Below are 112,544 nucleotides of genomic sequence, written 5' to 3'. Positions count from 1 at the left end.
CGCGGGACATGTACCGCGACAGACCCGTCGCGCACACCCCCGGGTGCACCGCGAACGCCTGGATACCACTGTCTGCGTAGCGATGCTGGAGTTCGACGGTCATGAGGACGTTGGCGGCCTTGGACTGTGCGTACGCGACGAACTTGTCGTAGGGACGCTCCACGAAGTTCGGGTCCCCCAGATCGACGGCGTGGGCCCGGTGCGCGTCGGACGACACCGTCACCACCCGGGCGGGTGTCCCCGAGCGTCGAGCCCCGTCCTGCAAGTGTGGCAACAACAGGGTGGTCAGCAGGAAGTGGCCCAGGTGATTGGTGCCGAACTGCAGCTCGAACCCGTCGGCGGTGCGCCCGAACGGCGTGTACATCACCCCGGCGTTGTTGAGCAGCAGATCCAGGGGCTTCCCGATCTCGTCGATGCGCCGGGCCGCCGCTCGGACAGTGCGCACGTCGGCCAGATCGACGGCGACGGCATGCAGTTCGGCGTCCGGGATCTCGCCTCGGATCCGATCGGCGACGGCTGCCGCCGCGGTACCGTCGCGGGCCGCCAGGATCACTGCTGCACCGGAGGCCGCCAGCGCACGGGCGGTCTCCGTGCCGAGCCCGCTGGTCGCACCGGTCACCACCGCGGTTCGCCCGCGCAGGTCGATCCCGGCGAGGACCTCGTCGGTCGTGGTATCGGGCCCGAAACCGTTCATTCCCAAGGCAGTTCCTTCCAGTCGGTCGACACGCGCGCGGACCAGTCCGGGTCGCGCCGGTCGAGAAATGCGCGCACACCCTCGGACGCGTCGGCGCTGCCCATCACGCGGTGGTGGAGCTCGGTCTCGAACTCGGCCACCCGTTCCGGGGAGAATCCGTACCGCGCGGTGTCCCACAGCAGTCGCTTCGACAGCGCCGCCGACATCGGTGCGACGTTGGTGGCGATGTCCCGCGCCATCGCCAGCGCCGCGGGGAGCACCTCGTCGGCGGGCAGGGATCGGCTCGCGATTCCCAGCCGCACCGCCTCCGGGCCGTCGAAGGTGCGCCCGGTCAGCAGGATCTCGGCGGCCGCGGCCATCCCGGCCGCACGCGGAACGGTCCAGTGCGACATCGCATCCGGGACCACCCCCCGCCGCACCTGCGGGATCGCGTACTTGGCGTCGTCGGCCACGATGCGGATGTCGGCCTGCATCGCGAGGGTGAGGCCGATACCGATGGCGTGGCCGTTCACCGCGGCGATCACCGGTTTGCGGAGGTCGAAGGCCGGCGGGTTCACCGGCGACGCGGAGAACCCGTCGTGGGTGGGTGCGGCGAAGGTGTCCGTGCCGGCGGTGAGGTCGGCCCCGGCACAGAACGCCGGCGGGGTTCCGGTGAGCACCAGGACTCGGACGTCGTCGTCGGCGTCCAGGGCGCGGTAGAGATCGCCGAGCGTGCGTCCCATGGCCCCGGTGAACGCGTTGCGCTGCTGCGGCCGGTCGAGCGTGAGAACCGCGACGCCGTCGACGATCTCGACCAGGACGTCGCTCACGACGTCAGCGCCTTGACCGCCGCGACGAGGTCGGCGATGTGCCGGTCGTCGACGTCGTACCCGGGGAAGTAGCAGCACACCCGGTCGCTGTGGTCACCGAAGCGCGCGACGATCTCGGCCGCGCATTCCTCCGGGGTACCGTGCACCGCGAGGGTCGCGAGCATCTTGTCGTCGATCAGGTCGCGCATCGCGGCGAACTCTCCCCGCTTGGACAGCACGTTCAGCTCGGGCTGCAGGTCCGCCCAGCCCTCCACCTCGAGCACCGGCCGGTACGCAGGCGTGGAACCGTAGAACGCCAGGAGTCCGCGCACCCCGAGCGAGGCCGCGGCGAGTTCGTCCGGGGTGCGCCCGACGCCCACGATGATCTGCGGATAGATCGCGAGGTCCGCGCGGGTGCGGCCGCCGCGGGCGAGCCCCTCCTCGACAGCGGGTAGGGTCCGTTCCCGAAAGTGCCGGACGCTGTTGAACGGCATCACGAGCAGGCCGTCGGCCACCTCTGCGGCGGTGCGGGTCATGATCGGGCCCAGGGCACCGAGACAGACCGGCGGTGGGCCGTACGGGTTGGGCCCGGGATCGAAGGTGGGCGGCATCAACGTGTGCGTCGTGAACTCGCCCTCGAAGCGCAGGCGCGAATTCCCTTCCCACGCATCGAAGATCGCCTTGATCGCGAGTACCGTCTCGCGCATCCGAGCGGCGGGGCGAGACCACTGCGAGCCGTACCGCTTCTCGATGTGGGGGCGAATCTGGGAGCCGAGACCGAGCCGGAACCGTCCTCGGCTCAGCAGCTGCAGATCGTAGGCGGTGTTCGCCAGGTGCATCGGACTGCGCGGCAACGCGATCGCGACGTTCGTCATCAGGTCGGCCTCCACCACCGACGCGGCGGCGACCAGCGGCACGAAGACGTCGTGCGCGCCCTCGAACGTGAACAGACCGTCGACCCCGAGGTCGACCAGTTCCCGCGCTCGCTGGGCGGCATGTTCGGGCCGCCCGTCCAGTTGCACGTCGATCTTCACGAGTGACTCGCTTTCGTCTCGGACGCGGCCGCGACCCCGCGGCACGCGAGTGTGTACAGGGCGTCGGTGAGGGACTCCACGAACGCCTCGGCGTCCACGTAGCCCTGGGTGAGGCCGCGGATCGACGTCGCGCCGGTGAGGATCTCGAAGAGGATCGACGCATCGACCGGTCCGGGGACTTCGCCGGTCTGGGCGGCCCGGTCGAGTCGCGCGACGAACGCATCGCGGACCGGTGCCTGCCGGGCGAGCAGACGGCTGCGGTCCGCGTCCGCCTGCATGTCGGACAGCAACCCCGGGACTCCGGCCCGCGCGGCAGGACTGGCCGCACGCACCAGGAACGCCCGCGCCCAGGTCGCCAGGTCCGCACGCAGATCCCCGGTGTCCGCGGGCAGGTCGTACCGGCCGGGGCCGTGCACGGCCTCCTCGATCAGCGCCTCCCGGGTGGGCCAGCGCCGATAGATCGCGGGCGCACTGACCTGCGCCCGGCGCACGATCGCGGCAATGGTCGTCTGCTGGTAGCCGACGTCCGCGAGCAGACGACGGGCAGCGACCAGCACCGCGTGATCCTTGCCGGGGTCCCGCGGTCGACCCACCCGCTGCGTACGCTCACTCATTACGTTTCATGCTAGGACGTTATGTAGCTGTTTCGCGGCGAAATCGCGGAACTGGTGCGGACAGCGTGCCCGAGTCGGTACCGGCCCGCGATGGCACCCCGCCACCGGGGATAATTCCCACGTGACTGCAACACTGCGCATCTCCGGCCTGTCCGCATCTCGGGGCGAGCGCACCCTCTTCACCGACCTCGATCTCACCGTCGCGCCCGGCGACGTGATCGGACTCGTCGGCGCAAACGGAGCCGGCAAGTCGACGCTGTTGACCACACTCGCCGGGGTCGGGAGCGCCGACGTCGAGGGAACCGTCACGCTCAGCCCGCCGGACGCCACGGTCGGATACCTCGCACAGGAACCGGACCGGATCGCCGGTGAGACGGTGCTCGAATTCCTGGGGCGCCGGACGGGCGTCACCGCCGCCGAGTCCACGATGAACGCCGCCGCCGAGTCGCTCGCGGACGGCGGTGAGGACCTCTACTCCCCCGCCCTCGACCGCTGGCTCGCCCTCGGCGGTGCCGACCTCGCCGAGCGCGCCGAGAAGGTGCTCTCCGACCTCGGCCTGGACGTCACCGGCGACGCCCACATGACGGACCTGTCGGGCGGCCAGGCCGCCCGCGCCGGGCTGGCGTCGCTGCTGCTGTCCCGCTACGACGTGCTGCTGCTCGACGAGCCCACCAACGACCTGGACCTGCCCGGCCTCGAGCAGCTGGAACAGTTCGTCGCCGAAACCCGGACCGCGCTGGTGGTGGTGAGCCACGATCGAGAGTTCCTGGCGCGCACCGTGACCGGCATCGTCGAACTGGATCTCGCGCAGCAGCAGATCGCGGTGTACGACGGCGGCTACGAGGCCTATCTGGTGGAACGGGAGGTGGCTCGCCGTCACGCCCGCGAGGCGTTCGACGAGTACGCAGGCAACCTCTCCGCGCTCGAGGATCGCGCGCAGATGCAGCGCAACTGGCTCGAGCACGGTGTCCGCAACGCCCGCCGCAAGGCCAAGGGCGGCGACTCCGACAAGATGGGACGCAAGGCCCGCGCGGAATCCACCGAGAAGCAGGCCGCCAAGGCCCGTCAGACCCAGCGCCGGATCGAACGACTCGACGTGGTGGAGGAGCCCCGCAAGGAGTGGGAACTACGGATGGAGATCGCCGCCGCGCCGCGTAGCGGTGCGGTGGTGGCAACGATGAGTGGCGCCGTGGTCCGACGCGACGGCTTCACGTTCGGCCCGGTCACTGCACAGGTCGACTGGGGTGACCGCATCCTCATCACCGGCCCCAACGGATCCGGCAAGTCGACGCTGCTGAGCGTCCTCCTCGGCAAGCTCGCCCCGGACGAGGGCACGGCAACCCTGGGATCGGGTGTCGCGGTCGGCGAGATCGACCAGGCACGTGGACTTTTCGAGGGCGACGAGGTGCTGTCTGACGCGTTCGGTGCGCAGGTCCCGGACTGGCCCGAGGCCGAGGTCCGCACCCTGCTCGCCAAGTTCGGCCTCAAGGGGCACCACGTGCTGCGGCCCGCGTCGTCGCTGTCGCCGGGCGAACGTACCCGTGCGGCCCTCGCGCTGCTACAGGCTCGGGGCGTGAACCTCCTGGTCCTCGACGAACCCACCAATCACCTCGACCTGCCGGCGATCGAACAGCTCGAGCAGGCGATGGAATCCTTCACCGGCACACTGCTGTTGGTCACCCACGACCGGCGGATGCTGGAGTCGACGCGCAGCACCCGACGGTGGCGGATGGACGGCGGCCGACTCAGCGAGAGCTGAGCCGGCCACCGACTGGGCGTCAGCCCAGCAGAACCTGCCCCAGGTACTCGCCCTCACGGCATCCCGGCAGGATCGCGAACACCGCGGACCCGATCGGCGTCGACCACTGGTTGAACATGTCCAACTCGGCGAGGCGCTGTTGCACCGGCAGGTACTGGGCGTCGACGTCGGCCTGGTAGGCCACGAAGATCAGCCCCGAGTCGGAGACTCCGACACCATCCGGCGCCTCGTCGTAGTTGTACGCCCGGCGGTGGAAGCGCTCCCGCGGGTCGACGGGACGGGCCCGAGCGATGTGCGAGAACTCGGAGATGATCGTGAGCCCGCCAGGTCCGGTGGCCTCGAAATCGGGTGTGTCGTGCTCGGATTCACCGGTGAGCGGCGAGCCGTCGGACATCCGTCGGCCCATCACCACGTCACGGCCGGGACCGTCGAGTTCGTCCCACCCGTCGAGGTCGAGGTGGATGCGCCGGATCACCACCGACGTCCCGCCGGCCAGCCACGGCTGCTCCGCACCGTCGTTCCACACCACCTGCGCGAAGTCGTCGCTGCCTGCCTGCGGGTTGACGGTGCCGTCCACCTGCCCCATCAGATTCCGCATCGTGGTGCCGTCCGGTTCGCTGCCGCGGGCGCGGCGGAACCCGCGCTGCACCCAGCGCACCGTCGCGGTGTTGCGGGCAGCCTTGAGCAGCACCCGCAGCGTGTGGGCGACGGTGACCGGATCGTCCGAGCCCACCTGCAGCAGGATGTCTCCGTCGTTCCACCGCTCCTCGAGTCGGTCGATCTCGTACGGCGGCAACGGCTTGCACCACGACGGCCGCCGATCCTCGAGTCCCGCGGCCCGGAACGCGCCCGGGCCGAATCCGACGGTGACGGTGAGCCGCGCCGGTGCCGTCGCGAGGCCGGGCTCGGTGTCGGCGAGTGCGCCGCGCCCCGCGGTGAGCCGGGCCGCGTCGTCGGTCCACACCCGCATCATCCGGACCAGCGCGGCCCGGTCGGTGCCGGGACGCAGGTCGAGTCCGACGAACGTGGTGTGCGCCTGCGGCGTCGTCTCGATGCCCGCCTGGTGTTCCCCGTGGAACGGGACCACCGGCGAGACGGCTTCGGCCCTGGCGGGGCGGGCGACAACGGCGCCCGCCCCGAGGCCGAGGCCGACGCCGCCGACAGCGACGGCACCGGCCCCGAGCAGCCGACGGCGGCTGATATCAGCCACCGTGGTTCATCCCCTGGGTTTCCGCGGGCGCCGCACCGTGGTCGCCACCGCTGTACTCCTCGCGGGCGCCGGTGAAGTCACGGACCTGCGCCGTGAACTGGGCGGTGGCACCGTCGGCGAACTCGAACGTGAACGGGACGTCGGTGCCGGCCTGGACCGGTGCGGGCAGGTCGAACAGCATGATGTGGTCGGCTCCCGGCTTGAGCTCGTACGTGCTGTGTGCCGCCACCGTCACGCCGCCGTCCTTCTCGCGCATCTTCATCGCGCCGGTGCCGTCGGGCGCCATCTCGTGCAGTTCGACGCGCGGCGATGCCGTCGTGGTGACCTTGGTGAGGTTGACCGGGTTGTCGGAGTTGTTGACGATGGTGCCGAACAGTGCGGTCATGCCCGTGTCGGCCGCCTTGACCCACGAGTCCTGCAGCGCGATCGCCGCGGTGTCGGTACCGCTCGACTTCGAGTCGTCCGAGTCGCTGCTGCAGCCGGTGAGAACGAGGCCGGCAGCGACCGCCACGCCGATCGCGAGGGTGCGGGCGCGGGTGAATGCCTTCATGAATCTGTGCCTTTCGTGTGCGGGCGCGCGGCAGTCGTCAGGCGCGCGGGCGCGGCCCGCAGGGTGTGGGAGGACACGCGTCGATGGCGCGAGACGGCCGTGACGCGGTGAAGTGAGGTGAAGCGATCAGCAGAAGACGGGTGGTCCGCGGCGCGCGATGGGACCGACGCGCACCACCGACAGGGGCGGGCGGATGTCGGTGACGACATGCGGAGACGCCGGCTCGAGCCGGACCGGCAGGGCGGCGAGTATCCGCGGCACGATGCGGCGCAGCGCGGCGTAGGCGCGGGGGCCGATGCGTTCGGCACCCGCGATGAGGGCCGCACACAGCACGACAGCGACGGAGTGCGCGAGCAGCATCGGCACCGTCAGGTGTGAACCCGAGTGAGCCCCGGCGTGCGCGTCGCCCAGCGACAACGCCGTATGGGAGAGCACCTGACCGGTGGCCAGGACGGGCACGAGCCACATCCGCCGGACGGCGAGGGCGGGCACCGCAACCACACACGCGGCCAGCACCGTGGCGACACCGGCGAGCAGCAACAGGGTCACGCCGTGCGGGGCGCCGCCACCGGCGATTCCGTGCGCACCGATCGCCAGAGCGATTGCGGACCCGGCGACGGCGACGCCACGCACTTGACGTGCGAGCTCCTCACCTGGGCCGATACGCATGCCCCGAGGTTACTACAGGTCGTCGTATCGGCCGGCCCCGGTGCACCACGGACTGTTCGCTCGATTTGACAGGTTGTTGGGTTTTCCCAACAATCTGTTGCATGAGTCCGGTGCGACGTGGGGCCAACCTCCCCATCCACAACCGCATCGCCGTGCTGCGCGCCGAGCGCAAGATCAGTCGGGCTCGACTCGCCGAACTGATCGAGGTGAACCCTCAGACCGTCGGCGCGCTCGAGCGGGGCGACCACTACCCCAGCCTCGACCTGGCGTTGCGAATCTGCGCGGTGTTCGAGCTTCCGGTGGAGGCCGTGTTCTCGCGAACGGAGTTCGGACCACTCAGCGCCGAGCTGTACCGAAACGATCGAGCCCGAGAAGGAGAGAGCCATGCCTGACGCCGGCATGCTCGAGCGCTATCAGGCCTTCCGCACCCGCCGCTTCCTGCGCAACGAGGAACAGTTCAAGAACTGGCTGCCGAGCTGGCGGACACAGCGTCGGCGGCGCGCACTCGTCGCGCTGCTGGCCGTGATCTTCGTGTGCATGCTCGCGGTGGGCGTCGTCTGCCTGACGAACATGCGGATCGGTCCGCTGCTGTGGCTGCCGGCCGGAGCGTTGTTCATCACGGTGTGGACGACCCTGCAGATCGTCTCCGGCCGCCAGGGCGACGCCCCGCGTGACGCTCTCGACGAGTGGGAGATCGCGCAACGCGACAGCGCCCGCTCGATCGGACTCACGGTGACGCAGGTCCTGACCTTCGTGCCGGCGATGTTCCTGATCATCGGCGGAGCACTCGACCTCGGCATCGATCGCCCCAACTTCATCTACGCCAGCGGACTCTTCGTCCTCACGACGCTCATCATCGGCGCCTGTGTACCCGCGATGATCCTGGCGTGGACCCGCCCCGACCCCGATCCCGACGACCATCTGGAGCCCGAATGACCGGACAGACCCTCACCTTCGACGGGATCTCGAAACGCTACGGCGATCTCGTGGCCCTCGAGGGCCTGAGCTTCGAGGTCCGCCCGGGCGAGATCTTCGGGTTCGTCGGCAGCAACGGTGCCGGCAAGACCACCACGATGCGGATTGCGCTCGGAGTCCTCGCGGCCGACAGCGGCGAGGTCCGCCTCGGCGGCAAGCCCGTCGATCTCGAGGTGCGGCGCTCGATCGGCTACATGCCCGAGGAACGTGGCCTCTACCCGAAGATGAAGGTGGGCCGCCAGCTCGCGTACTTCGCGGAGCTGCACGGGCTGTCCCGCGCCGACGCCGCCGATTCGGTGCGCCGGTGGACCGAGCGCCTCGGCATCGCCGAGCGCGTGAACGACACCGTCGACTCGCTGAGCCTGGGCAACCAGCAGCGCGTGCAGCTCGCGGCCGCGCTCGTCCACGATCCCGCGGTGCTGATCCTCGACGAGCCGTTCTCCGGGCTGGACCCGGTCGCCGTCGACGTCATGAGCAACGTCCTGATCGAGAAGGCGAAAACCGGTGTCCCGGTGATCTTCTCGAGCCACCAGCTGGACCTCGTGCAGCGCCTGTGCGACCGGGTCGGGATCGTCGCCAAGGGTCGGATGAGCACGATCGGAACCGTCGACGAACTGCGCGGCCGGGGCGATGTCCGACTCGAGGTCCACGCCCCCGCGGCGCCGCCCGGATGGGCCGACCATCTCTTCGGCGTCACCACCGTGAGCCATACCGAGGGGCGGACCCTGCTCTCCCTCGGCGCGGGCGCCGACGACCAGGCCGTCCTCGACGCCGCTCTGAAGACCGGACCGGTGCACGAGTTCACCGTCCGCAAGCCGTCCCTGACCGACCTGTTCCGAGAGGTGGTGTCCGCATGAGCGGCACTCGAGAGCGGGGAGGAATCAGCCCGGCCCGCGCGATCGCGCTGGTCGCCCGCCGTGAATTCCTGACGCAGGTGTCGAAGAAGAGCTTCGTCATCAGCAACGCGATCATCCTCATCGCCATCGTCGGCGGCATCCTCGCCGTGTCGCTCTTCTCGGGAGGCGACGACGACGACCGCGCGAAGGTCGGACTCGTGGGCGACCAGTCGCTGAGCGCGGCCCTGGTCGCGACCGGGGACGCAGCCGGTAACCCGGTCGAGGTGACCGAGATCGCCGACGAGCAGACCGCCCGCAGCCAGGTGGAGAGCGGCGACCTCGACGTCGCACTGATTCCCGGCGCCGACAACGGCGTCACCGCGATCACCGAGTCCGAGATCGACTCGTCGCTGCGGGTCGTGCTCGACGCCGCCGTCGCGACGCAGGCCCAGTCGGCAGCGCTGGCCGCCCAGGGCGTGGACGCCACACAGCTCGCCGCGGCCACCGAGGGCGCCGTCGTCACCGTGGAAGCGATCGATCCGCCGGACCCCGAGCGCGGACAGCGCATCGCGCTCTCGACCGCCGTCGTCTTCCTGCTCTACATGCAGATCCTGGTGTTCGGCATGTACGTCGCAATGGGCGTGGTCGAGGAGAAGTCGTCCCGCGTCGTCGAGTTGCTGCTGTCCACGCTGCGTCCGCTGCAGCTGTTGTGGGGCAAGGTGATCGGCATCGGTGCAGTCGGGCTCGCGCAGCTGACGGCGTACGGCGTGGCGGGTGTCGGCACGGGCGTCGCGACCGGAGCACTGACGCTGGGCGGCACCGCGTGGGGCACACTGGCCGGCACGCTCGGCTGGTTCGTGCTCGGGTTCGCGTTCTTCGCGGTGCTCTACGCCGCGACCGGATCGATGGTCTCGCGTCAGGAGGACGTCAATTCCACGGCGATGCCGCTGACCATCCTCGTGATGGCGATGTTCTTCTCCGCGTTCACCGCCGTGCAGGATCCGGACGGCACGCTGTCGAACGTGCTCAGCTGGATTCCGCCGTTCTCCGCGATCCTGATGCCGCTGCGCATCGCCGCGGGCGTCGCGTCTCCCGCGCAGATCGCCGGCACGATCGCGCTGATGCTCGTCGTCACCGTGGCGATGTCGGCCCTCGCCGCCCGCATCTATCAGCGGTCGATCCTGCGGATGGGCAAGACGGTCTCGTGGCGTGAGGCCCTCGCCCGGTAACTAGTCTGGAGCCGTGACGGCCGCCGCCGCTCCTCGAGCGGCGGCGGCCGCTTCGTAACGAAGTGGAGGAAGATCCGTGGCCCCCAAGAAGATCTCGGCTGGTGAACTGATCGGCCAGGTGTTCGACGCCGACAGCTTCGTCTCGTGGGACACCGTCCCGATCGACGTCTCGCCCGATCCGAAGTATCGGGCCGAACTCGACGCCGCCGCAGTGAAGTCGGGCACCGACGAGTCCGTGATCACCGGCACCGCCACGCTCGGTGGTCGTCGGGTCGCGGTGATCGCGTGCGAGTTCGCGTTCCTCGCGGGCTCCATCGGGGTGGCGGCGTCCGAGCGGATCGTCACCGCGATCGAGCGGGCCACCGCGGAGGGGCTGCCGCTGCTCGCGTCGCCGACCTCCGGCGGTACCCGGATGCAGGAGGGCACGCTGGCCTTCGTGCAGATGGTGAAGATCGCGGCGGCCATCGCGGCACACAAGGCCGCGCACCTGCCCTACCTCGTGTATCTGCGGAACCCGACGACCGGTGGCGTGTTCGCGTCGTGGGGGTCGCTCGGGCACGTCACCATCGCCGAACCCGGCGCCCTGGTCGGGTTCCTCGGTCCCCGCGTCTACGAGGCCCTCTACGGCGAGAAGTTCCCGGAGGGGGTGCAGACGTCGGAGAACCTGTACCGCAACGGCGTGATCGACGGTGTCGCGTCGACGACGCAGTTGCGGGACCTCGTCGAGCGCGCGCTACATGTGCTGGTGGATCCGGCCGACCCGCTCGATACGAGTACCGATCCTGTTGCAGAACAGGATGTTCCGGACGTCCCGGCGTGGCAGTCCGTCATGATCTCGCGCCGCGCCGACCGCCCCGGCATTCGCGAGCTGGTCCGTCACGCCACTTCCACCCGGGTACCGCTGAGCGGCACCGGACAGGGCGAGGTCGATTCGACGGTCCTACTGTCACTCGCCCGTTTCCAGGGTCAGCCGTGTGTGCTGTTCGGGCAGGACCGCGCCGGCCAGTCGGCCCTGAACACGATGGGCCCGGCCGCGCTGCGCGAGGCCCGCCGCGGCATGCGGATGGCGGCCGAACTGCGGTTGCCGCTGGTGCTGGTGATCGACACGCTCGGCGCGGCGCTGTCGAAGGAGGCCGAGGAGCGCGGCCTGGCACCGGAGATCGCGCGGTGCATCTCCGATCTCGTCACCCTGCGCACCCCCACCGTCTCGGTGCTGCTCGGGCAGGGCACCGGCGGCGGCGCACTCGCGCTGCTCCCGGCCGACCGCGTCCTCGCCGCCCAGAACGGCTGGCTCGCACCGCTTCCCCCGGAGGGTGCGAGCGCGATCGTCCATCGCGACACCAGCCACGCGCCGCAGATGGCGGCGGCTCAGGGCATTCGGGCGCGGGACCTGCTGCGCGACGGTGTCGTCGACGGCGTCATCCCCGAGCGCCCGGACGCCGCGCTCGAACCGGTCGAGTTCTCGAGGCGTGTCGGGGCGGCGATCGCGCGTGAACTCGTCGCGCTGGGCGGAATGTCGGGAGACGACCGGATTGCGGCCCGGGTCGCCCGCTACCGCACGCTGGGGTTGCCCGCGAGCTGACTCCCTCGGGGTCGACCCGGAGGACACTGGAGGCGAACACCCGCTCGGGACCGTGAAACGGGGAACGAGGAAGGGGACACCATGAATCAACCTCGAGGCCTCGGCGCGACGGCGGTGTTCGTCGCCGCGGCGAGAGCGCTGGAGAGCCAGCGCGAGGACCGGCTGTTCGACGACTTCGTGATCGAGTCCGTCGCCGGCGGCTGCGGTCCGCTGGTGTTTCTCGGCGCCGGGCTCGACACACAGGCCTTCCGGCTGCGCTGGCCGGCGCCCGTGACCGTCTACGAACTCGACACCGCGGACATGCTCGAGTTCAAGGCCTCGGTCGTGAGCGACGCCGCGCCGAACGAGAATGCGACCCGGGTGCCGATCCCGATCGACCTGCGCGACGGCTGGCCCGCCGCCCTCCACGACGCCGGATTCCGCGACGACGTCCCGACCGCGTAGGTCCTCGAGGGCCTGCTGATGTATCTCACGGACGAGGACGTCGACGCACTGATGACCCGTGTCGGTGATCTCTCCGCCGGGGGCAGCGCGCTCGGGGCCACCGTCACCACCGTCGACTTCGCGTCGGTGATGGACGATGCGCCGATCTTCCAGGACAGCCCCTCAGCCGCGAGGAGTGGCTGAAGCTGCTCCGTTCGAACGGTCCCGCCGACGGTGGATGGTCTCGGCCACCAGGAAGTGACGACGGGACGGTTCCACTAGCTCCGTGCCGCGGACCACTCCGCCAACTGGTCCAGTGCGGTCCGTGCGAGGGCCGCGGCCTCGTCCCGATTGACGCGGGAGAGCAGGAGCGCACTGATCGACAGCGACGTCAGGAGTCGGGTGCGATGCACGATCCGGTCGGCCGGGGTGCCGGGGTCGAGGGCGCGCAGCGCGTGGGCCAGCGCCGCGGCCAACTCCGATCGGTAGGCGTCGACCACCGCCCGCTGGGCGTCGTCGTGCGCGGCGAAGCCGGCGGCGCTGTTGAGGAGCAGGCAGCCGCGGCCCGGGTAGTCGTCGGGCAGGGATTCGAGCGCCTCGACGACACCGCAGTAGTACCGCGTCGCGGCGTCCGGGGCGGTGGGCTCGTCGGTGAGGATCCGCAGTCGCGGGCGCACGACGCGGTCCAGGTAGTCCTGCACGGCGGCGTCGAACAGACCGCGCTTGCTACCGAAGGCGTTGTACAGGCTCGACCGATTCAAGCCCGTGGCCCGCTCGAGGTCCGGAACGGACGTCTCCCCGAACCCCCTGTCCCAGAAGAGGTCCCGTGCCCGACCGACCACCGTGTCGGTGTCGAACTCCTGCGTCCGCGGCATGACGACCCCCACTTCTCGTTATGGAACGACCATTGCAGTATATATTGAAACGATCAGTTCAAAATAAGGAGGAGTGACCATGGTCGTCGCGGGACTGATTCTCGCCGCACTCGCCGGCGCGCTGCACGTCTACATCTTCTTCCTCGAATCCATGCGCTGGACCGCCCCGCGCACCCGCGCGACGTTCGGCACCAGCGCCGAGGAGGCCGTCGCGACCAAGGAACTCGCCTTCAATCAGGGCTTCTACAACCTGTTCCTGGCGATCGTCACGGCCGCCGGCATCGTCGGCGTGCTGATCGGCGCGACCGCGGTCGGATCGGCACTCGTGTTCGCCGGAACCGGATCCATGTTCCTCGCGGCGCTCGTGCTGCTGCTGTCGTCGCCGGACAAGGCCCGGGCGGCGATCACACAGGGCACCCTCCCCCTCCTCGCCGTCGTTCTCCTCACGCTCGGACTGATCCTCTGAACCCCGCACACCCCCGAAGGGACAGACCCATGTCGACCAGCACCCAGATCCAGCTCACCGCCCGCCCGACGGGATGGCCCACGCCCGACAACTTCCGGACTGTGACCGTCGAACTGCCCGACCTCGCTCCCAACCAGGTGCGGGTGGCCAACGAGTTCCTCTCCGTCGATCCGTACATGCGCGGCCGGATGAACGATGTGAAGTCGTACGTGCCGCCGTTCGCCCTGGGCGAGACGATGACCGGTGGCGCGGTGGGCCGGATCGTCGAGTCGACGTCGCCCGCCCACCCCGTCGGATCCGTCGTCGTGCACGATTTCGGCTGGCGCGACGTCGCCCAGGGTGATGCCGCGAGCTTCCGTGTCGTGGAGGAGATTCCGGGGGTTCCGGTCTCCGCGTACCTCGGCATCCTCGGGCTGACCGGATTGACCGCATACGTCGGGCTGATGCACATCGCCCACCTGAAGCCGGGCGAGTCCGTGTTCATCTCCGGCGCCGCGGGCGCCGTGGGCACGGCCGCCGGGCAGATCGCCCGACTCGAGGGCGCCGCCCGGGTGATCGGTTCCGCGGGGACCGCCGAGAAGGTGGAGCTGCTCACCGACCGCTACGGATACAGCGCGGCGTTCGACTACAAGCAGGCGCCCGTGCGGGACCAGCTGCGAGAGATCGCCGGGGACGGCATCGACGTCTACTTCGACAACGTCGGCGGCGACCACCTCGAGGCCGCCCTCGACGTGATGCGGGGCGGCGGCCGGGCCGCGCTGTGCGGCGCCATTGCGGCCTACAACGCGACCGAGCGCACCCCCGGTCCCGACAACATGGCCAACATCATCACCCGCGGACTGACCCTGCAGGGCTTCACGCTCGGCAACTACACCCACTTCTTCCCCGAGTTCGCCGCCAAGATGGGCCCCTGGCTGGCATCCGGCGACGTGGTGTTCGAGGAGACCGTCGTCGACGGCATCGACAACTCCGTCGACGCCTTCCTCCAGCTCATGCGCGGCGCAAACATCGGGAAGATGTTGGTGAAGATCTAGGCATCCGGCCCCGATCGCACGCGCAGGAGCGGTCGAACGGAGGATGGTCACTCACGGACCCGGACGTAATCGGTTGTGCTGGAGTCCACTCCAGCTTCTAGTGTCCGGGTATGCACCCAATCCTCCCGCCCACCGCGCTCCTGGAGATCGACTTCCAGCACTGGATCATCGAATCCGTGGCGGGCGGCTCGGCGGTCCACCGGGCCGCCTCGGTCCGCGCCGAACTCCGACGTGCGGGCGCTCGGGTCTTCTGCACCCGGTACCTGAGCCTCGACGCGGCAGACACCTTGCGCGCAGACCCTGCCGGGTACGGGGCATCGTTCCATCCCGAACTGACTCCGGCCGCCGGCGACATCGTTCTCAGCAAGTATCACCGCGATGTGTTCGACAACCCGGATGTCGACACGAACCTCGAACTTCTCGGCATCACCCAAGTCGTGGTCACGGGGATCGCGACAGATCACGGTGTCGAACTCGCCGCGCGCGCCGCCCATCGGCGCGGGTACCGCACGAGTGTCGTCGCGGACGCATGCGCAGGAACCTCGACCGAAGCACACGAGCGTGCCCTCGACAGCCTCGCCGAGGCCGGGATAACGGTGATACGAGATCGGCAAACTTTGCGTTGGAGTGCACTCCAGCGCCTAGCGTCGCAATCATGACCGCTTCACTGGGAATCGCATCTGTAGCAGAGGTCACAGGTCTCACGCAGGACACGCTTCGCTGGTACGAGCGCGAGGGTCTCATTCCACGCGTTGCGCGTGGCACCGACGGACGACGCCGATACGACGATGCATCCATTCGGATCATCCAGCTCATCGTCCGGCTCAAACGCACGGGCATGCCGGTGGCGGAGGTCCGCCGGTTCCTCGCGATGTACGGAGAGGGGGCCGCGAGTCACGGCCGGCGCATGGCGTTGCTGGAGGAACACCGCGCGCGAGTGGCGAGTCAGCTCGCCGAGCTGCGCGAGGACCTCGCTGCCGTCGACGACAAGATCCGCCATTACCGCGGACTCATAGCGGACGGCCTCGACTGCGACGACACCCCGATTACCGATACCTCCATCCGCGAGAGACAAGGTCAACCGGCATGACAGAACACTCCCCCACCAATCCTGATGTCGTATCAACCGTGGAACTCGGTGATGGTCTCTCCGTTAGCCGAATGGGCCTCGGAGCCATGGCATTCAGCCATGTCTACGGCCGGTCGGATCCGGCAGAAGCCCTGCAAACCATCAACCACGCCATCGACATCGGGATCTCCTTCATCGACACGGCCGATGTGTACGGTGAACCCCGCCCGGGGGCCGAGGGGCCCGCCGGAACCAACGAGGAACTCATCGCAGAAGTGCTGCGGCACCGGCGCGACGAGGTGCGGCTGGCGACGAAGTTCGGAATCACCGGCACGGTCGGGGGCAGCGCGGGCGGCAACTCGATCCGTGGCGATCGCGACTACGTGAAGTCGGCTTGCGAAGCGTCGCTGCGGCGGCTGGGAACCGATGTCATCGACCTGTACTACATGCACCGCTGCGAACTCGACCGACCGATCGAGGAAACGGTCGGCGCTATGGCCGAACTCGTCCGCGACGGCAAGATTCGACACATCGGTCTGTCGGAAGTGACCGGCGACGAGTTACGCGCAGCGGCGGCTGTACATCCGGTGGCCGCAGTTCAGAGCGAGTGGAGCGTCTGGTCGCGTGATGTGGAACGGCACGTGGTACCTGCGGCGATCGAGGTCGGGGCGGGATTCGTTCCGTACTCTCCGCTGGGTCGGGGATTTCTCACCGGCACGCTGACGAGGGAGTCCGTCGCGAACTCCATGCGCGCCGGACAGCCGCGATTCGATCAGAACTTCGAGGCGAACCAAGCGGTCGTCACCATCGTCCGGTCGATCGCCGACGAGATTGACGCAACGCCGGCGCAGACTGCCCTGGCCTGGCTCTACTCCCGCGGCACGCGGATGGGGATACCCGTCGTACCGATCCCAGGAACTCGGCGAGCGACACGGATCGACGAGAATGCCGCGTCGCTGTCGATATCGCTGTCCGACGAACAGCTGACGCGCCTCGCCGGTGCGGCCGACATGGCCGCAGGCGGCAGAAATCTCACCTTCAATGGACCGCAGTGGATTTCGGCTGGACGAGAGTGATCTGAACGTCCCCGTCGCGAACATCAACGGGGTGGCGCTGTCGTTGTTCAGTAGCTGAACCCCGTTGACCGAATGTCACACGCGTTCAGCCCAACTGAACGCGTGTGACATTCGGCCGACAGGGGTCAGGAACTGCCGATCATGGCCGCCGGCACGATGACGGCCACCATGACGGCGGTGTTGATCGCGTCGACGGCCTTGCGCACCGCGGCTCCCGCCCATTCGCCGTCCGCAATATCCTTGGCACGCTTGCGGATCGCCTTGCGATCGGCGTCGGGGAACGACTTGGCCGCGGCGTCGACGGCGGACAGCAACGAGACCAGCGCGGCGGTGCGGGGACCGGGGTCCAGGCCCTCGATCAGAACGCCGGACAGCTGGTCCCGGACCGCACGCTCGTGGCTCTCGTCGACCGGCGGCCATGTCTTCGTGGGGAAGATCCCGAGAACCTTGCGGCGGCTCTCGCGAACCCAGCCGCGGCCGATCACCCGCTCGAACACCGCGATCCGCAGTTCGGCGTCGAGCTTCTCGATCACGGTCTCGGGCTTCATCGGCCGGCCGGCATCGCGGATCACGTCGAGGGTGCGAGCGAGGATCGGATCGTCGGGGGTCCCGTCGAGTCGCACGGCCAGGCGACCCTTCTTGACGTCCTCCCCCGCCTCGGCGGGCGTGACGTAGCCGTCGAGGGCGAGCTCGAGCAGCACGGCGCCGGCGAGCACGCGGGGCAGTTTCGTGCCGTCCACGAGCGGGGTGCCGGACTCGTCGTCGAGCAGCAACAGCAGCAGATCTTCGGCGATGAGCGTCATGGCTCCACCGTACGGATCCCGGATGTGGCAGGGTCCGACCATGCCCGATGTCTCCCAGGTGGCCGACGCGCTGGCCGAGAACGCCGACGCGGGCGACGCGCAGCACCTCCAGCGGTTCTTCAAGACCGGCCCCGGTGAGTACGGCGAGGGCGACGTCTTCATCGGGGTGCGGGTGCCCGCGATCCGCAAGCTCGCGAAGCAGTTCGCCGCACTCCCGCTCACCGAGGTCGACGTCCTGCTCGACTCCCCCGTCCACGAGCACCGCCTCGCGGGCCTGCTGATCCTGGTCGAACAGTTCGGCCGGGCGAGCGCGGTTCGCACGCGGGACGACGCCGCGCGGGGACGGATCGCGGACAGCTATCTCGCGGCGGTCCGACGGGGACGGGTGAACAACTGGGACCTGGTGGACCAGTCCGCCCCGTACATCCTCGGCGACTGGCTGTACGACCGTCCTCGCGATCTCGTCTTCGAGCTGGGAACCGACGAGGACCTGTGGCGCCGCCGGGTTGCGCTGCTGACGACGTTCGGATTCATCCGCAACGGTGACGCGTCGACCACCCTCGCGCTGGCGGCCCGCGTCCTCGGGGATCGGCGCGACCTGACGCAGAAGGCGACCGGGTGGATGTTGCGGGAGGTGGGCAAGCGGGTGGACCGCGTCCTGCTCACCGGATTCCTCGACGAGCACGCCGCCGCCATGGGCGCGACCGCGCTGAGCTACGCGACCGAGCATCTCGACACCGACCTGCGCGCGCACTACCGGAGCCTGCGCCGACGGCGACTCGGACAACCGTCCATGCCGTTCACCGACCGTTCCCCACCGTCCGGCGCACGCCGAACCCACGGAGGGCGGACCGACACGTCGAACGACCACCGGTCGAATAATGTGTTGTGTGCATCACAGATGCGTGGTCAGTTACCGAGAGGACACGAATCGATGAGCCCAGCCGAGCACGCAACAGGCGCGTACGCCGAGGCCTTCCGCCAGAGCGTGGAGCAGCCGGAGAAGTTCTGGCTCGCCGCCGCCGACACCGTCGAGTGGGACGCCGCGCCGACCCGTGCCCTCGACGACTCGAACGCGCCCGCGTACCGCTGGTTCCCGGACGCCGCCCTCAACACGTGCTTCAACGCGCTCGACCGGCACGTGCGCGACGGCCGCGGCGACCAGGCCGCTCTGATCTACGACTCGGCCATGGTTCCGGCCCAGCGCACGTACACCTATGCCGAACTGCTGGCGGAGGTCGCGCGCTTCGCGGGTGTGCTCGCCGAGCAGGGTGTCGTCGCCGGCGACCGCGTCATCATCTACATGCCGATGATCCCCGAGGCCGCGATCGCGATGCTGGCGTGCGCGCGCATCGGCGCCGTCCACTCGGTCGTGTTCGGCGGCTTCGCCGCGAAGGAGCTCGCCACCCGCATCGACGACGCCCAGCCCGTCGTGCTGGTCACCGCCTCGGGCGGCCTCGAACCCGGCCGCACCATCGAGTACCTGCCGATGGTCGATCAGGCGCTGGGGATGTCGGCGCACCCGCCGCACACCGTCATCGTCAAGAACCGCGAGACGATCCCCGGCTCGGCCGCCGACTACCGCGACCGCGGCGCGGCGTGGTTCGACTGGGACGAACTTGCCGCCGACGCAACCGATGCCGCGCCGGTCTCCGTTGCGGCCACGGACCCGCTGTACATCCTCTACACCTCCGGCACCACCGGAAAGCCCAAGGGCGTCGTCCGGGACAACGGTGGTCACGCCGTCGCGCTGACGTGGTCGATGCGCAACATCTACGACATCGGTCCCGGCCAGGTCATGTGGACCGCGTCCGACGTCGGCTGGGTCGTGGGCCACTCCTACATCGTCTACGCGCCGCTGCTCGCGGGTGCGACCACGGTGATGTACGAGGGCAAGCCCGTCGGCACGCCCGACGCCGGCGCGTTCTGGCGAGTCGTCCAGGAGCACAACGTCTCCGCGCTGTTCACTGCCCCCACCGCGATCCGCGCCATCCGCAAGGCCGACCCGGATGCGAACGAGCTTGCCAAGTACGACATCTCGTCGATGACGACGCTGTTCGCGGCCGGCGAGCGCCTCGACCCCGACACGTACGTGTGGGCCACCGAGAAGCTCGGTGTCCCGGTGATCGACCACTGGTGGCAGACCGAGACCGGCTGGGCGATCTGCGCGAACATGCGTGGGCTGGAACCGATGCCGATCAAGGCCGGCTCCCCCACCGTGCCCGTCCCCGGCTACCGGGTGGGCATCGTCGACGGCGAGGGCGCCCCCGTCTCGGCCGGCACCGAGGGCAACATCGTGATCGCCCTGCCGCTGCCCCCGGGCACCCTGGCCGGGCTGTGGCGCGACGAGGACCGGTACGTGAAGTCGTACCTGTCGACGTTCGACGGGTACTACCTCACGGGCGACTCCGGCTACATCGACGAGGACGGCTATGTCTTCGTCCTCGGCCGCAGCGACGACGTCATCAACGTTGCCGGGCACCGGCTTTCGACGGGCAGCATGGAGGCCGTGGTCGCCGGGCACCCGGCGGTTGCCGAGTGCGCCGTCATCGGCATCCACGACGAGCTCAAGGGCCAGCGCCCCAGCGGCTACGTCGTACTCAAGGCGGGTGTGGAGATCGACGACGAGGTGCTGCGCAAGGAACTGGTCGCGATGGTGCGCGAGCAGATCGGCGCCGTCGCCACGTTCCGCGACGTCACCGTCGTGCAGGCGCTGCCGAAGACCCGCTCCGGCAAGATCCTGCGCAAGACGATGCGCCAGATCGCCGACAACGCCGAGTACACCGTGCCGTCCACGATCGAGGATCCCTCGGTCCTCGAGGAGCTCGAGAAGCTGCTGCGCGGCTAGCAACCACCGTCGACGGAAAGGCTCCGCACCGCAAGGTGCGGAGCTTTTCCTATTTCGGATAAATGGGACCAGTCGAATCAATTCGACCAAACGACATATAAGTTCAATCACCCAAACCCGCAGGTCAGGACGTGCGGCATCCTTGACCATCACGGTACGATCACGGTAGGTTTACGAACAGGGTTTCACCCGATCCTCGATTCGACGCCACCGATTCGCATTTGCCCGAGGGGGAGAATTGTCCGCAGTCGCCACGCCGTCCGTCCACGCCCTCCTGCGTGATCTCGTCGCGAACAGCCCGCGGCGCCATTTCCTGCACGACACCGAGGGCGTGGAGCTGTCGAACCAGGGTGCCCTGCTGCGCGAATTCGTCGCGACGGTCCAGGCGTGCCTGGAGCGGGACCTCAACGCCCTCCGCGAGTCGGAACGCAAGGAGCGGTCCACCGATCCCGACTGGGCCGACGGACCGGGCATACGTTTGATCGCGTCGATCGCCCAGTACGACGAGATCCTGAACACGCTGCTCGACGCCGTCGCACCGTTCGAGGCCGGACGCATGACGACCGTGTGGACACTGCTCGGGTCGGCCGCCGAACGACTCCGCATCCTGGCTGCGCTGGAATCATCCGCGGGCGAGCGGGTGGCGGCGCAGCTCGCGGCCGCATCGGCGCGCGCCCGTGGCCGGCTCACCGCGGCGGCGTCCGAGAACGTCGACCTGGACCTCCCGGCCGCCTTGGTGTCCGCGGAGCTTGTTGCGACGGAAACCGATCCGCTGCCACTGCCCGGTCCGCACGCACCGGTCGCCGCGCTGGTCGAACTCGTCGAACTGGGCGCCGCCACCGCGCGTGACGGCGGCCCGCTGGATGTGCAGTCGCTGCACGCGTCGCCGCACGCCACCGACTACGTCCACCTGGCCACCGTCGGCGGCTACCAGTTCCATCTTGTGCTCGAGATCGTGCGCGAGGCCACCGACGCGTTGTGTTCCGTGGCCGACCTGCTGACACACGAGTCCGTCTGGAGCGAGTGGGCCACCGACGTCCGGGCGGCCGTCGAGTACGCGTGGGCGTGCATCTGACGGCTCGCCCGGCACGCTAGCGGCGGACGGGCACCGGATCGACCAGGACGCAGCGAGCACCCGAGAAGATCGTCGGCATGCACTTGTTGCAGTGGATGCACAGCGACCGGGTGCGCGACTCGGCCTCGATGCGGTTGATCAGGTCCGGCTCCCGCAGCAGCGCGCGGGCCATCGCGACGAACTCGAAGCCCTCGGCCATCGCGGTGTCCATGCCGGCCTTGTCGGTCACGCCGCCCAGCAGCACCAGCGGCATCTTCACCGCAGCCCGGATCTGCCGGGCCTCCTCGAGCATGAACAGCGGCTCGTACGGGTAGGTCTTGATGAACGCCTTGCCGACCATCTGCACGCCGAGCTTGATCGGCTGCGGCATCGCGTTGGCGAAGTCGCGGACCGGGGCGTCGCCCTTGAACAGGTACATCGGGTTCAGCAGCGAACTGCCCATGGTGAGTTCGAGGGCGTCGAGGCTGCCGTCGGCCTCGAGCCACTGGGCCACCTGGATCGCCTCGTCCACCCAGAAGCCGCCGGGCACGCCGTCGTCCATGTTGAGCTTGGCGAGGATCGCGATCCGGTCACCGACGGCCTCGCGTACGGCACGCGCAGTCTCCAGCACGATCCGCGCCCGGTTCTCGAGCGATCCGCCGTAGTTGTCCTTGCGCTTGTTCAGCTTGGGGCTCAGGAACGAACTCGCGAAGTAGTTGTGGCCGAAATGGATCTCGACGGCGTCGAAGCCGCCCTCGATCGCGAACTCGGCGGCGTCGGCGTGCGCCTGGGTGATCCGTGCGATGTCGGCGGCGGTCGCGGCGTGGATCTTCTTCATGCTCATGGGGTTGAACGACGTCGACGGTGCCAGCGCCGGCAGCCGGTTGGACTTCTCGTTCGCGACCGGACCGGCGTGCCCGATCTGCGCGGACGCCGCGGCGCCCTCGGCGTGGATGGCGTCGGTCAGCCTGCGTAGTCCCGGCACCACCTCGGGACGCATCCACAGCTGCCCGCGTTCGGTGCGCCCCTCGGGCTGCACGGCGCAGTACGCGACGGTGGTCATGCCGACACCGCCCGCGGCCGGCTGGCGATGGAACTCGATCAGCTCGTCCGTGACCAGTGCTTGCGGCGTCCGTCCCTCGAACGTCGCCGACTTGATGATGCGGTTGCGCAGCGTGATCGGGCCCAGCTTGGCCGGCGCGAACACGTCAGGAGGAGCGATCTGGGACACCATGAAACCTTCCGTCGAGGGGCGGGCCGAGGCTATACCGCAGCCAGCGGTCTCGAAAGTGGGGGTGTCCACCCAGTGGGACACCCGGGCGATCAGCCCAGTTCGCCGTAGCGCGCCAGCGCCTCGCGCCGCTCCTCGGCGTGGTCGACGACCTGGCCGGGATAGTCGTCGGGGCGCCCGGCCTTCAACGCGTGCACCGCCTTGCCCTCGACGCCGCGCAGTTCGGGCACCCACCGCCGCACGTACTCGCCCGTCGGATCGAACTTCTCGCCCTGGCTGATCGGGTTGAACACCCGGAAGTACGGGGCCGCGTCGGTGCCGGACCCGGCGGTCCACTGCCAGCCGTGCTGATTCGACGCCAGATCGCCGTCCACCAACTGCTGCATGAAGTACCGCGCGCCGCGCCACCAGGGCAGGTGCAGGTCCTTGACGAGGAACGACGCCACGATCATCCGCACCCGGTTGTGCATCCACCCCTCGACGGCCAACTGCCGCATGCCGGCGTCGACGATCGGGTACCCGGTGCGGCCCGCGCACCACGCATCGAACAAGGCGTCGGCGTCGAGTCCGGCGTCCTGCCGGATCACATCGAACCTGCGGTCGTAGTTGCGGCGTGCGCTGTCGGGACGCTGGAACAGGATGTCCGCGTAGAAGTCTCGCCACGCGAGCTGGCGCCGGTACTGCTCGGCGCCGCGACTGCGCCGGCGCGCCAGATCCGCGAGCATGGTGCGCGGGTGGATGTTGCCGAACTTGAGGTACACCGACATCCGGCTGGTGGTGTCGAGGTCCGGGCGGTCGCGTTCGTGGTCGTAGCGGATCAGGTCGTCGTCGCAGAACTCCCGCCACCGCGTCAGTGCCGCGCTCTCGCCCGCCTCGAGGCCCGGCTCCGACGGTGCCGGAATCGCCACTCGATCACGCAGCCCGCCAACGTCATCCGGGTCGATCCACGCGACGGTGTCCACGCCGGTCTGCGCGGGCCCGCGCCAGCCGTGGTCGAGCCACCGCTTGAACCACGGCGTGAACACCTTGTACGGGGTGCCGTCGTCCTTGGTCACCCGGCCCGGCGCGATCGCGTACGGCGAGCCCGTGGCCACCAACTCGACCTGCTCGGCCACCGCCGCGTCGCGCTCCCGTCCGTACGGCCCGTAGTCGGCGCTGACGTGCACCTCCCGCGCACCAACGGCTTTCGCGACCCGAGGGACCACCTCGGCAGGATCGCCGCGCATCACCAGCAGACGCCCGTCCATCCGCTCGTCGAGCGCGACGAGGCTGCGGCACAGGAAGTCTCGACGGGGACCGCCGGACGGACCGAGCAGCCGGTCGTCGAGGACGAACAACCCCAACGCCCGCTCCCCCGCCGAACTCAACGTCGGCAGGTCCGCCAGTCGCAGATCGCGCCGAAACCACACAAGAGACTCGGCCACGTCGTCCTCTCCGTCGATGGTGCATGCGGTGCGCCACCCACGGTAGTTCAGCCGCCCTGGCCCGGATCCGGCTCCGACGCCGCGGACTCGGATCGGCGCCGACGCACCACCCGCACCGCCACCACCGTGAACAGCACCAGCACGAGCGCCAGCAGGATCCCCGTGTCGGAGACGTTCCGGGCCCATTCACTCAACGTGACCTGGAGCGAGAACTGGTCGTCCACGCCCATCACACTGCCGAGGTTCGCCGTCCCGTCCGTGACGAGAAAGAGGGCCCCGAGCGCCACGAACAGCAGGCCCGACACCAGCGACGTCGTGTGTAGACGCACCGGGCCGAGCGCGATCTGCTTGCCCCGCAACCACTGACGCCGTCCCAGATCGAATCGATCCCAGAGCAACGCCAGCACGAAGAGCGGCACGGTCATCCCGAGCGCGTAGACGGCCATCAGCAGTCCGCCGTAGCCGGCACCGCCCCCGGCCACCGCGATCGTGAGAACGCTGCCGAGCAGGGGCCCGGAACAGAACCCGGCGAACCCGTAGACCGCTCCGAGCGCGAACACCGACACGGTCCCGGAGATGCGGACGGATCCCGCCGCGCGTTGCGCGGGAGCGAACGCGAATCCCCGGCCGAACACCGTCATCACACCGAGCGCGATCAGCACCAGACCGCTGACCGTCGTCACCGTCTCGCGGTGCTGGGTCAGCAACGATCCCATCGCCCCGAGACCGGCGCCGAGCGGCACCAGCACCACCGCGAGGCCGACGTAGAACACCGCGGTCCGGGCTGCGAGCCGTCCCACACCGTCGAAGGCGTAGGCGAAGAAGGACGGCAGTAGCAACGCCGAACAGGGACTTACCAGTGAGAGCAGACCGCCCAACAGCGCACCGAGCAGTCCGATGTCGGTCACGGCAGTTGCCCACCGGTCTTCGCGATCAACTGCTCGAAGACCGACAGCGGCTGGGCGCCGAGCACGGGATAGCCGTCGACCACGAACGACGGTGTGCTCGACACTCCGATCATGTTGGCCTCCATGACGTCCGACGCGATCTCGGTGTCCACCGAGGTGTCCGCGGCGTCACGCGCGAAGCGATCCAGGTCCGGCACACCGGCCTGTTCCGCGAACCCCCGAAGTGCGGCCTGGTCGAAGGTCGGATGTCCGCGATCCGGCGCGGCGGCGTAGAGAGCCGAGTTGAACTCCCAGAACTTGCCCTGCGCGGCCGCGGCCCTGCCGGCCCGCGCGGCGACCATCGACTCCTCTCCGAAGATCGGCAGGTCGCGCCATTCGATCCGCAGCTTTCCCGCCTCGACGTACTTGTCGACGAGCTGGGGTTCGGTGTCGTGACTGAACTTCGCGCAGAACGGGCAGCGATAGTCCGAGTACACGACCAGCACCACCGGAGCGTCGACCGGTCCGCGCGCCAACGGGTCGCCGTCCACCCGGCGGGCCATGTCGCCGACCGGCCCGATTCCGGCCTCGAGGCCTTCGGTGGCTGCCACCGCCGTCGAGGTCGGCTCGTCCGTGGTGCGCATCCGTTCCAGCACGAGAACCCCGGCCAGTACGAGCGCGACGACGCCGAGCGCTCCGAGCAGCCATACGTCCCGCCTGATCCCGAAGAGCTTGCTCCGCGACGCCATCCGTCCTCCGTTCGTTCCATGCACACTCGCCCACGACCACTATCGGCGATAGTACATGGAACTACTATCAGACTTAGTAGGTCTGAGACCTCCGTCGACGAAGGGGTTCCGCGCATCGTGACCGAAAATTCCAGCAGCGGAATGTATTTGATACACGGCCTCGCTGCGGGTCTCGTCACCGTCATCGTGGTGGGTGTCCCGACGGACATCATCGACACCCCGTTCTTCGGACGCGAGGTGCCCGTGCGCTGGTGGGAGCACCCGGTCCTCGCGGCCACCGCGGCCCTGACCGCCCTGTGGTTCGGCATCCGCCCCAGCCCCCAGGAACGCCGACCGACCGGCGCGGCGGCCGGAGTGATGCTCGCGGTGTTCGCCGTGGGCTGCCCGGTCTGCAACAAGATCGTCCTGCTCGCGCTCGGGACGAGCGGCGCCCTCGGGTTCTGGGCACCCTTGCAACCGGTGCTCGCGGTTCTCTCACTCGTCCTGCTGACGACGGCAGTCGTGCTGCGCCGGCGTCGGAGCCTGTGCGGACCCGCCTGCACCGCGCCGGCCGAGCGGTCCGGTACGGGTCAGCCGCCGAAGATCGCGCAGGAGGCCGCGAGCGCCGCGACCACGGCGGAGAACGTCGCCAGCACCGGCAGCGCCGACAGGGCGAGCGCGAGCGGATAGTGCAGGACCTGCGCTCCACGACGCGGCGCGCGCAGTCCCGAGAGCCACACCACCCGATCCTCGACGAAGCCCGCGGCCGACATCGCCGCCGGCCGAGGGTCCCGCGCCTCGCCGTGCCAACTCTCGAGCGCGGCGCACACCGCTCCCGAACCACACGACGCGGCGGCGTGACGGTCCGCGGACAACTCCACCAGCACACGAATCCACGTTGCCCCCACCCGCGCCACAGGGACGAACGGGACGGCAGCATTCAGTGCGCCTGCCCACGCCACCAGCAGGTGGTGACGCCCGGTCAGATGGGCGCGTTCGTGGGCCAGGACCGCCGCCCGGGCCGACGGATCGAGTTCGCGTACACCAGTTCCCAACACGATCGCCGGGGAGCGGCCGCCGATGCTGTACGCCGCGACGCCCTGCCCGACGAGGTGGAAGACGTCATCGCCGTCGGTCACGGTGGGCCGGCCCACCAGACGCAACACCGACGCGTGCTCCTCGGTGATTCGGCGATGGCGGAGCAGAGCCCGCGAGACGACGACCACGATCCGTCCGAGCACCAGCAGACCGGCGCCCCAGAGCGTTGCCTCGACCGCGGAAAACCAAGGAACAGTGCCGTTCCGGCGCAGGGAGTTGACACACGACAGCGTCGACGACGGCAGGAGGTGCCAGCGGTCCCCCGGCCGCACCCAGAGGACGAGGGGCACGGCCGCCACCACACCGACGAACAACGCCTGCGACGACAGCCAGGCCGCGAGGGCCACCCGTGGGTGCCGGTGGGGTGCCGCGAGCAGGCCGAGCCAGTGCGGCGCCGCGAACCCGAGCACCACCGCGGCGACCGTGAGGCCGATCGCGGCGATCACCCGACGCCACCCGGTCGGCGCGTCTGTGTATGCCGCGCGGCCCGACGCAGGATCCTCGACTCGTCCTCCGAGGCGGAGTTCGCGAAGTGCAGCATGACCTGCTCGGCGTCACCGCTCGACCGGAGCACCTGACGAACCAGATCGGCCGCGGTCTCCTCCCGGCTGCGGGTGGCGCGATACCGATAGGCCCGTCCGACGCGTTGCCGCGACGCCATGCCCTTGGTGTGCAGGTTGTCGAGGACGGTCATCACGGTGGTGTACGCGAGCGGCCGCGGCGACTGCAGTCGATCCATCACGTCCCGCACCCGCACCGATTCGTCCACGCTCCACAGCACGTCCATCACCGCGGTCTCGAGGTCGCCGAGCCCGATCACGCGTCCACCCCGGCGATCAGCAGCGCAGTCGTCGACTCGATGTGCCGTCGCAGTTCGTCCACCGCGCGGTCCACGTCCCGTTCGACGGCGGCCGCGGCGATCCGTCCGTGCTCGGCGTCGACGTCGCGTTTCTCGGACTCTGCACTGCGAACACTCCAGCAGCGGTACACCTCCGAGACGTCGCGCAGCGATTCGGCGATACGGACCAGGCGCCCGTTGGGACACGCGCGCAGGAGTGCGCCGTGGAAGTTGCCGTGCGCCGACAGCCACGCCTCGGCGACCCTGCCGTCCGCGTCCACGGCCGCCGTCCGCGCGAGGGTGTGCCGCGCCGCGAGCACCGCCGACTCCCATTCGACGTCGCCGTGCGCGATCGACTGCCGCAGCGCCTCGGATTCGACGAACACGCGGGTCTCGGTGAGCTCCAACAGGTCCGGTACGGACACCGGCACCACGCGGAAGCCGAGCTGCGCCTCGGAGACCGCGAGCCCCCGCTCGACGAGGCGGGGCAGGACTTCCCGCAGGACGCCGGTGCTCGCGTCGTAGCGGGCCTGCAACTGGCCGAACGCGAGCTTCTCCCCCGGCGCGAGCACACCTCCGAGGATGTCCGCTCGCAGCCGCGCGTGGATCTCGTCAGCGCGGGTTCCGCTCGCTCGTGCCATTCCGCAAGTACAGGACGATGCGAATCGAGAGTCAAGTTTCGAAATTATATTGCTTTTCCGATATTTCTCGGATCTACTGTCCACACCCGACCACAGACAGGACGTGACGACCGTGCGCATCGCCAACCTCTCCGGACGAGCAGTTCTCGTCGACGGACACCTGGCCGTCGACATCCACACCGCCAGCGCGGGACGCTTCGGCCCCGACCTGCCCGCCATCTACGCCGAGTGGGAGGCCTTCACGACGTGGGCGGCCGCCGACACCACCACGGTCACCACCTCCGGCGCCCCGTTCGAGGTCCGCGACCTCGGCGCCCCATCTCCGGCGCCGAGTCAGGTGTTCGCGATCGGCCTCAACTACCGGGACCACGCGGCGGAGACGGGCCTCGACGCGCCGGACGCGCCGCCCACCTTCACCAAGTTCGCGAGCTGCCTCACCGGCCCCGAGACGGACCTGCGGCTGCCCACCGACACCGTCGACTGGGAGGTGGAACTGGTGGCCGTCATCGGCCGCGAGGCGACCGACGTGGCGGCGGCCGATGCGTGGGCACACGTCGCCGGGCTCACTGTCGGACAGGACTTCTCGGAGCGGACCTCCCAGATGACCGGCCCCGCACCGCAGTTCTCGCTGGCCAAGTCGCACCCCGGCTTCGGGCCGACCGGCCCGTGGCTGGTCACCCCGGACAAGTTCGCCGACCCGACCGACCTCGCGATCACGTGCGAGATCGACGGCGAGACGGTCCAGTCGGGCCGCACCTCGCAGATGATGTTCCCGGTCGCGGAGTTGATCGCGCACCTGTCGGCGGTGTGCACCCTGCGCCCCGGCGACATCGTGTTCACCGGCACCCCGGCCGGCGTGGGCGTGGGACGCAGCCCGCAGCGCTTCCTCGTCCCCGGCAACGTCGTCACCACTCGGATCGAGGGCATCGGCGCCCTGGTGCAGCGCTGCGTGCAGTGACCCGGCCGTCGGGCACGGTTCGTGAACAGTGTTCACAATGAATTAGCATCATCGCCGTGCCCGACACCCCCGACACTCGCGATGCGCTGGCTCGCGCCTACCTTCTGGCCGAGCACCTGTCGTCGTCGACGGCTGCAGGTATGCGCACCTTCGGGCTGACGACGGCACGCACCCGCGCCCTGCTGTACGTCCTCGAGAATCCGCCGATGACGCAGCGCGACCTCGCGAGCGTCCTGCGCTGCAGCACCCGCCAGGTCACCGCCCTGGTCGACGCGCTCGAGAAGTCCGGTCACCTGCGGCGTGACCCCCATCCGACCGACCGCCGCGCCCACATCGTCGCCCTCACCGAGCGGGGACACACCGACGCCGCGCGGATCCGGGAACTGCGGCAGCAGGCCGCGCACGACCTTTTCGACGGTGTCCCCGCCGCGGATCTGGAGGCGTTCGTGCGCGTGGCGGACGTGCTCATCACGCACCGACACCTGCAGCCACCGGAATCGGACCGGTGACGATCATGCACGAATCGGACCCTCGTTCCAGGCACAATGCTCACGTGACCACACCCGCGACGGTCCTGGTCGTGGACGACGACCAGGATGTTCTCGCCTCACTCGAGCGTGGGCTGCGGCTGTCCGGATTCACCGTTCTCACCGCGGCCGACGGCGCGATCGCGCTGCGGGTGATCGCCGACGTCGAGCCCGACGCTCTCGTGCTCGACATGAACATGCCCGTGCTCGACGGCACCGGTGTCGTCACGGCACTGCGCGGCATGGGCAACGACATCCCGATCTGTGTACTCAGTGCCCGCAGCTCGGTCGACGACCGCATCGCGGGCCTCGAATCCGGTGCCGACGACTACCTCGTCAAACCGTTCGTCCTGGCCGAACTCGTCGCCCGGATCCGCGCGATGCTGCGGCGCCGCTCGGCCGCCGCCGGCCCCGGCACCGAGCCGCCGCTGACCGTCGGCCCCCTGTCCATCGACCTCTCGGGCCGCCGCGTGTGGCTCGACGACACCGAGATTCCGCTGACCAAGCGGGAATTCGAGCTGCTCGAGGTGCTGGCCCGCAACGCCGGCGTCGTGCTCAGCCGGGAACGGCTACTGGATCTGGTGTGGGGCTACGACTTCGTCGCCGACACCAACGTCGTCGACGTCTTCGTCGGCTACCTGCGGCGCAAGTTCGAAACCGACGGCACACCGAGGCTGCTGCACACGGTGCGCGGCGTGGGATTCGTTCTCCGGGAACCGGCGTGAGTCGCCCGCATTCGCTGCGCGCGCGGGTCGCGATGGCGACGGCACTGGGAGCGACGATCATCGTCGCCGCCGTCGGCGTCTACCTCGCGCTCGCGATCGCGCGGAACAACCTGCAGCAACTGGACCGACGCCTCGAGACCGCGTCGCGGGTGCTGGTCGTCAACGCGCCCGCCGCCGCACCGTTCCTCAACGTCCTCGGCGACGGCGGAGCGTTCGCGGTCACGATCCGGGCGGGCGACAAGGTCGTCTCCAGCACGTCGAGCCGGCTTCCCGCGCTCGACCTCGGGTCGCACACCGTCGACGTCGGCGGCACCCCGTTCCGAACCTTCACCGCCCCGCTCGGGCCCGAATCCACGGCGCTGCTGTCGGTGGCCGTTCCGCTCGCGGAGGCGCAGGATCCGACGACCGAACAACAGCAGCAGGTCGCGCTCGTGGGTGTGCTCGCGATCGTCGCCGCGGGCGGCCTCGGCTGGATCTTCGGCGGGCGGGCGGTGCGGCCCCTGGTCGAACTGACCCATCGGGTGAGCCGCCGCGACCGCGACCTCGCCACCGCCGCGTCCGGAGTCCGCGAGGCCGACGAACTGGCCGCGGCCGCCGGCGCGATGCTGCAGGATGTCTCCGATGCGCAGTCCCGCACCGCCGCCGCCCTCGACACCGCGCGCGACTTCGCAGCCGCCTCCGCACACGAACTGCGAACCCCGCTCACCGCGATGCGGACCGACCTCGAGGTGCTCGACACGCTCGATCTGTCCGACGACCAGCGCGCCGAGATCCTCGGCGACCTCATCCGCACCCAAGGTCGCGTCGAGGCGACCCTCACCGCGCTCGAGCGCCTCGCGTCGGGCGAACTGTCCAGCGAGAAGGACCATGTCGACACCGATCTGACGGAGCTGTGCGACCTCGCCGCCGAGGACGCACAGCGTCAGCACCCCGGCCTCACCGTGACGGTCGACGCCCCACCCGGTCTCGTGCTGCGAGGACTGCCGGCGGGACTGCGGCTGGCGCTCGACAACGCCATCGCCAACGCCGTCCGTCACGGCGGCGCGCGACACGTGTCGATCGGCGCAGGCCGGGACGCGCCGGGCACCGTCACCGTCACCGTCGACGACGACGGCACCGGCATTCCCGAGGAGGAACGAACCGAGGTGTTCGAACGCTTCCGACGCGGCAGCGGCGCCGCGAAGGGCGGGTCCGGACTGGGCCTCGCGTTGATAGCTCAGCAGGCCCACCTCCACGGGGGCCGGGCGCGATTCGAGGACAGCCCGCTCGGCGGCGTGCGACTGGTGGTGTCCCTTGCGAGTTGACGGGCGCGACATCCCGGTCACCGGCAGCCTCCTGCAGCCGTTGGTCCGGCGCACGAGCGACATCCTGCGGGTGGTCATCGCGCTGACCCTGCTCGGCGCGGTCATCGCCGGTTCGGTGATCACCCGCAGCGAATGGGACGCGCTCGAGACGTCGGTGTCCGACATCGTCGGCATCCTGTCGCCGGGGGTCTCGGACACCGTCTATCTCCTGTACGGGGTCGCGATCCTCGCGCTGCCGTTCGCGATCCTGATCCAGCTGATCGTCGGACGCCGCTGGAAGCTGCTGGCCGGCTACGCCGCGGCCGGGCTGATCGCGGGGCTCGCACTGTCGTTCACCGGGACCGGGCTGGCCGCGCCGCAGTGGCACCTCGACGTCTCGGACCGCCTCAACACGTTCCTGTCCCAGTTCCTCGACGACCCCCGCTGGATCGCGATGCTCGCGGCCGTCCTGACGGTGTCGGGGCCGTGGCTGCCGAAGCGGTGGCGGCGACTGTGGTGGGCGCTGCTGCTGGCGTTCGCGCCGATCCACCTGATCGTCAGCTCCATCGTGCCCGCGCGCTCGATGCTGGGGCTGGCGGTCGGCTACCTGGTCGGCGCCGTCATCGTCCTGGTGGTCGGCACGCCGGCGTTGGAGGTGCCGCTCGAGTCCGCGGTGGAATCGCTGGAGCGGCTCGGTCACCGCATCACCGCGTTCCGGGTGATCGCCCCGGCCGGCAGCGGTCCGCTGATCCTCGGCGCCTCGCGCGACGACGGAGAGCCCGAACTGATCGTCGAACTGTACGGACAGAATCAGCGCAGCCGCGGCGCGATCCGACAGGTCTCGCAGTGGCTGGCGCTGCGCAGCAGCGAGAGTGCACCGGTGCACGCGTCGCTCGCGCGGGCCGTCGAGCACCGCGCCCTGATGGGCATCGCGGTCGCCGATGCGGGCCTGGCGGCGTCCAAGCCGATCGCGGTGTCCGCCCTGGACCGGGGATGGCAGCTGTACGTGCACCCCGTCTCCCACGGCGCCCCCGTCGCGACGCTGGCCACCGATCACCCGGAACCCCGCGACACCCTGCTCGAGGTGATGTGGCGATCGCTCGGCGAACTCCACACCAACCAGATCACCCATGGAGACCTGCGGGCGAGCGAGATCCGGATCGAGGACGGCCGCGCCCTGTTCGACGGGTTCTCGTACGCCGAGCTCGGGCCGACCGAGGCACAGGTCCTCTCCGACATCGCGCAGATGCTGCTGACCACGGCAGCGTTGTTCGGCGTGGAACCGGCCGTGCGGGCCGCACTGGACGCTCAGGGCCGCGACCGGATCCTCGCCGCGTCGGGTCGGCTCACCAAGTCGGCGATGCCGTCGCGGCTGCGCAAACACGTCCCCGATTCGTCGGCGATGCTCTCGGCGATCCGCGACGAGGTGGGCCGGCAGACCGACATCGAGAAGATCGCGCCCGAACAGGTCACCCGCTTCACCCGGAACCAGATCATCCAGCTGGTGCTGCTGATCGGCCTGGTCTACGTCGCGTACCCGTTCATCAGCCAGGTCCCCACGTTCCTCACCGAACTGAAGACGGCGAACTGGTGGTGGGCACTGGCCGGGCTGGTGGTGTCGGCACTCACCTACGTCGGGGCGGCGGCGGCACTGTGGGCGTGCGCATCCGAGCTCGTGCGCTACCGGGACCTGCTGATCATGCAGGTGGCGAACACGTTCGCCGCCACCACCACCCCGGCCGGCGTCGGCGGGCTCGCACTGAGCGTGCGTTTCCTGCAGAAGGGCGGTCTCGGCACGGTCCGCGCCACGGCGGCCGTGGCGCTGCAGCAGACCGTGCAGGTGGTCACCCACATCGCGCTGCTGATCTTCTTCAGCGTGGCGGCCGGGCGCGACGCCGACCTGTCGCACTTCGTCCCCAAGGGCACGACGCTGTACCTCATCGCGGGCATCGCCCTCGGTGCGATCGGCACGTTCATGTTCATCCCGAAGGCGCGACGCTGGCTCAACGACGAGGTCCGCCCACAGCTCACCGAGGTGCTGGGGTCGCTGACCCAACTGGCCCGCAGCCCGGGCCGATTCCTGCTGATCGTGCTCGGCAGCGCGGGCACCACCCTCGGCGCCGCGCTCGCCCTGTGGGCCAGCGTCGAGGCGTTCGGCGGCGGCACCACGTTCGTCACCGTCACGATCGTCACGATGATCGGCGGCACCCTCGCCTCGGCTGCGCCGACGCCGGGCGGTGTCGGCGCCGTGGAAGCCGCACTCATCGGTGGCCTCACCGCTTTCGGGCTGCCCGTGGGGATCGCGGTACCGTCCGTACTGCTGTACCGCGTCCTGACGTGTTGGCTGCCGGTCTTCTGTGGCTGGCCGACCTTGCGTTGGTTGCAGAAAAACGACATGGTCTGATGGTTTGTGTCCGATAATTCTGGAACGTGTCGAGAACTTTCGGGCAACCCGTAGCAAATCGTGACGTAGACCCGATAGCGAAAGTGATATACACACGTCCAGAACCGTGGGAGCACAGCCGCGCTCCCCGGCCGACCACCGAAGGCGAGTAAGTATGCGTGTAACCAAGAAGTCCCGCCGGCTCAAAGCGTTGATCGGCGCCACGACGGCGACGGTCGCCGCACTTCCCGTGTTCTTGGGGGCCGGGGTGGCCACGGCCGCAGCGCCGGGAACCGACGCAGCCAAGGTCGAGGCGGCTGCCCAGTCGAACGGCGGCACCAAGCTGGTCTCCGCCAAGCAGGGCACGGGCAACAAGATGTCCCTGGTCGTCCGCTCCGAGTCGATGGGCCGGGACATCCCGCTCGAGGTGATCCGTCCGGCGGACACCTCCAAGCCGGCCCCCACGCTCTACCTGCTCAACGGCGCCGGTGGTGGCGAGGATTCGGCTTCGTGGCAGAAGCAGGCCGACATCGGCACGTTCTTCGCGGGCAAGCAGGTCAACGTCGTCACCCCGATGCAGGGTGCGTTCACCTACTACACCGACTGGCAGAAGGCGGATCCGTCTCTCCACGGCGCCAACAAGTGGGAGACCTTCCTCACCGAGGAACTCCCGCCGGTCATCGACTCGGCGCTCGGCACCACCGGTGTCAACACGCTCGCGGGCATCTCGACGTCGGGCACCTCGGTGTTCAACCTCGCGCTCAAGGACCCCCAGCTGTACAAGGCCGTCGGCGCGTACAGCGGCTGCGCGGACACCGCGACTCCGGTCGGCCAGACCTACATCCAGATCGTGATCGCGGCCCGCGGCGACGCCGACGCCGAGAACATGTGGGGCCCGGTCGGCAGCCCGGACTGGATTGCACACGACCCGATCATCAACATCGGCAAGCTCAAGGGCGGCCCCAAGCTGTACGTCTCCAACGCGTCCGGCCTGCCCGGCCCGCACGACACCCTCGACAGCCAGGGCATCAACGGCAACGTCGGGACGCTGGCCAACCAGGTCGTCGTCGGCGGCATCATCGAGGCTGCGACCAACGAGTGCACCCACCGACTGTTCAACGCGGTCAACGCCAACGGCATGGGCGAGCAGGCGTTCTTCGACTTCAAGCCGGCCGGCACCCACTCGTGGGGCTACTGGCGTGACGACCTGAACAACTCGTGGCCGATGCTGGCCGACGCCATGGGCACCCCGCGGTAGTCATCCGGCGGTAGCTTCACCACGCTGCGACAAGGGCGCTCCGGCTTCGGCCGGGGCGCCCTCTCTCGTCCCGCAGAGTCTCTCGTCCCGCAGAGTCCCGCGCGCGGCTCATACTGGTCGTGTCCCGTACCGACCCGGAACGAGGAGACGCAGCCATGACCTTCAGCCACCCACGTGGAACCCGGGGAGCACGCCCACCGCACGGACGCATGGTGCGCTGGGTCGACAAGTTCGCGATGGGCCGGGTCCGGCGCGGCGGCAGGTTCATGAACCTGGCCGCCCACCTCCACGACACCGAGCGCGACGACGCCTGGGCGACGATCACGGCGGCGGCGCCGCAGTTCACCGAATACGAACAGAAGACCGATCGTGAACTGCCGGTCATCGGGCTGACCCGCCGGTCCTGAGACGACCGAGCCCGGACACGACTCGGGCCCCGCACCGAGGAACGGTGCGGGGCCCGAGTTCTGTTGCTCTACAGGACTACTGGGTGCCCAGCAGGTCGATGACGAACACCAGCGTCTTGCCCGACAGCTGGTGACCGGCACCGGCCGGACCGTACGCGAGCTCCGGCGGAACCGTGAGCTTGCGGCGACCGCCGACCTTCATGCCGGGGATGCCTTCCTGCCAGCCCGGGATGAGCCGGTTCAGCGGGAACGCGACGGACTCCCCGCGCAGGAACGACGAGTCGAACACCTCGTTCGTGTCGTACTCGACGCCGTGGTAGTGGACATCGACGACGCCGCCGGGCTGAGCCTCCGCGCCGTCACCGACCTCGATGTCCTCGATGACCAGCTCGGCCGGGGCCGGGCCGGTGGCCGGCTCGATCTCGGGAGCGGGCGGCGGGACGACGACGTCGAGCAGGTCGATGACGAACACCAACGTCTTGCCCGACAGCTGGTGGCCGCCGCCGGCCGGACCGTACGCGAGCTCCGGCGGGATCGTCAGCTGACGCCGACCACCCACGCGCATGCCCGGGATGCCCTCCTGCCATCCGGCGATGAGGCCGGCGAGCGGGAAGGTGATGGATTCGCCACGGCTCCACGAGGAGTCGAACTCCTCGCCGGAGTCGAACTCGACGCCGAGGTAGTGGACCTCCACCTTGGCGCCGGGGGTGGCCTCGGGGCCGTCACCGACGACAATGTCCTTGATGACGAGTTCGGTGGGCGCGGGGCCCTCCTGGAAATCGATCTCGGGCTTGGTGCTCATGGTGTGTTGTCCGATCAGTCGTAGTCGGGCAGGACGGGTCAGCGGCCCGACAGGTCCACGTAACCGCGCTGGGTGTAGCCGGTGTAGATCTGACGCGGGCGGCCGATCTTGGTGGCCGGATCCTCGTGCATCTCACGCCAGTGTGCGATCCAGCCGGGCAGGCGGCCGAGCGCGAAGAGCACCGTGAACATGCGCGTCGGGAAGCCCATCGCGCGGTAGATCAGGCCCGTGTAGAAGTCGACGTTCGGGTACAGCTTGCGCTCGACGAAGTAGTCGTCGGTGAGCGCCGTCTCCTCGAGGGTCATCGCGATCTCGAGCAGCTTGTCGTCACCGCCGAGCTTGCTGAGGATCGAGTGCGCGGTCTCCTTGACGATCGCGGCGCGCGGGTCGTAGTTGCGGTAGACGCGGTGACCGAAGCCCATGAGCTTCACGCCGTCTTCCTTGTTCTTGACCTTGCGCACGAAGTCCTTGGCGTCGCCGCCGTTGGCCTTGATCTCGTCGAGCATCTCGAGCACGGCCTGGTTGGCACCGCCGTGCAGCGGGCCCCACAGCGCGTTGATACCGGCGGAGACGGACGTGAACAGGTTGGCGTCCGACGAGCCGACCATGCGCACCGTCGACGTCGAGCAGTTCTGCTCGTGGTCGGCGTGCAGGATCAGCAGCATGTCGAGTGCCTTGGCGATCTCGGGATCGACCTCGTACGGCTCGGCCGGGAAGCCGAACGTCATGCGGAGGAAGTTCTCGACCAGGCTCAGCGAGTTGTCCGGGTACAGGAACGGCTGGCCGACGGACTTCTTGTACGCGTACGCCGCGATGGTGGGCAGCTTCGCGAGAAGTCGGATGGTGGACAGCTCGACCTGCTCCGGATCCTCCGGATCCAGCGAGTCCTGGTAGTACGCGGACAGCGCGTTGACGGCGCTCGAAAGCACCGGCATCGGATGCGCGTTGCGCGGGAAGCCGTCGAAGAACCGCTTGAGGTCCTCGTGCAGCAGCGTGTGTCGACGGATCTTGTCCGTGAACGACTCCAGCTGGGCTTCGGTGGGCAGCTCCCCGTAGATCAGCAGGTAGCTGACCTCGATGAACGTCGAGCGCTGCGCGAGCTCCTCGATGGGGTATCCGCGGTAGCGCAGAATGCCCTGTTCACCGTCGATGTAGGTAATAGCGGAACTGGTGGACGCGGTGTTCACGAAGCCCGGGTCGAGCGTCGTGTAACCCGTGTTGGCAAGGAGCTTGCCCAGCTCGATGCCGTCATTGCCTTCAGTCGCCTTGGCGATGGACATTGTGTGCTCGCCACCGGGGTAGCTGAGTGTGGGTTTGTTGTCATTCTCAGCGGGCACGGAAGGATCCCTCTCAAACTCAGACCAGTGAGTAACTTCGTAACATTCAAGTAGAAACTAGCCGCCCGTGAGCTCCGATGCCCACGGAGGGTCCGCCGCAGGCCTGGAAACGGTGACCGCGGCCGCTCGCGCCGCGAATTCCAGGGCGTCCTGCCATTGTCCCCCGCCGAGGCCCTCGACCGAATCCGAATCCAGCGCGCGATGCTCGTCGAGCCAATGCAGCAGCGCACCGTGAACGGTGTCACCTGCACCGATGGTGTCCGCGACGGGAACCCGGCAACCGGGAACCTCTACGCGGAACCGACGCGTCCACACGCTCAGACCGTCGGCGCCGTGGGTGGTGACGACCGCGGCGACCCCGCGGTCGAGCCACTGCGCCGGCGTCGTGCCGTCCACACCCCGTCCCAACCATTGGACGTCGTCGTCGGAGACTTTGACGATGTCGATCGACGGCAGCAACTCGGTGAAGCGGCGGCGGTAGTCGGCGGGGAACACGTCCGGCCGAATGTTGGGGTCGACGATCGTGAGCCGCCCCTCGCCGTGGCTGCGGCGCAACAGATCCGTGTACACGCTCGCGCCGGGTTCGAACACGAGCGAGAGCGTGCCGAACGACACCGCGGCCGCCGATGCCGGCAACGGTCCGGGATCGGCGACGAGACGATCGGCGGTGCCGTCGGCATGAAACGTGTAGCCGGCACCGCCGTCGGGGTCGACGGCAGCGACGGCGAGCGTCGTGGGTTCGGGCCCCCGCTGCGTGATCGAGACGTCGACACCCGCCGCGACCAGCGCAGCGAGCAGCCGTTCCCCGAACGGGTCGGTGGAGAGCCTCGAGCAGAAGGCGACGCGGCTGCCGAGGCGGCCGAGTGCGATCGCGACGTTGAACGGGCCGCCGCCGAGGTGCGCCGCGAACGTGGTCTCCCCCGTCGGCACCAGGTCGACGAGGGCCTCACCGCACACGACGATTCGCGACTCAGACATGTTCGGGGCTACCCGATCGGCTGACGCGGTACCGGACGAACGCCGGGAACGCCAGCATCGACACGACCACCCCGATCACCACCAGGACGCCTCCGCCCGCGGACGCGACGGCGGTGCCGAACAGGAAGGCCGCGCCGCCGTGCAGCACGTCGCCGATCCGCGGCCCGCCCGCGACGACGACGGTGAACACGCCCTGCAGTCGGCCGCGCATGTCGTCGGTGGCGACCTGCTGCAGCATCGTGGAACGCAGTGCCGCCGAGACCATGTCGACGGCACCGCCGAACGCGAGGAAGCCGAGCGCGAGCCACAGCAGCACCGCGGAGCTGCCCGGGGTCGAGATCCCGACGACCACGCCGAAACCGACCATCGCCAGCCCCCACAGCACGATGCAGACGATCACCGCACGGCCCTGGTAGCGGATCCGCGGCAGCCACCCGGAGAAGACGCCGCCGAGGACCGCGCCCGCCGACATCGCGGCGAACAGCAGCCCGAGTGCGAGCCCGCCGCCGCTCGGGTCGCCGAAGGTGTCCTCGGCGATCTGCGGGAACAGCGCGCGCGGCATGCCGAACACCATCGCGATGATGTCGACGACGAACGACGCCAGCAGCACCTTCTGCGTCGCGAGGTACGTGAAGCCCTCCCCCAGCACCCGCAGGCCGACGCGGCGCGTCTCCCCGGTCGGCGGCAGCGCGGGCAGCTTGATCACCGCCCACAGCGTCGCGAGTAGCGCGAGCGAGTCCAGCAGGTAGATCGTCGCGAAGCCCAGGTGCGGGATGAGCACGCCCGCGAGCAGCGGACCGGCGATCGCACCGAACTGCATCACCGTCATGTTGAGCGAGTTCGCGGCGGGCAGGTCCTTCAGCGGCAACAGCCGGGGGATGATCGCGCTGCGGGTGGGCGAGTTCACCGCGAAGAACACCTGTTGCAGCGAGAACAGGCACAGCAGCAGCCACACGTTGTTCACCCCGGACGCGGCCTGCAGCCACAGCAGCACCGACGTGCCGATGAGCCCGAGCGTGGTGATGATGATCAGCTTTCGGCGGTCCATGACGTCGGCCAGTGCGCCGCCCCACAGCCCGAAGATGACCAGCGGGACCAGCCCGAACAAGCCGGCGAGGCCGACGTACGCCGAGTTCTGCGTCATCGCGTAGATCTGCACCGGCACCGCGACCACGGTCAGCTGACCGCCGATGACCGTGACGATGCCGCTCGTCCACAGCCGGCGGTAGTCGCGATTGCGCAGCGGTGTGGTGTCGGCGAGCAGTCCCCGCATCACGGCTGGAGGCGTTCGACGATCCATGCACCGTCGACCAGACGGGTGCGGATCCGGTTGTGCATGCGATTGGGTCGGCCCTGCCAGAACTCCACCGACTCCGGTCGGATCCGAAATCCGCCCCAGTGTCCCGGGACCGGGATGTCCCCGTCGACGGCGAACCGCTCGCCCGCCTCGACCAGTGCCGCCTCGAGCTCGGCCCGGGAGCCGATCGGCCGCGACTGCTGCGACGCCCACGCCCCCAACTGCGAGCCGCGGGGCCGGCTGGCCCAGTAGTCGGAGGTCGTGTTCTCGCTGGTTCTTTCCACCGGGCCGCGGACGGTGATCTGCCGGGCCAGCGGAATCCAGGTGAACGTCACCGACGCGTAGGGGGTGGCCGCGAGCTGACGGCCCTTGTCGGAGTCGTAGTTCGTGAAGAACAGCACCCCGTCGGCGTCGAGTCCCTTGCACAGCACCGTTCGCGTGCAGGGGTGTCCGGCGGCGTCGACGGTGCCGAGCACCATCGCGTTGGGTTCGGGCAGTGCGGCCTGGACGGCGTCCTCCACCCAGTGCCGCGCCAGCGCGGGCCAGCCGTCGTCGAGCCACGACGGTTCCAGATCGGGGTCGACGACGGGCCGTTCGGGTCCGATCTCGCCGTAGCTCACCCGCATCGCGGAGAGGTCGGACTTCCGGGAACCCCGGCGTTGGGAATCTGGTGACACAGCCTCAGACGCTACCCCTGGGTATGCGCCGACCAGGTGACCGGTGACACCGGCTAAAGTTTGGGTACCAGGCCCGGCGGCGCATCCCGCACCTGACAGTTACCGCAGTAGTCGAAGGCTGATTCGGTCCAAGGCAGTGCACCCCTCACCGGGACGCACTCGGATGAGGAGAGTCCAGGAGCAATGGCACCAAGCGCTGTAGTACCCGAGGATTTCGTCAGCGGCCTCGAAGGCGTCATCGCCTTCACCACTGACATCGCCGAGCCCGACAAGGACGGCGGCGCGCTGCGCTACCGCGGTGTCGACATCGAGGACCTGGTCGGTCGTCGTGTCACGTTCGGCAACGTGTGGGCCCTGCTGGTCGACGGTCGATTCGGCCCCGGACTGCCCCCGGCCGAGCCGTTCCCCCTGCCCATCCACACCGGCGACGTCCGCGTCGACGTGCAGGCCGGCCTGGCGATGCTCGCCCCGATCTGGGGCTACCAGCCGCTGCTGGACATCGACGACGAGACCGCCCGCGAGCAGGCTGCCCGCGCGTCCGTCATGGCACTGTCCTACGTCGCGCAGTCGGCCCGCGGGATCTACCAGCCCGCCGTCCCGCAGAAGCTGATCGACGAATGCCCCACCGTCACAGCACGTTTCATGACGCGCTGGAAGGGCGACCCGGACCCCGCGCACATCGAGGCCATCGACGCCTACTGGGTGTCGGCCGCCGAGCACGGCATGAACGCCTCCACCTTCACCGCGCGCGTCATCGCGTCCACCGGCGCCGACGTCGCGGCCTCGCTGTCCGGCGCGATCGGCGCGATGTCCGGCCCGCTGCACGGCGGCGCCCCGGCCCGCGTGCTGCCGATGATCGAGGAGACCGAGCGCACCGGCGACGCCCGCGCACTGGTCAAGGGCATCCTGGATCGCAAGGAGAAGCTCATGGGCTTCGGTCACCGGGTGTACCGGGCCGAGGATCCCCGCGCCCGCGTGCTCCGCGCCACAGCCAAGCGCCTCAACGCCCCCCGCTTCGAGGCGGCTGCCGCCCTCGAGCAGGCCGCACTGGCCGAACTGCGCGAGCGTCGCCCCGACCGCGCAATCGAGACCAACGTCGAGTTCTGGGCGGCGGTCATCCTCGACTTCGCCGAGGTCCCGGCGCACATGATGCCCGCGATGTTCACGTGTGGCCGCACCGCCGGCTGGTGCGCGCACATCATGGAGCAGAAGCGTCTGGGCAAGCTCGTCCGCCCGGCCGCGATCTACACCGGCCCCGAGCCCCGCACCCCCGACTCGGTCGAGGGCTGGGACCAGATCTCGCACAGCTAGACCAGTTGGACCGTCACCACAACCGAGAAGGACATCTCACGCCGATGAGCACTCCGATCATCCCCGCCGACCTCAAGCCCGTAGACGGCCGCTTCGGTTGCGGACCGTCGAAGGTCCGCCCCGAACAGCTGCAGTCCCTGGTCGACGTCGGCGCCTCGGTGTTCGGCACCAGCCACCGGCAGAAGCCCGTCAAGGACGTCGTCGCCCGCGTGCGTTCGGGCCTGCGCGACCTGTTCTCGCTGCCCGAGGGCTACGAGGTCGTGCTCGGCAACGGCGGCTCCACCGCGTTCTGGGACGCCGCGGCGTTCGGTCTGATCCGTGAGCGTTCGCAGCACTTCACCTACGGCGAGTTCTCGTCGAAGTTCGCGTCGGTCGCGAAGAACAACCCGTTCATCGGTGACCCGATCGTCGTCTCGAGCGATCCGGGCACCGCGCCGGCGATCGTCGCCGACGGCTCCGTCGACCTCATCGGCTGGGCGCACAACGAGACCTCGACGGGTGTCGCCGTGCCGGTGTCCCGCCCGGCGGGCTCGGAGAACGCGCTCATCGCGATCGACGCCACCTCGGGTGCCGGCGGTCTGCCGGTCAACGCCGCCGACGCCGACGTCTACTACTTCGCGCCGCAGAAGTGCTTCGCCGCCGACGGTGGCCTGTGGATCGCGCTGATGAGCCCGGCCGCGCTCGAGCGTGTCGCCGAGATCAAGGACTCGGGTCGCTGGACGCCGGACTTCCTGTCGCTGCCGATCGCGGTCGACAACTCCACCAAGGACCAGACCTACAACACCCCGGCGCTCGCGACGCTGCTCATGTTCGAGAACCAGATCGCGTGGATGAACTCGGGCGGCGGCCTGGACTGGACCACCGCGCGCACCAAGGATTCGTCGGAGCGCCTGTACTCGTGGGCCGAGGCCTCCGAGTACGCGACGCCGTTCGTCGCCGATCCGGCATACCGCTCGCAGGTTGTCGGCACCATCGACTTCGCCGACTCGGTCGACGCGGCCGCGGTCGCGAAGATCCTGCGCGCCAACGGCATCGTCGACACCGAGCCGTACCGCAAGCTGGGCCGCAACCAGCTGCGCATCGGCATGTTCCCGGCGATCGATCCCGAGGACATCTCGCAGCTCACCAAGAGCATCGACTGGGTCGTCTCGCAGCTCGGCTGATCCCGCACTACCTCTGAAGGGAGGGGCGGTCACGCATTGCGTGACCGCCCCTCCCTTTCGTCGTCCGCGCGCCCCGCCGCCCCGCGATTTGCGCACGTATCGGTCCCGGGGACGCCCGCGAAACACCGATATGTGCGCAAATCGCGAGGAAACGTATTCACACGCGTGTCTTTCCTGCACACGGGTCACAGATGAATTACAGTCGATTCCGGCGTGATCGCGAGTCGGCGCGATGAGGAGGACAGTGTGCGAGAGCTGCGAGTGATCGGTCTCGAACCTGGCGGCGCGCACGTAGTGTGTTCGGATCCAGATACCGGCGAAAAGTTCCGGCTCCCCGCCGATGACAAGCTCCGCGCGGCCTCTCGCGGAGACATCGCTCGACTCGGCCAGATTGAGATCGAAATGGACAGTCAGCTTCGCCCGCGAGAGATCCAGGCCCGTATCCGCGCCGGCGCATCCATCGAACAGGTCGCCGAGCAGGCGGGCATTCCGTACTCCAAGGTGGAGCGCTACGCACATCCCGTGCTTCTCGAACGCAGTCGCGCGGCCGAGATGGCACAGGCCGGTCACCCGGTCCGCCCGGACGGCCCCGCCGTGGACACCCTGTCCGAGATCGTCGCGCAGGCGTTCCGAGCCCGCGGCCACGACATGGACGCCGCCACGTGGGACGCGTGGAAGGACGAGGACGGCCACTGGGTGGCCCAGCTGCAGTGGCAGGCCGGACGGAGCACCAACGCCGCGCACTGGCGCTACCAGCCGGACGCGCACGGCGGCACCATCAACTCCCTCGACGACGCCGCGGTCCAGCTGATCGACCCCGACTTCGGGCGTCCGCTCCGCGGGCTGGCTCCCGTCCCCAGCGACGGCATCTACGGCCCGGCCGACATGGAGCAGGACCACGATCACGAGGCCGCGGAAGACTCGTCGATCATCTTGGCGGACAACGACATCGAAGAGGAATCGGCGGAGCAGGTCGACACGCCGGAGCCCGTCGACGAGGCCGAGCACGACGAGCCGAAGACCGCACCCCAGCACACCCACGGCAAGGACAAGCGCGGTAAGCCCGCACTGCCGTCCTGGGACGACGTTCTGCTGGGCGTTCGGAGCAACGGGCGCGGCTGACGTCAGTGCTGGGGGTCAACGCATCCACCATCTGGTACGTCGACGCCACCGAGCCCGCCTCGGTTCTGCGTGACGCGGAACCGGACCGGGACGCCGCCCGCGACCTCGTCGGGCAGTTGCATCCAGGGCTCGAGGTGTCGTATCTCGGCGACGAACCGTTGACGGACGCCGCGAAACCCGAAGCGGGCGAGGTGATCGCCGGCTGGTACCCCGGGGTGGTCGTCGTCCGCACGGGCGAATCCCTGCCGCCGGTCCCTTCTTCACTGGTGGAGCACTGGATCCACCCGACGGGCTTCCGCCACACGTATCTCTGCTCGTCGAGTCCGGTGACGAAGGCCGGTTCGTGGGGCGCGTTCGCGCACTGGGACCACGGGGAACTGAAGCGATCGTTCAGCGCCACACCGGTTCACATCATCGAGGACCTCGGCCTCCCGCAGGTGTGGGAGCGTCCGTTCTGGGCCGGGGAGCATCCGGTGCGCCCCTCGCTGGACGTGTTACCGGACCCGCAGACGCTGCCGTTCAATCCCGGCGAGTTCGCGGAGGCGGCACCCCGGGGCTGGCTGGGCGACGACCTGGATCCGGCGTCGATCACGGTCTCGCGGTTCGCGGTGCACCCGTCCGGACAGGTTCCCGAGTCGGTCCTCCGATTCGAGGAGGCGCGCCGCGCGGAACCGGCCCGGGAGCAGGAGCAGCCTGGCGCACCGGACGAGCACAACGAACCGGACGAGCACAGCGAGCCGGAGGACGGCAGCGACCAGGAGTCGGTGCCGTCACCGAAGAGGCCGTCGCTGCTCTCCCGCCTGTTCCGTCGCGACCACTGACCGACGTCAGAGGGCCCCGAAAAACAGCGCGGCCCAACCGAACACCACGCCGGCCCCGACGCCGTACACCACCCAGCGCCATACCGGCCGGTGCCGCCAGCGCCACACGGTGGGGGCGGCGCCGCCGACGACCACCAGGTTGAAGCCGACCGCGAGCAGCACGTGAATGTGCGCCAGCGCGGACCCGAAGGCCACCACGCCGACCAACGTCACGAGCGCCGCGAAGCCACTGACCAGCAGTCCCGTGCACCACGGGGTGGGTGGCGACGCCGGACCTGCCGTCACGAGCCGGTCCGGATGCGCTCGTAGAACGCCATCGCCGCGGCGGTCGCGACGTTGAGCGAGTCGGTGCCCGGCGCCATCGGGATGCGGGCGCGCACGTCGGTGACGCGCATCGCGTGTTCGGTGAGGCCGGGGCCCTCCGCTCCGAGCAGCACCGCCACCTTCTCCCCCGTCATCGCCTCGGCCAGTGGCACCGCCGCAGGATCGGGGGTGAGCGAGATCAACTGGAAGCCCTTGTCGCGCAAAATGTTCAGCCCACGCGGCCACTCGGGGACCTGCGCGAACGGGACGCGCAGCACGTGCCCCATCGACACCCGTACCGCGCGGCGGTAGAGCGGGTCGGCGACGGCGGCACCGAACAGGATCGCGTCCACGCCCAGGCCGGCGGCGTTGCGGAACATCGAGCCGATGTTCTCGTGGTCGTTGACGCCCTCGAGCACCGCGACCGTCCGCGCGTCGCGCAGTGCGTCCTCGACGTCGAGCGGAGGCGGCCGGTGCGCCGCAGCGAGCACACCCCGGTTGAGATGGAAGCCCACCACCTCGGCCATCACGTCGGCCGTGGTTCGGTAGAACGGCACGTCCACGCCGTCGAGGTCCGCGGACAGCTCGCCGAGCCTGCGGTCCACACCCAGCAGGCCGATCGGCGCGTACCGGGACGCAAGCATCCGCTGGACCACCAGCACACCCTCGGCGATCACCAGCCCCTTGCCCCCGGGCAGGTCCGGCCGACGATCCGACGAGTTGAGGTCTCGGAAGTCGTCCAGCCGGGGATCGGCGGGGTCTGCGATGTCGATGACGTGAACCACGGATCCATCGTGCCGTATGGGTGGTCGACGGCTAGCGGGCGCTCCCGCCCGCCGCGAACAGCGCGGCGAAGTGTGCGTCGATGACGGCGTGGATCTGCTCGGGACCGATCCGGTGGGGGTGATTGAGGCCGTGTGCCGCGAGGCCGTCCACCAGGGCGTGCATCCGCATCGCCTCGACCTCGACCGCGGACGCCGCGAGCACCCCGGCCTCCGCGAGCAACCGAGTGGCTCCCAGGAAGCCCTCGTACACCGCGAGGTCGGAGCGGTCGCGCACCTCGGCGAGCGCGGGATCGGCCTGGGCGGCGACGGTGAACGCCTGCCACACCTCCATCTCGCCGCGACGGTCGTCGTCGAGGGGGACGAACTGCTCGGCCAGAACGCGCACGTCGGCCCGCAGATCCCCACTGAACTCGATCCCGGCGATGCGGTCGTAGACCCGTTTGGTGACGAGTTCCATCGCGAAGAGCAGCAGTTCGGACTGGGTGCCGAAGAAGTGCCGGAGCGACCCGGTCGACATGCCCGCCTCGTCGGCGACGGTTCGCACGCTGGCCGCGCCGATGCCGTCGCGGCGGATCACGCGCAGCACGGCGTCCGCGATCTCCTCGCGTCTGCATTCGGGGCTCGGCCTCTTCACCACATCGCAAAACTAACACGACTGTGCTAGCTTTCGAATAACTAACACAGTCGTACTAGAAACGGGGTCGAGCATGATCGTCCAACTGATCGTCGTATGCGAGATCCTCTTCTGGGTGTTCCTCGGCGCCGGCCTCGTCGCCCGCTACCTGCTGCGCCGCCCCGCCCTGGGTGCCGCGCTACTCATCGGCGCACCACTGGTCGACGTAGTGCTCCTCGTCGCCACCACGATCGACCTGCGCAGCGGCAGTGCGGCGTCATGGAGTCACGGCCTGGCGGCCGCCTACATCGGCTTCTCGGTGGCGTTCGGGCACAGCATCATCCGCTGGGCCGACGCCCGATTCGCGTACCGGTTCGCCGGCGGGCCGGCCCCGGTGAAGCCGCCGCGGCACGGCGCGGGCCGGGCGATCCGCGAGTGGCGCGAGTTCGGAAAGGCCATGATCGCGTGGGGCATCGCGTGCGGATTGCTGTCCGCGGCGATCGCGATGGTCGACGACCCGACCCGCACCGCAGCCCTGTCCGACTGGATCGACACCCTCACCGTCGTACTCGGGATCTGGGGCGTCATCGCGCTGAGCTACACGGTGTTCCCGGCACGGGCGAAGGCGGTCGAGCGGCGGACGTAGAAGGGGGCGGTCGGCGGGCAGCTCACGTCCTCGACTGCAGCCTGTCGCGCAGATCTCGGCGCAGTATCTTGCCGACGGGGTTCCGAGGGATGCTCGCGACGATCTCGAGTCGCTCCGGCAGCTTGAACGAGGCGACCTGGTGGGAACGCAGGTGTTCGACAAGATCGGCGAGAGACACGTCGGACGCGCCGGCCGGCACCACTACGGCGCAGCACTTCTCTCCCAGGACCTCGTCGGGATACCCGACGACCGCGACGTCGCCGACAGCCGGATGTTCGAAGAGCAGTCCCTCGATCTCGGCGGGGGCGATGTTCATGCCGCCACGGATGATGATCTCCTTGATCCGGTCGACGAACTCGAGGTATTCCCCGTCGGTGCCGCCCAACTCGAACACGTCTCCGCTACAGAGGTAACCCTGGTCGTCGAACGGGCTCGAGGTAGCGGTGCCTTCGAGGTATCCACCGAACACGGTCGGCCCCAGGAGGCGTAGTTCACCGCGCTCGCCGACCGCGTGCACATCGGCACCCGAGACCGGATCCACCAGTCGGACCGCCGTCATCTTCGCGACCCGCGTTGCCCATTCCTTACCCGGTGCACCGTAGTTCGGCAGGTGACGGGCGCGCACCGTCGGATCCGGAATGTCGGAGGGTGCGCCGAGCAGGCACACACCCTCGTTCGAACCGAAGAAGTTGAGGACCTCGATGCCGAACTCTTCCTGCCACCGACGCACCACGGCGGGTGGCAGCGGCGCACCACCCGAACCTACGCGCTGCAGGGATGTCAGATCGACCGAGTCGCGGAGTTCGTCGCGCTGCAGCAGCATCGTCAGGATCGCCGGAGGCATCGCAGTATGGGTGACGCGGTGCCGCTCGATCTGGGACAGGAAGACGGGCAGGTCGAGCGGCTGATGCTGAACGAGGTGACCGCCGCCGAGCAGCCAGGGCAGGAACGCGCCGGCGAAGCCCGCCATGTTGACCATCGGAAACGGGTTCAGGATCACCGACGACGTGTCGGTCTCGAGCCCGTCCTGGGCGGCTTGCCCGCTCGCGAACCAGTCTGCGTGACACCGGGGCACACCCTTCGGCGCGGCCTCGGTCCCACTGGTCCAGCAGATCGTGATCCGGTCGCCGATCGTGACGTGCAGATCGTCGATGTAGCTGCGGGCCTGCGCCTTCGTGGCGTCGTTCACTTCTGGGTCCATCGGCACTGCGCGCACGTCGGCATCCGGCCCGAACGCGAACACCGTCTCCAGGCCGACGCCCGAGTCGACGAGCTCGAGCGCCTCGGCCGCGAGGTCGCGGTCCGTGAGCCGGCCCACCGTCACGATGGCCACCGCCCCCGTCGCACGGCAGATGTTCGACAGCTCGTGCTGCCGGTACGCGACCGGGGCCGGGCTCGCAACCGCCCCGAGCCGCCACAGGGCAAGGTAGGTCGCCACGAGCGACACCGTGTTGGGCAGCAGCACCACCACGACGTCGCCCTGCCGGATCCCGTTCTCGTGCAGTCGTGCCGCGATATCGTCCACGCGTTCCCCCATCCGGGTCCACGTCACGGTCTCCGGCACGGCGCCGGTGAGGGCGGGCAGGTTCACCGGATCGGACACCGCGTCCTCGTGCGGTCGAGTGGCGACCCAGTCGTCGAACGCGTCGAGCAGCGTGGTGGTCCGCCACCACCCCTTCTCGACGTAGTCGCGGATCTTGCTCTCCGGATGGCACAGCACGGCGCCGCGACTAATCGATCCGGAAAGTGTTGTGGCGGTTAACTCTCGGGGCATGGCTACCTTCCTCGACTGAGCGGGGGAACGGGTCTGGAATGTGGGATGGTCGTCATCGGAGGCGACGCACGACCATGGCGGAGCCGAGGCCCAGCGCCGCCGGGATCGTGATCAGAGCATGTTCGCCGTCGACGCGGCGCAACGCGTCCAACGCCGACACCAGCAGGTTGCCGCCCGTCGCACCGAGCGGGTGCCCGACGGCGAGCGCCCCGCCGACGGGATTGACCCGCGCGGGATCGAGGTCCAACTCCCGTGTCAGCAGCAACGGGCTCACCGCGAACGATTCGTTGGCCTCGACGACGTCCAGATCGCGCGCACCGATTCCGGATCGGCGCAACGCATCTCGCGCGGCGTCGACCGGAGCATCGAGCAGCGGCGAGCGGACGGCGCGGTGCGAGACGGCGACGATCTCGGCGACCGGCCGACGACCGCGCATCGGCCCCGCACCGGGGCTCCCGATCACGACCGCCGACGCGCCGTCCGCGAGTTGCGGCGCCGTCGCGATGGAGTGCAAACCCTCGGTGGGCGGCTGCATCTCGGGCAGTCGGCGCTGCACCAGCCCCCAGGCCGGGTCGTCCCCGAACAATGCCGGCAGAGCCGCGAACTGTGCCGCACTCGCGTCGTGGCGGGCACCCTCGTCGACCGACAGGATCACCTCGTCACCACGACGCACCGGCACCACGGACTCCGACGACGGCGCCGACGACGCGCGCCGGTGCGACTCCACGGCGTAGACGTCGAGCTGATCGCGAGTGAATCCGTGCACCGTCGCGGTCGCATCGGCGGAGACACCGATCGTGACGAAGCCGGTCCGCTCACCGAGTTCACCGTCCGTCGCGATCGCGGGGGCGTCGGAGAGCATCGGCACCCTTGACATCGACTCGACGCCGCCGGCAACGATCACGTCGGCGTGCCCTGCGACGACCTTCGCCGCGGCGGTGCCGAGTGCCTCGAGCCCCGAGCAGCACAGGCGCGTCACGACCGAACCACCGACCGCGTCGGGCCAGCCCGTGTACAGCGCAGCGCCGCGCGCGAGGTTGCCTGCCTGCTCGCCGGTGACGGTGCCGATCCCGACCACGACGTCGTCGACCCGCTGGGGGTCGAGGCCGCGCAGTTCCAGCGCGCGCAGCAGGTGCGCGAACAGAACGTGCGGCGGTATCTCCGCCAGCGTGCCGCCGCCGCGCCGTACCCGCCCGCGCGGCAGGCGGACGGCGTCGAACACCAGCGCCCGGCTCACGCGAGGATCTCGGCGGCAGGGGCGCACGCACGCGCCACGACGTCGAGCGTCCGGGCTCCGCCCGGGTCGTCGGCCGAGGTCGCGGGCACCACCACGATCTCGTCGGCACCCGAGTCTCGGTACGCGGCGAGACGTCGAGCCACGGCGCCGGCGTCTCCGAAGGCGCCGATCACGGCTGCGAGGTCGTCGGTGACGGCACCGTAGATCTGTTTAGGAGTTGCTCCACTACGCGCGATCTCGACCGCGGTGGCGAAGCCGGCGTCGGCGAACATATCGGCGTACCCGGGGGCCGCGAGATAGCCGACGACAGCGCGGCGGAACGACTCGAGGTCCGCGGCACTGGGGTCCACCGCGGCCGTGACCCACACCGAGACTCGCGGACAGGGCCGGCCGGCCGACTCCGCCGCCGCACGTACGACGGATACGCACCGCGACACCTGCTGCGGTGTAACGAGATTGAGCACCACACCATCCGCCTCGCGGGCGGCGACACCGAGCGCCTGCGGGCCGAAGGCCGCGATGACGAGCGCCGGGTCGGTGGCCGGCAACCTGAGCCGGAACCCGCGGGCACGCTCGACACGACCGTCGAAGTCCGCCTTCCGCCCCGCGGCAACCTGCCGGACGATGCGGGCCGTCTCCTCCAGATGGATTGCGGGACTGAGCCTCGTACGACCGTGCCATCCCTCGACGACCACCGTGCTGGACGTGCCGATCGCCAGATCGACACGCGCGCCCGTCAGCGCGGCGACGCTGGCCGCGCCGAGTGCGATCGCCACCGGCGTACGGACGTCCACCGCCAGCGGTCCGACGCAGAGCGGCAGGTCAGGAACCCTGGCGCCGATCGCCGTGGCGAGCGCGAAGGCATCGAAGGTCGCCATCTCACCGACCCAGAGACGGTCGAATCCCAGGCGGGCGGTTTCGTCGGCGACGGCCAGCGCATCGAGCGGCGGGCGGTCCTGCCAGTACGGGAGACTCACGCTCAGTCGCGGCTCCGAGGTCTTCATCGCGTCGTCATCCCCACTTCGAAAGAATGAGTGGCCTTCATCACTCTGTTAGTTGTAGTCTGACGCGCATGCAACCGCAAGACCCGAGGAGACAACAGCCGACATGGACACAGACGCGATCAGAGTGATCGGTGGCTACCAGACAGATTTCGCCCGCAACCTGACGAAGGAGGGTCTCGATGTCGCAGACCTGACCCGAGAGGTGGTGGAGGGCACGCTCGCGGATGCGGGAGTCACCCCCTCCGACATCGACGTCGTGCACGTCGGCAACGCATTCGGGCAGCTCTTCACCGGCCAGGGCCACCTCGGCGCGATGCCGGCCTCGGTCGTGCCCGAATTGTGGGGCGCACCCGCAACCCGCCACGAGGGCGCCTGCGCGTCGGGGTCACTTGCACTCCTCGCCGCAATGGCAGATCTCGAGTCCGGCAGGTACGACTGCGCGCTGGTCGTCGGCGTCGAACTCGAGAAGACCGTTCCCGGCGACCTGGGTGCGCAGCACATGGGCGCCGCGGCATGGGTAGGCCACGAGGGATCCGACGCAAAATTCATGTGGCCCTACATGTTCGGAAAGATCGCCGACGAGTACGAGCGGCGCTTCGGCCTGAACGAACGCCACCTGTGGTCGATCGCGGAACTCAATGCCCGCAACGCGGCCCGCAATCCGCTGGCCCAGACCCGCGGCTGGGACCGGACCGAGGCGTCGTTCACCGACGACCTCGTGGCCAACCCGCCGGTGGAGGGCCGGCTGCGGAAGGCCGACTGCGGACCCCTCACCGACGGCGCCGCCGGAGTGGTCCTGGTCCGCGCGGACCACCCCGTGCTCCGCTCCGGCGGGGCGACGTCGAACCAGTCCCGCATCCTGGGCTGGGGGCACCGGACCGTGGGGCTGTCACTCGAGGACAAGCTCTCATGCAGCGCCGACGACCCCTACGTGGCTCCCCACGTGCGGGCTACGATCCGGGATGCGTTCGGCCGCGCGGGGATCGACGGTGTCGACGCCCTCGATCTGATCGAGACCCACGACTGCTTCACCGTCAGCGAGTACCTGGCCATCGATCATTTCGGGATCACGCCGCCCGGCGAGAGCTGGCGCGCCGTCGAGAACGGCGACCTCGAGATCGGCGGCCGAATCCCCGTGAACCCGAGCGGCGGCCTGCTCGGCGTCGGCCATCCGGTGGGCGCCACCGGAATTCGTATGCTGCTCGACTGCCACCGCCAGGTGACCGGCCGGGCGGGCGCGAACCAGGTGCCCGACGCGCGCCGCGCCGCAATGTTGAACTTCGGCGGAAGCACCGCAACGACAGCCAGTTTCGTGATCGGACAGTAGGAGGAACCACATGGAGATCGAGGTACTCGGGCGCGCCCTGACGACGCTGCCGGCCGACGACGACCATCCGTACCGCACGGGGGCGTGGCGCCCCCAACATGTCGAGCGCAGCGCCGACGATCTCGAGGTGGTGGGCGAGTTGCCGAGCGACCTCGACGGCGTCTACCTCCGCAACACCGAGAACCCGGCGCATCCGGCCTTGGAGGGCCGGTACCACCCCTTCGACGGTGACGGCATGATTCACGTCGTCGGCTTCCGCGACGGAAAGGCTTTCTACCGCAACCGTTTCGTCAAGACCGACGGATTCCTCGCCGAGCAGGAGGCCGGTGGCCCGCTGTGGGCGGGCATTGCCGAGCGGCCGGAGAAGTCGATCCGGCAGGACGGCTGGGGCGCCCGGGGTCGGATGAAGGATGCGTCGAGCACCGATGTCGTGGTCCACGGCGGCGTCGCCCAGACCAGTTTCTGGCAGTGCGGCGACCTCTACCGGCTCGATCCGACGACGCTCGAGACCCTGGGGAAGGCCACGTGGCACGGCGACTTCCCATCGGCCCTGGGCATCTCGGCGCATCCCAAGGTCGACGAACGCACCGGCGAGTTGTTGTTCTTCAACTACGGCACCGATGCTCCGTACATGCATTACGGCGTGGTCGACGCCGACGACCGCCTCGTGCACTACGTCGACATCGAGTTGCCGGGTCCGCGCCTGCCGCACGACATGGCGTTCACCGACAACTACGCGATCCTCAACGACTGCCCCCTGTTCTGGGTTCCGGAGGCCCTCGCGGTGGGCAAGTACGTCTCCCGGTTCCATCCGGACGTCCCGCTACGACTGGGCGTGATCCCACGCCGCGGAAACTCGGATCAGATCCGGTGGTTCGAGGCGGACCCGACGTACGTCCTGCACTGGACCAACGCGTACGAGAGCGGCGACGAGATCATCCTCGAAGGCTTCCACCAGGAGCATCCGGAGCCCGAAGACACCGGAGACGGCGGACCTTACCAGCGGATGTTCCGCTTCCTCGCGCTCGACCGCATGGGCACGCACCTGCACCGATGGCGGCTGAACATGCGCACGGGAGAGGTTCGGGAGGAACGTCTTTCGGAGACGGTGACGGAGTTCGGCATGATCAACCCCGCGCATGCGGGGCGCAGTCACCGCTACACCTACGCGGCGACCGGGCTTCCGGGCTGGTTCCTGTTCAACGGCCTGGTCAAGCACGACACCGTCACGGGGAACGAGGAACACTTCGCGTTCGGGGAGGGCGTGTTCGGCAGCGAGACCGTCATGGCCCCGCGGATCGGGTCGACGTCCGAGGACGACGGCTACCTGGTGACCATTACCTCGGACGTCAACCGGGACATCTCCGAGTGCCTCGTGTTCGACGCCGCGCGCGTCGCCGACGGACCGATCGCGCGGATCCGCCTGCCCGAACGGATCTCGAGCGGCACGCATTCGACGTGGGCGCCGGGGTCGGCGCTCCCCCGTTGGCGTACGGCGGACAGCCCGACGGACGCGGTGGGACTGGACCGTCCCGGACTATAGTTCGTGGGATGTCCGACGAACATGCCTCCGGCGCGGCGCAGACCGCTCCGACCGCCGGGCGCATGCTCGCACCGGGTGGTGACAACGCGATCGCGGTGACGCTCGGTCTGCTCGGCGACGAATGGAACCTGTGGATTCTCCGCCATTCGTTCCAAGGCGCACTGCGGTACCGCGACTGGATGTCGGTGGGCGGGATCTCGCACGCGGTCCTGTCGGCCCGACTGGCCGCGCTCACGGAGGCCGGACTGTTCGATCGGGTCTGCTACCAGGAGAGACCCGCGCGTTACGAGTACCGGCGCACCCAGTGCGGGCACGCCGTGTGGCCGATTCTGCTCTCGGTGTGGTCGTGGGAACTCCAGTGGGCACCGGACGAGGGCATTCTGCCGAGCATGCGGCACTCCCCTTGTGGACACCAGTTCACACCGGTAACGCACTGCGCCGCGTGCGGTCGTCCGGCCAGCGCCCGCGACGTTGTCGCCGAGATGGGCCCCAGTGGCGGCTGGACCCGCAGCGTGCCCGCGGCGTCGAGTCGGCGGCGGTCCAGCGGCGCGGCCCGGCCGCCGCGAGTACTACCGCACACCATGGAGTTGCTCGGCAATCGGTGGTCCGCGGCGATGCTCGGAGCGGCGTTCTTCGGGGCGAAGCGCTACAGCGAGTTCGCAGAGCGGATGCAGGCGTCACCCACGATTGTGGCGGATCGACTACGGACGTTCCTCGAACTCGGTGTCCTTCGCGAATCGCCCAGCACCGCCCGTACGGACTGGGTGACCTACCACCTGACCGAGAAGGGTCGAGCCTTTTTCCCCGTGGTGTTGTGCATGATCACGTGGGGACAGCACTGGTTTCCTGCACCCGAGGGCGAGGCGATCGTCTTCACACACACTGGGTGCGGGAGGCCGTTCGTGCCGCGGCTCGTGTGCGATCACTGCGAGACGGCACTGGAAGCGCGGACCGTCTCGGTGGAGCCCCGCGCCGATCAACACCTCGACAAGATACCGAGCGCCGCATCACCTTCGCGATGACGCGGACCCGATCAGGCTGTGCGTGAACGACTTCGGGGCCGCAATCGGTCGAGTCAGCCGTTCTCGGAGACCAGACCGGAGATGATGGTGACGGCGTTGCGCAGGGTTTCGATCTGCTCGTCGTCGAGGCCCGACAGCTTCTCGGTCATCCACGCCTCGCGCGCCTGGGTCTCGCCCTCGATGAGGGCGTGACCGGCATCGGAGAGCGAGACGATGATCTGCCGACCGTCGGTGGGATGCGGTGTGCGATCGACCAGTCCGAGGTCGGCGAGCGACGCGATGACCCGGGTCATCGACGGCGGCTGGACCTTCTCACGCGCGGCCAGAGCGCCCGGCGTCATCGACCCCTCGGCGGCGAGGGTGGCGAGCGCCGACAGCTGCGTCAGCGAGACCTGGGCCTCCGCACGCCGTCCCCGCAGGTGGCGCGTGAGACGCACAACCGCTAAGGACAGGTCGCTGGCCAGGGCGCGAGTATCCGATGTCACAGAATCAAACAATACGGGAACTCGCGCCCCGCCAATCACGTAACGGCGTCAGTGATCGGGCCGACTGCGAAGTACGCGACGAACAGTGCCGCAACGAGCCACAGCAGCGGGTGCACCTTCTTGGCGTTGCCGCCCGCGGCCGCGAGGACCACGTAGGAGATGAAGCCGACACCGATGCCGTTGGCGATGGAGTACGTGAACGGCATCGTGACGATCGTCAGGAACGCCGGCAGCGCGATCGAGAACTTGCCGAAGTCGATGTCGCGCACCTGGCCGATCATCAACGCGCCCACCACGACCAGTGCCGGGGCCGCGGCCTCGATCGGGACCACCGAGTACAGCGGCGTGAGGAACATCGCGGCCAGGAACAGCACACCGGTGACGACGTTGGCGAGGCCGGTGCGGGCGCCCTCGGCGATGCCGGACGCGGACTCGACGAACACCGTGTTGGACGACGCGGATGCGCCGCCGCCGACGATCGCGCCGGCGCCCTCGACGACGAGGGCCTTGCCGACGCCGGGCAGGTTGTCGTCCTTGTCGGTGAGCCCGGCTTCCTTGCCGAGGCCGGTCATGGTGCCCATCGCGTCGAAGAAGTTGGCGAGCACCAGGGTGAAGACCAGCAGGCTGGCCGCGAGGACACCGATGCGGGTGAACGCACCGAACAGGCTGACGTCGCCGACCAGGCTCAGGTCGGGCAGCTGCGCGACGACGTCGGGCAGCACGGGAACGCTGAGGTTCCAGCCCTTGGGGTCGACGCCCTTGGAGGCGCCGACATCGAAGACGGCCTCGATGATCGCGGCGAGCACGGTGGTGACGACGATGCCGATCAGCAGGCCGCCGCGGACCTTCCGGACCACGAGGACGCCCATGAGCAGGACACCGAAGACGAAGACTGCGGTCGGCCACGCGCCGATCGAACCGTTGATGCCGAGGCCGACGGGGACGGACGTGCCGGCGGCGTCGGGGATGCGGCGGACGAATCCGGCGTCGACCAGACCGATGAACGCGATGAACATGCCGATACCGGCGGCGATCGCGGCCTTGAGTTCACGCGGGATGGCGTTGAAGACCGCCGTGCGGAAACCGGTCGCGGCCAGCACCACGATGATGATGCCGTCGATGACGACCAGACCCATCGCCTCGGGCCAGGTGACCTGCGGCGCGATCGTGACGGCGAGGAGGCTGTTGATGCCCAGACCCGCGGCGATACCGAACGGATAGTTCGCGATGATGCCGAAGGCGATGCTCATCAGACCGGCGACCAGCGCGGTCACCGCCGCGACCTGGCTGATCGGCAGGATGTTGCCGAGGACGTCGGTCTTGGCGGCGGCGTCGTCGGCCGAGAAGCTACCGAGGATCAGCGGGTTGAGGACGACGATGTACGCCATGGCCACGAACGTGACCAGGCCGCCGCGGACCTCGGTGCTGATGGTCGAGCCACGCTCTGTGATCTTGAAGTAGGTGTCGAGCAACCGCGAGGGCGCCGACCGCCGCGTGGGCTCGGTCGTTTTGTCGGTAACCGCCATGTCGAGTTTCGGTCCAATCGCCGGGAAGTGGGGTTTCGCACCTGGCAGATTAGGGCACCGACGCAGGGGTAACTTAATCGTGTGACCGAAATCCATAGCACGTCGACGCTCGTGGCCCGCCTGTCCGATCCCCGCCCGGTGCTCGCGGTGGGCACGGCAGCGTGGGTTCTGGCGACCGTCGTGGTGCTACTGGTGGGCGACCGGTGGAGCGACGCGCTTCCGGTCTGTTATGCCGGAACCGCCCTGGGCCTCCTGGGATTCGCGTTGTTCCTCGTTCAGCGCCGGGCCGCGCGGCGCGGCAGCCGGGGCGCGCAGCGCGGCCTCGCCTGAGCCTCGGACGTCGTCACCGCCGCCCGATCTGCGGGGTGAGGGAATTCACACGGAGTTCGCGCGCGTCAAACGGGTATTTCGACGGGTGATCGCCCAGATCCACAGTGCGGCCCACGCCACACCGAACGCCCAGCCGGCGAGCACGTCGGTGAGCCAGTGCGCGCCCAGGTACACCCGTGAGAGCCCGACGGCCAGGGTGTAGCACGCCAGCAGCACCAGCAGCAGGTTCCGCCGGAGGCCGGCGGCGAGGATCCGCACCGCCACCGCACCCAGGACGCACGCGAGGATCGCGGACATCATCGCGTGTCCGGACGGGAACGAGTAGCTCTCGAGCATCACGAGACGCTCCGGCAGGGGCGGCCGTTCACGCCCGAACAAAAGTTTGAGCAAACTCATCGCCGCCCAGCCGGAGAGCATCGCGCCGGCGACCATCACGGCGTCCGCGGTGTACCGCCGCGCGAGCAGCGCGGTCGTCACGACCGCGGAGATGACGAACACCGCGAGCGTCCCGCCGCTGTTCGTGACGACCGTGACGGCGTCCGTGAGCCCGGGCGTGCGGATGTCGAGCATCCAGTCCAGTACCGACTGGTCGAACGTCATGTCTCTCCCCTCACGGACGGCGACGGCAGTGGGTCCGGCCATCGGTGTCCACCCACCATGCGACGGCGACGTCACCGTCGAGCGCACCGCCGAGCCGCACGACGAGCTCGTCGTGCACGACGACGGATCCGCTCGGCAGCGGCAGCCCCAGCACCGTGCACGCCAGCACGGCCCCCGGTTCGCGATCCCACGTGCTGGTCTCGCCGTCCCCGAGGACCTGTGCGTGGACCGCGGCCGACGCGAGCGGCAGATCCAGCAGATCCGCGAGGGCGGCGGCGGTGTCCAGCGCACCGAGCACCAGGCGCCCCGGTGGGACGACGGCGCCGAGGTGCGCGCGGTCGAGCACCAGCGCGACGTCGGGATCGGCGACGGCGCCCGCGAGGCTGCGCACGCCGGACGGCAGGCCCAGCTCGTCGAGATCCAGCACGCCGCGGTCCGCGGCCGCGGCCAGCAGCCGGTGGGTGCGGGTCACGACGTCCGGGGTGGGGGTGCGCTCGGGGTCGGCGAGCCGGTCGAGCAGCACCCGGGCCAGCCCGGTGTCGTCGACCGCAGTGGGTGCCAGCGCACCGGCCAGCGCGGGTGCGGCCGGGTGGTCGAAGACGTCGAGCAGTCCGGCGAACGTGTCGTCGTCGGGTGCGCGCAGCAGGCCGAGGCGCCGTCCGTCGATCTCGGCGTGCGTGCGCAGCCACCACGCGGTGTAGCCGTCGCGGTCGGCGAGCGCGGCCGCGGTGAGCGGGTCGCCGGCGAGCAGCGTCAGCGCCTGCGACCACCGCGCGGGATCGACCAGGTCCAGGTCCCGCACCGCGACCAGCGTCTCGGGGTCGTCGGAAAGGGTGTCCCACCAGCGGGGCTCGTCGTCGAGGTCGTGTTCGGGGCCGGTGGGCAACTCGGCACGCATCACGGAGAAGCCCCAGCCGACGCCGAGCGCGCGCAGCGACTCCTCCCCCACCCGCTCGACCAGTGCCGCGTCGACGGTGCCGAACGGCGAGTCGTCGTCGAGCACCTCGGCGAGCGGGGCGCCCGGCAGCAGCAGTTCGTCGGCGGGCACCAGTTCGCCGTCGGCGTCGGGCAGCGGCAGCTCACCCAGCCAACCCGGCCGCGCGTCGGGCGGCGCGAGTCCGACCAGCGAGAGCACTACGGTTGCCAATTCGGTTGCGGCGGTGGGGTCGTCGTAGTCGACGTCCTCGATGCGGGCGCGCAGCGCGGGATCGGACAGCAGGTCCCCCGCGGTCGCCCGCTCGGCACCCAACCGGTTGAGCAGCGGATGGGCGGCGTCCGGGTGCACCAGCCGCACCCAGTCCAGGGCCGCGACGGCCGCATCCACCGCATGCCCCAGGTCGGTGCCGGTGACGGTGGTGCGCGGGCCGGTGACGGTGCGACCGTCCGCGAGCGGAACCGGAACGGCGGCAAGCTCTTCGACGGCCAGCGCATCCACCACCAGCGGCTCGAGCGCGTCGTAGAGGGCGTGCCACCACGATGGTTCCCGGTGATGGCCGCCCAGCAGTTCGGCGATACGGGCCAGTCCCACCCGGTGCACGTCCACCGCCGCCAGCGCCGGGGCGTGCCGCGGCCCCGACAGCTCCGGGTCCACCAGGTCGGGCACGACATCGGCGAGCGCATCGGCCAGTTCGTCGGTCAGTGCGGGGATCACGGTGGCGCGGGTCGGGACCAGGTCGGCGGCATCCGGGTAGGCAGCGGTGCGGGCGGCGGGCACCCACGGCTGCGTACGCAACTCGCGCAGCAACTCCTCGCGCAGGGCCGCGTCAACCTCGCTGCGCGCGAATCCGGGCTGCGGCACCAGATCCGGGCGCTGGTCGCGCGGGAGCGCCGCGACGAACCGTGCGTAACCACGGGCGACGGCGGCCAACGGCGCGCCGGGCAGCACGCGCCGGCGGTCGGGCTGCATCGGGACGTCGGCGATCAGCAGCGCCGGGATCGACAGTTCCTCGTCGGAGCGGGTGGGGGCACGCAGGACGTCGGCGGTCACGGTGCGCACCCGCCCGTCGACCACCGGCACCAGCCACCGCGCGGCATCGGCCCGGAACTGCCACCACGTGCGGTCGCCGACGGTGATCTCGGTGAGCCCGGCGCGGTCACCGTCGAGTTCGCGCTCGGTGCGGCGCAGCACCGTGTCGCCGACCTCGATCGTCGCGATTCCCGGGAGCTCGAGCAGCAGGTCGACGGCCTCGGCGGCGAATCCGGCCACCAGGGCCGCGGCATCGACATCGGGGCGCAGCCGCAGCACCACCTCGGTGTCGAATCCGGACGGCGGCCGTTCGTCGGTGGCCCACACCAGGCGCAGCGCCGGGACACCCGCGTCGGGCACCTCCAGGCCCTCCTCCGCGACGGCGGCACGGGTGCGGGCGGCGGAGAACAGCAGCGAGCCGCTGGTGGACCGCAGTTCCACCTCGTCGCTGACGGCCCGGACCGCGGTGAATCCGACGCCGAATCGTCCTACCCCCGCGAACTCTCCGGAGCTTCCGGTCTTCCCGGAGGCACGGAGCGCGGCGAGCGCGTGCACGCCTTCGACATCGAGGGGTGCACCGGTGTTCGCGATCCGGAGCACGTCGTCGTGCAGTTGGACCCGCAGGGCGCCGGGGATCCCGGTGCGGGCGGCGGCGTCGGCCGCGTTCTGCGCCAGTTCGGTCAGCAGCCGGTCGCGGTAGCCGGCGCGGACGAGGTCGGCCTCGGCCGCCGCGTCCTCACGCAGACGCGTCGGCGAGTTCCGCCACGCGAGGAGCGTCCCCTCCCGCAGCGCCGCGGTGCCGAACGGATCCGTCAGCTGGTCGATGCCGGGTCCAGCGGGGGCTCGGGATCGGTGGGCTCGTCGGCCTGCATCTCGGCGGTCGCCTCGGCCTGTGCCTCGGGCGCGACCGGGCGCTCGATCTCGACGACCTCGACGGCGGCGTCGTCGTACGCGTCGTAGCGCGGGGTGCCGGCACCGGTCGGCAGGGTGGTGTCGGAATGCGCGCCGCAGCCGTGCGCGGCGTGCACGACGTGACCGTCGGCGGCCATCTCGTTTCCGCACACGCCGAACGCCGCGTGCAGCGAACCGGACAGCGGCAGATAGAAACCGCACAGGTCACACGTGGACGGCGCGGCCTTCGCCATGTCCGAGTCCGGTCCGAAGTCGCCGTCGTGCCAACGCTCGGCGCACTCCAGTCGACCCTCGCGGCTCATGACCTGCTTGCGGCCCAGCCCGATCTCGAGCGCGACGTCGTCCACCTCGGGATCGCCGGTCGCGACGTACCCCGGCACCAGACGGGGGTCGCCGGCGGGCGGCGCCAGCAGGTCGCCGGGCGACAGGTCGCCGGGACGGACTCGCTGATCCCACGGCAGCCATTCGGGGGCGACGAGCGCGTCGGGTCCCGGCAGCAGCGCCAACTCGCTGATCGTCACCCGATCGGAGTCGGGGGCTGCAGCCACCACGACGGCCCACTGCCAGCCGCGATAGCCCGGAAGCTCGGCCTCGAACCGGTGGGTGGCCGCGCAGAAGTCCTCCCCGGTCACGCCCAGGTGCTTCCCCACACCACCCTCACCGAGCGCGGTCAGTGCCGCTCGGGCAGGCTCGACGGCTTCGGCGAGGACGGGGCGCACGACGGCGCTCTCTGGAGACGACGTAACACTCACAATGTCCATCTTGCCGCACTGGGTCCGGACCGTGCTCGTGCGGGCTGTCATGCTGGTCCGGTGAATCGGCGTCGCACCCCGTATCCCGTCGCTGTCGGAGTGTCCGTGCTGGCCGTTGCGCTGCTCGCCGGCTGCACCGCAAGCACCGACGACGGCACCCCGCCGGAGGGCGCGACCATCGCCCAATCGCTGCGCCCGGAGATCGTCCGCGAGCTTCCGCACGACCCGGACGCGTTCACGCAGGGCCTCGAGATCTCCGACGGCACGCTGTACGAGAGCACCGGCCGGGTGGGCCGGTCGTGGGTGCGGGCCACCGAGTTCGACACCGGCGCCGAGCGGGCGCGTGCCGATCTGATGCGCCCGATGTTCGGTGAGGGGATCACCATCGTCGGCGACACGGTGTGGCAGCTCACCTGGAAGGACGGTGTCGCGGTCGCGCGCGACCGCGACACGCTCACCCAGAAGCAGCAGGTCCGGTACGACGGCGAGGGGTGGGGGCTGTGCGCGCAACCGGACCGCCTGGTGATGAGCAACGGCTCGGACTCCCTGACGTTCCGTGATCCCGCGACGTTCGAGCCGACGGGGTCGGTGGATGTCACGCTCGACGGCCGGGCGATCGATCAGCTCAACGAACTCGAATGCAGCAGTGACGGTTTCGTATACGCGAATGTGTGGCAGACCGACACCATCCTGCGGATCGATCCCGCGACCGGAGTGGCGGTCGGCCGGATCGATGCCGCCGCGCTGCGCGAGGCCCTGCCGTCCGGTGAGAGCCGCGACATCGACGTCCTCAACGGCATCGCCCAGATTCCGGGCACCGACCGCTTCCTCGTGACCGGGAAGCTGTGGCCGCGCATGTTCGAGGTCCGGTTCGTCGCCTGAGGGCGGACGTGACGAGCGCGTGACGCATCCGACACGTCCGAACTAGCTGGAACAGACCGCCCGTGTCGTGCAATGTCCGGGGACTAGGACAGAATTGGGGGGTGACCGGACCTCGCGAACCCCACGACGCCGACCGGCGTGGGCAGGACCCGCGTATCCCCGCGCCCCCGCGACACCCCGGCTACGACAACTATCCGCCCGCGCGACGTGCCCCTGCCCGGCGCACTCCGCTGCCCCCGCTGCATCCCGTCGACCGGTCCGCGCCCACCGATCGGATCCCGCCGGGACCGAACGGACACAGCCAGGGCGAGCCGGGCCGCACCGGGCAGGACCGGAACGGGCAGGCCGCGCCGGGCCCCGACGAGACCGCGCGCGTGGAGCAGCCGCCCGAACACCCCGAGCAGTCGACCCGACGGTTCTCCAAGCAGGACGCGGAGGCGCTCGAGGCCGACACCGACGACGGGGCACCCAAGCCGCGGCCGATGCCGCGGAAGCTGACGGTCACCCGGGTCGCCGCGATGCGCAGCCGCGAGCTGACCAACAAGAGCATCGCGACGTTCCGGCGGGCCGCGACCGCGGACGGCGCCGACAAGTCCGGGCTCACCGCCCTCACGTACGCGGTGATGGCGAACTTCGCGACCGACGCCGCGATCGCCGTGGCGCTGGCCAACACGCTGTTCTTCTCGGCGGCCACCGGCGAGGACAAGACCAAGGTCGCGCTGTACCTGTTGATCACGATCGCGCCGTTCGCGGTGATCGCCCCGCTGATCGGCCCGGCGCTCGACCGCCTGCAGCGGGGTCGCCGGATCGCGCTGGCGTCGTCGTTCGCGCTGCGGACGGTGCTCGCGCTCGTCCTCGTCTTCAACTTCGACAGCTGGGCGCTCTACCCGTGTGCGCTGGGCATGATGGTGCTCAGCAAATCGTTCTCGGTCCTCAAGAGCGCCGTGACCCCCCGTGTGCTGCCACCGGAAATCGATCTGGTGCGGGTCAATTCGCGGCTGACGGTGTTCGGCCTGCTCGGCGGCACCATCGGCGCGGGCGCGCTGGCCGGCGCCCTGGCGCTGGTCACCGGGTCCACCGGGGCGCTCTGGTTGGCCGCGCTCATCACCGCGTTCGGCGCCTACCTGAGCATGCGGATCCCGGCGTGGGTGGAGGTCACCGAGGGTGAGGTGCCGGCCACGCTGACCTTCCACGGCGACGACTCCCCCACCGAACTGATCGACGTGTCCGCCGTGGCGAGCGTCAAACCGGACAAGCGACGCCAACCCCTGGGCCGCGTGGTGGTCACCGGACTGTGGGGCAACGGCACCATCCGCGTGCTCACCGGATTCCTGACGCTGTACATCGCGTTCGTCGCGAAGGCCAGCACCGAACACGCGGCGCTGATGCAGGCCGCGATGCTCGGCCTGGTGGGCGCGGCCGCCGGCATCGGCAACTTCGCCGGCAATGCCGCCGGCGCCCGGCTGGAGCTGGGGCGGCCCGCGGTGATGGTGCTGCGCTGCACGATCGCGGTGACGGTCGTCGCGATCATCGCGGCGGTCACCGGTAACCTGCTCACCGCGGCGCTCGCAGCGCTCGTGGCATCGGCCGCCAGCGCCCTGGCGAAGGTGTCGCTGGACGCGTCGCTGCAGCAAGACCTGCCCGAAGAGTCCATCGCATCCGGTTTCGGCCGGTCCGAGACCGTCCTGCAGCTCAGCTGGGTCATCGGCGGCGCGATGGGCGTCCTGCTGCCCACCGAACTGTGGATCGGTTTCACGGTCGTGTCGGTGGTGCTTACGATCGGGCTGGTACAGACCGTCCTCACGTACCGCGGCGCCTCGCTGCTGCCGGGACTGGGCGGCAAGCGACCGGAGCACGTGAACCAGGAGACCACCGTCGGCCACAGCCCTCGTGCCGACTGATCCACCGAACGAGAAACGGATTCCATGATGCAGGACCGGACGAAAAAGATTGTCGCGCTGATCGCGGCCCTAGTGGTGGTCGCGGCGGCCGGTCTTGCAGGGGTCGTCGCCTACCTCGTCGGTCAGTCGGAGGAGAAGCTGCCGACCATCACCGCGTACTCGAAGCAGGAGACCGTCTCGGCCACGCCGGGGTTCTGCGACCAGACGCTGCAGTGCGAGGGGCTCGAGATCGTCGAACTCCACGTGCCCGAGGGCTACCCGCTGCAGCTGTCGCTGCCCAAGGAGGTCGCGGACTCCGACTGGCGTCTCAACGTCCAGATCGGTAACCCGAAGACCGGCGAGATCTTCGAGGGCTACCGCGACTACACCCCCGGCGAGGCGTGGGCGGTGACGGTGCCCGGCAATCCGGGCGAGCAGCTGATCAGCGCCATCATCCAGCTTCCCGCGCAGGGCGGGCTGGCACCGGTGTGGGCCCTGCAGACCATCCCGATGCCCGGCGGCGGACAGGTCGCCCCGGCCTCCTGACCCCAGGAACGACGAAACGGGAGCCTTCCGATGATCATCGGAAGGCTCCCGTTTCGTCTGTCAGCGACCGCTTACCGCAGTGAGTTCACTCAGCTGTCGAGCTCGCGCGCCACGGCGCGCACCACCTCGGAGATCCGCTGCGCGGTCTTGCGGTCCGGGTACTTGCCCTTGCGCAGGTCCGGCTGGATCTTGGCCTCGAGCAGCGTGATCATGTCCTCGACCATGCCGTGCAGTTCGTCGGGCGAGTGCTTGCGGGCCACGGCCTCCTTGCGCGCGCCGCCGCTCTGACGCAGCGTCGGCGCCGGATCGAGCACCTTGACGCTCAGCGCCTGCGGGCCGCGGCGTCCGGCGGCCATGCCGAATTCGACGCGCTGGCCGGCCTTGAGGCCCTCGACGCCTTCGGGCAGCGCCGCCGCGCGGACGTAGACGTCCTCCCCCTCTTCCTGGGACAGGAAGCCGAAACCCTTCTCGACGTCGTACCACTTCACCTTGCCGGTAGGCACCGTGTTCACCCGCTCATCTGCCTGCCGCACTCGTCGTTGAGCGCGCGCGTGGATACATGCAAAACAACGCGCCCCACTCGGAGTGCGGGACGCGTGAATGGCCGAGTGTACCCGCCTGGCCAGCTGCCCGGCATCCTCCTTTCCCGGCACGCGGCGGCCTCTCGACCGGGTGACCGGGCGGTCGGTTCGTCGGCGTCGTGCTCGATACTGTGCAGATGGTCGGGGTGCTCGGCGGGCCCGACCCCTCCGACGACCCCTCCGACGACCCCTCCGACGACCCCTCCGACGACCGATGGGACGAGATAGTGACGACGCTGACCGACCTGCTCACCAAGATCGGCTCCAAGAGCATCGAGGTGCTCGACCTGACCGCGCCGCTCAGCTCGGACACACCGGTCCTGCATCTGCCGGAGCCGTTCGCCAACACCATCCCGGCGGGACTCGAGACGGTCAGCAACTTCGACGACGACGGCCCGATGTGGGCGTGGAACAACCTGCACACCGGCGAACACACCGGCACCCATCTGGATGCGCCGACGCACTGGATCACCGGGCGGGACGGCGCCAGCGTCGACCAGATTCCGCCGGAGCGGCTGATCGGTCCGGTCGCGGTCATCGACGTCACCGCCGAGGTGGAGGCGAACCCGGACTTCGTGCTCGAGGTGGAACACATCGAGGCGTGGGAGGCCGAGCACGGCCCGCTGCCCGACGGCGCGTGGCTGATCCTGCGCACCGGCTGGGGCGAGCGGGGCAGCGACCCGGTGCGTTTCGCGAACGCGGACGCCGACGGCCCGCACACCCCCGGCCTGTCGGTGGCGGCGGCCAAGTGGCTGGCCGAGTCGAGCCCCATCACCGGGTTCGGTGTGGAGACGGTCGGCATCGACGCCGGCATCGCGGGCGGCTTCGACCCGATGTTCCCGGCGCACTACTTCCTGCTGGGCCACGACAAGTACGGCTGACGCAGCTGCGCAACGTCGACAAGCTGCCGACGCTGGGCGCGGTGCTGGTGGCGTCGCCGCTGCCGATCGTCGGCGGAACCGGCAGCCCGGCACGCGTGTTCGCGCTGGTCGAGCGCGCATGAGTTCCACCGTCGCGCAGCTGGTCGGTCGCACCCTCGCCGACCTCGGGATCGGTCACGCGTTCGGGGTGGTGGGCAGCGGCAACTTCGCGGTCACCAACGCCCTGATCGCGGCGGGGGTGCCGTTTGTCGCGGCCCGGCACGAGGGCGGGGCCGCGACCATGGCCGACGCGTACTCGCGCATGTCGGAGCTGCCCGCAGTCGTCACCACCCACCAAGGGTGCGGGCTGACCAATGCGCTGACGGGGATCGGTGAGGCGGCCAAGAGCCGCACGCCGCTGATCGTGCTCACCGCCGACACCGCGGGCGCGGCGGTGCGGTCGAACTTCCGGATCGACCAGGACGCGTTGGCGCGCAGCGTCGGTGCCGTCGCCGAGCGGGTGCATTCGGCGGCGTCGGCGGTGGCCGACACCGTCCGCGCGCACCGCACGGCGGTGCGGGAGCGCCGGACGGTGGTGTTGAGCCTGCCGCTGGACGTGCAGGAGGCGCCGGCGCCGGATTCGTGGACGGTTCCGCTGCTGCCGCCGGTGCAGCGCATCCGACCCGACGTGGACGCGCTCCACGCGCTGGTGTCGGTGCTGGAGAAGGCGCAGCGGCCGGTGTTCGTCGCCGGGCGCGGCGCCCGCGATGCCGGCCCGCAGATCGCGGCGCTCGCGGATGAGGTCGGCGCGCTGGTCGCGACGTCGGCGGTGGCCAATGGTTTGTTCGAGGGAGATCCGTTCTCGCTCGGCATCTCCGGCGGCTTCTCGAGCCCGCTCACCGCGGCACTGATCGCCGGCGCCGACGTGATCGTGGGCTGGGGCTGCGCGTTGAACATGTGGACCATGCGGCACGGGTCGCTCATCGGCCCGGAGGCCACCGTCGTGCAGGTGGACATCGAGGACTCGGCGCTGGGCGCGAACCGGCCGATCGACCTGGGTGTGCTGGGCGACTGCCGGGAGACCGCGGCCGTCGCACTCGAGCAGGTGCGTGAGGGCGGTCGCGGCTACCGCAGCGACGAGGTGCACTCGCGCATTGCGGCGCAGGGCCGTTGGAACGACGTGCCGTTCGACGACCTGTCCACCGCGACGACGATCGACCCGCGCGTGCTCTCACGGGAGCTGGACGTGATCCTGCCGCGGGAGCGGACGGTGTCGGTGGACTCCGGCAACTTCATGGGTTACCCCAGCGCGTACCTGTCGGTGCCGGACGAGTTCGGCTTCTGCTTCACGCAGGCGTTCCAGTCGATCGGGCTGGGCCTGGCCACGGCGGTCGGCACCGCACTGGCACAACCGGATCGGCTGCCGGTCGCGGCGCTCGGTGACGGCGGATTCCTCATGGGGATCTCCGAGTTGGAGACCGTGGTGCGCCTGGGACTGCCGATGGTGCTGGTGGTCTACAACGACAGCGCGTACGGCGCGGAGGTGCACCACTTCGACTCTCCCGGCACCGACCATTCGGCGGTCACCTTCCCCGACACCGACATTGCGGCCATCGCCCGTGGGTACGGCGCCGAGGCGGTCACGGTGCGGTCGGTCGGCGACCTCGACGCGGTGCGCGCATGGGTCGCGAGTCCGCGAACCCGTCCGCTGCTGATCGACGCGAAGGTCGCCTCCGACGGCGGCGCGTGGTGGCTCGCCGAGGCGTTCAAGGGGCACTGACGGGGGTTTCGGTGCTGGCTGTCGGTGCTGGTCGGCGTTGCCGCACCAGCTGAACCGATCAGGACAAACCTTTCTACTGGACATTTGACCAGTTTTACCTTCAACCAGGCGCAGAAGGTGCTACAAATTACTCCGGCGCAGCGCGGGGGTTGTGCCGATCTGTTCCACCAGTTCATCTGCTCCACCAGCTCTGCCAGCGCCGGACAAGCGCCGACCAGGTGTATGCGTGAAACAAAGTTTTGACTGGTCCAAGTGTCTGAGTGCCGACGCACCACCCCTTGTAACGACCCCTGTCCTGGGGCCAGAAGAAACGAGAACACCCGCATGAACAAGCAGACCAAGGGCGCAATCGCCGCCGGCGCAGCGGCGCTGCTCCTCGCCGGTGGTGCCGGCTCGTTCGCGCTGTGGAGCGACACCGAGACGCTCAACGGCGGCACGATCTCCTCCGGCAAGCTCTCCCTCGAGACCGTGGGAACTCCCGGTTGGACCAAGGGCGGAAGCCCGGTCACCATCTCCAGCTACAAGGCCGTTCCCGGCGATGTCCTCGTCTACAACGCAAAGGCCAAGATCGGCGCGGTTGGCGACAACCTGCACGCGACGCTCAAGGCAGATGCCAGCAGCATCACCGGCGACCCAGAGCTTCTTGCCGCCCTCGCTCCTCAGACCACCGCAACCCTTAACGGCGACGCCCTGGCCACCGGTGCCACGGGAGTGGCGATCAACCAGGACAACGACGGCCAGACGGTCGACGTCCAGGTCACCTTCACATTCAACGCGACCGGCACGACGGCGCAGACCCAGAGCGTGAACCTCGCAAACTTCAACCTCACCCTCACGCAGGATTCCTGACAGTTGTCCAAAAACCACCGTTGGTGGGCACTCGCAGCGGTGCCGGTCCTGGGTCTGATCTTCTTCTCCACCCAGCAGACCGGCGCCCTGTGGAGTGACTCCAAGAGCCTCGCCGGGGGAACCATCACCTCCGGAACCCTCGACATCGGTGTCGGCGCCGGCGGCACGACGCAGAGCAACTTCGCGTTCTCGGCGCTGGGCAAGACCAACCTGATACCCGGAGGCTTCGCGCAGGCTCCGCTGACGGTGCGCAACTCCGGCAACGTGCCAATGAAGTACCGACTGCAGAACGTCGTGCAATCCGATGCTGCTGTGCCCCTGACGCTCACGGTATCGACCGTCGGCTCAGAGGCGGCATGCCCCGCAGACGCCAACCCGACTGGGGCAACGCAGCTTTACAGCGGGGCGATGGTCGGTGCGCAGACTCCCACGTCGCCGCAATGGCGCACTCTCGGCTCAGGTGCGTCCGAGGTGCTGTGTCTTCGCGGCACAGTCGGCGCTGCAGCAATTCAAGGCGCCAGCACCACGGCAACATTCACCTTCGCTTCGGAGTCCTGATGAGTAACGCGGTCGGGAGGGACGAGCCCACCACCATTTGGTGGTGGGTGAAGTCCGTCGTCTCTTGGCTGCTGCTCATCGCGATGGTCGGCATCCTGGCGCTGACGATCGTGATTCCACGAATCGTCGGCGCCACCCCATATACGGTGCTGACCGGTTCGATGAAGCCCACGTATCCTCCGGGAACGCTCATCGTTGTGCGACCGCAGGACCCGCAGACACTCGCGGTCGGCGACCCCATCACCTTTCAGTGGGAGTCCGGCAAGCCGGATGTTGTGACCCACCGGATCACCCAGGTGCGGCGCACGTCTCAGGGCGAACTGACGTTTGTGACGCACGGCGACAACAACCCGTCACCCGACGAGAGACCGGTTGTACCCGAGCAGGTTCGGGGCAAGGTCTGGTACTCCGTGTCCTATGTGGGGTATGTCAACAACTACATCACCGGCAAGCAGCGCTCGGTCCTCCTCGTGGTGGTCGTCGGCGGTCTGCTGATCTACGCGGTGTCGATGTTCGTCAGCTCAGGCCTGGACAAGGCCCGCAAGCGCCGACCCGAGTCGGCCTCCGACGACGACTCCACCGTCACTGCCGTAATCCCCGTTGTCGACGCCGACGCGCCGGCCACGACGAAGTAAGAAGGACCGCGATGCCTCGCCCCGAGCACTCCTCATCGACTCCCACCTCCGGTACCCGCGTGCGCAAGGCGTTAGGTGGCGGCCGAGTGCGCGCCGCACTCTCCCTCGGAATCGTGCTCGGTCTGGGTGCGGTCGGCACTATGGCCGCGTGGAGTGACACCGCAACCGCGACGTCGGGTGTTTTCAGCGTTGCCTCGATCGACCTGCAGCTCAACAACAATCAGGGCAATCCCGCGTACGCGTTCACAACGCTGAACAAGACCAACATGATGCCGGGCGACAGTGTCCAGGCCGCCCTGCCGATCCAGAACAAGGGCACTGCCCCGTTCAGCTATACGATGTCGGCCTCTGCAACCGGCGACGCCACCCTGGCCGGATTCCTCAAGGTCACTGTCCTCGACGCCGCGTGCGCAAACCAGATCATCGCCCCCACGGCCCTGTCCACCAGCGCAGCCAAGCCGATCATCACCGTCGGCCGCAACCTCGCCCCGTCGACCGGTTCGGAGACACTGTGTTTCCGCGTCGCACTCGACCCCACCGTGACAGTCGCCTCGCAGAACAAGACGGTCAACGTCTCATTCGCCTTTGCGGCGACCACGGCGTGAGGTAGCAATGTCTGACAATGAGAAGGCTTCGCGCCGGCCAAGATCAATCAGCTGGCTCTGCCGAGAAACCGCGCTCACCATCGGTGCCGTCGCTGGCGTGATCTGCATAGTGGCGACCGTCGCCGCAATGGTGTTCGGCGTCAAGCCGCTGATCTTCCGGTCCGGTTCGATGTCGCCCGAGATCACAACCGGTTCACTCGCGTTGTCTCGCAACGTCCCAGCCACCGATCTGAAGGTTGGTGACGTTGTCAGCGTCGAGAATACGCAGGGCACCCGCATCACGCACCGCGTGCACGCGCTCGATCCACAGGCCGGTGGCACCGTGCTCGTCACACTCAAGGGCGATGCCAACCAGGACCCCGACATCGAACCCTACGCAATCACCGAAGCCGATCGCGTCTTCACGAGCGTCGGCGGACTCGGCTACGTGGTGGCGTGGCTGTCGAGCCCCGCTGCACTCCTCCTCGGCGGCGCTTTCGTCGGCGCTCTACTGATGATCGTGGTACGCCCAGCCAAGAAGAATGACGACGACAGCGACGACGACCAGGCGACCGGCCCGGGTTCGTCTATCGAGGACGCTGCCACCACCGAATTCGTGCCAGTCATCGAGTCGAAGGTCGAACCCATGTCTCCCACAAAGCGATTCTCGGTCCCCTCCGCTCGATCGATACTTGCGATCAGCGCCGCCGCCCTGTCTGTCCTCGGCATCACCCAGGCCACGATGACCGCTGCGGCGCTCACCGACAATGCCACGGCGGCAGCGTCGTTCTCGACGCCCGCCGATATGTTGGCGGCACCGAAGTGGTTGGGGTGCAGCGGTAGCGGTGGCTCCGTCACGATGAAGTGGGCGCATCTCGGACCCGGGTACACCTATGATGTCAAGCTGGTGAGCGGATGGGGCGGATCCTGGAATCCCACGATCCCGCAGAACAAGGGAGACGTAGTCTCCATCAGCGTGAGCGCATACGACAACGTCTACGAGACGGCCTCGTCCTCCCGAATCGAGGTGCGCGCGAAGCGAGACGGGCAGATTGGCTCCGGCTGGGTAGGCGAGAACATGTGGGCGTTCACCCTCTGGAACATCAAGTGCGACGGCGCTACCTCCGACGGCAACCAGGTGCAGGGACTAACCGCCGGAACCGAAGCGCTGAACGCCCGGATGGCGGGACCCGTCGAGACCACCACGACGCCGTCCTCGACAACCGCCGCACCGTCGAGCACGACGTCGCCTCAGACCACCACTAGCACCACAACGACCGCTCCGACGACGTCCGACACGACGGCAAGCACCACCACCACGACAACCACGCCTCCGACAACGGCGTCGGAGACATCGGAAACCACGACGACCACTACGACTACAACCACGCCTCCGGCTACGACGACCACTGCCGCCGACACCCCCCTGGGCACGTCGGAAAAGTCGCAGTCCCGCGACTACTCGGCGCTGTTGGTGAACTCGGCCGAAACCTCGCAGACCGCGATCGTGATCGAGGACGCGAACGGTGAAGAACTGGAGCGGATTCCAGCGTCGGCATCGGCCCACTACGAGTGGGATTCATCCACAGACGCCCTGTGGATTGTGGATAACGGGAAGCTCTACAAGGCAACGGGTTCCACATGGAACAAGACCGCCGTCGACCCGTCGTCCACCGACGTGCCGGCCGACATCGCGGCCCTGATCGAATGATGCTCCTGCTGCCCGGCCTCACCGCCGGGAAGTCCAATCGGGTCGGGGCCGGCGAATCTTGCACGAGGGGAATGAAAGTAGTCCGATGAAGACACAGACCAAGGGCTTCAGGGTCGCCGTCGCGGCCGCCGCACTCGGCTCCACACTGATGCTGTCCGCGTGCGACTTCGGCAGCCTCGGCAGCGGTAGCGCCGGTGGCGCAACGACCACGACGCCGTCGGCGCCCACCACCACCGCACCCCCCACGACGATCGGTGGTGGGGGCAACGGTTCGGGCTCCCTCGCTCTCACCCAGGTGACGACGCCGGGCTGGAGCGACCGGAACGGTCCCATCGACATCGCGACGTTCCGGGTGGTACCCGGCGACGTTCTGACGTACCGAGGCAGCTACAGGCTCACCGTCAACGGCACCGGCCTGCAGGCGCGGCTGACGGCCGACGACATCACATTCACCGGCGGCGGCCAGCTCAAGGGCAAGCTGCAGCCTCAGGTCACCGCGACCATCGGGGGTACCGTCGTCCCGTCCGGCCCTGCCGGCATCGTGGTCGACACCTCACAGAACAACGCGGTTGTCGACGTGGCAGCCAAGTTCACCTTCGACCCACAGACGTCGGGCATTGTCGGGCAGTCGGATTCGGCAACCTTCGGCGACTTCAGGATTCGTCTCGAGCAGGTCCTCTCCTAACCCCCCCACAATCTCAGGGCCACCGTCGGTCCCCCCTCCCATCGGGCGGCCCTGATCCCCCACTTCCCGCAACTCCCCGATCCTGCACCGGAGGTCGGGTGGACGACGTGCGCGGGGAAACGGGCGCGTGCGTTCCGGATCGACGCACGCCGCACAGCGCCGGTTGTTCTCCCGCAGACGGAGAACAGCCGGCGCTTCTCGGTCAGCGGTGCCGGCAACTCGCATCGGAACGCGAACGGGCGGTTGTCCGACCATCGGCCGAGTGCCGAGTCAGACAACCGCCCGTTCGTTCGTCAGGGCTACCGGCACCCGGTCAGGAACCGAAGCTGCCGCTGCCGAGGGAGCCGAGGGAGCCGAGGGGACCGGTGGAGGCGGGGCCGGGCCCGGGCACGAAGCCGACCGCCCACATCGGGTTCACGTGGCCGTTCTGCGCCTGGTTACCTACGTTGGAGGGCATTCCGACGACCAGAGAGATCGCGGCGGTCTCGTTCGGACCGAGGTGGACCGAGCCGATCCGCGTTCCGGGAGCCACCACGCGGGGCTCGGTCAGTGTCACCGCGTCGCCGGCCTTGCCGTCGATATCGACGCGCGCGGTCGCGGTCATGCCCTGGGACAGGGTGTACGGGCCCACCGAGAAGCCGACGAAGCCCTCCACGCCCGCGATGTTGCGGACCTGGAAGGTGGTCGCGAGCTCCCGCCCGGGGACCAGCTCACCGAGATTCCAGTCGATCTCCCCGATGCCGCCCCAGGTGACACCGTTGTCGGACGAGTACTCGACGGTGGGGGCCGGCTCGTCGGCGCGAGCCAGCGAGGGCACCGCGATCACGGCGACGGCCGCGAGGAAGAGCACGAGCAGCACCCCACCCAGAATCTTGCCCTGCCACGCCAGCGATCCGGGCACACGAGTGGAAGCAGTCATGGCGCGGAGCCTAGGGCAGCGAATGTAATCAAACGTCCAATTCGGAGATATTTCTCCGGCCGCCACTTCGGGAAGCGCGTGCACCTCACGCCCACGGGTGGCCTACCGTTGTGTTGTGACGAACGATTCGAACCGCAGCGACACTGACACCCCCGGCCGGGCCGGCAAAGGACTGTTCTACGCAGCAGTCGCCAGCTTCCTGATCGGGATCGCGGCGATCGTCGCCATCTTCTTCGTCCATTCACTCTCCGAGGGCGACCCCGGCCTGGTTCTGTACTTCCTCACGCTCGCGTGCCCGCTCGGCTTCGTGCTCGCGATCGCCTACGCCCTCCGCTCCGGACGCCGGAGTCGCTGAGCCGGAGGCTCCCCAACCATTGGAAGGAATCACCATGAGGATCCTGCTGAACATCATCTGGCTGATCTTCGGTGGCCTGTGGCTGGCGCTCGGCTACTTCCTGGCCGGCGTGATCATGTGCATCCTCATCATCACGATCCCGTTCGGCATCGCGTCCTTCCGGATCGGGGTGTACGCGCTGTGGCCGTTCGGCAAGACGGTGGTCGACAAACCCACCGCAGGCGTCGGGTCGCTCATCGGCAATGTCATCTGGCTCATCCTCGCGGGCGTCTGGATCGCGATCGGCCACATCGTCACCGCCGTCGCCATGGCGATCACGATCATCGGTATCCCGCTCGCGATCGCCAATCTCAAGATGATCCCTGTCTGTCTGATGCCGCTCGGTAAGGAGATCGTGGACGTCGACCGCCGCGATCAGGCCCAGTGGTCGACGGCCTGACCGTTCCGAAAAGTGGGACAGACCGCCCGTTCAGAGTGTGATCTCACTCACATTACGCCCCGATAACGGAGCGGTGTCGAACCGTGATCAACCCTGCCCCAACGCGACTAGCTGGGGCTAAGCCGTCTCAGTCGAATCCCGCAGTCGAGCAACACAAGACGCGCCGCGTTATCAACCGGTGACGTTTGGCGCTCGATCGTCGTACCGTCGTGTCCGGCCGGAACTTCGGCCACATCCGGGCCCGCCGCGCCAAACCCCGTCCAGTGGGTCCGGAACACCCACGAACCATCCATGGACGGGGACGGGGGACCCAAAGGTCCTCCGGGGTAGAAGGTCCCGAAAGGGACAACCCCGCAGGGCATCGGGAGAGCAATCTCCCTGGGGGTGAAGCCAGACCCGCTCCATCCATGAGCGGCGAGGCCGGGCGACCTCTCAGTCCGAACCCGACAGCTGACCTCGCAGGCGCGTGCGGAGAGGAACCAACCGACATGAGCGGACGCCATCGCAAGCCGTCTACCACCGGCCGCACCGTAGCCAAGGTCGCCGTCACCGGCGCCATCATGGGCGTGGGCGGTGTCGCCTTCGCCGGCACGGCCAGCGCGGCCCCCGACTCCGACTGGGACAAGCTCGCGCAGTGCGAGGCCGGCGGCAACTGGGGCATCAACACCGGCAACGGCTACCACGGTGGCCTGCAGTTCTCGCCGAGCACCTGGACCAGCCATGGTGGCGGACAGTTCGCTGCCACCGCGAACCAGGCCACCCGTGAGCAGCAGATCGTCGTCGCCGAGCGCGTGCTCGCCAACCAGGGTTGGGGCGCCTGGCCGTCCTGCTCGTCCAAGCTCGGCCTGAGCAGCGCGCCGTCGCAGCGCAGCGCCCCAGCCACCGAGGCGCCGCGGGTCGTCACTCCCGCCCCGGTCGCCCAGGCACCGGTGCACCCCGCGCAGGGCGTCTTCGACCAGATCGACTCGCTCATCGACGCCGCCGCCGATCAGGGCATCGTCATCGGCCAGCCGATCCTCGACGCCTACGACGTCGCGAAGACGATCGACCTCAGCAAGCTGAACCTGCAGGATGTCGCCGGCGTGGCGAACCTCTCGCAGAGCTGAGCCGCTCCCCCCGAAACACGAAGTGGGCCCCTCGCCGATGGCGAGGGGCCCACTTTTCTGTGTTTGCGCGTCAGCGGTTGATCACGGTGTGCGGGTGCACGTAGGGCAGCGAGTCCACCGGAAGCGGGAACTCCGTGTCCTCGCCGAACGGCGAGAGATTGCCTGCACGGCTGGAAGACAACTCGGTCACCGCGTGATCTCCATCCGCAGTTTCCGGCCACCCTGGATCGACATAGCGCTTCTTCGAATTGTTAGCCACGCGCCCATTTTGACAGGAGCGTTCGCCGCCGTACAGCCCAGGTCACTAATCTCATAGTCGATGACCTCCACGCATGGCACCGAGGGCGCCCCGGAAACCGCAAACCCCGTGGCAGCACCCACACTGACCGGCTGGTTGAGCGCCCGCAAGGACGCCGAACTGACCGACCTGTTGCGGCTGCGCCCGGATCTCGCCGTGCCTCCACCCGCCACGGCCGCGGTGCTGGCCGGGCGCGCCGAGCAGCGCGCGTCGGTGATGCGGGCCGCCGACACCCTGGGGTCCCTCGAATTCACCGTCCTCGAGGTCCTGGCGCTGGAACAGGCCGATCAGATGCCGGTGGCGCGCCGGCACGTCGACGACGCCCTCGGCGGCCGGGTGCCGGCCAAGACCGTCGACAAGGCGCTGGACCGGCTGCGCGCCCTGGCGCTGGCGTGGGGCGACGACGATCGGCTGCGGATCGTGCGCGCCGCGGCCGACGCCATCCCGTGGCGCATCGGCCGTATCACCGCCGAGTCCGAGGCGATGACCGAGGACGAGATCCGGGCCGCGCTCGACGGGATCGAACCGGGTGAGCGCGACCTGCTGACCACGCTGGCCCGGTCGTCGCCCATCGGCCGCACCCGCGACGCCGCGCCCGGCACCTCCCCGGACCGCCCCGTCCAACGTCTGCTCGCCCGCGGGCTGCTGCACTGGATCGACGCCGAGACGGTGGAGCTGCCCGTCCAGGTGGGTCAGGTGCTGCGCGGCGAGGCCGTCTTCGATCCCGCGTCACCTACCCCGCCCCCGCTCACCGGACGCAAGCAGAAGCTCTCCGACGTCAACGCGGCCGCCGCGGGCGAGGCCCTGGAACTGGTGCGGCACTGTGAGGACCTGGTGGCCGCGCTCGGTGACGGGCCGGCGCCCGCGCTCAAGGCCGGCGGCCTGGGTGTGCGGGAGGTGCGGCGGCTGTCCAAGTCGACCGGCATCGACGAGGCCCGCATCGGCCTGCTGCTCGAACTGCTGGCCGGTGCCGGACTGATCGCGAGCGGCAGCCCCGACCCCGCACCGCTCACCGACATCGACGACTACTGGGCCCCCACCGTCGCCGTGGACGGCTGGCTCAACTCGGGCACCGCCCGGCGCTGGGCCACCCTCGCCGGGGCATGGCTGACGCTGCCGCGCCGCCCGTGGATCATCGGTAGCCGCGACGCCACCGACAAGCCCATCTCGGCGCTGTCCGAGGAGGTGCGCGCGCCGGGCGCCGCCCTGGAACGCCGGCTGCTGCTGGAACTGCTCGCCGAGGCGGGCGGCGGGAAGTCGGTGTCCGCGTCCGAGGCCAGCCGGCTGCTCGCGTGGCGTCGTCCGCGCTGGGCGGGTCGGCTGGGGCCGCACGTCGTGGAGCGGACCCTCGGGGAGGCGCGCACGCTCGGGCTGGTGGCGCACGGCGTCCTCAGTTCGCCGGGCAAGGCGCTGCTGCACGGCGGCGACCCCGAGTCCGAGATGGACGCCGCGCTGCCCGCGCCCATCGACTACGTCCTGGTGCAGGCCGACCTCACCGTCGTCGCGCCCGGGCCGCTCATCCCGGAGCTGCTCGATCAGATCACGCTCGTCGCCGACATCGAGTCCGCGGGCGCGGCGTCGATGTACCGGGTCAGCGAGAACAGCATCCGGCGCGCGCTCGATGCCGGGCTCTCAGCGTCCGAGCTGCAGACGCTGTTCTCGACCCGCTCCAAGACGCCGGTGCCGCAGTCGCTGAGCTACCTCATCGACGACGTCGCCCGCCGCCACGGCCGGCTGCGGGCCGGGGTCGCGTCGTCGTTCATCCGCTGCGAGGACCCGGCGCTGCTCGCGGAGGTCCTGGCCTCCCCCGTGGCCGAGCAGCTGGCGCTGCGGGCCCTGGCTCCCACCGTCGTCATCTCGCAGGCCCCGCTCAAGGAGGTCCTCACCGAGCTGCGTGCGGTCGGGTTCGCCCCGGCCGGCGAGGACTCGTCCGGCGCGATCGTCGACCTGCGCCCTCGCGGGGCCCGCGTGCCGGCGGCCCGGGTGCCGCGGCTGCGCACTCCGGCCGTCCCCACCGACGAGCAGCTCGCGACGCTGGTCCGCTCGCTCCGCGCCGGTGACCGCGCCGCCGCGTCCACCGGTGCCGGACTGCGCAGCGACGGCACGCGCGCGTCCAGCGCAGCGACGATGACGCTGCTGCAGACCGCCGCGCAGGTCCGGCGCAGCGTGTCGATCGGTTACGTCGACGCGCAGGGCATCGCGTCGCAGCGCATCGTGGAACCGGTCAGCGTCGGCGGCGGTCAGCTCGACGCGCTCGACCCGGCGACCGGTGAGATGCGTCGCTTCACACTGCACCGCATCACCTCCGTCGCGCTCGTCGACTGACTTTCTCCCGCCCCGGAAAACGCCCCGAACTGCACGACTGGCATTTTCCTGGAAATGACGTATGGTCTCGATCGAGTGATTGCCACTTCGAATTAGGAGCGACAATGGCCGACAAGAAACCTGGCAAAAATCTGAAGAAACCAAGTCAGTCGATCAAGGAAAAGCGGGCGGAAAAGCGCGAGCGCGCTGTTGATGCCGGTGAGTTGATCAAAAAGCGTAAGCGCCACTGACGGACCTCGCCATGACCCGCGAGGCACCGGCGCGTGACGCACCGGGTGTGCTGGACCACCTGCACCGGAAACTGGACCATCTGCTCGGCGACAGCACCCTGCCGCAACCCCGCGCCGACGGCTTCCGGTCCGGCATCGCGTCGGCGAAACTTTTCGTTCTCGACGAGCGCGCCCAGCATTCCGGATTTCCTTTCCCGCCGACGCACGAAAAAAAGTGAAGGACCCCTATCGTGAAGCGGACCCTGCTCGCCCTGGACAAAATTCAGGCGCGACTGGAAAACGAGCTCGACACCACCGCCGTGCACAGCGAACGGGACGTCGGATATCGCGCCGGAATTTCCGAGGCACTCGTCCAGGTGATGGAGACCAAGAAATCCCTCACCGCCGGACGCTGATCCGATCGTGAAGGATTTCCGGCGGCCGCCGACGGAAATCCTTCACGATCCGCGGCCGCCGAGGCACCGCCGTATGGCGGGACAGCGCCGCCGTCTGGACAATGGTCTGGTTACCGTTGCTAGGAGGCGCACGTGACCGACGGCCCGCTGATCGTCCAGTCCGACAAGACACTGCTGCTCGAGGTCGATCACGAGCGCGCGAACGACGCCCGGCAGGCGATCGCCCCGTTTGCCGAACTCGAGCGCGCCCCCGAGCACGTCCACACCTACCGGATCACCCCGCTCGCGCTGTGGAATGCCCGCGCCGCCGGGCACGACGCCGAGCAGGTGGTGGACGCCCTCGTCAGCTATTCCCGCTTCGCGGTGCCGCAGCCGCTGCTGGTCGACATCGTCGACACCATGGCCCGGTACGGCCGCCTGCAACTGGTGAAGAGTCCCGTGCACGGGCTGACGCTGATCAGCCTGGACCGGGCGGTGCTCACCGAGGTGATGAGGCACAAGAAGATCGCCCCGATGCTCGGCGCCATGGTCGACGACGACACCGTGATCGTGCATCCCAGCGAGCGCGGGCACCTCAAGCAGATGCTGCTCAAGATCGGCTGGCCCGCCGAGGACCTCGCCGGGTACGTCGACGGCGAGGCCCACCCCATCGACCTCGCGTTCGAGGAGGGGCACTGGCACCTGCGCGACTACCAGGAGATGGCGGCCGACTCGTTCTGGGCCGGCGGCTCCGGCGTCGTCGTGCTCCCCTGCGGCGCCGGCAAGACCATGGTGGGCGCGGCGGCGATGGCCAAGGCCAAGGCGACGACGCTGATCCTGGTCACCAACACTGTCGCGGGCCGGCAGTGGAAGCGCGAGCTGATCGCGCGCACGTCGCTCACCGAGGAGGAGATCGGCGAGTACTCGGGCGAGAAAAAGGAGATCCGCCCGGTCACCATCGCGACCTACCAGGTGATCACCCGCAAGTCGAAGGGCGAGTACAAGCACCTCGAGCTGTTCGACTCCCGCGACTGGGGCCTGGTGATCTACGACGAGGTGCACCTGCTGCCCGCCCCGGTGTTCCGGATGACCGCCGACCTACAGTCGCGTCGACGCCTCGGCCTCACCGCGACACTGGTCCGCGAGGACGGCCGCGAGGGCGACGTGTTCTCCCTCATCGGCCCCAAGCGGTACGACGCGCCGTGGAAGGACATCGAGGCGCAGGGGTGGATCGCGCCCGCCGACTGCATCGAGGTGCGGGTCACGCTCACCGACGCCGAACGCATGGCGTACGCGACGGCCGAGCCGGAGGAGCGCTACAAGCTGTGCTCGACGGCCCGGACCAAGCACGCCGTCGTGAAGTCGATCCTGGACCGGCACCCGGGTGCGCCGACCCTGGTGATCGGCGCCTACCTGGACCAGCTCGAGGAGCTGGGCGAGGAACTCGACGCCCCGGTCATCCAGGGTTCCACGCGAAACAAGGAACGCGAGCTCCTCTTCGACAAGTTCCGTGCTGGCGAGATCCAGACCCTCGTGGTCAGCAAGGTCGCGAACTTCTCCATCGACCTGCCGGAGGCGTCGGTGGCGGTGCAGGTGTCGGGCACGTTCGGCTCCCGGCAGGAGGAGGCGCAGCGGCTGGGCCGACTCCTGCGGCCGAAGCACGACGGCGGTCAGGCACACTTCTACTCGGTGGTCGCTCGGGACACACTCGACGCCGAGTACGCCGCCCACCGCCAACGCTTCCTCGCCGAACAGGGCTACGCGTACCGCATCACGGACGCCGACGACCTGCTCGGCCCGACCATCGGATAGGACTTCACCCCCGTGCGACGCTTCGAGTTCCCCGTCGACAAGCTTCACGCCAAGTCCGTCAACGAGACCCTCGCAGATCTCCGGCGGCTGCAGTGGTCGGCCGCGGTGATGGCGGTCGCCCTCGGCGCCGGCGCCGCCGGACTGTTCGTCCTGGGCCAGCCGTGGTCGTACATCCTCGGCGCCGTCCTCGCGGTGTGCGCGGTGACGTCGCTGTGGATGGTGGTGTGGACGCCGCGCAAGGTCGGCAGCATCGACGAGCTGTACGCCAAGGGCAACCTGGTGCCGGCCGTGGTGTCGGAGATCCACCCCCGCGGGTACACGCTGCTCTCGTTGCTCGACATCGCCAAGCCCGACGCCACCGAACCGCACTACGCGCTCGCGACCCGCACCGTCCGCGCCCTGCCCGGCCGGGGCTGGACCGTGGGCAAGAAGATCCCGTCGGTGTCGGTGCTGGGCGACCGCAGCTCGCGGGGCAACGGCGACACGTGGCAGATGGTGAGTTTCATGCCGATCGCCTGGGGCACCCGCGACAGCAAGGTGCTCACGCAGGCCACCGCCCGCATCGACGATGTGGAGTGGAATCTGCTGCGCAAGAACATCTCGATGTCGGAGAAGGTGCGCGGGTCGAGCAACCAGTTCGTCCTGGTCGATCCGGCAGAGCTGCCGAACGAACTGCGCGGATAGCCCGGTCCGACCCGCCCCCGAGAGGCACGGGGCGGACCGGGCGTCAGTAACCGGGTCCGGGACCGGCGATCACGGCTGCGGGCAGTTGCTCGGTGCGGCCTTCCCGGCGAACCGGTCTGCGGCCCATGCGGGGAACTGCTTCGCCGCCTCGGGAACGACGGACTCGTGGTCGAGTCCGGGGAACTCGCGGTAGTCGGACTCGGTTCCGGTGCGGCACAGTCCCTCCTGCTCGCGTGACGTCAGTGCAACGGGGGTGGTCGTGTCGTCCGATCCCTGATAGATGACGAACGGCATGGACCCTGCGGGCCGGAAGTCGTCGACGGCGGTGAAGGCCTTCCACCAACTACCGTCCGGCGACATCGCGCCCGGCTGGTACGCGTCACGCAAAGATGCAGCGCTGCTCCAGATGTCGAAGCAGCCGTCGCTGAGCACCGGAAGCTGCTCCATCGCCGGGGCCGTGAGGAAATCGCCGTAACGCAGATCCGGGTAGGCCGCCTTGATGCCCGGCAGGGTGGAGATGACGTAGCCCGCCAACTCCGGACTCTGCATCGAGTTGAGGGTCAGTTCACGGATGCGGACCGCCGGCGCGATCAATCCAGCTCCCACACCGTCGAATTCGGGGGCGTACGAATCCAGGATCGATTCGACGTGCATCGTCGTCTGTCCGCCCTGCGACCAGCCGTATTCGACGAACCGGTTCGAGGCGTCGATCTCGGGGAGGTTGTGCACAGCGCGCAGGACGTCGAGAGAAGCCCGGGCGTTGACCTCACCGGCCATGTAGTAGGACGGCCCCGGAAGAGCTTGTCCCGGATAGTCACTCATGGCGACCACATATCCCTGGTCGAGAAGTTCGCCGATCGCCGGAACGCGGGACTGATCCCCCTCCCCCAGGCTCCGTCTGGACGGGGCACAGTTGTCGGCCAGCCCGGTGGTCTCGTGGTTCCACAGCACCATGTCGCGGGGACCGTCGCCCTTGGACAGCGGAACGTAGATCTCCCCGGATACGTACTTCCGGACTCCGGGCTGGATTTCGGAGACGTAGACGATGTTCCAGCCCTGGCTTCCCTCCGGAGCGTCGGACCGGGGCTGGACCGAGTGAACATCGCCCGGCTTCGCGTCGGCGGGCGGCTGCTCCCCGACGTCCCAGAAGGTCGTCCCGGCCGGTCCCGCGGGCGCGGACAGCGAGATCGACTCGGGCTCGGATGCGTTCGCGCCGCCACAGGCGGTGAGCGTGAAGGCCGCGACCGAGAAGGCGACGGCCGCCTTGGCGACGACCGATGGTGCATGCTGCGCCGTACCTGACATTGGTTGCTCCATTCTGTGTGCTATCGAGCTCGTCCGTGGAAGAGGTGGCGGGCGATGACGATCCGCTGGATCTGATTGGTTCCCTCGTAGATCTGGGTGATCTTCGCGTCGCGCATCATTCGCTCCACCGGAAAGTCCTTGACATACCCTGCGCCACCGAGGATTTGAACAGCGTCGGTGGTCACCGCCATGGCGGTGTCGGAGGCGAAGCACTTGGCCATCGCGCCCGCCGACCCGATCTCCCGGTGTCCACGGTCGCAGGCGATCGCGGCGGCCCACGTGAGCAGCCGGGACGCCCGCACCTTCGTCTCCATGTCGGCCGCCATGAACTGGATGCCCTGGAACTCGGAGATCGGGGAACCGAACTGTTCACGTTCGGCCGCATAGGACACCGCGGCGTCCAGGGCGCCCTGTGCGATACCGACTGCCTGCGCCGCCACGGCCGTCCGGGTCCGGTCCAGCGTCCCGAGGGCGATGCGCATGCCACGGCCGGGCTCGCCGACCATGCGGTCGCCGGGAACGAACACGTCCTCGAATGTGACCTCCCGGGTCGGAGATCCCTTCAGGCCCATCTTCCGCTCCGGCGCCCCGAACACGATCCCCTCATCCGCGGCCTCCACCACGAACGCAGAGATCCCCTTGGCGCCGGCGGCCGGGTCGGTCGAGGCGAACACGACGTAGACGTCGGCACGACCCGCGTTGGTGATCCACCGCTTCGTTCCCTTCAGCAGCCAGCCGCCGTCCGTCTGCCTGGCCCGGACCTTCATGCTCGCGATGTCGCTGCCGGCCTCGGGCTCGCTGAGCGCGAAGGCCCCGAGATGCTCACCGGACGCGATCCTCGGCAGGTACCGGGCCTTGAGCTCCTCCGAGCCCGCGAGCAGGAGCGGGATGGCGAAGAGTTCGTTGCCGCCGGCGACCTGCTGCGTAGTTGCGCACGCGCGGGCGATCTCCTCGGCGACGATCGCGGAGGCGAGGTGGTCTCCGCCCTGCCCGCCGTACGCCTCGGGGATGCCGATCGCGTGCAACCCGCTCGCGGTCACCGCCGCCAGTGACCGCTCCGGGAACTCTCCCGACTCGTCTACCGCGGCGGCGTGCGGCGCCACCTGACGATTCGCTACCTCGGCGGCCATCTCCCGGAGGTCCCGGTGCTCGTCGTCGAGGAGCCATTCGGCCTCGGCGCTCGTCCTCACCGCTGCCTCACCGCCCCGTGGGTCGGTCGAGTCCGAGCACCCGGATAGCGTTCTCCTTCATCACCAGGGGCATGACGTCGTCCTTGATGCCCAGTTCCGCGAAGTCAGCCATCCACCGATCCGGCGTCAGCACCGGATAGTCGGATCCGAAGAGCGCCTTGTGCTTGAGCAGCGAGTTGATGTTGCGAACGAGCTGCGGCGGGAAGTACTTCGGCGACCAACCCGACAGGTCGACGTACACGTTCGCCTTGTGGGTGGCCATGGAGATCGAGGAGTCGACCCACGGGACCGAGGGGTGGGCGAGGATCATCGTCAGCGTCGGGAAGTCGGCTGCGACGTCGTCGAGCAGCATCGGGTCCGAGTACCGCAGTTTGATGCCGCGGCCACCCGGCAGACCGGCACCGATCCCGGTCTGCCCGGTATGGAAGAGCGTCACGAGCCCGTGCTCGGCGCACGCCTCGTAGATCGGGTAGTAGATCGGGTCGTTGGGCAGAAATCCCTGCAGGCTGGGGTGGAACTTCATGCCCCGAACGCCGTAGTCCCTCGCCAGGGTCGTGATCCGGGCGACGGCAGTGCCGACGTCGTGCGGGTCCACGGATCCGAAGGGGATCAGGACGTCGGGGTGCTCGGCGGCCTTCGCCGCGATCTCCTCACTGGAGACCGGCGGGTGCCCGCCGAGTGCGGTGCGCGCGTCGACGGTGAACACCACGGCGGCCATGTTGCGCTCGCGGTAGTACTCGGCGAGGTCGTCGACGGTGGGCGTGCGGTTGACCCCGGGCTTGAAGTACTTGGCCGAGGCGTCGAGCAGTTCCTGGTCGAGCGAGCAGTGGTGCGCACCGTCCGCTTCGACGTGGGTGTGCACGTCGATGGCGGTGATGGCGTCGAGATCGATTGCGGGAGAGTACATCGTTATTCCTCTGTGGATCGGGTGGGAACTGTCAGGGGAGGTTTCGGCCGGCGCGTTTGAGTCGCATGATGTCGACCAGCAATCGGTCGCGGTCCGCGACCAGGCCGGCCTGGTCTACCCCCGCCATCTCGTCGTCCATGCCGGCGACGAGTTTGTCGGCGAGTTCCGGGGTGAGCTGCGGCGTCCCGAGGTCGTCCATCCACTTCTGGGTTGGTGGGCCCAGATGTTCCAGCAGATGCCGCAGGCCGCCCTTCCCACCGGAAAGGTGCTGTGCGGTAAGTGGTCCGAGGATGGCCCAGCGCAGTCCCGGCCCGTTCGAGATGGCGGTGTCGATGTCGGCGACGGATACCACACCGCGGTCCACCAGCGAGTAGGCCTCGCGCCAGAGGGCGGCTTGCAACCGGTTGGTGACATGCCCGGGGATCTCGGCGCGGACGAGGATCGGCTTCTTGCCGACCAGGCGGTAGAAGTCGAGCGCCGCCTGCGCCGTCTCGGGCAGCGTGGCCCCGCCCGGTACCACCTCGACGAGCGGAATGATGTGCGCGGGGTTGAACGGGTGGCCCACCAGCACACGGCCGGGATCGACCGAACACGCGGCCTGCAGCGCGCTGGGCTCGAGACCCGACGTCGACGACGCGATGATCACGCCCGGGCGCGCCGCGGCGTCGATCTCCGCGAGCAGCGCACCCTTCGCGTCCAGTCTCTCGGGGCCGTTCTCCTGGACGAAATCGGCGTCGCGCGCAGCCTCGGCGGCGGTCGCGACGAACCGGAGATCACCACGCTCGGACACCGCGGATCCGGTGAGTTCGGTGACGAGATCGCTGGTTTCGTCGAGATAGGACCGGAGCCGCGCCTCGGCTCCGTCGGCCGGATCGGTGGCGACGACGTCGAGACCGGCGGCGAGGAAGCCTGCCACCCACGCCGCGCCGATGACGCCGGTCCCGATCACCGCGACGGTCCGGATCTGCGCCGCGGCCGGGGCGCTCATCCGATCGCTCCCGTGACGCTCCACGCGACGAACGCGTCGAGGGCTTCCGGTTGTGCCAGCGAACCGGGTGCCGCGACGCTGTCCGGCGAGGCCCCGAGAAGGATCCGTTTGACCGGGATCTCGAGCTTCTTCCCGGTCCGGTTGTACGGCACCACCGCGACGGGATGGATCTCGTCCGGGATGTGCCGCGGCGACAGCGCCGTTCGCAGAGTCGTCGAGACGGTCCTCCTCAGCGCGTCGTCGACCTCCACGCCGGGGTCGGTCACGACGAACAGGACCAGGCGGCCCATCCCGCCGTCGGCGTCCTCGAGGTGGACGACGAGGGAGTCGGCGATGCCGGGCAGCTCCTCGACCACGCGGTAGAACTCGGCGGTGCCGAGCCGGACACCACCACGGTTGAGAGTCGCATCGGACCGGCCGGTGATGACTGCACCGCCCTCCGGGTCGAAGCGGATCCAGTCGCCGTGCCGCCACGCCCCCGGATAGGTGTCGAAGTATGTGCTTCGGTATCGGGAGCCGTCGTCGTCGCCCCAGAACTTCACCGGCATCGACGGCACCGGCAGCGTGATGACGAGTTCGCCGAGCTCACCGACCACCTCGTTGCCGTCCCCGTCGTACGCGGCCGCCGCGAAACCGAGGCTCGGCCCGGACATCTCGCCCGCGTAGACCGGGGTCATCGGCGAGGCCTGGATGATGCCGGTGCACACGTCCGTGCCGCCGCTGCCGACGTTGAGGAGCACGCCGGGGCCGAAGCGGTCGGAGATCCACTCGTAGCCCTCCCGCGGCAGCGGGCTGCCGGCGGCGCCGAACTGCCGGACAGCCGAGAGATCGAATTCGATTGTGGGATCGAGACCTTCGCGTCGGCACGCCATGACCACGCCCGGGCTCATGCCCATCACCGTCGCCCCGGTCTCAGCGGCTACCCGCCACTGGTGACCCGAGTCCGGGTACATGGGGTTGCCGTCGATCATGACGATCGACGACCGCACCAGCAGTCCGCCGACCAGGGAGTTCCACATCATCCACGCCGTGGTGCTGAACCAGGAGAACGTGTCCCCAGGCCCGAGATCGAAGTGGAGGGCGTGGTTCTTGAGGGTCTCGAGCAGAATGCCGCCGTGGCCGTGCACGATGGCCTTGGGCTTGCCGGTGGTGCCGGACGAGAACAGCACCACGAGCGGGTGGTCGAACGGGACCGGCTCGACATCGGGCATCGCCCCCGGTGCACCGGCCTCACCGCGCCCCAGGTCGTTCCAGGCCACGACGTCGTCGGTGACGACGTGCTCGCCGTAGGCGACCGAGACCACCGTGGAGACCCCCGGGAGATTCTCGCGGATGTGGGCGACCTCGTCACGACGATCGACGGTCTTGGATCCGTACGTGTAGCCGCCGACGACGAACAGCACCTTGGGGCCGATCTGACCGAACCGGTCCACGACGCTGTGGGCGCCGAACTCGGGTGCGCATGCCGCCCAGATCGCGCCGAGGCTCACCGTGGCGAGGAACGCGACGAGCGCCTCGGGGGCGTTGGGCAGGTAGCCGGCGACCCGGTCGCCGCGGCCCACCCCGAGGTCGACGAGGCCGGCCCGCACGCGGCGGACCTCGTCGCGCAGTTGACCGAAGGTCATCGTGATGTCGGCGCGGGTCTGCGACGTGGCCACGACGGCGACCGCGTCCAGGTCCACTTCGGTTCCGAGAGAGTGCTCGGTGTAGTTGAGGAGTGCGCCGGTAAACCACCGCGCGCCGGGCATCACCCGGGCCTCGAGCACCTGGCGGTACGGGCGGTGGGTGACGACGCCGAAATGGTCCCAGATCGCCGCCCAGAATCCCTCGACGTCCTCGACCGACCACCGGTAGAGGTCGTCCCAGTTCTCCACCCGCACACCGCGCTCGGCTCCGAGCCAGTCCATGAAGGCCCCGACCCGCGTGGTGTCCCGGGCGTCTGCGGGCACGGACCGCAGGATCGCCGCCATCAGTTCGCCCCTCCGTCCGCGGTGCGGACCTTTGGCCCACGGCCGGTGAGGAACTCGTTCATCCGATGCTTGGCTTCCTGGCTGGACTGCGCGACGGCGGCCATGAGCGACTCCATCATCAGCCCCTCGTCCGGGCCGACCTCGGCGATCCGTGGAAGGGCGTGCATCACCGAGTAGTTGGTGACGGGAGAGTTCGAGGCGATCTTCCCGGCGAGCTCGCGGGCCAGGTTGTCGCCACCACCGTTGTCGACGAGATAGGTTGCGAGGCCGACACGTTCGCCCTCTTCTGCGGTGAGGACCCTACCCGTGAGCATCATGTCCTGCATCCGGGCGACGCCGATCAACCGCGGAACCCGCACCGAGGCACCGCCGCCCACGAACAGCCCGCGCTGTCCTTCCGGCAGCGCGAAGAACGCGCTTCGCTCCGCCACTCGGATGTGCGCGGCGCTGGCGAGTTCGAGTCCGCCACCGACGACCGCACCGCGCAGGACCGCGACCACGGGGATCGTGCCGCCCGCCATCTCGCCGAGCGACTTGTGCCACATACGGGAGTGATGGAGTCCGGCGACGGCGTCCCGGTCCGAGAGCTCCGAGAGGTCGAGGCCGGCGCAGAAGTGATCGCCGGACGAGGTCAGGACGATGGCACGCACGCCCTCGGGGGGCGTCCGGAAGAAGTCACCGAGGGAGAGAACGGTCTTGTCGTCGAGGGCATTTCGCTTGTGCGGTCGGTCCAGGGTGAGGATGCCGATGTCGCCGCGCTGGTCGAAGACGAGGGATTCGGAGATGGCGGTGGTCATATCAATTCAACGCCTTGCTGATCGTGCAGATCTGTTGTACGGAATCGGAGTGAGCGCCGAGTGCGGTGCCGGCGCGGAGGTCTTGCTTGCGCACCTTTCCGGAGCCGGTGCGAGGTAGGGCAGGAACGAACGACACCAGTTTCGGAACCTTGTACCGGGCCAGTCGCTCGGTCGCGAAGGCCAGGAGGGCGTCCCGGTCGAGACCCGAGCCCTCCCGCCGGACGACGTGGGCATGACCCACCTCGCCCCAACGGTCGTCCGGGGCGCCGACGACCGCGGCCTCGAGAACGTCGGGGTGCTGGAACAGCACGCTTTCGACCTCGGCCGGGTAGACGTTCTCACCGCCCGAGATGTACATGTCCTTCATGCGGTCGACGACGAAGACGAACCCGTCGTCGTCCATGTACGCGATGTCGCCGGAGTGGAACCAGCAGTCGTCGGTGAAGGCCGCCGCGGTCGCCTCGGGATTGTTCCAGTAACCGGGGGTGACGTTCGGCCCCCGGATGATCACCTCCCCTGCCGTGCCTCGGGGGCATTCCTCGCCGATGTCGTCGACGATCTTGACCTCGTCGAACATCACCTGCTGCCCCGCCGAACCTGCCTTGCGGACCGCGTCCCCGGGAGCGAGGAAGGTTGCGCCGGGCGCGGTCTCGGTGAGGCCGTAACCCTGGCAGAAGGTGACACCCTTCGCGCGGTAGGTGTCGATGAGGTGCACCGGAATCGGGGCCCCGCCCGACATGACGCTGCGGATGGAACTCAGGTCCGCGTCCTCCCAGCGCGGCGAGTGTGCGAGGTCCGCGAACATCGTTGTGACCCCGAACATCCATGTGATCCGGTGACGTTCGATGAGGTCGAGGGCGACGTCGACGTCCCACTTCGGGGTGATAACGCTCGTGCCGCCCTTGAGGAACACCGTCAGGACGAGCTGGTCGAGGGCGGCGACGTGGAACAACGGGGCGGACACGAGCGCCACCTCGTCGGACGTGACGTCGAGGTCGAGGAGCAGGTTGACGCTGTTCCACAACAGGTTCTCGTGAGTGAGGATCGCGCCCTTCGGACGACCCGTCGTGCCGGAGGTGTACAGAACGAAGGCGGGATCGTGCCCGCCGACCTCGGCGGCGCCGATCGGATCACCGGGCGTATCCACCGATTCGGTCGACCACACCACGTCCTCGACGACGACGCCGTCGACTCCTAGCGAATCCGCGGTCGCCCGCGACTCGGGGGCGACGAGGAGCACAGAGACCCCGGCATCGGTCAGCTGGTAGTCCAGCTCGGGAGCCGAGAGGCGGTGGTTGAGCGGAAGGAAGACGGCCCCGAGCCGGACCACCGCGAGCATCGTTTCGACGAATGCCGGGTGGTTGGGACCCAGATAGGCGACCCGGTCCCCCTGTCCCACCCCGCACCGCGCGAGCTGTGCGGCCCTGACGAGGACGCGGTTGTGGACCTCGCGGTAGCTGAGCTCGGTGTCCCGGTAGACCAGCGCCACCGAGTCACCGCTCATCCGAGCCCGCCGCTCGGACAGTGTGGCCAGGCCCGGACGGTAGCCGCCCCGCATCACGCCACCCCCGCCGCGGGTGCGCCGGCGGGACGCGAGTCGGGGGCGACGACCTCGTCGGCCCCGACCTTCGACAGCCGCCGATTCTTGGTCTCGCCGAGCTTCGCGATACAGACGATGCTCAGCCCGGAGGTCACGGCGATGACGACGGACAGCGCGACGGTGCTGGTGCCGCCGTTCGAGCGCATGATCTCGGCGAACAGGACCGGGGAGATGCCCGCACCGAGACCCGCGAGCTGGTACCCGAGCGAGGCGCCGGTGTAGCGGTACTCGGTGCTGAAGAGCTCGGTGTAGAGGCCGGCGAGCGGGCCGTAGACCATCGGGTGGACGATCGCCTGGCCGACCACCATCGCGAGCACGATGAGCGGGAAGCTCTTCGATCCGATCAGGGGGAACAACGCGAATCCCCACGCGATGATGCCGACGGAGCCGGCGACGACCATCGGCAGCCTGCCGATCTTGTCGGAGAGGGCCGACCACCCGATGATGCCGAAGATCGACAGGAACGACGAGATGGTGAGCGCGTTGAGGATCTCCTGGCGCGGGACCCCGGACTGCACGCCGAACGCGATCGAGTAGGTGGTCAACGCGCCCTGGAACACGAAGGCCCCGAGACCGACGCCGACCGAGAGCAGCAGCGTCTTGGGCTGATCCTTGAACACCCGCAGCAGCGGGACACCGGCGGTCGGCGTGCGCTCACGGGCGGCAACGAATTCGGGCGACTCGTCGACCTTGGCGCGGACGACCAGACCGATGACCAGCAGCAGGAGGCTGAACAGGAACGGTAGGCGCCAACCCCACTCGACGAAGGCGTCGTTGCCCACGATGGCGATCGTGGAGGTGATGACGATCGTGGAGGTGAGGGTGCCGGTCGGCGCGCCGGCGTTGGTGAAGCTGGCCCAGAATCCGCGGCGCGAGTCCGCGTGCTCGGCCGACATGAGGACTGCGCCGCCCCACTCGCCGCCGAGCGCGATGCCCTGGACCACACGCAGGAGCACCAGGAGGATCGGGGCGATGACACCGGCGGTGGCGTACGTCGGGAGCACACCGATCAGTGCACTCGCGATGCCCATGATCGACATCGTCATCACGAGCATCTTCTTGCGGCCGAGCCTGTCGCCGAAGTGCCCGAAGACGATGCCGCCGAGCGGTCGAGCCAGATAGCCGGCGGCGAAGGTGGCCAGGCTCGCCAGCGTGCCGACGAGCGGGGCCATGTTGGAGAAGAACACGTCCTTGAAGACCACCGCAGCGCAGGTGGCATAGACGAAGAAGTCGAAGTACTCGATGACACTTCCGAGGAAGCTCGACGCGGCGGCGCGCTTGAGCATCGTCGGGTCCTTTGCCGCCTCGGGATGACTCTGATCCATGGGGAAACCTCACTGGGGAGTGGTCTGGACGGACGGCGAATCCGGACTCAACCGTGATCCACCTCACTCACTGACGCGCCGAATACTATGCACTTTCATTACGTAGCGTCAATGACATGAGTTGTAATTGACTTGGCGGGACACCCTCCGGGCGCGACAACTACACTCCACGCATGCGGTATAACCCCACTGCAGAGCCCATCGACAGGGTCGACGCCACCCCCCAGTCGCTCCTGCTCGCGTTCCTGGGAATGCACCTGCTCTGGAAGCCGATCGCCATCAGTGGCGCGTCCATTGTCGAGGTGTTCGGCTGGCTCGACGTCGGCCAGTCGGCCACTCGGTCACTACTCGCCCGGATGACGGATCGACGGCTGCTGGAGCGACACAAGTTGGGCCGCAAGACCTACTACGCCCTGACCGAGCACGGGACATCCGTGCTCGAGGACGGATCGAAGAAGGTGTGGCGCGGCGTAGGGGACGCGGACTGGGACGGCCTGTGGACGACGGTCGCACTGTCGGTGCCCGAGGATTCGCGCCATCTGCGCCACCGGGCCCGCTCACGATTGAGTTGGGCCGGTTTCGGGAACACCGCCTCGGGACTCTGGGTGGCACCCCGCCGGCACGAGGTAGCCACGATCCTCGGCCCGGAGTTCGCCGATGTCGACCTCACGGTGCTGGTCGGCCGGGTCATCCCGCCCACGACCGACGAAGCGCTGGTGACCTCGGCATTCGACCTCGACGAGATCGCCGCCCGTTACACCGGATTCACGTCACGGTGGCAGAACCAGGACACCTCGGGACCGACCCGTGAACATGCCTTCGCCACGCGGGTGCGACTACAGGCGGAGTGGCTCTCCATCACGCGGACCGATCCCCTACTACCCATTCCGCTACTTCCGGACAATTGGCCGGCGGGTGACGCCGAGCGACTCTTCCGCATCCTCGACGCGACCTTGGATCGAGCCTCCATCGGCATAGAGGCGGACGGACTCGACTCGATCGCACTGTGAGCGCCATGCTCCCGGCATCGAACAACCAATTGGTTGCAACGGCCTCGGCCGAACTAGCGACCGAATTGCACTGATGGGATTCGCCCCAGTCCAATCCGGGTGGTGACGTCGTCAGATCATCAGCGCCGCAAGGCCGACGCCGCCGACGGTAACGAGAGCCATTGTCATTGCGAGGGTCACCGAACCCACCAGCAGAACCGTCGCGACAGCCGGCACCGCGGCAACCATCAGCATCAGAACGACCCACCACAGCACGGCCGGAATCGGGTTCGACCTCCGAAGATCGAAGTCCTGCAACAAGGCTGGACGAATTTCATCGGGTAGAGACCCGTTCGATCGGAGTTCCATACGAGGTGACCTCCTACTAGGGGGTCACCTCAGTCTCTCGCACATCGGCGGATTTCGCAGGTCGGTTCCGCATTTCCCACTGTGTCCCGTTCACGGATAGGGTCGTCAGCGCGGCGGAGCGATGCCCATGAGGGTCGCGAGCGCGGACGCAATCGGGTTGAGGTTCAACGCATCCGGGGCCTGCTTGGGCTTCGCGTCCCACGGCTGCGACACCGTCGGGTCGGCGAGGACCGCACGCTCGGCATTGCGCACACCGGTGACGCTGCCCTGCGGGACGAGGCACCGGACATCGGAGGAGAACGGGAAGTCGTCGCGGGTGTCGTCGAAGTCCGGGTCACGACGCTTCATCTCGGCGAGCGTCTCGTGGGTGCTCTCGTAGCCGAGGGTGCACGCCGGCGGGTTGTTGGTCTCGAGAACGAGGCCGAAGTGGATGGTGCCGTCACCCGGCGCCACGGCACGCGCCGCCACCGGCAGCGCCGGCAGCAACTGCAGCGCGGTCCGCAGGTAGGCCTCGCGCCCCGGCGCGAGCGAGACGATCTGCCGGGTGTTCGACAGCACCTCGGTGAGGTCGGCGCCGCTGTCGCGGACCAGCGCCCCCACCTGCTCACTGGTGGCGGCGCCGGTGCCGATCAGCCGGCGCACGTCCGGGTCGCTCGAGCGCAACTGCGCGGTGAGCGCGTCGAGGTCGGAGCTGAACGAACGGATCGACGACGCCTGGTCCGCCTGGCTGTCGAGCACGGTGCGACCGTCGGAGACGAGGTCGAGGGTCTGCGGCAACGCGGCGGAGGCCTCGCGGGTGAAGTCGGCCAGCGAGTCGACGACGGTCCGCAGGTTGTCGCCCTGGCCGTCGAACGCCTTCCCGAGTTCGGTCGCGACGGCGTGCAGGCTGTCGGTCGGGACTGATCGCGCGAGCGAGTCGACCGATGCGATGAGGTCCTCGACCGGGATCGGGACTGCGGCGTCGTCGACGTCGATCACCGACCCGTCCCGCAGGTACGGCCCGGAGTCTCGGTCGGGCCGCAGATCCACGTACTGCTCACCGATCGCCGACCGGTTGGCGACCACCGCCGCCGCGGACGCGGGCACGTCCGGCCCGTCGTTGTCGAGGTGCAGTTCCACCCGGACCCCGTCGGCAGTGAGCGTGAGGTCGCCGACCCGGCCCACCGGCACACCCCGGTACGTCACCTCGGCGTTGGTGAAGATGCCACCCGACGACGGCAGGTCCACGTAGACGGAGTACTGCCCGAAACCCATCAGGTTGTCGAGCCGAACATAGCGTCCGCCCACGAAGATCACGCTCAGGATCGCGAGCACCACGAACGCGCTCAGCTGCCACCTGGCCAGCTTCGACACCGTGTTCAACGTCGACGGCCCTCCACCACTCACCACTCAAAGCATGTCGGCGAGATCACCGGAACCGCCCTGCTGTTACCCGGACAACACGCTAGCGGTAGCCGTTACCGATGTTCACATTAATGTGATCGGGCTTACAAAGTGGACATTTGTCCAACACGGGGGCGGACGTAGGATCACGGCATGAGCGTCGCGCCACTCGCGGAGTCGTTCGAGTCGCACCGCAGCCACCTGCTGTCCGCGGCGTACCGCCTCACCGGCAGCGTGAGCGACGCCGAGGACGCCGTGCAGGACGCCTGGCTGCGACTGGCCGCTGCCGACACCGCGGCCATCCGCGACCTGCGCGCGTGGCTGACCACCGTCGTCGACCGAATCTGCCTGGACCGCCTCCACTCGGCGACGGCGCGCCGCGAACGGTACGTCGGACAGTGGCCGCCCGAGCCGATCGGCACCGACCTGACGCCGTCGAACACGCCGGATCCACTGGAATCGGTTGTCCGGCAAGAAGCAAACCGTATGGCGGCGATGGTCGTGCTGGACGCCCTCTCCCCCGCCCAGCGGGTGGCGTTCGTCCTGCACGACGGCTTCGCGGTGCCGTTCGACGAGATCGCGGGCGTGCTGTCGGTGAACGTTCCGTCCGCTCGGCAGCTCGCGTCCCGCGCCCGGCGCGCGGTCGCCGCCGCACCGCCGCCGGTCCCCGATGCCGCGCACGCGGAGGTCGTCACCCGACTGCTCTCCGCGATGGCGGCCGGCGACCTCGACGCGGTCGTCGCCGCGCTGCACCCGTATCGGTCGACGACCAACCGGGGTCCTCGGCCACGGCTCCCCCGGCGACGACGTCCACCCCGGTTCTCCGGGGCTGGTCACCGCGTTCACGGCCGGCGACGGCAAGGTGCGGTCCGCGTACGACATCGCGAACCGCGAGAAGTTGCGCGGGATCAGGCTTTCCGTTCCCGATCCGCCGTCCCCTGATCCGTCGCCCAGGGCACCCGGCACGCATCGCCGGAGTCGAACCCCTGGTCGTGGATGCCGAGCGCCGAGTACATCCGCGACCGCATGTTCTCGAGCCCGATCTGGTAGGTCAGCTCCACGACGCCGTCGCGTCCGAACCGCCGTTCGAGCTCGGCCACCTGCTCGTCGGTCGCGGTCGTGGGAGTCTCGGTCATGGCGTCGGCGTACGCGATCGCGATCCGCTCGTCCTCGGTGTACAGGGGCGAGTCCGCATAGTCTGCGATGTGCTGCAGGCGCTCCACGTCCAGTCCCTCGAACCTCTGGAGCATCGTGCCGAAGTCGATGCACCACGAGCAGCCGACGGTCCATGCCACCCGGTACACCGCGATGTCGCGGACATTGGGCGGCAGCACGGTCGAGGCCTTCTGGGCGCCCATCTCGTGAGCGGCCGACACCGCGAACAGCTTGCGATGGTTGGCGACCACCGCGAAGGGCTCAGGCACCTCGCCGTACCGGCGACCCACGTACTTGTACGCGGCCTTGATCAGGGGGCCGGCTTCCTGCGGGGACACAGGGGCAATACGAGGCATGATCTCCTCCGTCGTCTCGACCGTCGTCGGGCGCCGGTGCGCGCCCGTCCACCCCTAGGACGATGCAGCACCCGAGAACGTGACACACCGAGTTCGTTCGACGACGTCCACGCCGCTACGCTGGACAAATGCCCGCAGCGCCACGTTCCCGCACCGTCTCGCGACTGCAACCGTTCGCGTCCACCATCTTCGCCGAGATGACAGCGCTGGCCACCGAGCACGACGCGATCAACCTGGGCCAGGGCTACCCGGACACCGACGGCCCGACGGCGATGCTCGAGACGGCGCGCCGTGCCATCGCGGACGGCCTCAACCAGTACCCGCCGGGTCCGGGCATGCCGGTGCTGCGGCAGGCCATCGTCGCCGACCGCGCCGTCCGGTACGGCATCTCGCACGAGCCCAACTCCGAGGTCCTGGTCACCGTCGGCGCCACCGAGGCGATCAGTGCCGCGATCCTCGGGCTCGTCGAGCCTGGCGAGGAGGTGGTGCTGATCGAGCCGTACTACGACTCGTACGCCGCCGCCGTCGCGCTGGCCGGGGCGGTCCGCCGGGCCGTACCGATGGTGCGGGACGGCGACAGCTTCGCCCTCGACCTCGACGCCCTGCGGGCCGCGATCACCCCGAACACCCGGATGCTGGTGGTCAATTCGCCACACAACCCCACCGGGACGGTGCTCACCGAGGCCGAGCTGATCGCGGTCGCCGAACTGGCGTGCGAGCACGACCTGTTGGTCCTCAGCGACGAGGTGTACGAACACCTGGTCTTCGACGGCCGCACGCACACCCCGATGGCGTCGCTGCCGGGGATGTACGAGCGCACCGTCACCGTGTCGAGCGCCGCGAAGACGTTCAACGTCACCGGCTGGAAGACCGGCTGGGCGCTCGGGCCCGCGGAACTGATCGACGCCGTCCGCGCCGCCAAGCAGTTCATGTCGTTCGTGGCCGGCGGCCCGTTCCAGCCCGCCGTCGCGTACGCGCTCGAGCACGAGCAGGCATGGGTGCGGTCCATGCGCGACGAACTGCAGCGCAAACGCGATCTGCTCGCGACGGCGCTGCGGGACACCGGATTCGACGTCTATTCGGGCGGCGGCACGTACTTCCTGTGCGCCGACATCAGCGCGTTCGGTACCCGCGACGGCGTCGAGTTCTGCCGGACGCTGCCGCAGCGGGTGGGGGTCGCGGCGGTGCCGATCAGTGTGTTCACCGACCGCCCCGATCAGTGGAATCACTTGGTGCGCTTCGCGTTCTGCAAGCGCGAGGACGTGCTGTCGGAGGCGGTGTCGCGCCTGCGCCGGCTCGAGGTGCCGCGGTGAGTCTGGCGACGATCCCGGCAGACTTCCTCCGTCGTGCGCTGCATCTCGCCGAATCGGCCGGGGCCGACCTAGCCGCCACGCTCGAGGCGTCGGGGATCGACGTGGCCTCGCTCGAGGATCCCCGCACCCGACTGACACCGGAGCAGGTCACGGCGTTCACCCAGGCCACGTGGCAGCTCACCGACGACGAACTGTTCGGTATCGGCGCGTCGCCGGTGCCGCGCGGGACGTTCCGACTGATCTGCCTGTCGCTGATCCACCGACCCGATCTCGGTAGTGCCCTCGAACGGATGGCCGACGTGACACGGGCGCTGCCGGTGCCGCCGCTCACCCTCGTCCCCGGCGACGAGTCCACCCGCCTCGAGGTGCGCGTCGAGGTCCGCGACGGCGCCGTCTCCCCCGAGTTCGCCGACGAGGCCTTCCGGCTGGTCACGGACTTCGAACTGATCCTGCTGCACCGGTTCGCGGCCTGGCTGGTGGGCCGGCGCGTCAAGCTGCGGTCCGTGCTCATCCCCTACCCGCAGCCCGAGGCTCAGTTCGCGAAGCACTACGACACCATCTTCGGTGTCCCCGTCACGTTCGACGCGAGCGTGGCCTCACTCGAGTTCGACAACGCGATCCTGCGCGCGCCGCTCATCCAGGACGAGCAGAGCCTCGCCGAGTACCTGCGCGAGTCGCCGAATCTCCTTCTCTCCGCACGTGACTACGACAGCACCGCGTCCGCACAGGTCCGTCGGGTCCTGGAGATGGGTGTGCGCGGGCGGACGTGCACAGCTGAGGAGATCGCGGAAATGCTCTCCATCAGCGTGCCGCACCTGCGCCGGTTGCTGCGCCAGGAGGGCACCTCGCTCAACACCCTTCGCGAGGAAGTGCTGCGCGACGCCGCCATCGCCGCGCTGCGACGCGGCGAACCCGTCGACGAACTCTCGACCCGCCTCGGCTTCTCGGAGCCCAGCGCCTTCCGCCGCGCGTTCAAACGCTGGACCGGATCGACGCCCGGCGCCTACCGCTAGATCCCGCCCCGACTCCTATAGTGGGCGCGTGACGACGCGCAGGAGTGCAGGCGAAAGCGCTGCGATGCTTCGCCGCCGGTGGGACCCGGATCAACTGGCCGACGTGCGGCGTCAACTGGAGTTGCAGGCCCGGATCGTCCGGGGTCCGCACCTGATCGCGTCACCACAGGGCACCACACCGCAGGGCCTGCTGGACCTGCGTGGCCTGACGCCGCGGACCGCGGACGATCTGTCCATCAGGTACCTGTCCGTGGAGCGTCTCGATCTCAGTCACGCCCGGGGACGGTTGCACGTCTTCGAGACGGAGGTCCGAGACAGTTGCTTCGACAGGCTCTCGGCGTCGGACAGCCTGCTGGACCGACTGTTCGAGCGATGCAGCTTCCGCTCGGCCCGCCTCTCGAAGTCGCGGATCGGGCGTCGACTGGTCGACTGCGACTTCACCGGAGCGTCGCTCCGGAAGCTCACCCTCGGCGAGAACACCGTGTTCGAGCGATGCACCCTCGACGCGGCCGACCTCACCGACGCCACGCTCATCGGCGGACGATTCGTCGACTGCACGTTCGACGGGGTCACCGTCTCGCCGCTGACCACGTTCGACCGGTGCGAGTTTCGCGGCACCCTGCCCGGCCTGGATGCCGGGCGGCGCACCCGCTGCACCCACGACGGCGTTCCCGTGCCGGCCCGATGGGAGGGACAATCCGCCGCGCGGGAACTCGAAGACGAGTACCTCGACCGCTACCGCCGAGCCGTTCGGGACGGGGACGCCGACACGATGCCGCTCGGTCCCGAGTCGCCACCGCAGTGAGCGACACCCGACCTTCCGACTCGGCTGCATCCGAACACCGTGTTCCTGCGCGGTCGACCTCGGGACCGCTTGCGGGCGACGACAACCCCCTGTCGAAGGATCTCACCACCCCACACACCCCACGGCTCGGCGCGATCGAGCGCGTCGCTCAGACAGCGGGAACGGACAGCGCATCCCCCACACAGCCCCTTGGCACGTTCGAGATCGGCCGGCGACTCGGCGAACCACAGATCGGGATCACCTGCCCTGCAGGGTAACTTCCGGTCGGCTGCCCCGCCGGTCCCCGGTCCGACGGGAAGTGAGCAGTTCCCGTGGCGTAGTCGGCCTGCCTCGATGACGATCATGTGGACCGCGCCTCCTCGATTCACGGCACGGGGGTGCTCCCGTGTCCACCGGTACTGACCCGGGCCGGCCACGGAATTCATCGCGTCGTACAGCCAGGCGATACTGAATCCCGCGACCCCGGCCCCGATGCCGCTTGCGGCGACGACGTCAGCGTCCGGCTTCCAGCACCGGTTCGTCACACTCCTGTTGAGGCGTCACAGGATCCGGGAACACGAACTTGCGCATTGCCCACCAACGGAACACCGTCGCGAGGAGGGTGCCCACGATTGTGGCGCTGATGAAGTCGGCAAGGTTCTCCACGACCAGCGACACATGTGGTGTCTGGAGAGCGAAGACATACCGCGACACCGCCAGCGGTAGCTGGTTGATCACCAGCCCGACAGCTGCCACGACGAAGAACAGGGCTGCCTCGTGCCGACGCTCTCGACCTCCGCGGGCGGTGAATGCCCACTCTCGATTGAGGACGTATGACAGCACGGTGGCCAGCAGCACCGCCACAACATTGGCTGTTACCGGCTTGCCGTCCAGGATCGTCCACTTCAAACCGAAGAACAGCACGCACGTGACGACGAACGCGATCGATCCCACTGTCAGGAATTTCAACAGTTCCGCGTTGCGTACGAACACAGACAACAACCGACTCGGCATGCGCCCGGCGACGATCCTGGTGAGGAACATCAAGACAGGTTAACCGAGGCGCTGCTGGGATCTCCGAAGACGCCGTGAAAGTCGTTCTCCCTGACGCCACACGCTACGACGATGCCGGCGAGAACGACGCGATCGCTCGAGCGGTGTTTTCAGCGATCGCGTCGTCGAGCAGGGCGTGGAACGCGGCGGACACGCGAGTCGGAGCCAGGTTCGAGCGGTGCGCGAGGCTGACAGTGCGAGTCAGTTGTGGTGCGGTCAGGCGCGTAATCCTCAAGCCCGGGTAGTGGAGGGCCGCCATCATGGGTGCGACGCTCACCCCTATTCCGTGGGCGACGAATCGTAGAACTGCATCCAATTCGGCACCTTCCACGACGGTGTGCGTTTGCAGTCCAGCGGTGGCGAAGGCGTGGTCGACGGTGACGCGCAGGTCGTAGTTGTCGTGACACGCCACGAGTTCTTCGTTGGCGAGCTCCGCGAGCGTCATCGAATGGTGGGATGTCAACGGCGGTTTGCTCGCAGAGGAGACAATCACAAGTTCCTCGCTCAGGAGGGGTGTCAGGACGAGTCCGGACCCCTTGTCGGTTCGTTCCGCGACAACCAGCGCCAGGTCGAGCTCGCCCTGATCGAGTTTGGTTACGAGGGTGCGCGATCCGGCCTCCGTGAGGTGTAGCTCGATGCCCGGGTACTTGGCATGGAACTGACTGAGGACGTCGGCAACAAGGCTGATGCACAGACTTGGGGTGGCTCCCAGCCGGAGCCTGCCTTTGATCAATCCGTTGAGTTCCGCGATCTGCCGATATGCCTCCGCGCGGTCTTCGAGCATGCGAATAGCGACGGGCAGCAGTGCTTCGCCGGCATCGGTGAGTGTGACGGTTCCCGCCCCTCGGTCGAACAGTCGGGTGCCGACATCCTTTTCGAGTGCGGCTATCTGGCGGCTGAGGGACGGCTGAGCGATGCCGACCTCGTCGGCTGCCCGGGTGAAATGCCCACTTCTCGTGACCGCGACAAAGCAGGCCAATTGATCCAGGGTCACGCCCATAGCGTAAATGCATTAGGTCGATGGTTTGAATGCATTGGAGATATCGGATTCGGGGATCTAGCGTCGGCTGCCACAGGGGTGTCGGAGGTCGTTTCGGGAAGGGGCTGAGGTCGTGAATGCACAGTGGTCGTGACCCTGTCCCACTCATCTCACGGCCTTCCGGCACCGTCCACAGCACACACCACGTCCGGAGTCCACAATCCAACCGATGCCCTGGAGGCAACCATGCTCGCGATTGTGATCGAAGCTCTCCTCGCACTCGCCGTTCTGATGACGACTTGGTTCTGCGTCTACGTGATCTACCGACTCGTGACCGACAAGTCCGGCTAGTTGTATGAAGCCAGGACGTTGGTTACACCGAACGTGGAGTTTCGAGGTCGGCGGACGGTCGCCGACGGCAGAGTGTGGCCTGTGGAGGACCTTGGCGAAGTCCTTGGCCCGATAACAGCTGTCATTGTCGATGACGATCCGCTGAATGTGGAGGATGCCGTGGGCTGTGAAGAATGCGCGGGCGCGGTGCATGAAACCGATTGCGGTGACTGACTTCTCATCGGGCAGTGATTCGACGTAGGCGAGGCGGGAGAAGCCATCGACCGCCGAGCCCACCCACTTGCTCGCGCAGGCACGCGAGATGCCCATTTCCGCGGCGACGTGTGCGATCGGTCTGGTTTTGCACCGCTCGATCAGCAGCCTGCGTCCCTCGACTGACAGTGGTGCGTTTGCATGCAATCTCGTCACCAGTGATCCTTGTCCGATGGTTGTGGGGTCCGGGCTGGTCTTGTTGCGCGGTAGATGAGCCAAGCTCCGGTGGTGGCTCCCAGGGAACCGACCAGAAGCGCCAGATGGGCGCGAGTGAAAGCTGCTGCAAGACCTGTCTGATTGCTGGCGACGAGTACCGCGCAGATCGCTCCGCCGAGGGATCCGCCGATGCGTTGGAGGATGTTGATCTGGGCGATCGCGTCGGGGAGATGCGTAGCGCTGACGGACTTGTAGGCAGTGATGCCAGCCGGCATCGCCACCATGTTGACAGCAGCGCCGAAGACGATGAGTGGGGGTTGGAGCACCCAGATCGGCGCATTCAAGGGCAGAGCCGTCAGAACTGTGATGGTGGCTGCAGCCAGCACACCACCGGCGAGCGCCACGCGACTGGGACCGCGGCGGTCGATCCAGCGGCCGGTGATCGGGGCAGTGACCGCAGTTGCGCCTGCGAAGCCGAGGAGGCTGACCCCGGCATCGAGTGGTGTCTGCCCGCGACCGACCTGAAAGTACAGGGCGAACAGGACACCACTTCCGAAGATCAGCGCTCCCGAGAAGAACGCGGTCACGGCACCGGCACGGAATCCTGGCACCCGGAACATCTTGAGGTTGAGTAGCGGATGGGTGGATGTGAGGGTGACAGCGACAAACGCCGTCAACGCGAGGGCCGCGAAACCTGCGGCCGCGACGATGTCGGGGGCCAATTGGCCGGCGTCTCCCCACCGGCTGGCCGCGAACACCAGGGCGGGGAGCCCGACGCTGATCAGCCCGAGCCCGGTCCGGTGTAACGGGGAGGTCGTCGATGATCCGACGTCTCGGGGGAGCAGGCGGTTACCCAGTAGGAGCCCGGCCACACCAATGGGGATGTTGATCAGGAAGAGATACGGCCAGGCGGCGCTATGCAGGATGAATCCACCCAATAGGGACCCGATTGCGGGCGCCGCGCTGACGGCGATGCCGAGGGTGCCCATCACCCTCCCCAGACGGTCGGGTCCGACTGCTTGACCCAGGACAGTTTGGCCGGTCGGAATGAGGACACCTCCGGCGAGGCCTTGGAGCACGCGCGCCACGATGAGGAGCTCGATTGTGGGCGCGGCGGCGCACCCGATGGACGCCACAGTGAAAGCCGCGAGGGATGCCAGCCACAGTCGCCTACTGCCGAAGCGACGGGCGAGCCATCCCGCCAGTGGAAGAGAGACAGCCAGAGCCAGCAGGTAACCGCTCGCAACCCATTGCGTGGCCGCCAGCGAAGATCCCAACGCATGGCTGATCGAGTCCATGCCGACATTGACGATCGAGGCATCCAGGCCACTCGCGAACGCGCCGAGCACGATCACCCAGCACAGCCGCCACGTCCGTGCATCGATACGATCGGATTGCTCTCCGGCGCCGCTCACCGCCGCCGAGGTCACGGCCTGCGCCCCGCTCGAAGCGCGCCCAGTGCCTCGGACCAGTCCGCGACCTCTTCGAGCATCCGCTCGAGAATCTCCTCGTGGTGGGGCGCGGGAGTGAGCCGGCCCGGCTGCTGAATTTCCGGGAGGTCGAAGTCCGTGAAGAGACTGAGCGCGACCTGGCTGCGGACACACGCAATCTTGACCTCGGCGAGCGTCAGGCGCAGATGTTCGACCGCGCGCACACCGCCATTGAGGCCGTAGCTCACGAAGCCCGCCGCCTTGTCGTTCCACTCCGAGAACAGAAAATCGACGGCGTTCTTCAACGCGGCCGGAAACGAGTGGTTGTACTCGGGAGTGATGAACACGAAACCGTCGTAGGTAGCGATCCGTTCGGCCCAGCGACGAGTGTGCGGCTTCGCGTAGGCGCCAATGGCGGCGGGCACCGGTTCGTCCAACAGAGGCAGGTGGTACTCGGCGAGATCCACCATCTCGACCTTGGCGCGCCCACGAAGGTGTTCTTCAGCGTTCTCGTGCACCCAGTCGGCGACGAGTCTCGCCCGCCGGTGGGGGCGGGTGGATCCGACGATGACTGCGATTCGGGGTACGGACGTGGTTGCGGTATGGGTATCCATGCGCCCAAAGTACAACGAACGTTGCACTCAGTACAATGCTCGTTGTACTCGATTGGGAGGTCTCGTGTGAGTGGATACAAGGAGCGGGCATTGCTCGACGGAGCCCTGCGCGTATTTGCGCGCGATGGCTACAGCAGGGCAAGCATCCAGTCGTTGGCGACCGAGGCCGGCGTCTCCACTCGGACGATCTACAACCGATACGGCAGCAAGGAAGCGCTGTTCCTGGCGGTCATCCTCGACAGCGCCAACCGCGTCGCCGAGCGTGAGATCGCACTGGCGGGTCGGCTACTCGGCCGCATCGCAGACCTCCGCCGTGACCTGATCGCGTTCGGTGTCGCTTGGGCGACACCGGATCCGGCATCGCAGTCCCACTTCGCCATGATCCGGCAGGTGGCCGCCGACGCCGATCACATCGACCCGGACGTCCTGGCGGCGTGGCGCCATGCCGGTCCGGAGCGCGTCCGGTCCGCCATCGCCGAACATCTACTCGTCATGAGCAGCCAACGCCTGCTGAGGGTGGAGGATGGCCAGATCGCTGCCGTTCACCTGATCCAGCTCACCGCCGGCACGGTCAACTCAATCGCCTCCGCAACCGATATCGAGCACGTTGTCACTGAGGGCGTGGATGTCTTCCTCGCCGCATACGGACGTTGACCAGCAAGCTGAGCTCGCATGTACGCACCTTCTCGTCAACAACGTCACGACCCACAACAGCAAGTCCGTACCTCACGACCGGATGGGCACGAACTCACTCGGCACGGACGCAGTCGCCGCACCGACCGAATCCTGCTGCACGACAGCTTGATCGCAACGATCCCAGAACACGGCTAGGCGACCACCACGGGCCGAGCCGCCAGCCCGGCGAACATCTCGGCGAACGCCTCGAGCGACGCCTCCACCTCGTCGGCCCGGCGGTCTGCCAACCATCCCAGGATGAGGCCGTCGATGGCCGTCGTGACCATCCGACTGAGCACGGGAATCGGTACGGTCCATTCGATTTCCGCGGTCTCCGCGAGCCGCTCGAGGAACGTGCCGGTCGACGCGTAGTACTCGCGGTACTGCCACTCGGGGATGTCGCTGCGATTGGGTTCACGCAGTGCCCCGACCGTCAATTCGTAGAACACCAACTGTTTCTCGGGCTGTACGCTCACCATCCGCCACAACCCGTAGAGCCCCTTGTGGATCGACGCCCGGACGTCGACACCGGGTGACAGGGTCGCGACCGCGGTCTCGACCATCCCCGCGACCACCTCACGGGTGAGTTCTCGCAGCAACTCCTCCTTCGAGGAGAAGCAGTAGTGGAACACGCTCTGCTGCACGCCGGCCTCGGCGCAGATCGCCCGGGTGCTGGCGGCTGCCAGCCCCACGTCGGCCGTCACGCGGATCGCTGCATCGATCAGGTCTCTGCGTCGTTGTTCGACCGAAACGTATGGCATTGCAACCCTTCCCGACCATCGCACAAATGTTGTCGGCAGCGTAGTGTCCGGTCCCGCCGAGGACCAGAGTTAAGCGCAATGAATGTGCCGACTCGACCGATGTCCACTTTCACCCTTGTTTCCAAGTCGGTCAGTTGACAGACTTCGCTTGCACACCCGGACGCAGGATGTTCGGGCCCCGCGAGAGGACGAACATCGATGAAGACGACACTGCTGGAGTCGCTGCTCGAATCGGCGGTCCGCACCACGGCCACGATCGCCGGGTCGCTGCCCTCCCCGATCCAGCGGGCCCTCGCCGGCCGTCCGATCCGGGTCGACGGCCAGGAACTGAACACTGAGATCCAGTTGATGCTGCGCATGCTCGCGCTGATCCCGGACTCGGACTTCGAGGAACTGCCCCTCGAGCGGTCCCGTGCCCAGATCGATATGGAGGCAAGGCTGGTCAGCGGGCGCCCGATCCCGATGGCGTCGGTGGAGACCGTGACGATTCCAGGTCCCGCGGGACCGATCCCCGCGCGTCTGTACCGTCCGGCGGGCCTGCCCGCGGCGGCGCCGCTCCTCGTGTACTTCCACGGTGGCGGTTTCGTTCTCGGCAGCCTCGACAGCCACGACTCGCTGTGCCGGTTCCTCGCCCGGCACGCCGAGATCGCGGTACTGGCGGTGGACTACCGACTGGCGCCCGAACACGCGTTTCCCGCCGCGGCGGACGATGCGGTGGCCGCATTCCGCTTCGCGGTGCAGAACGCGTCCACGCTCGGCATCGACCCGGATCGTGTGGCGGTGGCCGGTGACAGCGCCGGCGGCAATCTCGCCGCGGTGGTCTCCCAGATCACCCGCGCCGACGCGACCCGGCCGGCGTTCCAGATGCTGTTCTTCCCGTGGCTGGACATGACGGTCAAGCGGCCGTCGTACGGGTTGTTCAGTGATGGCTTCTTCCTCACCGAAGCCCAGATGGATTGGTACACAGGCCACTACGTGCCCGACGAACAGGACCGCACCGATCCGCGCGCATCACCGATCCTCGCCGCGGACCTCACCGGCCTGCCGCCCGCCTACGTCGCGATCTCGGGCTTCGACGTGCTGCGGGACGAGGGCCTCGAGTACGCCGAGCGACTCCGCGCAGCGGGGGTGCCGACGACCCTGCGCGTCCACAGCGGACTGGTCCACGCCTTCGTGAACCTCACCGGCTACGGTCGCGCCGGCGTCGACGCGCTACTCGAGGCGGCCGGCGCCCTACGGGTGGGTCTGTCGTTCGCGCCCCGCTCCGCAGCGGCACCGGAACTCGAGGCCCGCGAGGCCGCCGTGGAAGCCACTGACTGACCGCCTGACCACTCAGCTCACGCAGAACTCGTTGCCCTCCGGGTCCGTCATCGTGATCCAGATGCTCGGCCCCTGCTGCCCGCGGTGGAGGATCGACGCCCCGGCGGCGACGAGTTCGGTCGCCACCTCCTCGCGACGATCCCCCACGCGGAGATCGAGGTGCAGCCGGTTCTTCACCGACTTGCTCTCCGGAACCAACTGGAAGAGCATTCGCGGGCGTTGCGGATGCTCGGGGTCGCGGATCGCCGCGCCCTCCCTCCAGACGAGTACGCCCTCGAACACCAGGGTGTCGGACTCCTGCGCGTGACCGGCCGCCACGAGACCTCGGATGAACTGCTCGTCGCTGGGCTCGACCTGCCAGCCCAGCGCGTTCGCCCACCACTTGGCCTGCAGGTGCGGGTCCTTCGAATCGACTGTGATCTGAATTTCGTATGCCATGCGCCGACGCTACTGCCGGGCACCGACAGAATCCGGCGCACGGGACCGATACTCAGGGCTGCACGAGAATTCGGATCGGGCTCCCCTCGTGGCCCAGCAGCTTCTCGATGCCCTTCGCGACATCCTCGAGCGGGATGATCTCGCTCACCGACCGGGACAGGTCCAGGCGTCCGCGCGACACCAGCTGGGCCAGCGTCTCGATGTCGGCGACGTTGTAGCCGAGGTGCCCCATGACGTGCTTCTTGGACAGCACCAACGCCGCGGTCGATCCCAGCGAGACGTCCTGTCCGCTCATGCCGACCACCACCAGCCGTCCGCCGACGTCCAGGCAGCTCAGGGCCTGCTCGGAGGTGACCTTGAGGCCGGCCGCATCGAACGCGACGTCGAGCATCTTGCCGCCGGTAGCCTCCCTCACCTTCTCCCGCAGGTTTTCGTCACGCGAGTCGAATGCGAAGTCGGCGCCGAGTTGGAGGGCCCGCTCACGGACCACGGGATTGATGTCGAAGGCGATGATGGGGACCGCCCCGACCAGGCGCGCGAGTTGCACGATGTGCGTGCCGATCCCGCCGACACCCCACACTCCGACGGACTCGCCGACCTTGACCTGGCCGGTCCCCACCACGGCGCCGAACGGCGTGGAGACCGCATCGGCCAACAGTGCCGCCTGCTCGAGCGGAACGTTGTCGGGCACCCTGGTGAGCCCACCCGCCTGCGCCACCGTGTACTCGGCCCAGGCGCCGTCGTAGGCGAAGGCCATCAGCTGGATGTTCAGACAATTGGTGAAGTCGCCGCGACGACAGTTGCGGCACTTCATGTCCGGTTTGCCGGCAGACGGGATCACCCGGTCGCCCACCTGCCAGCCCTGGACGCCGGGACCCAGCGCGGCGATAGTGCCCGACGATTCGTGCCCCTGGGTCACCACCGGCAGCATCGCCGGGAAGGTACCGTCGAGCAGGCTCAGGTCGGAATGACAGATACCGCAGAACGCGACCTTGACCAGGACCTCACCGGGACCCGGCTCGGGGATCGGAACATCCTCCACCACATTGGTTTTCGTATCCGCATGAAACCGCGCCGCGCGCATCGTCCGCTTGCTTTCCGCCACAGTGCATCCTTTCCGAATCACGGATGCGTGGGCACGAGATCGGCGATGCCCGCACTCCGTGGAGTCGACAGACCCGAACGCCGCTCACCTTACGCCGGTCGCTCCCGGTGGTGGGCTACGGCGTTTCTGCGCGTGCAGGCTGCCGCGACTGACCCTCGGCCGAGTCCGCGAACTCCGGGGTGTCGAACACCTCGCCGCCGAGCGGGTCGGTCGCCCGCGCGGCGTCGTCGAGCGTCACCGCACCCGAGTCCGGGTCGACGCTCACCGCGCCGGTCGGAACCTCGTGCACCGCGAAGATCCGGTGCCGGGCGCCGGCAGGGCCGGATCGCCCGGCCGGGGGCGCCGTCAGCCCTGCCAGCGTCGCCGAGACGCCCGACCGGCGCCCGCGGTCCTCGGCCGGTCGGTCCCCGCCGGCCGACGAGATCCGGACGTACCGCGGTGCGGCGGCCACCTCGTATCGGAAGGCCTTGAGCATCGAGATGCAGGCGAGGACCAGCACCACCGAGAACGGCACCGCCGTCGCGATCGACGCCGTCTGCAACACCGTCAGCGATCCGCTGCCGCCGACCAGCAGCAGCACCGCCGCGACCACCCCCTGGAGCACCGCCCAGTAGACGCGCGTCAGCACCGGCGTGCCCATGTCGCCGCCCGTCGACAGGATGTCGATGACGAGGGAACCCGAGTCGGCCGAGGTCACGAAGAAGAAGATCACGATCGCGATCGCCAGGAGGCAGGTCACGGTCGCCAGTGGCAGTCCGCCGAGGAGCGTGAACAGGCTCGTGTTGGTGTCGACGACGCCGTCGGCGCCGAGCATGTCACCGTCGTTGCGCTGGCGGAGAATGCCGGAGCCACCGAAGATCGTGAACCACAGAGAGCCGACGAGGGTGGGGGCGAGCAGCACGCCGAAGACGAACTCGCGGATGGTGCGGCCCCGGGAGATGCGGGCGATGAACATGCCGACGAACGGCGCCCAACTCATCCACCAACCCCAGTAGAAGATGGTCCAGGCCCCGGCCCATCCGTCCTCCGCGAACGGAGATGTCCGCAGCGCCATCTTCGGCAGGGCCTGCATGTAGCCGCCGAGGTTCTGGACCCACGACTGCATGATGAACAGCGTCGGCCCCAGCAGCAGGACGAACACGGCGAGCGCCACCGCGAGCAGCATGTTGATGTTGGAGAGCCACTTGAGGCCCTTGGACACCCCGGACACCACCGAGAACGTCGCGAGCGCGGTGACGCCGGCGATCAGCGCAATGATCAGCCAGTTGTCGACCTCCACCCACCCCAGGTACTCGAGACCCGCGGTGATCTGCTGGATCCCGAATCCGAGCGAGGTCGCGACACCGAACAGGGTGCCCACGATCGCGACCACGTCGATCGCGTGCCCGATCGGACCCTCGATGCGGCGTCGACCCAGAAGCGGCTCGAGCAGCCACCGCACCGAGAGCGGACGGCCCTTGCGGTAGGTCATGTACGCCAGACCCAAGCCGACGACGACGTAGATGGCCCACGCGTGCAGGCCCCAGTGGAACAGGGTCAGTTCCATGGCCTGGTTGGCGGCGGCGTCGGACGAGCCGGCGACCCGACCGGCCTCCGGCGGTTTCACGTAATGCGAAAGCGGTTCTGCAACACCGTAGAACACCAGACCGATGCCCATACCGGCACTGAAGAGCATCGCGAACCAGGACAGGACCGAGAATTCGGGTTCCTCGTCGTCCCGCCCAAGTCGGATGTTGCCGATCCGGCTCACCCCGCAGTACAGCGCGAACACCACGAATCCGGTGGCGGCGAGGATGTACCACCATCCGACCCCGTCGGAGATCACCCGATTGAGCGACTCGAACGCACCCTCCGCGGCGCTCGAGTACACCACCGCAAACGCGATCATCGCGAAGATCACGATCGAGGCCGGCACGAACACCGGTTTCTTCATCGCACGCCAAGCATTGCGCACATTCACTACTGCGAACTCCCTTCCGCGCTATCTGCGCGCCGGAATCGGGTGCAGACGGCAGAAGGCACTTGTCCAACGTAGGGGTCCTTCGCGGTATTCGCCCGACTCGATCGGGATACCGACCACCCCGAACCGCCGATACCTGCTGGCCTCAGCCGCGCGAAGCGCCGATGGTGGCATCCGCCACCATGTGCGGAAGACACCCGCCGCACCCACCCCGGGCACGGGGTGGGTGCGTGGCGTGCGGTGTCCGGCTCAGCGGCGCGCGGCCACCGCGGCAGCGAGTCGATCCAGGGTCGCCGCGGTGGTGTCCCAGTCGATGCACGCGTCGGTGATGGACTGGCCGTAGGTGAGTTCGTCGGCCTGCCCGAGGGTCAAGTCCTGACGCCCGGCCTCGATGAAGCTCTCGAGCATGATGCCGACGATGCCCTTCTCGCCGGCCTCGATGCGCTCGGCGATGTCGATGACCACGTCGACCTGCTTGTTGTGGTCCTTGCGGCTGTTGCCGTGGCTGGCATCGACCACGACGCGCTCGGGCAGACCCGACTTACGCAGGCGCGCAAGGGTGTCCGCGACCGTCTCGGCGTCGTAGTTCGGTCCGTCTGTGCCGCCGCGCAGGATCACGTGGCAGTCCGGGTTGCCGACCGTGTGGATCAGCGCCGCCTGGCCCTCGAGATCGGTGCCGGGGAACACGTGGCTGGCGGCCGCCGCACGGGTGCCGTCGACCGCGACCTGAACGTCGCCCTCGGTGGAGTTCTTGACGCCGACCGGCATGGACAGCGCGCTGCACAGCTGACGGTGCACCTGACTGGCCGCGGTCCGGGCACCGATCGCGCCGTAGGTCACCAGGTCCGCGATGTACTGCGGGATGATCGGGTCGAGGAACTCGCAGCCGACGGGCAGGCCCAGACGGGAGATGTCGAGCAGCAGCTTGCGGCCCATCCGCAGGCCGGTGTTGATGTCGTAGGTGCCGTCGAGGTGCGGGTCGTTGAGCAGGCCCTTCCAACCCAGCGTGGTGCGCGGCTTCTCGAAGTACACGCGCATCACGATCTGCAGGTCGTCGCGCAGTTCCTCGGCCTTCGCGGCGAGACGACGCGCGTAGTCCATCGCGGCCTCGGGATCGTGCACCGAGCACGGGCCCACGACGACGACCAGGCGGTCGTCGTCGCCGTTGAGGATGTTCACGGTGTCGGCGCGGCCCGAGCGCACGGTGGCCGCGGCCACCTCGTCGGGGGTGTGCTCGGCGCGCACGACGGACGGCGCAACGAGCGGGCTGATACTGACGGTGCGCTGATCGTCGAGGCGCTGATCATTGGCGATAACGGTCATGGGGTTCGGTTTCCTGTTCTCAGGCCGACCCTCGAAGACTGTGAAGAATCCCAGCGAGCCGGTCTGTCATCCGGCTCTGGGGTGGATTGTCAGCGCGTGGTTACGCCGACCGACCCACCCGGGGCCGGCCTGCTAAACCAGAAATAGGTCGCTGACACGTTTGCCAGGTTAGCGGCACTTCCGACCGGTCGCACACCGACCCCCTCGAACGAGACGACGATCACACTCCTGCGCCCCACCGAGGTGCAGGCCGGTGAGCGACCGACAAACCCTGACAAATG

The 112,544-nt window shown here is 68.8% G+C and carries 114 protein-coding genes, 5 pseudogenes and 1 riboswitch (1 of these 120 only partly in view); of the genes and pseudogenes, 60 read left to right on the top strand and 59 right to left on the bottom strand.

Annotated features, from left to right (window positions below):
* The 4 genes in view from J2X34_RS13930 to J2X34_RS13915 are tightly spaced (each overlapping or abutting the next) and all read right to left on the bottom strand, a layout consistent with a single transcriptional unit that may run on beyond the window.
* Positions 1–694 carry the 5' portion of an SDR family NAD(P)-dependent oxidoreductase gene (locus J2X34_RS13930; RefSeq protein WP_114722965.1) on the bottom strand. It extends 236 nt beyond the left edge of the window, so the window shows 694 of its 930 coding nt (coding positions 1–694); its start codon is at positions 692–694; the stop codon falls past the left edge of the window.
* Entirely contained in the window at positions 691–1,503 is an 813-nt protein-coding gene (locus J2X34_RS13925) for an enoyl-CoA hydratase/isomerase family protein (RefSeq protein ID WP_114722964.1), read from the bottom strand. The genes J2X34_RS13930 and J2X34_RS13925 overlap by 4 nt, the downstream gene beginning before the upstream one ends.
* A complete protein-coding gene (locus tag J2X34_RS13920) occupies positions 1,500–2,516 on the bottom strand; it encodes a TIGR03617 family F420-dependent LLM class oxidoreductase (RefSeq protein ID WP_429517807.1) in 1,017 nt (338 codons plus the stop codon). The genes J2X34_RS13925 and J2X34_RS13920 overlap by 4 nt, the downstream gene beginning before the upstream one ends.
* A complete protein-coding gene (locus J2X34_RS13915) occupies positions 2,513–3,130 on the bottom strand; it encodes a TetR/AcrR family transcriptional regulator (RefSeq protein ID WP_114722962.1) in 618 nt (205 codons plus the stop codon). The genes J2X34_RS13920 and J2X34_RS13915 overlap by 4 nt, the downstream gene beginning before the upstream one ends.
* Before the next feature lie 121 nt (positions 3,131–3,251).
* Here J2X34_RS13915 and J2X34_RS13910 point away from each other — a divergent pair, with 121 nt between their 5' ends.
* Positions 3,252–4,889 (top strand): ABC-F family ATP-binding cassette domain-containing protein, encoded by a 1,638-nt coding sequence (locus J2X34_RS13910; protein WP_114722961.1) that lies wholly within the window; start codon positions 3,252–3,254, stop codon positions 4,887–4,889.
* A gap of 19 nt (positions 4,890–4,908) precedes the next feature.
* Here the strand turns inward: J2X34_RS13910 and J2X34_RS13905 are convergent, their stop codons facing one another.
* From J2X34_RS13905 to J2X34_RS13895, 3 genes are all read right to left on the bottom strand, one after another.
* The gene (locus J2X34_RS13905; protein ID WP_114722960.1) at positions 4,909–6,099 is read right to left on the bottom strand and encodes a Dyp-type peroxidase; all 1,191 of its coding nucleotides are present in this window, start codon (positions 6,097–6,099) and stop codon (positions 4,909–4,911) included.
* The gene (locus tag J2X34_RS13900) at positions 6,092–6,649 is read right to left on the bottom strand and encodes a copper chaperone PCu(A)C (RefSeq protein WP_114722959.1); all 558 of its coding nucleotides are present in this window, start codon (positions 6,647–6,649) and stop codon (positions 6,092–6,094) included. Before J2X34_RS13900 ends, J2X34_RS13905 begins: the two co-directional genes overlap by 8 nt.
* 126 nt (positions 6,650–6,775) lie before the next feature.
* Complete coding sequence (locus J2X34_RS13895; RefSeq protein ID WP_114722958.1) at positions 6,776–7,318, bottom strand: hypothetical protein; 543 nt, start codon at positions 7,316–7,318, stop codon at positions 6,776–6,778.
* A gap of 101 nt (positions 7,319–7,419) precedes the next feature.
* On the opposite strand from J2X34_RS13895, the gene J2X34_RS13890 reads away from it, so the two are divergent.
* The 7 genes from J2X34_RS13890 to J2X34_RS13860 all read left to right on the top strand — a co-directional run bounded on the left by J2X34_RS13890 (position 7,420) and on the right by J2X34_RS13860 (position 12,567).
* Positions 7,420–7,710, top strand: a complete 291-nt coding sequence (locus J2X34_RS13890) for a helix-turn-helix transcriptional regulator (protein WP_114722957.1) — start codon at positions 7,420–7,422, stop codon at positions 7,708–7,710.
* Positions 7,703–8,254, top strand: a complete 552-nt coding sequence (locus J2X34_RS13885; RefSeq protein WP_114722956.1) for a hypothetical protein — start codon at positions 7,703–7,705, stop codon at positions 8,252–8,254. The genes J2X34_RS13890 and J2X34_RS13885 overlap by 8 nt, the downstream gene beginning before the upstream one ends.
* The gene (locus J2X34_RS13880; RefSeq protein ID WP_114722955.1) at positions 8,251–9,150 is read left to right on the top strand and encodes an ABC transporter ATP-binding protein; all 900 of its coding nucleotides are present in this window, start codon (positions 8,251–8,253) and stop codon (positions 9,148–9,150) included. The genes J2X34_RS13885 and J2X34_RS13880 overlap by 4 nt, the downstream gene beginning before the upstream one ends.
* A complete protein-coding gene (locus tag J2X34_RS13875) occupies positions 9,147–10,358 on the top strand; it encodes an ABC transporter permease (RefSeq protein ID WP_114722954.1) in 1,212 nt (403 codons plus the stop codon). The genes J2X34_RS13880 and J2X34_RS13875 overlap by 4 nt, the downstream gene beginning before the upstream one ends.
* A gap of 76 nt (positions 10,359–10,434) precedes the next feature.
* Positions 10,435–11,940 carry a carboxyl transferase domain-containing protein gene (locus tag J2X34_RS13870; protein WP_429517802.1) on the top strand — a complete coding sequence of 502 codons (1,506 nt, stop codon included), beginning with the start codon at positions 10,435–10,437 and terminating at the stop codon, positions 11,938–11,940.
* A gap of 81 nt (positions 11,941–12,021) precedes the next feature.
* Entirely contained in the window at positions 12,022–12,384 is a 363-nt protein-coding gene (locus J2X34_RS13865; RefSeq protein WP_114722952.1) for an SAM-dependent methyltransferase, read from the top strand.
* An 18-nt stretch (positions 12,385–12,402) separates the two neighbouring features.
* Positions 12,403–12,567: a hypothetical protein gene (locus J2X34_RS13860; RefSeq protein ID WP_181818849.1), complete on the top strand. Its 165-nt coding sequence runs from the start codon at positions 12,403–12,405 to the stop codon at positions 12,565–12,567.
* 74 nt (positions 12,568–12,641) lie between these two features.
* Here J2X34_RS13860 and J2X34_RS13855 read toward each other — a convergent pair whose 3' ends face one another.
* Positions 12,642–13,238 (bottom strand): TetR/AcrR family transcriptional regulator, encoded by a 597-nt coding sequence (locus J2X34_RS13855; RefSeq protein WP_114723015.1) that lies wholly within the window; start codon positions 13,236–13,238, stop codon positions 12,642–12,644.
* Positions 13,239–13,317: 79 nt separating this feature from the next.
* Here J2X34_RS13855 and J2X34_RS13850 point away from each other — a divergent pair, with 79 nt between their 5' ends.
* The 5 genes from J2X34_RS13850 to J2X34_RS13830 all read left to right on the top strand — a co-directional run bounded on the left by J2X34_RS13850 (position 13,318) and on the right by J2X34_RS13830 (position 16,883).
* The gene (locus tag J2X34_RS13850; protein WP_114722951.1) at positions 13,318–13,704 is read left to right on the top strand and encodes a DUF1304 domain-containing protein; all 387 of its coding nucleotides are present in this window, start codon (positions 13,318–13,320) and stop codon (positions 13,702–13,704) included.
* A gap of 29 nt (positions 13,705–13,733) precedes the next feature.
* Entirely contained in the window at positions 13,734–14,738 is a 1,005-nt protein-coding gene (locus tag J2X34_RS13845) for an NADP-dependent oxidoreductase (protein WP_114722950.1), read from the top strand.
* Positions 14,739–14,848: 110 nt separating this feature from the next.
* Positions 14,849–15,397: a cysteine hydrolase family protein gene (locus J2X34_RS13840; RefSeq protein WP_429517798.1), complete on the top strand. Its 549-nt coding sequence runs from the start codon at positions 14,849–14,851 to the stop codon at positions 15,395–15,397.
* Positions 15,394–15,828 (top strand): MerR family transcriptional regulator, encoded by a 435-nt coding sequence (locus J2X34_RS13835; RefSeq protein WP_114722948.1) that lies wholly within the window; start codon positions 15,394–15,396, stop codon positions 15,826–15,828. Before J2X34_RS13840 ends, J2X34_RS13835 begins: the two co-directional genes overlap by 4 nt.
* On the top strand, positions 15,825–16,883 hold the full coding sequence (locus tag J2X34_RS13830; protein WP_429517795.1) for an aldo/keto reductase: 1,059 nt from the start codon (positions 15,825–15,827) through the stop codon (positions 16,881–16,883). Before J2X34_RS13835 ends, J2X34_RS13830 begins: the two co-directional genes overlap by 4 nt.
* Positions 16,884–17,008: 125 nt before the next feature.
* On the opposite strand, the gene J2X34_RS13825 is transcribed toward J2X34_RS13830, so the two are convergent.
* Positions 17,009–17,686, bottom strand: coding sequence for a GOLPH3/VPS74 family protein (locus J2X34_RS13825; RefSeq protein ID WP_429517793.1), 678 nt, complete (start codon positions 17,684–17,686; stop codon positions 17,009–17,011).
* Between J2X34_RS13825 and J2X34_RS13820 the strand changes: the two are divergent.
* The 3 genes and pseudogenes from J2X34_RS13820 to J2X34_RS13810 all read left to right on the top strand — a co-directional run.
* Positions 17,676–18,407: pseudogene (locus J2X34_RS13820) on the top strand (DNA alkylation repair protein); the annotation flags it as partial. The gene J2X34_RS13825 and the pseudogene J2X34_RS13820 overlap by 11 nt on opposite strands.
* A 213-nt stretch (positions 18,408–18,620) precedes the next feature.
* Complete coding sequence (locus J2X34_RS13815; RefSeq protein WP_114722945.1) at positions 18,621–20,534, top strand: propionyl-CoA synthetase; 1,914 nt, start codon at positions 18,621–18,623, stop codon at positions 20,532–20,534.
* A gap of 238 nt (positions 20,535–20,772) precedes the next feature.
* Positions 20,773–21,609: a hypothetical protein gene (locus J2X34_RS13810; RefSeq protein WP_429517791.1), complete on the top strand. Its 837-nt coding sequence runs from the start codon at positions 20,773–20,775 to the stop codon at positions 21,607–21,609.
* Positions 21,610–21,625: 16 nt separating this feature from the next.
* Here J2X34_RS13810 and J2X34_RS13805 read toward each other — a convergent pair whose 3' ends face one another.
* From J2X34_RS13805 to J2X34_RS13790, 4 genes are all read right to left on the bottom strand, one after another.
* Positions 21,626–22,822: an NADH:flavin oxidoreductase gene (locus tag J2X34_RS13805; RefSeq protein ID WP_429517789.1), complete on the bottom strand. Its 1,197-nt coding sequence runs from the start codon at positions 22,820–22,822 to the stop codon at positions 21,626–21,628.
* Between the two features lie 89 nt (positions 22,823–22,911).
* Complete coding sequence (locus J2X34_RS13800; protein WP_114722943.1) at positions 22,912–24,243, bottom strand: cryptochrome/photolyase family protein; 1,332 nt, start codon at positions 24,241–24,243, stop codon at positions 22,912–22,914.
* Positions 24,244–24,290: 47 nt separating this feature from the next.
* Complete coding sequence (locus J2X34_RS13795; RefSeq protein WP_114722942.1) at positions 24,291–25,151, bottom strand: cytochrome c biogenesis CcdA family protein; 861 nt, start codon at positions 25,149–25,151, stop codon at positions 24,291–24,293.
* Positions 25,148–25,879 carry a DsbA family protein gene (locus tag J2X34_RS13790; RefSeq protein WP_429517787.1) on the bottom strand — a complete coding sequence of 244 codons (732 nt, stop codon included), beginning with the start codon at positions 25,877–25,879 and terminating at the stop codon, positions 25,148–25,150. Before J2X34_RS13790 ends, J2X34_RS13795 begins: the two co-directional genes overlap by 4 nt.
* Before the next feature lie 141 nt (positions 25,880–26,020).
* Between J2X34_RS13790 and J2X34_RS13785 the strand changes: the two genes are divergently transcribed.
* On the top strand, positions 26,021–26,548 hold the full coding sequence (locus J2X34_RS13785; RefSeq protein WP_429517785.1) for a hypothetical protein: 528 nt from the start codon (positions 26,021–26,023) through the stop codon (positions 26,546–26,548).
* Here the strand turns inward: J2X34_RS13785 and J2X34_RS13780 are convergent.
* Genes J2X34_RS13780 through J2X34_RS13770 form a run of 3 tightly spaced genes read right to left on the bottom strand, consistent with a single transcriptional unit; the run spans position 26,449 to position 28,435 of the window.
* Complete coding sequence (locus tag J2X34_RS13780; protein WP_429517783.1) at positions 26,449–27,402, bottom strand: M56 family metallopeptidase; 954 nt, start codon at positions 27,400–27,402, stop codon at positions 26,449–26,451. The genes J2X34_RS13785 and J2X34_RS13780 overlap by 100 nt on opposite strands.
* Positions 27,399–27,773, bottom strand: coding sequence for a BlaI/MecI/CopY family transcriptional regulator (locus tag J2X34_RS13775; protein ID WP_429517885.1), 375 nt, complete (start codon positions 27,771–27,773; stop codon positions 27,399–27,401). The genes J2X34_RS13780 and J2X34_RS13775 overlap by 4 nt, the downstream gene beginning before the upstream one ends.
* The gene (locus tag J2X34_RS13770; RefSeq protein ID WP_114722938.1) at positions 27,773–28,435 is read right to left on the bottom strand and encodes a GntR family transcriptional regulator; all 663 of its coding nucleotides are present in this window, start codon (positions 28,433–28,435) and stop codon (positions 27,773–27,775) included. Before J2X34_RS13770 ends, J2X34_RS13775 begins: the two co-directional genes overlap by 1 nt.
* Positions 28,436–28,547: 112 nt before the next feature.
* Here J2X34_RS13770 and J2X34_RS13765 point away from each other — a divergent pair, with 112 nt between their 5' ends.
* The 7 genes from J2X34_RS13765 (at position 28,548) to J2X34_RS13735 (ending at position 35,976) form a co-directional block, all read left to right on the top strand.
* Positions 28,548–29,393 carry a fumarylacetoacetate hydrolase family protein gene (locus J2X34_RS13765; RefSeq protein WP_429517881.1) on the top strand — a complete coding sequence of 282 codons (846 nt, stop codon included), beginning with the start codon at positions 28,548–28,550 and terminating at the stop codon, positions 29,391–29,393.
* A 56-nt stretch (positions 29,394–29,449) separates the two neighbouring features.
* Positions 29,450–29,902 (top strand): MarR family winged helix-turn-helix transcriptional regulator, encoded by a 453-nt coding sequence (locus J2X34_RS13760; RefSeq protein WP_254622816.1) that lies wholly within the window; start codon positions 29,450–29,452, stop codon positions 29,900–29,902.
* Between the two features lie 5 nt (positions 29,903–29,907).
* On the top strand, positions 29,908–30,645 hold the full coding sequence (locus J2X34_RS13755) for a response regulator transcription factor (RefSeq protein WP_114723010.1): 738 nt from the start codon (positions 29,908–29,910) through the stop codon (positions 30,643–30,645).
* Positions 30,642–31,949 carry a sensor histidine kinase gene (locus J2X34_RS13750; protein WP_114722937.1) on the top strand — a complete coding sequence of 436 codons (1,308 nt, stop codon included), beginning with the start codon at positions 30,642–30,644 and terminating at the stop codon, positions 31,947–31,949. The genes J2X34_RS13755 and J2X34_RS13750 overlap by 4 nt, the downstream gene beginning before the upstream one ends.
* Entirely contained in the window at positions 31,939–34,332 is a 2,394-nt protein-coding gene (locus tag J2X34_RS13745; protein ID WP_429517779.1) for a flippase-like domain-containing protein, read from the top strand. The genes J2X34_RS13750 and J2X34_RS13745 overlap by 11 nt, the downstream gene beginning before the upstream one ends.
* A gap of 154 nt (positions 34,333–34,486) precedes the next feature.
* Positions 34,487–35,569, top strand: a complete 1,083-nt coding sequence (locus J2X34_RS13740; RefSeq protein ID WP_114722935.1) for an alpha/beta hydrolase — start codon at positions 34,487–34,489, stop codon at positions 35,567–35,569.
* Between the two features lie 155 nt (positions 35,570–35,724).
* Positions 35,725–35,976, top strand: coding sequence for a nitroreductase/quinone reductase family protein (locus J2X34_RS13735; protein ID WP_429517777.1), 252 nt, complete (start codon positions 35,725–35,727; stop codon positions 35,974–35,976).
* Between the two features lie 76 nt (positions 35,977–36,052).
* On the opposite strand, the gene J2X34_RS13730 is transcribed toward J2X34_RS13735, so the two are convergent.
* The 6 genes and pseudogenes from J2X34_RS13730 to pdxH all read right to left on the bottom strand — a co-directional run bounded on the left by J2X34_RS13730 (position 36,053) and on the right by pdxH (position 41,016).
* Positions 36,053–36,433 (bottom strand): FKBP-type peptidyl-prolyl cis-trans isomerase, encoded by a 381-nt coding sequence (locus tag J2X34_RS13730; RefSeq protein WP_254622950.1) that lies wholly within the window; start codon positions 36,431–36,433, stop codon positions 36,053–36,055.
* Positions 36,422–36,778, bottom strand: a pseudogene (locus J2X34_RS13725) (FKBP-type peptidyl-prolyl cis-trans isomerase); the annotation flags it as partial. The gene J2X34_RS13730 and the pseudogene J2X34_RS13725, both read right to left, overlap by 12 nt.
* Before the next feature lie 38 nt (positions 36,779–36,816).
* Positions 36,817–38,115: a citrate synthase gene (locus J2X34_RS13720; protein WP_114722932.1), complete on the bottom strand. Its 1,299-nt coding sequence runs from the start codon at positions 38,113–38,115 to the stop codon at positions 36,817–36,819.
* Positions 38,116–38,172: 57 nt separating this feature from the next.
* Entirely contained in the window at positions 38,173–39,093 is a 921-nt protein-coding gene (locus tag J2X34_RS13715; protein ID WP_429517774.1) for a carbohydrate kinase family protein, read from the bottom strand.
* Entirely contained in the window at positions 39,086–40,366 is a 1,281-nt protein-coding gene (locus tag J2X34_RS13710) for an MFS transporter (protein WP_429517879.1), read from the bottom strand. The genes J2X34_RS13715 and J2X34_RS13710 overlap by 8 nt, the downstream gene beginning before the upstream one ends.
* Complete coding sequence (pdxH, locus tag J2X34_RS13705) at positions 40,366–41,016, bottom strand: pyridoxamine 5'-phosphate oxidase (protein WP_429517877.1); 651 nt, start codon at positions 41,014–41,016, stop codon at positions 40,366–40,368. The genes J2X34_RS13710 and pdxH overlap by 1 nt, the downstream gene beginning before the upstream one ends.
* A 234-nt stretch (positions 41,017–41,250) precedes the next feature.
* On the opposite strand from pdxH, the gene J2X34_RS13700 reads away from it, so the two are divergent.
* From J2X34_RS13700 to J2X34_RS13685, 4 genes are all read left to right on the top strand, one after another.
* Positions 41,251–42,378 carry a citrate synthase 2 gene (locus tag J2X34_RS13700; RefSeq protein ID WP_114722928.1) on the top strand — a complete coding sequence of 376 codons (1,128 nt, stop codon included), beginning with the start codon at positions 41,251–41,253 and terminating at the stop codon, positions 42,376–42,378.
* Between the two features lie 44 nt (positions 42,379–42,422).
* A complete protein-coding gene (gene serC, locus J2X34_RS13695; RefSeq protein ID WP_114722927.1) occupies positions 42,423–43,541 on the top strand; it encodes a phosphoserine transaminase in 1,119 nt (372 codons plus the stop codon).
* 246 nt (positions 43,542–43,787) lie between these two features.
* Entirely contained in the window at positions 43,788–44,663 is an 876-nt protein-coding gene (gene sepH / locus J2X34_RS13690) for a septation protein SepH (RefSeq protein WP_429517772.1), read from the top strand.
* A gap of 5 nt (positions 44,664–44,668) precedes the next feature.
* The gene (locus J2X34_RS13685; protein WP_429517770.1) at positions 44,669–45,484 is read left to right on the top strand and encodes a DUF6928 family protein; all 816 of its coding nucleotides are present in this window, start codon (positions 44,669–44,671) and stop codon (positions 45,482–45,484) included.
* A 6-nt stretch (positions 45,485–45,490) separates the two neighbouring features.
* Here J2X34_RS13685 and J2X34_RS13680 read toward each other — a convergent pair whose 3' ends face one another.
* From J2X34_RS13680 to J2X34_RS13670, 3 genes are read right to left on the bottom strand one after another with little or no spacing between them, the layout of a single operon-like run.
* Complete coding sequence (locus J2X34_RS13680; protein WP_429517768.1) at positions 45,491–45,769, bottom strand: DUF2537 domain-containing protein; 279 nt, start codon at positions 45,767–45,769, stop codon at positions 45,491–45,493.
* Positions 45,766–46,572: a TrmH family RNA methyltransferase gene (locus J2X34_RS13675; protein WP_429517766.1), complete on the bottom strand. Its 807-nt coding sequence runs from the start codon at positions 46,570–46,572 to the stop codon at positions 45,766–45,768. Before J2X34_RS13675 ends, J2X34_RS13680 begins: the two co-directional genes overlap by 4 nt.
* 31 nt (positions 46,573–46,603) lie before the next feature.
* Positions 46,604–47,209, bottom strand: coding sequence for a TetR/AcrR family transcriptional regulator (locus tag J2X34_RS13670; protein ID WP_429517764.1), 606 nt, complete (start codon positions 47,207–47,209; stop codon positions 46,604–46,606).
* A 70-nt stretch (positions 47,210–47,279) separates the two neighbouring features.
* On the opposite strand from J2X34_RS13670, the gene J2X34_RS13665 reads away from it, so the two are divergent.
* The gene (locus tag J2X34_RS13665; protein ID WP_429517762.1) at positions 47,280–47,831 is read left to right on the top strand and encodes a hypothetical protein; all 552 of its coding nucleotides are present in this window, start codon (positions 47,280–47,282) and stop codon (positions 47,829–47,831) included.
* 22 nt (positions 47,832–47,853) lie between these two features.
* On the opposite strand, the gene J2X34_RS13660 is transcribed toward J2X34_RS13665, so the two are convergent.
* The 3 genes from J2X34_RS13660 to J2X34_RS13650 are packed head-to-tail and all read right to left on the bottom strand — an operon-like array spanning position 47,854 to position 51,846.
* A complete protein-coding gene (locus J2X34_RS13660; RefSeq protein WP_429517760.1) occupies positions 47,854–49,605 on the bottom strand; it encodes a class I adenylate-forming enzyme family protein in 1,752 nt (583 codons plus the stop codon).
* A gap of 52 nt (positions 49,606–49,657) precedes the next feature.
* Positions 49,658–50,842 carry a thiolase family protein gene (locus tag J2X34_RS13655; RefSeq protein ID WP_429517758.1) on the bottom strand — a complete coding sequence of 395 codons (1,185 nt, stop codon included), beginning with the start codon at positions 50,840–50,842 and terminating at the stop codon, positions 49,658–49,660.
* Entirely contained in the window at positions 50,839–51,846 is a 1,008-nt protein-coding gene (locus J2X34_RS13650; RefSeq protein ID WP_429517757.1) for an LLM class F420-dependent oxidoreductase, read from the bottom strand. Before J2X34_RS13650 ends, J2X34_RS13655 begins: the two co-directional genes overlap by 4 nt.
* A gap of 103 nt (positions 51,847–51,949) precedes the next feature.
* Between J2X34_RS13650 and J2X34_RS13645 the strand changes: the two genes are divergently transcribed.
* The 3 genes from J2X34_RS13645 to J2X34_RS13635 are packed head-to-tail and all read left to right on the top strand — an operon-like array spanning position 51,950 to position 55,738.
* Positions 51,950–53,173: an acetyl-CoA acetyltransferase gene (locus tag J2X34_RS13645; protein WP_429517755.1), complete on the top strand. Its 1,224-nt coding sequence runs from the start codon at positions 51,950–51,952 to the stop codon at positions 53,171–53,173.
* Between the two features lie 10 nt (positions 53,174–53,183).
* Positions 53,184–54,716 carry a carotenoid oxygenase family protein gene (locus tag J2X34_RS13640; protein ID WP_174908482.1) on the top strand — a complete coding sequence of 511 codons (1,533 nt, stop codon included), beginning with the start codon at positions 53,184–53,186 and terminating at the stop codon, positions 54,714–54,716.
* Positions 54,717–54,724: 8 nt separating this feature from the next.
* Complete coding sequence (locus tag J2X34_RS13635; RefSeq protein WP_429517752.1) at positions 54,725–55,738, top strand: winged helix-turn-helix transcriptional regulator; 1,014 nt, start codon at positions 54,725–54,727, stop codon at positions 55,736–55,738.
* 53 nt (positions 55,739–55,791) lie between these two features.
* On the opposite strand, the gene J2X34_RS13630 is transcribed toward J2X34_RS13635, so the two are convergent.
* Positions 55,792–56,223 carry a MarR family winged helix-turn-helix transcriptional regulator gene (locus J2X34_RS13630; RefSeq protein WP_174908478.1) on the bottom strand — a complete coding sequence of 144 codons (432 nt, stop codon included), beginning with the start codon at positions 56,221–56,223 and terminating at the stop codon, positions 55,792–55,794.
* A 35-nt stretch (positions 56,224–56,258) separates the two neighbouring features.
* Positions 56,259–57,749 carry an NCS2 family permease gene (locus tag J2X34_RS13625; RefSeq protein WP_429517750.1) on the bottom strand — a complete coding sequence of 497 codons (1,491 nt, stop codon included), beginning with the start codon at positions 57,747–57,749 and terminating at the stop codon, positions 56,259–56,261.
* Between the two features lie 81 nt (positions 57,750–57,830).
* Between J2X34_RS13625 and J2X34_RS13620 the strand changes: the two genes are divergently transcribed.
* On the top strand, positions 57,831–58,079 hold the full coding sequence (locus J2X34_RS13620; RefSeq protein ID WP_114722920.1) for a DUF2530 domain-containing protein: 249 nt from the start codon (positions 57,831–57,833) through the stop codon (positions 58,077–58,079).
* A 45-nt stretch (positions 58,080–58,124) separates the two neighbouring features.
* On the opposite strand, the gene J2X34_RS13615 is transcribed toward J2X34_RS13620, so the two are convergent.
* From J2X34_RS13615 to J2X34_RS13605, 3 genes are read right to left on the bottom strand one after another with little or no spacing between them, the layout of a single operon-like run.
* Positions 58,125–58,679, bottom strand: coding sequence for a phosphatase PAP2 family protein (locus J2X34_RS13615; RefSeq protein ID WP_114722919.1), 555 nt, complete (start codon positions 58,677–58,679; stop codon positions 58,125–58,127).
* Between the two features lie 10 nt (positions 58,680–58,689).
* Entirely contained in the window at positions 58,690–61,461 is a 2,772-nt protein-coding gene (locus J2X34_RS13610) for a sacsin N-terminal ATP-binding-like domain-containing protein (protein WP_429517875.1), read from the bottom strand.
* Positions 61,458–62,318 carry a DUF3027 domain-containing protein gene (locus tag J2X34_RS13605; protein WP_254622949.1) on the bottom strand — a complete coding sequence of 287 codons (861 nt, stop codon included), beginning with the start codon at positions 62,316–62,318 and terminating at the stop codon, positions 61,458–61,460. Before J2X34_RS13605 ends, J2X34_RS13610 begins: the two co-directional genes overlap by 4 nt.
* A gap of 51 nt (positions 62,319–62,369) precedes the next feature.
* Here J2X34_RS13605 and J2X34_RS13600 point away from each other — a divergent pair, with 51 nt between their 5' ends.
* From J2X34_RS13600 to J2X34_RS13590, 3 genes are all read left to right on the top strand, one after another.
* Positions 62,370–63,191: a glutaminyl-peptide cyclotransferase gene (locus J2X34_RS13600; RefSeq protein ID WP_429517747.1), complete on the top strand. Its 822-nt coding sequence runs from the start codon at positions 62,370–62,372 to the stop codon at positions 63,189–63,191.
* A 101-nt stretch (positions 63,192–63,292) separates the two neighbouring features.
* Entirely contained in the window at positions 63,293–65,092 is a 1,800-nt protein-coding gene (locus J2X34_RS13595) for an MFS transporter (RefSeq protein ID WP_429517745.1), read from the top strand.
* Positions 65,093–65,116: 24 nt separating this feature from the next.
* Entirely contained in the window at positions 65,117–65,617 is a 501-nt protein-coding gene (locus J2X34_RS13590) for a DUF2771 family protein (RefSeq protein WP_114722917.1), read from the top strand.
* Positions 65,618–65,706: 89 nt separating this feature from the next.
* Here the strand turns inward: J2X34_RS13590 and J2X34_RS13585 are convergent, their stop codons facing one another.
* A complete protein-coding gene (locus tag J2X34_RS13585; RefSeq protein ID WP_174908475.1) occupies positions 65,707–66,120 on the bottom strand; it encodes a cold-shock protein in 414 nt (137 codons plus the stop codon).
* Between the two features lie 305 nt (positions 66,121–66,425).
* Here J2X34_RS13585 and J2X34_RS13580 point away from each other — a divergent pair.
* The 8 genes and pseudogenes from J2X34_RS13580 to J2X34_RS13545 all read left to right on the top strand — a co-directional run bounded on the left by J2X34_RS13580 (position 66,426) and on the right by J2X34_RS13545 (position 73,860).
* A pseudogene (locus tag J2X34_RS13580) lies at positions 66,426–67,201 on the top strand (cyclase family protein).
* On the top strand, positions 67,198–68,838 hold the full coding sequence (locus tag J2X34_RS13575) for a thiamine pyrophosphate-binding protein (protein WP_429517743.1): 1,641 nt from the start codon (positions 67,198–67,200) through the stop codon (positions 68,836–68,838). The pseudogene J2X34_RS13580 and the gene J2X34_RS13575 overlap by 4 nt, the downstream one beginning before the upstream one ends.
* A gap of 324 nt (positions 68,839–69,162) precedes the next feature.
* Positions 69,163–69,687, top strand: coding sequence for an alternate-type signal peptide domain-containing protein (locus tag J2X34_RS13570; RefSeq protein ID WP_114722914.1), 525 nt, complete (start codon positions 69,163–69,165; stop codon positions 69,685–69,687).
* 3 nt (positions 69,688–69,690) lie between these two features.
* Positions 69,691–70,245, top strand: a complete 555-nt coding sequence (locus J2X34_RS13565) for a hypothetical protein (protein WP_114722913.1) — start codon at positions 69,691–69,693, stop codon at positions 70,243–70,245.
* A complete protein-coding gene (locus tag J2X34_RS13560) occupies positions 70,245–70,880 on the top strand; it encodes a signal peptidase I (protein WP_174908469.1) in 636 nt (211 codons plus the stop codon). The genes J2X34_RS13565 and J2X34_RS13560 overlap by 1 nt, the downstream gene beginning before the upstream one ends.
* A 59-nt stretch (positions 70,881–70,939) precedes the next feature.
* Complete coding sequence (locus J2X34_RS13555; protein WP_258557999.1) at positions 70,940–71,485, top strand: CalY family protein; 546 nt, start codon at positions 70,940–70,942, stop codon at positions 71,483–71,485.
* A gap of 7 nt (positions 71,486–71,492) precedes the next feature.
* Positions 71,493–73,175, top strand: coding sequence for a signal peptidase I (locus J2X34_RS13550; RefSeq protein ID WP_429517739.1), 1,683 nt, complete (start codon positions 71,493–71,495; stop codon positions 73,173–73,175).
* Between the two features lie 85 nt (positions 73,176–73,260).
* Positions 73,261–73,860: an alternate-type signal peptide domain-containing protein gene (locus J2X34_RS13545; protein ID WP_114722910.1), complete on the top strand. Its 600-nt coding sequence runs from the start codon at positions 73,261–73,263 to the stop codon at positions 73,858–73,860.
* A 313-nt stretch (positions 73,861–74,173) separates the two neighbouring features.
* Here the strand turns inward: J2X34_RS13545 and J2X34_RS13540 are convergent, their stop codons facing one another.
* A complete protein-coding gene (locus J2X34_RS13540) occupies positions 74,174–74,779 on the bottom strand; it encodes a hypothetical protein (protein WP_429517737.1) in 606 nt (201 codons plus the stop codon).
* A 115-nt stretch (positions 74,780–74,894) separates the two neighbouring features.
* On the opposite strand from J2X34_RS13540, the gene J2X34_RS13535 reads away from it, so the two are divergent.
* From J2X34_RS13535 to J2X34_RS13525, 3 genes are all read left to right on the top strand, one after another.
* Positions 74,895–75,134: a hypothetical protein gene (locus J2X34_RS13535; RefSeq protein ID WP_174908459.1), complete on the top strand. Its 240-nt coding sequence runs from the start codon at positions 74,895–74,897 to the stop codon at positions 75,132–75,134.
* A gap of 34 nt (positions 75,135–75,168) precedes the next feature.
* Positions 75,169–75,573, top strand: coding sequence for a YccF domain-containing protein (locus J2X34_RS13530; protein WP_114722907.1), 405 nt, complete (start codon positions 75,169–75,171; stop codon positions 75,571–75,573).
* 324 nt (positions 75,574–75,897) lie between these two features.
* Positions 75,898–76,054, top strand: a riboswitch (cyclic di-AMP (ydaO/yuaA leader).
* Positions 76,055–76,061: 7 nt separating this feature from the next.
* Positions 76,062–76,679: a resuscitation-promoting factor Rpf1 domain-containing protein gene (locus J2X34_RS13525; protein WP_114722906.1), complete on the top strand. Its 618-nt coding sequence runs from the start codon at positions 76,062–76,064 to the stop codon at positions 76,677–76,679.
* Between the two features lie 70 nt (positions 76,680–76,749).
* Here the strand turns inward: J2X34_RS13525 and J2X34_RS13520 are convergent, their stop codons facing one another.
* Positions 76,750–76,938, bottom strand: a complete 189-nt coding sequence (locus J2X34_RS13520) for a hypothetical protein (protein ID WP_114722905.1) — start codon at positions 76,936–76,938, stop codon at positions 76,750–76,752.
* A 60-nt stretch (positions 76,939–76,998) separates the two neighbouring features.
* On the opposite strand from J2X34_RS13520, the gene J2X34_RS13515 reads away from it, so the two are divergent.
* The 6 genes from J2X34_RS13515 (at position 76,999) to J2X34_RS13490 (ending at position 82,402) form a co-directional block, all read left to right on the top strand.
* Positions 76,999–79,302, top strand: a complete 2,304-nt coding sequence (locus J2X34_RS13515) for a helicase-associated domain-containing protein (protein ID WP_114722904.1) — start codon at positions 76,999–77,001, stop codon at positions 79,300–79,302.
* Positions 79,303–79,406: 104 nt separating this feature from the next.
* Complete coding sequence (locus J2X34_RS13510; protein ID WP_258557998.1) at positions 79,407–79,532, top strand: hypothetical protein; 126 nt, start codon at positions 79,407–79,409, stop codon at positions 79,530–79,532.
* An 11-nt stretch (positions 79,533–79,543) separates the two neighbouring features.
* The gene (locus J2X34_RS13505; protein WP_114722903.1) at positions 79,544–79,750 is read left to right on the top strand and encodes a hypothetical protein; all 207 of its coding nucleotides are present in this window, start codon (positions 79,544–79,546) and stop codon (positions 79,748–79,750) included.
* A gap of 12 nt (positions 79,751–79,762) precedes the next feature.
* Complete coding sequence (locus tag J2X34_RS13500) at positions 79,763–79,927, top strand: hypothetical protein (RefSeq protein WP_174908455.1); 165 nt, start codon at positions 79,763–79,765, stop codon at positions 79,925–79,927.
* A gap of 132 nt (positions 79,928–80,059) precedes the next feature.
* Entirely contained in the window at positions 80,060–81,718 is a 1,659-nt protein-coding gene (locus tag J2X34_RS13495) for a DNA repair helicase XPB (RefSeq protein ID WP_114722902.1), read from the top strand.
* 12 nt (positions 81,719–81,730) lie between these two features.
* Complete coding sequence (locus J2X34_RS13490) at positions 81,731–82,402, top strand: DUF3239 domain-containing protein (protein ID WP_114722901.1); 672 nt, start codon at positions 81,731–81,733, stop codon at positions 82,400–82,402.
* 69 nt (positions 82,403–82,471) lie between these two features.
* Here the strand turns inward: J2X34_RS13490 and J2X34_RS13485 are convergent, their stop codons facing one another.
* The 8 genes from J2X34_RS13485 to J2X34_RS13450 are packed head-to-tail and all read right to left on the bottom strand — an operon-like array spanning position 82,472 to position 92,484.
* Positions 82,472–83,707 carry a lipase family protein gene (locus J2X34_RS13485; protein ID WP_181818845.1) on the bottom strand — a complete coding sequence of 412 codons (1,236 nt, stop codon included), beginning with the start codon at positions 83,705–83,707 and terminating at the stop codon, positions 82,472–82,474.
* A 20-nt stretch (positions 83,708–83,727) separates the two neighbouring features.
* Positions 83,728–84,897 carry an acyl-CoA dehydrogenase family protein gene (locus tag J2X34_RS13480; protein ID WP_220181937.1) on the bottom strand — a complete coding sequence of 390 codons (1,170 nt, stop codon included), beginning with the start codon at positions 84,895–84,897 and terminating at the stop codon, positions 83,728–83,730.
* A gap of 7 nt (positions 84,898–84,904) precedes the next feature.
* Complete coding sequence (locus tag J2X34_RS13475; RefSeq protein WP_309473103.1) at positions 84,905–85,789, bottom strand: amidohydrolase family protein; 885 nt, start codon at positions 85,787–85,789, stop codon at positions 84,905–84,907.
* A gap of 46 nt (positions 85,790–85,835) precedes the next feature.
* Positions 85,836–86,792 (bottom strand): 3-hydroxyacyl-CoA dehydrogenase NAD-binding domain-containing protein, encoded by a 957-nt coding sequence (locus J2X34_RS13470; RefSeq protein ID WP_114723001.1) that lies wholly within the window; start codon positions 86,790–86,792, stop codon positions 85,836–85,838.
* A complete protein-coding gene (locus J2X34_RS13465) occupies positions 86,789–88,762 on the bottom strand; it encodes an acetoacetate--CoA ligase (RefSeq protein WP_429517731.1) in 1,974 nt (657 codons plus the stop codon). The genes J2X34_RS13470 and J2X34_RS13465 overlap by 4 nt, the downstream gene beginning before the upstream one ends.
* Positions 88,762–89,559: a crotonase/enoyl-CoA hydratase family protein gene (locus J2X34_RS13460; RefSeq protein WP_114722897.1), complete on the bottom strand. Its 798-nt coding sequence runs from the start codon at positions 89,557–89,559 to the stop codon at positions 88,762–88,764. Before J2X34_RS13460 ends, J2X34_RS13465 begins: the two co-directional genes overlap by 1 nt.
* Position 89,560: 1 nt before the next feature.
* Positions 89,561–91,117 (bottom strand): acyl-CoA synthetase, encoded by a 1,557-nt coding sequence (locus J2X34_RS13455; RefSeq protein ID WP_429517729.1) that lies wholly within the window; start codon positions 91,115–91,117, stop codon positions 89,561–89,563.
* Positions 91,117–92,484, bottom strand: a complete 1,368-nt coding sequence (locus J2X34_RS13450) for an MFS transporter (RefSeq protein ID WP_114722895.1) — start codon at positions 92,482–92,484, stop codon at positions 91,117–91,119. The genes J2X34_RS13455 and J2X34_RS13450 overlap by 1 nt, the downstream gene beginning before the upstream one ends.
* Positions 92,485–92,657: 173 nt before the next feature.
* Here J2X34_RS13450 and J2X34_RS13445 point away from each other — a divergent pair, with 173 nt between their 5' ends.
* On the top strand, positions 92,658–93,494 hold the full coding sequence (locus J2X34_RS13445) for a PaaX family transcriptional regulator (protein WP_114722894.1): 837 nt from the start codon (positions 92,658–92,660) through the stop codon (positions 93,492–93,494).
* Between the two features lie 111 nt (positions 93,495–93,605).
* Here J2X34_RS13445 and J2X34_RS13440 read toward each other — a convergent pair whose 3' ends face one another.
* A complete protein-coding gene (locus J2X34_RS13440) occupies positions 93,606–93,842 on the bottom strand; it encodes a hypothetical protein (protein WP_114722893.1) in 237 nt (78 codons plus the stop codon).
* Positions 93,843–93,947: 105 nt separating this feature from the next.
* Positions 93,948–95,204: an MCE family protein gene (locus J2X34_RS13435; protein WP_429517872.1), complete on the bottom strand. Its 1,257-nt coding sequence runs from the start codon at positions 95,202–95,204 to the stop codon at positions 93,948–93,950.
* Between the two features lie 174 nt (positions 95,205–95,378).
* Here J2X34_RS13435 and J2X34_RS13430 point away from each other — a divergent pair, with 174 nt between their 5' ends.
* Positions 95,379–96,167 carry a sigma-70 family RNA polymerase sigma factor gene (locus J2X34_RS13430; protein ID WP_181818844.1) on the top strand — a complete coding sequence of 263 codons (789 nt, stop codon included), beginning with the start codon at positions 95,379–95,381 and terminating at the stop codon, positions 96,165–96,167.
* Here the strand turns inward: J2X34_RS13430 and J2X34_RS13425 are convergent.
* A complete protein-coding gene (locus J2X34_RS13425; protein ID WP_174908436.1) occupies positions 96,134–96,736 on the bottom strand; it encodes a carboxymuconolactone decarboxylase family protein in 603 nt (200 codons plus the stop codon). The genes J2X34_RS13430 and J2X34_RS13425 overlap by 34 nt on opposite strands.
* A gap of 128 nt (positions 96,737–96,864) precedes the next feature.
* Between J2X34_RS13425 and J2X34_RS13420 the strand changes: the two genes are divergently transcribed.
* Genes J2X34_RS13420 through J2X34_RS13410 form a run of 3 tightly spaced genes read left to right on the top strand, consistent with a single transcriptional unit; the run spans position 96,865 to position 99,867 of the window.
* Complete coding sequence (locus J2X34_RS13420; protein ID WP_114722891.1) at positions 96,865–98,049, top strand: pyridoxal phosphate-dependent aminotransferase; 1,185 nt, start codon at positions 96,865–96,867, stop codon at positions 98,047–98,049.
* On the top strand, positions 98,046–99,062 hold the full coding sequence (locus J2X34_RS13415) for an AraC family transcriptional regulator (RefSeq protein WP_114722890.1): 1,017 nt from the start codon (positions 98,046–98,048) through the stop codon (positions 99,060–99,062). Before J2X34_RS13420 ends, J2X34_RS13415 begins: the two co-directional genes overlap by 4 nt.
* Before the next feature lie 28 nt (positions 99,063–99,090).
* Positions 99,091–99,867 (top strand): pentapeptide repeat-containing protein, encoded by a 777-nt coding sequence (locus tag J2X34_RS13410; RefSeq protein WP_429517725.1) that lies wholly within the window; start codon positions 99,091–99,093, stop codon positions 99,865–99,867.
* Here the strand turns inward: J2X34_RS13410 and J2X34_RS13405 are convergent.
* The 7 genes and pseudogenes from J2X34_RS13405 to J2X34_RS13375 form a co-directional block, all read right to left on the bottom strand.
* Positions 99,798–100,211 (bottom strand): WhiB family transcriptional regulator, encoded by a 414-nt coding sequence (locus tag J2X34_RS13405; RefSeq protein ID WP_114723000.1) that lies wholly within the window; start codon positions 100,209–100,211, stop codon positions 99,798–99,800. The two genes, J2X34_RS13410 and J2X34_RS13405, sit on opposite strands and share 70 nt — an antisense overlap.
* 148 nt (positions 100,212–100,359) lie before the next feature.
* Positions 100,360–100,890: a GtrA family protein gene (locus tag J2X34_RS13400; RefSeq protein WP_258557997.1), complete on the bottom strand. Its 531-nt coding sequence runs from the start codon at positions 100,888–100,890 to the stop codon at positions 100,360–100,362.
* Between the two features lie 73 nt (positions 100,891–100,963).
* Positions 100,964–101,899 (bottom strand): LysR family transcriptional regulator, encoded by a 936-nt coding sequence (locus J2X34_RS13395; protein ID WP_220181936.1) that lies wholly within the window; start codon positions 101,897–101,899, stop codon positions 100,964–100,966.
* A 326-nt stretch (positions 101,900–102,225) separates the two neighbouring features.
* Positions 102,226–102,499 (bottom strand): annotated as a pseudogene (locus J2X34_RS13390) (hypothetical protein); the annotation flags it as partial.
* 3 nt (positions 102,500–102,502) lie between these two features.
* Positions 102,503–102,628: pseudogene (locus J2X34_RS13385) on the bottom strand (IS481 family transposase); the annotation flags it as partial.
* Positions 102,629–102,633: 5 nt separating this feature from the next.
* Positions 102,634–104,067: a DHA2 family efflux MFS transporter permease subunit gene (locus J2X34_RS13380; RefSeq protein WP_429517722.1), complete on the bottom strand. Its 1,434-nt coding sequence runs from the start codon at positions 104,065–104,067 to the stop codon at positions 102,634–102,636.
* Positions 104,064–104,681 (bottom strand): NADPH-dependent FMN reductase, encoded by a 618-nt coding sequence (locus tag J2X34_RS13375; protein WP_114720961.1) that lies wholly within the window; start codon positions 104,679–104,681, stop codon positions 104,064–104,066. The genes J2X34_RS13380 and J2X34_RS13375 overlap by 4 nt, the downstream gene beginning before the upstream one ends.
* 66 nt (positions 104,682–104,747) lie before the next feature.
* Between J2X34_RS13375 and J2X34_RS13370 the strand changes: the two genes are divergently transcribed.
* Positions 104,748–105,335: a TetR/AcrR family transcriptional regulator gene (locus tag J2X34_RS13370; protein WP_114720958.1), complete on the top strand. Its 588-nt coding sequence runs from the start codon at positions 104,748–104,750 to the stop codon at positions 105,333–105,335.
* 173 nt (positions 105,336–105,508) lie between these two features.
* On the opposite strand, the gene J2X34_RS13365 is transcribed toward J2X34_RS13370, so the two are convergent.
* Entirely contained in the window at positions 105,509–106,117 is a 609-nt protein-coding gene (locus J2X34_RS13365; protein WP_429517720.1) for a TetR/AcrR family transcriptional regulator, read from the bottom strand.
* A 198-nt stretch (positions 106,118–106,315) separates the two neighbouring features.
* Between J2X34_RS13365 and J2X34_RS13360 the strand changes: the two genes are divergently transcribed.
* Positions 106,316–107,437 (top strand): alpha/beta hydrolase, encoded by a 1,122-nt coding sequence (locus J2X34_RS13360; RefSeq protein WP_429517718.1) that lies wholly within the window; start codon positions 106,316–106,318, stop codon positions 107,435–107,437.
* A 12-nt stretch (positions 107,438–107,449) separates the two neighbouring features.
* On the opposite strand, the gene J2X34_RS13355 is transcribed toward J2X34_RS13360, so the two are convergent.
* From J2X34_RS13355 to J2X34_RS13340, 4 genes are all read right to left on the bottom strand, one after another.
* Positions 107,450–107,875 (bottom strand): VOC family protein, encoded by a 426-nt coding sequence (locus tag J2X34_RS13355; protein WP_429517716.1) that lies wholly within the window; start codon positions 107,873–107,875, stop codon positions 107,450–107,452.
* Positions 107,876–107,927: 52 nt separating this feature from the next.
* The gene (locus J2X34_RS13350; RefSeq protein ID WP_429517869.1) at positions 107,928–108,959 is read right to left on the bottom strand and encodes a zinc-binding dehydrogenase; all 1,032 of its coding nucleotides are present in this window, start codon (positions 108,957–108,959) and stop codon (positions 107,928–107,930) included.
* A 136-nt stretch (positions 108,960–109,095) separates the two neighbouring features.
* Positions 109,096–110,913 (bottom strand): BCCT family transporter, encoded by a 1,818-nt coding sequence (locus J2X34_RS13345; protein WP_429517714.1) that lies wholly within the window; start codon positions 110,911–110,913, stop codon positions 109,096–109,098.
* A gap of 276 nt (positions 110,914–111,189) precedes the next feature.
* Positions 111,190–112,263, bottom strand: coding sequence for a 3-deoxy-7-phosphoheptulonate synthase (locus J2X34_RS13340; protein ID WP_429517712.1), 1,074 nt, complete (start codon positions 112,261–112,263; stop codon positions 111,190–111,192).
* Positions 112,264–112,544 lie beyond the last annotated feature (281 nt).

The organism is Rhodococcus sp. BE178, assembly GCF_050433545.1.
GTDB lineage: Bacteria > Actinomycetota > Actinomycetes > Mycobacteriales > Mycobacteriaceae > Prescottella.
The sequence above is the reverse complement of the archived record's forward strand: the minus strand, read 5'-3'. Positions and strand labels throughout refer to the sequence as shown.

Bases quoted from the DNA above. Each gene is read 5' to 3' on its own strand.
- J2X34_RS13915 (WP_114722962.1), bottom strand. From the start codon at position 3,130: ATGAGTGAGCGTACGCAGCGGGTGGGTCGACCGCGGGACCCCGGCAAG.
- J2X34_RS13900 (WP_114722959.1), bottom strand. From the start codon at position 6,649: ATGAAGGCATTCACCCGCGCCCGCACCCTCGCGATCGGCGTGGCGGTC.
- J2X34_RS13895 (WP_114722958.1), bottom strand. From the start codon at position 7,318: ATGCGTATCGGCCCAGGTGAGGAGCTCGCACGTCAAGTGCGTGGCGTC.
- J2X34_RS13890 (WP_114722957.1), top strand. From the start codon at position 7,420: ATGAGTCCGGTGCGACGTGGGGCCAACCTCCCCATCCACAACCGCATC.
- J2X34_RS13885 (WP_114722956.1), top strand. From the start codon at position 7,703: ATGCCTGACGCCGGCATGCTCGAGCGCTATCAGGCCTTCCGCACCCGC.
- J2X34_RS13880 (WP_114722955.1), top strand. From the start codon at position 8,251: ATGACCGGACAGACCCTCACCTTCGACGGGATCTCGAAACGCTACGGC.
- J2X34_RS13875 (WP_114722954.1), top strand. From the start codon at position 9,147: ATGAGCGGCACTCGAGAGCGGGGAGGAATCAGCCCGGCCCGCGCGATC.
- J2X34_RS13865 (WP_114722952.1), top strand. From the start codon at position 12,022: ATGAATCAACCTCGAGGCCTCGGCGCGACGGCGGTGTTCGTCGCCGCG.
- J2X34_RS13860 (WP_181818849.1), top strand. From the start codon at position 12,403: ATGTATCTCACGGACGAGGACGTCGACGCACTGATGACCCGTGTCGGT.
- J2X34_RS13855 (WP_114723015.1), bottom strand. From the start codon at position 13,238: ATGCCGCGGACGCAGGAGTTCGACACCGACACGGTGGTCGGTCGGGCA.
- J2X34_RS13850 (WP_114722951.1), top strand. From the start codon at position 13,318: ATGGTCGTCGCGGGACTGATTCTCGCCGCACTCGCCGGCGCGCTGCAC.
- J2X34_RS13845 (WP_114722950.1), top strand. From the start codon at position 13,734: ATGTCGACCAGCACCCAGATCCAGCTCACCGCCCGCCCGACGGGATGG.
- J2X34_RS13840 (WP_429517798.1), top strand. From the start codon at position 14,849: ATGCACCCAATCCTCCCGCCCACCGCGCTCCTGGAGATCGACTTCCAG.
- J2X34_RS13835 (WP_114722948.1), top strand. From the start codon at position 15,394: ATGACCGCTTCACTGGGAATCGCATCTGTAGCAGAGGTCACAGGTCTC.
- J2X34_RS13830 (WP_429517795.1), top strand. From the start codon at position 15,825: ATGACAGAACACTCCCCCACCAATCCTGATGTCGTATCAACCGTGGAA.
- J2X34_RS13825 (WP_429517793.1), bottom strand. From the start codon at position 17,686: ATGACGCTCATCGCCGAAGATCTGCTGCTGTTGCTGCTCGACGACGAG.
- J2X34_RS13815 (WP_114722945.1), top strand. From the start codon at position 18,621: ATGAGCCCAGCCGAGCACGCAACAGGCGCGTACGCCGAGGCCTTCCGC.
- J2X34_RS13805 (WP_429517789.1), bottom strand. From the start codon at position 22,822: ATGGTGTCCCAGATCGCTCCTCCTGACGTGTTCGCGCCGGCCAAGCTG.
- J2X34_RS13790 (WP_429517787.1), bottom strand. From the start codon at position 25,879: ATGGCGTCGCGGAGCAAGCTCTTCGGGATCAGGCGGGACGTATGGCTG.
- J2X34_RS13785 (WP_429517785.1), top strand. From the start codon at position 26,021: ATGTATTTGATACACGGCCTCGCTGCGGGTCTCGTCACCGTCATCGTG.
- J2X34_RS13770 (WP_114722938.1), bottom strand. From the start codon at position 28,435: ATGGCACGAGCGAGCGGAACCCGCGCTGACGAGATCCACGCGCGGCTG.
- J2X34_RS13755 (WP_114723010.1), top strand. From the start codon at position 29,908: ATGCACGAATCGGACCCTCGTTCCAGGCACAATGCTCACGTGACCACA.
- J2X34_RS13740 (WP_114722935.1), top strand. From the start codon at position 34,487: ATGCGTGTAACCAAGAAGTCCCGCCGGCTCAAAGCGTTGATCGGCGCC.
- J2X34_RS13735 (WP_429517777.1), top strand. From the start codon at position 35,725: ATGACCTTCAGCCACCCACGTGGAACCCGGGGAGCACGCCCACCGCAC.
- J2X34_RS13715 (WP_429517774.1), bottom strand. From the start codon at position 39,093: ATGTCTGAGTCGCGAATCGTCGTGTGCGGTGAGGCCCTCGTCGACCTG.
- J2X34_RS13710 (WP_429517879.1), bottom strand. From the start codon at position 40,366: ATGCGGGGACTGCTCGCCGACACCACACCGCTGCGCAATCGCGACTAC.
- pdxH (WP_429517877.1), bottom strand. From the start codon at position 41,016: ATGCGGGTGAGCTACGGCGAGATCGGACCCGAACGGCCCGTCGTCGAC.
- J2X34_RS13700 (WP_114722928.1), top strand. From the start codon at position 41,251: ATGGCACCAAGCGCTGTAGTACCCGAGGATTTCGTCAGCGGCCTCGAA.
- serC (WP_114722927.1), top strand. From the start codon at position 42,423: ATGAGCACTCCGATCATCCCCGCCGACCTCAAGCCCGTAGACGGCCGC.
- J2X34_RS13665 (WP_429517762.1), top strand. From the start codon at position 47,280: ATGATCGTCCAACTGATCGTCGTATGCGAGATCCTCTTCTGGGTGTTC.
- J2X34_RS13660 (WP_429517760.1), bottom strand. From the start codon at position 49,605: ATGCCCCGAGAGTTAACCGCCACAACACTTTCCGGATCGATTAGTCGC.
- J2X34_RS13650 (WP_429517757.1), bottom strand. From the start codon at position 51,846: ATGAAGACCTCGGAGCCGCGACTGAGCGTGAGTCTCCCGTACTGGCAG.
- J2X34_RS13645 (WP_429517755.1), top strand. From the start codon at position 51,950: ATGGACACAGACGCGATCAGAGTGATCGGTGGCTACCAGACAGATTTC.
- J2X34_RS13640 (WP_174908482.1), top strand. From the start codon at position 53,184: ATGGAGATCGAGGTACTCGGGCGCGCCCTGACGACGCTGCCGGCCGAC.
- J2X34_RS13635 (WP_429517752.1), top strand. From the start codon at position 54,725: ATGTCCGACGAACATGCCTCCGGCGCGGCGCAGACCGCTCCGACCGCC.
- J2X34_RS13625 (WP_429517750.1), bottom strand. From the start codon at position 57,749: ATGGCGGTTACCGACAAAACGACCGAGCCCACGCGGCGGTCGGCGCCC.
- J2X34_RS13615 (WP_114722919.1), bottom strand. From the start codon at position 58,679: ATGACGTTCGACCAGTCGGTACTGGACTGGATGCTCGACATCCGCACG.
- J2X34_RS13605 (WP_254622949.1), bottom strand. From the start codon at position 62,318: ATGGACATTGTGAGTGTTACGTCGTCTCCAGAGAGCGCCGTCGTGCGC.
- J2X34_RS13590 (WP_114722917.1), top strand. From the start codon at position 65,117: ATGATGCAGGACCGGACGAAAAAGATTGTCGCGCTGATCGCGGCCCTA.
- J2X34_RS13575 (WP_429517743.1), top strand. From the start codon at position 67,198: ATGAGTTCCACCGTCGCGCAGCTGGTCGGTCGCACCCTCGCCGACCTC.
- J2X34_RS13570 (WP_114722914.1), top strand. From the start codon at position 69,163: ATGAACAAGCAGACCAAGGGCGCAATCGCCGCCGGCGCAGCGGCGCTG.
- J2X34_RS13560 (WP_174908469.1), top strand. From the start codon at position 70,245: ATGAGTAACGCGGTCGGGAGGGACGAGCCCACCACCATTTGGTGGTGG.
- J2X34_RS13550 (WP_429517739.1), top strand. From the start codon at position 71,493: ATGTCTGACAATGAGAAGGCTTCGCGCCGGCCAAGATCAATCAGCTGG.
- J2X34_RS13545 (WP_114722910.1), top strand. From the start codon at position 73,261: ATGAAGACACAGACCAAGGGCTTCAGGGTCGCCGTCGCGGCCGCCGCA.
- J2X34_RS13540 (WP_429517737.1), bottom strand. From the start codon at position 74,779: ATGACTGCTTCCACTCGTGTGCCCGGATCGCTGGCGTGGCAGGGCAAG.
- J2X34_RS13530 (WP_114722907.1), top strand. From the start codon at position 75,169: ATGAGGATCCTGCTGAACATCATCTGGCTGATCTTCGGTGGCCTGTGG.
- J2X34_RS13525 (WP_114722906.1), top strand. From the start codon at position 76,062: ATGAGCGGACGCCATCGCAAGCCGTCTACCACCGGCCGCACCGTAGCC.
- J2X34_RS13515 (WP_114722904.1), top strand. From the start codon at position 76,999: ATGACCTCCACGCATGGCACCGAGGGCGCCCCGGAAACCGCAAACCCC.
- J2X34_RS13510 (WP_258557998.1), top strand. From the start codon at position 79,407: ATGGCCGACAAGAAACCTGGCAAAAATCTGAAGAAACCAAGTCAGTCG.
- J2X34_RS13505 (WP_114722903.1), top strand. From the start codon at position 79,544: ATGACCCGCGAGGCACCGGCGCGTGACGCACCGGGTGTGCTGGACCAC.
- J2X34_RS13485 (WP_181818845.1), bottom strand. From the start codon at position 83,707: ATGTCAGGTACGGCGCAGCATGCACCATCGGTCGTCGCCAAGGCGGCC.
- J2X34_RS13470 (WP_114723001.1), bottom strand. From the start codon at position 86,792: ATGAGCGCCCCGGCCGCGGCGCAGATCCGGACCGTCGCGGTGATCGGG.
- J2X34_RS13465 (WP_429517731.1), bottom strand. From the start codon at position 88,762: ATGGCGGCGATCCTGCGGTCCGTGCCCGCAGACGCCCGGGACACCACG.
- J2X34_RS13460 (WP_114722897.1), bottom strand. From the start codon at position 89,559: ATGACCACCGCCATCTCCGAATCCCTCGTCTTCGACCAGCGCGGCGAC.
- J2X34_RS13455 (WP_429517729.1), bottom strand. From the start codon at position 91,117: ATGCGGGGCGGCTACCGTCCGGGCCTGGCCACACTGTCCGAGCGGCGG.
- J2X34_RS13450 (WP_114722895.1), bottom strand. From the start codon at position 92,484: ATGGATCAGAGTCATCCCGAGGCGGCAAAGGACCCGACGATGCTCAAG.
- J2X34_RS13445 (WP_114722894.1), top strand. From the start codon at position 92,658: ATGCGGTATAACCCCACTGCAGAGCCCATCGACAGGGTCGACGCCACC.
- J2X34_RS13440 (WP_114722893.1), bottom strand. From the start codon at position 93,842: ATGGAACTCCGATCGAACGGGTCTCTACCCGATGAAATTCGTCCAGCC.
- J2X34_RS13430 (WP_181818844.1), top strand. From the start codon at position 95,379: ATGAGCGTCGCGCCACTCGCGGAGTCGTTCGAGTCGCACCGCAGCCAC.
- J2X34_RS13425 (WP_174908436.1), bottom strand. From the start codon at position 96,736: ATGCCTCGTATTGCCCCTGTGTCCCCGCAGGAAGCCGGCCCCCTGATC.
- J2X34_RS13420 (WP_114722891.1), top strand. From the start codon at position 96,865: ATGCCCGCAGCGCCACGTTCCCGCACCGTCTCGCGACTGCAACCGTTC.
- J2X34_RS13405 (WP_114723000.1), bottom strand. From the start codon at position 100,211: ATGATCGTCATCGAGGCAGGCCGACTACGCCACGGGAACTGCTCACTT.
- J2X34_RS13400 (WP_258557997.1), bottom strand. From the start codon at position 100,890: ATGTTCCTCACCAGGATCGTCGCCGGGCGCATGCCGAGTCGGTTGTTG.
- J2X34_RS13395 (WP_220181936.1), bottom strand. From the start codon at position 101,899: ATGGGCGTGACCCTGGATCAATTGGCCTGCTTTGTCGCGGTCACGAGA.
- J2X34_RS13375 (WP_114720961.1), bottom strand. From the start codon at position 104,681: ATGGATACCCATACCGCAACCACGTCCGTACCCCGAATCGCAGTCATC.
- J2X34_RS13365 (WP_429517720.1), bottom strand. From the start codon at position 106,117: ATGCCATACGTTTCGGTCGAACAACGACGCAGAGACCTGATCGATGCA.
- J2X34_RS13360 (WP_429517718.1), top strand. From the start codon at position 106,316: ATGAAGACGACACTGCTGGAGTCGCTGCTCGAATCGGCGGTCCGCACC.
- J2X34_RS13355 (WP_429517716.1), bottom strand. From the start codon at position 107,875: ATGGCATACGAAATTCAGATCACAGTCGATTCGAAGGACCCGCACCTG.
- J2X34_RS13350 (WP_429517869.1), bottom strand. From the start codon at position 108,959: ATGCGCGCGGCGCGGTTTCATGCGGATACGAAAACCAATGTGGTGGAG.
- J2X34_RS13345 (WP_429517714.1), bottom strand. From the start codon at position 110,913: ATGAAGAAACCGGTGTTCGTGCCGGCCTCGATCGTGATCTTCGCGATG.
- J2X34_RS13340 (WP_429517712.1), bottom strand. From the start codon at position 112,263: ATGACCGTTATCGCCAATGATCAGCGCCTCGACGATCAGCGCACCGTC.